The sequence below is a fragment of the Mesorhizobium sp. M0904 genome, from assembly GCF_040319475.1.
In the GTDB taxonomy this organism is placed as follows: domain Bacteria; phylum Pseudomonadota; class Alphaproteobacteria; order Rhizobiales; family Rhizobiaceae; genus Mesorhizobium.
In genome coordinates this window covers 1-108,543 of record NZ_JAMYOC010000002.1, presented here as the reverse complement: position 1 = coordinate 108,543, position 108,543 = coordinate 1, and the positions used below count along the sequence as shown (strand labels likewise).

123 protein-coding genes and 1 pseudogene (1 of these 124 only partly in view) are annotated in these 108,543 nt (G+C 63.6%); 63 read left to right on the top strand and 61 right to left on the bottom strand.

What is annotated here, in order from left to right; translation table 11 throughout:
• The 4 genes in view from NKH80_RS03030 to msuE are tightly spaced (at most 58 nt apart) and all read right to left on the bottom strand, a layout consistent with a single transcriptional unit that may run on beyond the window.
• Positions 1–950, bottom strand: partial view of an ABC transporter substrate-binding protein gene (locus NKH80_RS03030; protein ID WP_352822725.1) — the 5' portion only. The gene continues 49 nt to the left of window position 1, outside the view; the window shows 950 of its 999 coding nt (coding positions 1–950); it begins with the start codon at positions 948–950; its stop codon lies off the left edge, out of view.
• A 58-nt stretch (positions 951–1,008) separates the two neighbouring features.
• Positions 1,009–1,857 (bottom strand): ABC transporter permease, encoded by an 849-nt coding sequence (locus NKH80_RS03025; protein ID WP_352989544.1) that lies wholly within the window; start codon positions 1,855–1,857, stop codon positions 1,009–1,011.
• Positions 1,858–1,897: 40 nt separating this feature from the next.
• Positions 1,898–3,262, bottom strand: a complete 1,365-nt coding sequence (locus tag NKH80_RS03020; RefSeq protein ID WP_352989541.1) for an LLM class flavin-dependent oxidoreductase — start codon at positions 3,260–3,262, stop codon at positions 1,898–1,900.
• Positions 3,263–3,314: 52 nt separating this feature from the next.
• Positions 3,315–3,872 (bottom strand): FMN reductase, encoded by a 558-nt coding sequence (msuE, locus tag NKH80_RS03015; RefSeq protein WP_352507154.1) that lies wholly within the window; start codon positions 3,870–3,872, stop codon positions 3,315–3,317.
• A 307-nt stretch (positions 3,873–4,179) separates the two neighbouring features.
• Between msuE and NKH80_RS03010 the strand changes: the two genes are divergently transcribed.
• The gene (locus NKH80_RS03010) at positions 4,180–4,389 is read left to right on the top strand and encodes a hypothetical protein (protein ID WP_352690328.1); all 210 of its coding nucleotides are present in this window, start codon (positions 4,180–4,182) and stop codon (positions 4,387–4,389) included.
• 32 nt (positions 4,390–4,421) lie between these two features.
• Here NKH80_RS03010 and NKH80_RS03005 read toward each other — a convergent pair whose 3' ends face one another.
• Complete coding sequence (locus tag NKH80_RS03005) at positions 4,422–5,840, bottom strand: Nramp family divalent metal transporter (protein ID WP_352989537.1); 1,419 nt, start codon at positions 5,838–5,840, stop codon at positions 4,422–4,424.
• Positions 5,841–5,978: 138 nt separating this feature from the next.
• Here NKH80_RS03005 and NKH80_RS03000 point away from each other — a divergent pair, with 138 nt between their 5' ends.
• Positions 5,979–6,284, top strand: a complete 306-nt coding sequence (locus tag NKH80_RS03000; RefSeq protein WP_352507157.1) for a hypothetical protein — start codon at positions 5,979–5,981, stop codon at positions 6,282–6,284.
• Between the two features lie 536 nt (positions 6,285–6,820).
• Here NKH80_RS03000 and NKH80_RS02995 read toward each other — a convergent pair.
• On the bottom strand, positions 6,821–7,675 hold the full coding sequence (locus tag NKH80_RS02995; protein WP_352989534.1) for an aldo/keto reductase: 855 nt from the start codon (positions 7,673–7,675) through the stop codon (positions 6,821–6,823).
• Positions 7,676–7,812: 137 nt separating this feature from the next.
• On the opposite strand from NKH80_RS02995, the gene NKH80_RS02990 reads away from it, so the two are divergent.
• The 6 genes from NKH80_RS02990 to NKH80_RS02965 all read left to right on the top strand — a co-directional run bounded on the left by NKH80_RS02990 (position 7,813) and on the right by NKH80_RS02965 (position 10,271).
• Positions 7,813–8,097: an ankyrin repeat domain-containing protein gene (locus tag NKH80_RS02990; protein WP_352989531.1), complete on the top strand. Its 285-nt coding sequence runs from the start codon at positions 7,813–7,815 to the stop codon at positions 8,095–8,097.
• On the top strand, positions 8,091–8,540 hold the full coding sequence (locus tag NKH80_RS02985) for an ankyrin repeat domain-containing protein (RefSeq protein ID WP_352989527.1): 450 nt from the start codon (positions 8,091–8,093) through the stop codon (positions 8,538–8,540). Before NKH80_RS02990 ends, NKH80_RS02985 begins: the two co-directional genes overlap by 7 nt.
• A gap of 143 nt (positions 8,541–8,683) precedes the next feature.
• Positions 8,684–9,073, top strand: coding sequence for an ArsR/SmtB family transcription factor (locus NKH80_RS02980; RefSeq protein WP_352989830.1), 390 nt, complete (start codon positions 8,684–8,686; stop codon positions 9,071–9,073).
• The gene (locus NKH80_RS02975) at positions 9,070–9,603 is read left to right on the top strand and encodes an SRPBCC family protein (RefSeq protein WP_352989524.1); all 534 of its coding nucleotides are present in this window, start codon (positions 9,070–9,072) and stop codon (positions 9,601–9,603) included. The genes NKH80_RS02980 and NKH80_RS02975 overlap by 4 nt, the downstream gene beginning before the upstream one ends.
• 93 nt (positions 9,604–9,696) lie before the next feature.
• Positions 9,697–9,987 (top strand): dihydrofolate reductase family protein, encoded by a 291-nt coding sequence (locus tag NKH80_RS02970; protein ID WP_352989521.1) that lies wholly within the window; start codon positions 9,697–9,699, stop codon positions 9,985–9,987.
• Entirely contained in the window at positions 9,936–10,271 is a 336-nt protein-coding gene (locus tag NKH80_RS02965; RefSeq protein ID WP_352989518.1) for a dihydrofolate reductase family protein, read from the top strand. The genes NKH80_RS02970 and NKH80_RS02965 overlap by 52 nt, the downstream gene beginning before the upstream one ends.
• Positions 10,272–10,393: 122 nt before the next feature.
• On the opposite strand, the gene NKH80_RS02960 is transcribed toward NKH80_RS02965, so the two are convergent.
• The 6 genes from NKH80_RS02960 to NKH80_RS02935 form a co-directional block, all read right to left on the bottom strand.
• Positions 10,394–11,194, bottom strand: a complete 801-nt coding sequence (locus tag NKH80_RS02960) for a class I SAM-dependent methyltransferase (RefSeq protein ID WP_352507161.1) — start codon at positions 11,192–11,194, stop codon at positions 10,394–10,396.
• Between the two features lie 152 nt (positions 11,195–11,346).
• Positions 11,347–12,258, bottom strand: coding sequence for a DUF930 domain-containing protein (locus NKH80_RS02955; protein ID WP_352507162.1), 912 nt, complete (start codon positions 12,256–12,258; stop codon positions 11,347–11,349).
• A gap of 180 nt (positions 12,259–12,438) precedes the next feature.
• A complete protein-coding gene (locus tag NKH80_RS02950) occupies positions 12,439–13,188 on the bottom strand; it encodes a glucose 1-dehydrogenase (protein WP_352989515.1) in 750 nt (249 codons plus the stop codon).
• Between the two features lie 48 nt (positions 13,189–13,236).
• A complete protein-coding gene (locus NKH80_RS02945; RefSeq protein WP_352705642.1) occupies positions 13,237–14,241 on the bottom strand; it encodes a sugar-binding protein in 1,005 nt (334 codons plus the stop codon).
• 53 nt (positions 14,242–14,294) lie between these two features.
• Positions 14,295–15,356, bottom strand: a complete 1,062-nt coding sequence (locus tag NKH80_RS02940; protein ID WP_254819719.1) for an ABC transporter permease — start codon at positions 15,354–15,356, stop codon at positions 14,295–14,297.
• Between the two features lie 55 nt (positions 15,357–15,411).
• On the bottom strand, positions 15,412–16,152 hold the full coding sequence (locus tag NKH80_RS02935; protein ID WP_254819718.1) for an ATP-binding cassette domain-containing protein: 741 nt from the start codon (positions 16,150–16,152) through the stop codon (positions 15,412–15,414).
• Between the two features lie 453 nt (positions 16,153–16,605).
• Between NKH80_RS02935 and NKH80_RS02930 the strand changes: the two genes are divergently transcribed.
• Complete coding sequence (locus NKH80_RS02930) at positions 16,606–18,042, top strand: coiled-coil domain-containing protein (RefSeq protein ID WP_502900904.1); 1,437 nt, start codon at positions 16,606–16,608, stop codon at positions 18,040–18,042.
• Positions 18,043–18,174: 132 nt separating this feature from the next.
• On the top strand, positions 18,175–19,737 hold the full coding sequence (locus NKH80_RS02925) for a serine hydrolase (protein WP_352989508.1): 1,563 nt from the start codon (positions 18,175–18,177) through the stop codon (positions 19,735–19,737).
• A 29-nt stretch (positions 19,738–19,766) separates the two neighbouring features.
• On the opposite strand, the gene NKH80_RS02920 is transcribed toward NKH80_RS02925, so the two are convergent.
• Positions 19,767–20,702, bottom strand: a complete 936-nt coding sequence (locus NKH80_RS02920) for a hypothetical protein (RefSeq protein WP_352989505.1) — start codon at positions 20,700–20,702, stop codon at positions 19,767–19,769.
• Between the two features lie 265 nt (positions 20,703–20,967).
• Between NKH80_RS02920 and NKH80_RS02915 the strand changes: the two genes are divergently transcribed.
• Positions 20,968–21,408 carry a lipid-binding SYLF domain-containing protein gene (locus NKH80_RS02915; RefSeq protein ID WP_352475599.1) on the top strand — a complete coding sequence of 147 codons (441 nt, stop codon included), beginning with the start codon at positions 20,968–20,970 and terminating at the stop codon, positions 21,406–21,408.
• An 18-nt stretch (positions 21,409–21,426) separates the two neighbouring features.
• Here the strand turns inward: NKH80_RS02915 and NKH80_RS02910 are convergent, their stop codons facing one another.
• Entirely contained in the window at positions 21,427–22,059 is a 633-nt protein-coding gene (locus NKH80_RS02910) for a TetR/AcrR family transcriptional regulator (protein WP_352799241.1), read from the bottom strand.
• 708 nt (positions 22,060–22,767) lie between these two features.
• Here NKH80_RS02910 and NKH80_RS02905 point away from each other — a divergent pair.
• Genes NKH80_RS02905 through NKH80_RS02895 form a run of 3 tightly spaced genes read left to right on the top strand, consistent with a single transcriptional unit; the run spans position 22,768 to position 26,551 of the window.
• The gene (locus NKH80_RS02905) at positions 22,768–23,253 is read left to right on the top strand and encodes a (2Fe-2S)-binding protein (RefSeq protein ID WP_352989501.1); all 486 of its coding nucleotides are present in this window, start codon (positions 22,768–22,770) and stop codon (positions 23,251–23,253) included.
• Positions 23,250–24,233 (top strand): FAD binding domain-containing protein, encoded by a 984-nt coding sequence (locus tag NKH80_RS02900; RefSeq protein ID WP_352989498.1) that lies wholly within the window; start codon positions 23,250–23,252, stop codon positions 24,231–24,233. The genes NKH80_RS02905 and NKH80_RS02900 overlap by 4 nt, the downstream gene beginning before the upstream one ends.
• Positions 24,230–26,551: a xanthine dehydrogenase family protein molybdopterin-binding subunit gene (locus NKH80_RS02895; protein ID WP_352989496.1), complete on the top strand. Its 2,322-nt coding sequence runs from the start codon at positions 24,230–24,232 to the stop codon at positions 26,549–26,551. Before NKH80_RS02900 ends, NKH80_RS02895 begins: the two co-directional genes overlap by 4 nt.
• Before the next feature lie 235 nt (positions 26,552–26,786).
• Here the strand turns inward: NKH80_RS02895 and NKH80_RS02890 are convergent, their stop codons facing one another.
• Positions 26,787–27,797 carry a zinc-dependent alcohol dehydrogenase family protein gene (locus NKH80_RS02890; RefSeq protein WP_352753642.1) on the bottom strand — a complete coding sequence of 337 codons (1,011 nt, stop codon included), beginning with the start codon at positions 27,795–27,797 and terminating at the stop codon, positions 26,787–26,789.
• 105 nt (positions 27,798–27,902) lie between these two features.
• Here NKH80_RS02890 and NKH80_RS02885 point away from each other — a divergent pair, with 105 nt between their 5' ends.
• Positions 27,903–28,832, top strand: a complete 930-nt coding sequence (locus NKH80_RS02885) for a LysR family transcriptional regulator (protein WP_352740126.1) — start codon at positions 27,903–27,905, stop codon at positions 28,830–28,832.
• A 39-nt stretch (positions 28,833–28,871) separates the two neighbouring features.
• On the opposite strand, the gene NKH80_RS02880 is transcribed toward NKH80_RS02885, so the two are convergent.
• The 6 genes from NKH80_RS02880 to NKH80_RS02855 all read right to left on the bottom strand — a co-directional run bounded on the left by NKH80_RS02880 (position 28,872) and on the right by NKH80_RS02855 (position 34,539).
• Positions 28,872–29,639 (bottom strand): slipin family protein, encoded by a 768-nt coding sequence (locus NKH80_RS02880; RefSeq protein WP_352705623.1) that lies wholly within the window; start codon positions 29,637–29,639, stop codon positions 28,872–28,874.
• Positions 29,636–31,030, bottom strand: coding sequence for an NfeD family protein (locus NKH80_RS02875; protein ID WP_352989493.1), 1,395 nt, complete (start codon positions 31,028–31,030; stop codon positions 29,636–29,638). The genes NKH80_RS02880 and NKH80_RS02875 overlap by 4 nt, the downstream gene beginning before the upstream one ends.
• Positions 31,031–31,182: 152 nt before the next feature.
• Positions 31,183–31,737, bottom strand: coding sequence for an RES family NAD+ phosphorylase (locus NKH80_RS02870; protein WP_352989490.1), 555 nt, complete (start codon positions 31,735–31,737; stop codon positions 31,183–31,185).
• On the bottom strand, positions 31,738–32,085 hold the full coding sequence (locus NKH80_RS02865; protein ID WP_352475589.1) for a hypothetical protein: 348 nt from the start codon (positions 32,083–32,085) through the stop codon (positions 31,738–31,740).
• Positions 32,086–32,241: 156 nt separating this feature from the next.
• The gene (locus NKH80_RS02860; protein ID WP_352507829.1) at positions 32,242–33,006 is read right to left on the bottom strand and encodes a pseudouridine synthase; all 765 of its coding nucleotides are present in this window, start codon (positions 33,004–33,006) and stop codon (positions 32,242–32,244) included.
• Positions 33,007–33,099: 93 nt separating this feature from the next.
• On the bottom strand, positions 33,100–34,539 hold the full coding sequence (locus NKH80_RS02855) for a LuxR C-terminal-related transcriptional regulator (RefSeq protein ID WP_352507828.1): 1,440 nt from the start codon (positions 34,537–34,539) through the stop codon (positions 33,100–33,102).
• Positions 34,540–34,671: 132 nt separating this feature from the next.
• Between NKH80_RS02855 and NKH80_RS02850 the strand changes: the two genes are divergently transcribed.
• Positions 34,672–34,980 (top strand): hypothetical protein, encoded by a 309-nt coding sequence (locus NKH80_RS02850; RefSeq protein WP_352989485.1) that lies wholly within the window; start codon positions 34,672–34,674, stop codon positions 34,978–34,980.
• A 371-nt stretch (positions 34,981–35,351) separates the two neighbouring features.
• Here the strand turns inward: NKH80_RS02850 and NKH80_RS02845 are convergent, their stop codons facing one another.
• Positions 35,352–35,996: a peroxiredoxin-like family protein gene (locus NKH80_RS02845; protein ID WP_352705608.1), complete on the bottom strand. Its 645-nt coding sequence runs from the start codon at positions 35,994–35,996 to the stop codon at positions 35,352–35,354.
• 470 nt (positions 35,997–36,466) lie between these two features.
• On the opposite strand from NKH80_RS02845, the gene NKH80_RS02840 reads away from it, so the two are divergent.
• Positions 36,467–37,057, top strand: coding sequence for a DUF922 domain-containing Zn-dependent protease (locus tag NKH80_RS02840; protein WP_352705601.1), 591 nt, complete (start codon positions 36,467–36,469; stop codon positions 37,055–37,057).
• A 44-nt stretch (positions 37,058–37,101) separates the two neighbouring features.
• On the opposite strand, the gene NKH80_RS02835 is transcribed toward NKH80_RS02840, so the two are convergent.
• Positions 37,102–37,845: an SDR family oxidoreductase gene (locus tag NKH80_RS02835; protein WP_352989481.1), complete on the bottom strand. Its 744-nt coding sequence runs from the start codon at positions 37,843–37,845 to the stop codon at positions 37,102–37,104.
• A gap of 319 nt (positions 37,846–38,164) precedes the next feature.
• Here NKH80_RS02835 and NKH80_RS02830 point away from each other — a divergent pair, with 319 nt between their 5' ends.
• The 8 genes from NKH80_RS02830 to NKH80_RS02795 all read left to right on the top strand — a co-directional run bounded on the left by NKH80_RS02830 (position 38,165) and on the right by NKH80_RS02795 (position 43,872).
• Positions 38,165–38,788, top strand: a complete 624-nt coding sequence (locus tag NKH80_RS02830; RefSeq protein WP_502900903.1) for an NAD(P)H-dependent oxidoreductase — start codon at positions 38,165–38,167, stop codon at positions 38,786–38,788.
• Positions 38,789–38,856: 68 nt separating this feature from the next.
• A complete protein-coding gene (locus NKH80_RS02825; protein ID WP_352989477.1) occupies positions 38,857–39,189 on the top strand; it encodes an ArsR/SmtB family transcription factor in 333 nt (110 codons plus the stop codon).
• 16 nt (positions 39,190–39,205) lie between these two features.
• On the top strand, positions 39,206–39,712 hold the full coding sequence (locus NKH80_RS02820; protein WP_352989474.1) for an arsenate reductase ArsC: 507 nt from the start codon (positions 39,206–39,208) through the stop codon (positions 39,710–39,712).
• Between the two features lie 5 nt (positions 39,713–39,717).
• Positions 39,718–40,404 carry an aquaporin gene (locus tag NKH80_RS02815; protein ID WP_352880067.1) on the top strand — a complete coding sequence of 229 codons (687 nt, stop codon included), beginning with the start codon at positions 39,718–39,720 and terminating at the stop codon, positions 40,402–40,404.
• Entirely contained in the window at positions 40,401–40,823 is a 423-nt protein-coding gene (arsC, locus tag NKH80_RS02810; RefSeq protein WP_352989470.1) for an arsenate reductase (glutaredoxin), read from the top strand. Before NKH80_RS02815 ends, arsC begins: the two co-directional genes overlap by 4 nt.
• Positions 40,824–40,892: 69 nt before the next feature.
• On the top strand, positions 40,893–41,225 hold the full coding sequence (locus tag NKH80_RS02805) for an ArsR/SmtB family transcription factor (RefSeq protein WP_254819693.1): 333 nt from the start codon (positions 40,893–40,895) through the stop codon (positions 41,223–41,225).
• Between the two features lie 44 nt (positions 41,226–41,269).
• Positions 41,270–42,652: an FAD-dependent oxidoreductase gene (locus NKH80_RS02800; RefSeq protein ID WP_352989466.1), complete on the top strand. Its 1,383-nt coding sequence runs from the start codon at positions 41,270–41,272 to the stop codon at positions 42,650–42,652.
• The gene (locus tag NKH80_RS02795) at positions 42,649–43,872 is read left to right on the top strand and encodes an MFS transporter (RefSeq protein ID WP_352989463.1); all 1,224 of its coding nucleotides are present in this window, start codon (positions 42,649–42,651) and stop codon (positions 43,870–43,872) included. Before NKH80_RS02800 ends, NKH80_RS02795 begins: the two co-directional genes overlap by 4 nt.
• A gap of 46 nt (positions 43,873–43,918) precedes the next feature.
• Here NKH80_RS02795 and NKH80_RS02790 read toward each other — a convergent pair whose 3' ends face one another.
• Together NKH80_RS02790 and NKH80_RS02785 are read right to left on the bottom strand one after the other, a co-directional pair.
• A complete protein-coding gene (locus NKH80_RS02790) occupies positions 43,919–44,119 on the bottom strand; it encodes a hypothetical protein (RefSeq protein ID WP_352507818.1) in 201 nt (66 codons plus the stop codon).
• 231 nt (positions 44,120–44,350) lie between these two features.
• Positions 44,351–44,716, bottom strand: coding sequence for a VOC family protein (locus NKH80_RS02785; protein WP_352507817.1), 366 nt, complete (start codon positions 44,714–44,716; stop codon positions 44,351–44,353).
• Between the two features lie 144 nt (positions 44,717–44,860).
• Between NKH80_RS02785 and NKH80_RS02780 the strand changes: the two genes are divergently transcribed.
• From NKH80_RS02780 to NKH80_RS02770, 3 genes are read left to right on the top strand one after another with little or no spacing between them, the layout of a single operon-like run.
• On the top strand, positions 44,861–45,172 hold the full coding sequence (locus tag NKH80_RS02780) for a hypothetical protein (RefSeq protein ID WP_352507816.1): 312 nt from the start codon (positions 44,861–44,863) through the stop codon (positions 45,170–45,172).
• Between the two features lie 8 nt (positions 45,173–45,180).
• Entirely contained in the window at positions 45,181–46,092 is a 912-nt protein-coding gene (locus NKH80_RS02775) for a sigma-70 family RNA polymerase sigma factor (RefSeq protein ID WP_352989459.1), read from the top strand.
• A 13-nt stretch (positions 46,093–46,105) separates the two neighbouring features.
• Entirely contained in the window at positions 46,106–46,363 is a 258-nt protein-coding gene (locus tag NKH80_RS02770) for a hypothetical protein (RefSeq protein ID WP_352989456.1), read from the top strand.
• A 69-nt stretch (positions 46,364–46,432) separates the two neighbouring features.
• Here the strand turns inward: NKH80_RS02770 and NKH80_RS02765 are convergent, their stop codons facing one another.
• Complete coding sequence (locus NKH80_RS02765) at positions 46,433–47,590, bottom strand: sulfite oxidase (protein ID WP_352880082.1); 1,158 nt, start codon at positions 47,588–47,590, stop codon at positions 46,433–46,435.
• 629 nt (positions 47,591–48,219) lie between these two features.
• Here NKH80_RS02765 and NKH80_RS02760 point away from each other — a divergent pair.
• Complete coding sequence (locus tag NKH80_RS02760) at positions 48,220–49,740, top strand: FAD-dependent oxidoreductase (RefSeq protein WP_352989453.1); 1,521 nt, start codon at positions 48,220–48,222, stop codon at positions 49,738–49,740.
• Positions 49,741–49,770: 30 nt separating this feature from the next.
• Here NKH80_RS02760 and dinB read toward each other — a convergent pair whose 3' ends face one another.
• The 3 genes from dinB to NKH80_RS02745 all read right to left on the bottom strand — a co-directional run bounded on the left by dinB (position 49,771) and on the right by NKH80_RS02745 (position 52,016).
• Positions 49,771–51,012 carry a DNA polymerase IV gene (gene dinB, locus NKH80_RS02755; RefSeq protein WP_352705571.1) on the bottom strand — a complete coding sequence of 414 codons (1,242 nt, stop codon included), beginning with the start codon at positions 51,010–51,012 and terminating at the stop codon, positions 49,771–49,773.
• Between the two features lie 113 nt (positions 51,013–51,125).
• The gene (locus tag NKH80_RS02750; protein ID WP_352705706.1) at positions 51,126–51,584 is read right to left on the bottom strand and encodes a GNAT family N-acetyltransferase; all 459 of its coding nucleotides are present in this window, start codon (positions 51,582–51,584) and stop codon (positions 51,126–51,128) included.
• Between the two features lie 69 nt (positions 51,585–51,653).
• Entirely contained in the window at positions 51,654–52,016 is a 363-nt protein-coding gene (locus tag NKH80_RS02745; RefSeq protein WP_352989449.1) for a hypothetical protein, read from the bottom strand.
• A 188-nt stretch (positions 52,017–52,204) separates the two neighbouring features.
• Here NKH80_RS02745 and NKH80_RS02740 point away from each other — a divergent pair, with 188 nt between their 5' ends.
• Entirely contained in the window at positions 52,205–52,501 is a 297-nt protein-coding gene (locus NKH80_RS02740; protein ID WP_352507809.1) for a hypothetical protein, read from the top strand.
• 208 nt (positions 52,502–52,709) lie between these two features.
• On the opposite strand, the gene NKH80_RS02735 is transcribed toward NKH80_RS02740, so the two are convergent.
• Positions 52,710–53,414, bottom strand: a complete 705-nt coding sequence (locus NKH80_RS02735) for an XRE family transcriptional regulator (protein ID WP_352691796.1) — start codon at positions 53,412–53,414, stop codon at positions 52,710–52,712.
• Between the two features lie 74 nt (positions 53,415–53,488).
• On the opposite strand from NKH80_RS02735, the gene NKH80_RS02730 reads away from it, so the two are divergent.
• The 3 genes from NKH80_RS02730 (at position 53,489) to NKH80_RS02720 (ending at position 55,273) form a co-directional block, all read left to right on the top strand.
• Positions 53,489–53,887, top strand: a complete 399-nt coding sequence (locus NKH80_RS02730) for a hypothetical protein (RefSeq protein ID WP_352989446.1) — start codon at positions 53,489–53,491, stop codon at positions 53,885–53,887.
• 122 nt (positions 53,888–54,009) lie between these two features.
• Complete coding sequence (locus tag NKH80_RS02725) at positions 54,010–54,606, top strand: GcrA cell cycle regulator (RefSeq protein WP_352989443.1); 597 nt, start codon at positions 54,010–54,012, stop codon at positions 54,604–54,606.
• A 61-nt stretch (positions 54,607–54,667) separates the two neighbouring features.
• Complete coding sequence (locus NKH80_RS02720) at positions 54,668–55,273, top strand: DUF6456 domain-containing protein (protein ID WP_352475566.1); 606 nt, start codon at positions 54,668–54,670, stop codon at positions 55,271–55,273.
• Between the two features lie 44 nt (positions 55,274–55,317).
• On the opposite strand, the gene NKH80_RS02715 is transcribed toward NKH80_RS02720, so the two are convergent.
• Together NKH80_RS02715 and NKH80_RS02710 are read right to left on the bottom strand one after the other, a co-directional pair.
• Positions 55,318–55,626, bottom strand: a complete 309-nt coding sequence (locus tag NKH80_RS02715) for a hypothetical protein (RefSeq protein WP_292664589.1) — start codon at positions 55,624–55,626, stop codon at positions 55,318–55,320.
• Positions 55,627–55,873: 247 nt separating this feature from the next.
• Positions 55,874–56,191: a hypothetical protein gene (locus NKH80_RS02710; RefSeq protein ID WP_352803383.1), complete on the bottom strand. Its 318-nt coding sequence runs from the start codon at positions 56,189–56,191 to the stop codon at positions 55,874–55,876.
• A gap of 230 nt (positions 56,192–56,421) precedes the next feature.
• Between NKH80_RS02710 and NKH80_RS02705 the strand changes: the two genes are divergently transcribed.
• On the top strand, positions 56,422–56,700 hold the full coding sequence (locus NKH80_RS02705; protein ID WP_352803380.1) for a DUF2285 domain-containing protein: 279 nt from the start codon (positions 56,422–56,424) through the stop codon (positions 56,698–56,700).
• Positions 56,701–56,928: 228 nt separating this feature from the next.
• Here NKH80_RS02705 and NKH80_RS02700 read toward each other — a convergent pair whose 3' ends face one another.
• From NKH80_RS02700 to NKH80_RS02690, 3 genes and pseudogenes are all read right to left on the bottom strand, one after another.
• Positions 56,929–58,899, bottom strand: a complete 1,971-nt coding sequence (locus NKH80_RS02700) for an acyltransferase family protein (RefSeq protein ID WP_352989440.1) — start codon at positions 58,897–58,899, stop codon at positions 56,929–56,931.
• A gap of 193 nt (positions 58,900–59,092) precedes the next feature.
• A pseudogene (locus NKH80_RS02695) lies at positions 59,093–59,188 on the bottom strand (alkylphosphonate utilization protein); the annotation flags it as partial.
• 259 nt (positions 59,189–59,447) lie between these two features.
• Entirely contained in the window at positions 59,448–59,738 is a 291-nt protein-coding gene (locus NKH80_RS02690) for a hypothetical protein (protein ID WP_254819668.1), read from the bottom strand.
• Positions 59,739–60,024: 286 nt separating this feature from the next.
• On the opposite strand from NKH80_RS02690, the gene NKH80_RS02685 reads away from it, so the two are divergent.
• Positions 60,025–62,016, top strand: a complete 1,992-nt coding sequence (locus NKH80_RS02685; protein ID WP_502900899.1) for an AI-2E family transporter — start codon at positions 60,025–60,027, stop codon at positions 62,014–62,016.
• A gap of 126 nt (positions 62,017–62,142) precedes the next feature.
• Here NKH80_RS02685 and NKH80_RS02680 read toward each other — a convergent pair whose 3' ends face one another.
• The 9 genes from NKH80_RS02680 to NKH80_RS02640 form a co-directional block, all read right to left on the bottom strand.
• The gene (locus tag NKH80_RS02680; RefSeq protein ID WP_352989437.1) at positions 62,143–63,078 is read right to left on the bottom strand and encodes a phosphatidate cytidylyltransferase; all 936 of its coding nucleotides are present in this window, start codon (positions 63,076–63,078) and stop codon (positions 62,143–62,145) included.
• A gap of 22 nt (positions 63,079–63,100) precedes the next feature.
• Positions 63,101–63,763: a lysophospholipid acyltransferase family protein gene (locus tag NKH80_RS02675; protein ID WP_254819667.1), complete on the bottom strand. Its 663-nt coding sequence runs from the start codon at positions 63,761–63,763 to the stop codon at positions 63,101–63,103.
• 8 nt (positions 63,764–63,771) lie between these two features.
• Positions 63,772–64,197 (bottom strand): hypothetical protein, encoded by a 426-nt coding sequence (locus NKH80_RS02670; RefSeq protein WP_352740996.1) that lies wholly within the window; start codon positions 64,195–64,197, stop codon positions 63,772–63,774.
• A complete protein-coding gene (locus tag NKH80_RS02665; RefSeq protein WP_352989434.1) occupies positions 64,194–65,537 on the bottom strand; it encodes a phosphatase PAP2/dual specificity phosphatase family protein in 1,344 nt (447 codons plus the stop codon). The genes NKH80_RS02670 and NKH80_RS02665 overlap by 4 nt, the downstream gene beginning before the upstream one ends.
• A gap of 2 nt (positions 65,538–65,539) precedes the next feature.
• Positions 65,540–67,327, bottom strand: a complete 1,788-nt coding sequence (locus tag NKH80_RS02660; protein WP_352989431.1) for a bifunctional alpha/beta hydrolase/class I SAM-dependent methyltransferase — start codon at positions 67,325–67,327, stop codon at positions 65,540–65,542.
• Between the two features lie 26 nt (positions 67,328–67,353).
• The gene (locus tag NKH80_RS02655; RefSeq protein ID WP_352989428.1) at positions 67,354–67,956 is read right to left on the bottom strand and encodes a CDP-alcohol phosphatidyltransferase family protein; all 603 of its coding nucleotides are present in this window, start codon (positions 67,954–67,956) and stop codon (positions 67,354–67,356) included.
• Between the two features lie 109 nt (positions 67,957–68,065).
• On the bottom strand, positions 68,066–68,743 hold the full coding sequence (locus NKH80_RS02650) for a hypothetical protein (RefSeq protein ID WP_352989423.1): 678 nt from the start codon (positions 68,741–68,743) through the stop codon (positions 68,066–68,068).
• Between the two features lie 67 nt (positions 68,744–68,810).
• The gene (locus tag NKH80_RS02645; RefSeq protein WP_352989420.1) at positions 68,811–69,332 is read right to left on the bottom strand and encodes an Hsp20/alpha crystallin family protein; all 522 of its coding nucleotides are present in this window, start codon (positions 69,330–69,332) and stop codon (positions 68,811–68,813) included.
• Between the two features lie 29 nt (positions 69,333–69,361).
• Positions 69,362–69,838 carry an Hsp20 family protein gene (locus tag NKH80_RS02640; protein ID WP_352989417.1) on the bottom strand — a complete coding sequence of 159 codons (477 nt, stop codon included), beginning with the start codon at positions 69,836–69,838 and terminating at the stop codon, positions 69,362–69,364.
• A gap of 338 nt (positions 69,839–70,176) precedes the next feature.
• Between NKH80_RS02640 and NKH80_RS02635 the strand changes: the two genes are divergently transcribed.
• Positions 70,177–70,389 carry a hypothetical protein gene (locus tag NKH80_RS02635; RefSeq protein WP_352475551.1) on the top strand — a complete coding sequence of 71 codons (213 nt, stop codon included), beginning with the start codon at positions 70,177–70,179 and terminating at the stop codon, positions 70,387–70,389.
• A gap of 136 nt (positions 70,390–70,525) precedes the next feature.
• A complete protein-coding gene (locus tag NKH80_RS02630; RefSeq protein ID WP_352989414.1) occupies positions 70,526–70,789 on the top strand; it encodes a DUF982 domain-containing protein in 264 nt (87 codons plus the stop codon).
• Between the two features lie 106 nt (positions 70,790–70,895).
• Here NKH80_RS02630 and NKH80_RS02625 read toward each other — a convergent pair whose 3' ends face one another.
• The gene (locus tag NKH80_RS02625; protein ID WP_023718102.1) at positions 70,896–71,165 is read right to left on the bottom strand and encodes an usg protein; all 270 of its coding nucleotides are present in this window, start codon (positions 71,163–71,165) and stop codon (positions 70,896–70,898) included.
• A 364-nt stretch (positions 71,166–71,529) separates the two neighbouring features.
• Here NKH80_RS02625 and NKH80_RS02620 point away from each other — a divergent pair, with 364 nt between their 5' ends.
• The 4 genes from NKH80_RS02620 (at position 71,530) to NKH80_RS30080 (ending at position 74,491) form a co-directional block, all read left to right on the top strand.
• Entirely contained in the window at positions 71,530–71,844 is a 315-nt protein-coding gene (locus tag NKH80_RS02620) for a co-chaperone GroES (protein WP_254819656.1), read from the top strand.
• A gap of 55 nt (positions 71,845–71,899) precedes the next feature.
• Positions 71,900–73,531: a chaperonin GroEL gene (groL, locus tag NKH80_RS02615; protein WP_352475547.1), complete on the top strand. Its 1,632-nt coding sequence runs from the start codon at positions 71,900–71,902 to the stop codon at positions 73,529–73,531.
• A 103-nt stretch (positions 73,532–73,634) separates the two neighbouring features.
• Entirely contained in the window at positions 73,635–73,850 is a 216-nt protein-coding gene (locus NKH80_RS02610; RefSeq protein ID WP_352880124.1) for a hypothetical protein, read from the top strand.
• Positions 73,847–74,491 carry a DUF982 domain-containing protein gene (locus NKH80_RS30080; RefSeq protein WP_502900898.1) on the top strand — a complete coding sequence of 215 codons (645 nt, stop codon included), beginning with the start codon at positions 73,847–73,849 and terminating at the stop codon, positions 74,489–74,491. The genes NKH80_RS02610 and NKH80_RS30080 overlap by 4 nt, the downstream gene beginning before the upstream one ends.
• Positions 74,492–74,664: 173 nt before the next feature.
• Here NKH80_RS30080 and NKH80_RS02600 read toward each other — a convergent pair whose 3' ends face one another.
• The 5 genes from NKH80_RS02600 to NKH80_RS02580 all read right to left on the bottom strand — a co-directional run bounded on the left by NKH80_RS02600 (position 74,665) and on the right by NKH80_RS02580 (position 80,212).
• The gene (locus NKH80_RS02600; RefSeq protein WP_352880125.1) at positions 74,665–75,162 is read right to left on the bottom strand and encodes a GNAT family N-acetyltransferase; all 498 of its coding nucleotides are present in this window, start codon (positions 75,160–75,162) and stop codon (positions 74,665–74,667) included.
• A 46-nt stretch (positions 75,163–75,208) separates the two neighbouring features.
• A complete protein-coding gene (locus NKH80_RS02595) occupies positions 75,209–76,225 on the bottom strand; it encodes an ABC transporter permease (RefSeq protein WP_254819652.1) in 1,017 nt (338 codons plus the stop codon).
• Positions 76,222–77,787 (bottom strand): sugar ABC transporter ATP-binding protein, encoded by a 1,566-nt coding sequence (locus NKH80_RS02590; RefSeq protein WP_352507795.1) that lies wholly within the window; start codon positions 77,785–77,787, stop codon positions 76,222–76,224. The genes NKH80_RS02595 and NKH80_RS02590 overlap by 4 nt, the downstream gene beginning before the upstream one ends.
• 237 nt (positions 77,788–78,024) lie before the next feature.
• Positions 78,025–78,975, bottom strand: coding sequence for a substrate-binding domain-containing protein (locus NKH80_RS02585; RefSeq protein WP_352880233.1), 951 nt, complete (start codon positions 78,973–78,975; stop codon positions 78,025–78,027).
• Between the two features lie 229 nt (positions 78,976–79,204).
• The gene (locus NKH80_RS02580) at positions 79,205–80,212 is read right to left on the bottom strand and encodes an aldo/keto reductase (protein ID WP_352705273.1); all 1,008 of its coding nucleotides are present in this window, start codon (positions 80,210–80,212) and stop codon (positions 79,205–79,207) included.
• A gap of 183 nt (positions 80,213–80,395) precedes the next feature.
• On the opposite strand from NKH80_RS02580, the gene NKH80_RS02575 reads away from it, so the two are divergent.
• The 6 genes from NKH80_RS02575 (at position 80,396) to NKH80_RS02550 (ending at position 87,083) form a co-directional block, all read left to right on the top strand.
• Positions 80,396–80,620 (top strand): hypothetical protein, encoded by a 225-nt coding sequence (locus tag NKH80_RS02575; protein ID WP_023675682.1) that lies wholly within the window; start codon positions 80,396–80,398, stop codon positions 80,618–80,620.
• Positions 80,621–80,707: 87 nt separating this feature from the next.
• Entirely contained in the window at positions 80,708–83,206 is a 2,499-nt protein-coding gene (gene ligD / locus NKH80_RS02570) for a DNA ligase D (protein ID WP_352989408.1), read from the top strand.
• A 231-nt stretch (positions 83,207–83,437) separates the two neighbouring features.
• On the top strand, positions 83,438–84,352 hold the full coding sequence (gene ku, locus NKH80_RS02565; RefSeq protein WP_352705267.1) for a non-homologous end joining protein Ku: 915 nt from the start codon (positions 83,438–83,440) through the stop codon (positions 84,350–84,352).
• The gene (locus NKH80_RS02560; RefSeq protein ID WP_352989404.1) at positions 84,349–85,443 is read left to right on the top strand and encodes a tetratricopeptide repeat protein; all 1,095 of its coding nucleotides are present in this window, start codon (positions 84,349–84,351) and stop codon (positions 85,441–85,443) included. The genes ku and NKH80_RS02560 overlap by 4 nt, the downstream gene beginning before the upstream one ends.
• A gap of 215 nt (positions 85,444–85,658) precedes the next feature.
• Entirely contained in the window at positions 85,659–86,303 is a 645-nt protein-coding gene (locus NKH80_RS02555) for an alpha/beta hydrolase family protein (protein ID WP_352705265.1), read from the top strand.
• Positions 86,304–86,312: 9 nt separating this feature from the next.
• Positions 86,313–87,083 carry an exodeoxyribonuclease III gene (locus tag NKH80_RS02550; RefSeq protein WP_254819644.1) on the top strand — a complete coding sequence of 257 codons (771 nt, stop codon included), beginning with the start codon at positions 86,313–86,315 and terminating at the stop codon, positions 87,081–87,083.
• A gap of 39 nt (positions 87,084–87,122) precedes the next feature.
• Here NKH80_RS02550 and NKH80_RS02545 read toward each other — a convergent pair whose 3' ends face one another.
• The gene (locus NKH80_RS02545; RefSeq protein WP_352705263.1) at positions 87,123–87,587 is read right to left on the bottom strand and encodes a GFA family protein; all 465 of its coding nucleotides are present in this window, start codon (positions 87,585–87,587) and stop codon (positions 87,123–87,125) included.
• A gap of 192 nt (positions 87,588–87,779) precedes the next feature.
• On the opposite strand from NKH80_RS02545, the gene NKH80_RS02540 reads away from it, so the two are divergent.
• The 3 genes from NKH80_RS02540 (at position 87,780) to NKH80_RS02530 (ending at position 90,738) form a co-directional block, all read left to right on the top strand.
• Positions 87,780–87,959: a hypothetical protein gene (locus NKH80_RS02540; RefSeq protein ID WP_352453691.1), complete on the top strand. Its 180-nt coding sequence runs from the start codon at positions 87,780–87,782 to the stop codon at positions 87,957–87,959.
• 434 nt (positions 87,960–88,393) lie between these two features.
• Positions 88,394–88,957, top strand: coding sequence for an isochorismatase family protein (locus NKH80_RS02535; protein WP_352989401.1), 564 nt, complete (start codon positions 88,394–88,396; stop codon positions 88,955–88,957).
• Positions 88,958–89,115: 158 nt separating this feature from the next.
• Complete coding sequence (locus tag NKH80_RS02530; RefSeq protein WP_352691415.1) at positions 89,116–90,738, top strand: ABC-F family ATP-binding cassette domain-containing protein; 1,623 nt, start codon at positions 89,116–89,118, stop codon at positions 90,736–90,738.
• A 50-nt stretch (positions 90,739–90,788) separates the two neighbouring features.
• On the opposite strand, the gene NKH80_RS02525 is transcribed toward NKH80_RS02530, so the two are convergent.
• The gene (locus NKH80_RS02525) at positions 90,789–91,220 is read right to left on the bottom strand and encodes an SAM-dependent methyltransferase (protein WP_352691413.1); all 432 of its coding nucleotides are present in this window, start codon (positions 91,218–91,220) and stop codon (positions 90,789–90,791) included.
• A gap of 457 nt (positions 91,221–91,677) precedes the next feature.
• Here NKH80_RS02525 and NKH80_RS02520 point away from each other — a divergent pair, with 457 nt between their 5' ends.
• Together NKH80_RS02520 and NKH80_RS02515 are read left to right on the top strand one after the other, a co-directional pair.
• The gene (locus tag NKH80_RS02520) at positions 91,678–92,871 is read left to right on the top strand and encodes a KamA family radical SAM protein (RefSeq protein WP_502896256.1); all 1,194 of its coding nucleotides are present in this window, start codon (positions 91,678–91,680) and stop codon (positions 92,869–92,871) included.
• Positions 92,872–93,024: 153 nt separating this feature from the next.
• Positions 93,025–93,276, top strand: a complete 252-nt coding sequence (locus tag NKH80_RS02515) for an exopolysaccharide production repressor protein (RefSeq protein ID WP_302896853.1) — start codon at positions 93,025–93,027, stop codon at positions 93,274–93,276.
• 307 nt (positions 93,277–93,583) lie between these two features.
• On the opposite strand, the gene yghU is transcribed toward NKH80_RS02515, so the two are convergent.
• Positions 93,584–94,471 (bottom strand): glutathione-dependent disulfide-bond oxidoreductase, encoded by an 888-nt coding sequence (gene yghU / locus NKH80_RS02510; protein ID WP_352691410.1) that lies wholly within the window; start codon positions 94,469–94,471, stop codon positions 93,584–93,586.
• Positions 94,472–94,719: 248 nt separating this feature from the next.
• Here yghU and NKH80_RS02505 point away from each other — a divergent pair, with 248 nt between their 5' ends.
• Positions 94,720–95,625: a S1C family serine protease gene (locus NKH80_RS02505; RefSeq protein WP_254819635.1), complete on the top strand. Its 906-nt coding sequence runs from the start codon at positions 94,720–94,722 to the stop codon at positions 95,623–95,625.
• A gap of 15 nt (positions 95,626–95,640) precedes the next feature.
• Here the strand turns inward: NKH80_RS02505 and NKH80_RS02500 are convergent, their stop codons facing one another.
• From NKH80_RS02500 to NKH80_RS02480, 5 genes are all read right to left on the bottom strand, one after another.
• Positions 95,641–96,252, bottom strand: a complete 612-nt coding sequence (locus tag NKH80_RS02500; RefSeq protein WP_352475530.1) for a hypothetical protein — start codon at positions 96,250–96,252, stop codon at positions 95,641–95,643.
• A gap of 43 nt (positions 96,253–96,295) precedes the next feature.
• Complete coding sequence (locus NKH80_RS02495) at positions 96,296–96,460, bottom strand: hypothetical protein (protein ID WP_023675701.1); 165 nt, start codon at positions 96,458–96,460, stop codon at positions 96,296–96,298.
• Positions 96,461–96,701: 241 nt separating this feature from the next.
• On the bottom strand, positions 96,702–96,884 hold the full coding sequence (locus NKH80_RS02490) for a DUF3606 domain-containing protein (protein WP_023675702.1): 183 nt from the start codon (positions 96,882–96,884) through the stop codon (positions 96,702–96,704).
• Positions 96,885–96,895: 11 nt separating this feature from the next.
• Positions 96,896–97,204, bottom strand: coding sequence for a hypothetical protein (locus NKH80_RS02485; RefSeq protein ID WP_352475529.1), 309 nt, complete (start codon positions 97,202–97,204; stop codon positions 96,896–96,898).
• On the bottom strand, positions 97,201–97,569 hold the full coding sequence (locus tag NKH80_RS02480) for a hypothetical protein (RefSeq protein WP_352989398.1): 369 nt from the start codon (positions 97,567–97,569) through the stop codon (positions 97,201–97,203). Before NKH80_RS02480 ends, NKH80_RS02485 begins: the two co-directional genes overlap by 4 nt.
• A gap of 291 nt (positions 97,570–97,860) precedes the next feature.
• On the opposite strand from NKH80_RS02480, the gene NKH80_RS02475 reads away from it, so the two are divergent.
• The gene (locus NKH80_RS02475) at positions 97,861–98,820 is read left to right on the top strand and encodes a prohibitin family protein (RefSeq protein WP_254819631.1); all 960 of its coding nucleotides are present in this window, start codon (positions 97,861–97,863) and stop codon (positions 98,818–98,820) included.
• A gap of 60 nt (positions 98,821–98,880) precedes the next feature.
• On the opposite strand, the gene NKH80_RS02470 is transcribed toward NKH80_RS02475, so the two are convergent.
• Positions 98,881–99,447, bottom strand: a complete 567-nt coding sequence (locus tag NKH80_RS02470; protein ID WP_352989395.1) for an RBBP9/YdeN family alpha/beta hydrolase — start codon at positions 99,445–99,447, stop codon at positions 98,881–98,883.
• Between the two features lie 109 nt (positions 99,448–99,556).
• Here NKH80_RS02470 and NKH80_RS02465 point away from each other — a divergent pair, with 109 nt between their 5' ends.
• Positions 99,557–100,030, top strand: coding sequence for an Lrp/AsnC family transcriptional regulator (locus NKH80_RS02465; protein ID WP_352507777.1), 474 nt, complete (start codon positions 99,557–99,559; stop codon positions 100,028–100,030).
• A 5-nt stretch (positions 100,031–100,035) separates the two neighbouring features.
• Here NKH80_RS02465 and NKH80_RS02460 read toward each other — a convergent pair whose 3' ends face one another.
• Positions 100,036–100,512 (bottom strand): Lrp/AsnC family transcriptional regulator, encoded by a 477-nt coding sequence (locus NKH80_RS02460; protein WP_352507776.1) that lies wholly within the window; start codon positions 100,510–100,512, stop codon positions 100,036–100,038.
• A gap of 156 nt (positions 100,513–100,668) precedes the next feature.
• Between NKH80_RS02460 and NKH80_RS02455 the strand changes: the two genes are divergently transcribed.
• Complete coding sequence (locus NKH80_RS02455) at positions 100,669–101,421, top strand: tryptophan 2,3-dioxygenase family protein (protein ID WP_352507775.1); 753 nt, start codon at positions 100,669–100,671, stop codon at positions 101,419–101,421.
• Positions 101,422–101,682: 261 nt separating this feature from the next.
• A complete protein-coding gene (locus tag NKH80_RS02450) occupies positions 101,683–102,114 on the top strand; it encodes a DoxX family protein (protein ID WP_254819626.1) in 432 nt (143 codons plus the stop codon).
• A gap of 39 nt (positions 102,115–102,153) precedes the next feature.
• Here the strand turns inward: NKH80_RS02450 and NKH80_RS02445 are convergent, their stop codons facing one another.
• On the bottom strand, positions 102,154–102,459 hold the full coding sequence (locus NKH80_RS02445) for a hypothetical protein (protein WP_023675713.1): 306 nt from the start codon (positions 102,457–102,459) through the stop codon (positions 102,154–102,156).
• Between the two features lie 1,194 nt (positions 102,460–103,653).
• Here NKH80_RS02445 and NKH80_RS02435 point away from each other — a divergent pair.
• The 6 genes from NKH80_RS02435 to NKH80_RS02410 all read left to right on the top strand — a co-directional run bounded on the left by NKH80_RS02435 (position 103,654) and on the right by NKH80_RS02410 (position 108,347).
• A complete protein-coding gene (locus NKH80_RS02435; protein WP_352989392.1) occupies positions 103,654–104,061 on the top strand; it encodes a hypothetical protein in 408 nt (135 codons plus the stop codon).
• A gap of 3 nt (positions 104,062–104,064) precedes the next feature.
• A complete protein-coding gene (locus NKH80_RS02430; protein ID WP_254819622.1) occupies positions 104,065–104,463 on the top strand; it encodes a hypothetical protein in 399 nt (132 codons plus the stop codon).
• Between the two features lie 79 nt (positions 104,464–104,542).
• Positions 104,543–105,094 carry a terminase large subunit domain-containing protein gene (locus NKH80_RS02425; protein WP_352989389.1) on the top strand — a complete coding sequence of 184 codons (552 nt, stop codon included), beginning with the start codon at positions 104,543–104,545 and terminating at the stop codon, positions 105,092–105,094.
• Positions 105,095–105,371: 277 nt separating this feature from the next.
• Positions 105,372–106,127, top strand: coding sequence for a phage terminase large subunit family protein (locus tag NKH80_RS02420; protein WP_352823347.1), 756 nt, complete (start codon positions 105,372–105,374; stop codon positions 106,125–106,127).
• Positions 106,124–106,717, top strand: coding sequence for a hypothetical protein (locus tag NKH80_RS02415; RefSeq protein WP_352752343.1), 594 nt, complete (start codon positions 106,124–106,126; stop codon positions 106,715–106,717). The genes NKH80_RS02420 and NKH80_RS02415 overlap by 4 nt, the downstream gene beginning before the upstream one ends.
• Before the next feature lie 466 nt (positions 106,718–107,183).
• Entirely contained in the window at positions 107,184–108,347 is a 1,164-nt protein-coding gene (locus NKH80_RS02410; protein WP_352691831.1) for an acyltransferase family protein, read from the top strand.
• Positions 108,348–108,543: the final 196 nt, after the last annotated feature.

Sequence of the window (108,543 nt, the reverse complement as noted above, 5' to 3'; positions counted from 1 at the left end):
AGCTTACCCTTTGGCAGGCGGCCGTCGCGCTCGAGCACGCTGACCCAGAAGTCGATGTCGCGGTCCGTCGCCTTGGCCCCCTGGCGCAGCCCGAAGCCGGTCCAGTAGCGCGCCAGCTCGCCGTTCTCGCCGCGCTTGTCGAGGATGTTTGCCAGCACCTTGCGCGCTTCGTCGGGGTTCTGCAGGGACCAGTCGGAGGCGCGCGCCGACTGCTCGACGAAATTGCGGGCGGCGTCGGGATGCGCGGCGATGAAGTCGCGCCTGAGCACGACGAAGCCGCCGGCCAGCTCGCCCAGCACGTCGGTGTCGTTGAACACGCCGCGCACGCCGCCATTGTCGACCAGCGCCCCGGCAAACGTCGCCTGCCAGTATCCGAGCGCCGCGATGTCGACCTGGCGGGAGCGCAAGGTCTGCTCGAGCTGCGGTCCGGGTACGACAACGAGATTGGCGGCGTCCGGAGACAGGCCGACGCTGTGCAGCGCCTCGCGCACGGTGTAGTCGAGATGGGCGCCGAGCGTGTTGACGGCGATGGTCTTGCCGGCAATGTCGGCGATCGATTTGATCGGGCTGTCGTCGAGCACGTAGAAGACGCTGCGCACCTTGCTGTTGATGCCGTTGCTCGGATAGACGGCGACGAAGTCGTTGCCGCCGGAGATCGAATTGATCACGGCGGCGGTTGCGGCCGAGCCGATATCGACGCTGCCGGAGGCGAGCGCAAACAATGATTCCGGGCCGCCGCCGGAATAGCCGACATTCTCGATCTCGATACCGAGGCCTTTGAAATAGCCGAGCTCGCCGGCCAGCTCATGCGGAGAGATGCTGCCGCGGCTGGCGAGGGAGCGGAACTTGACGGGTGCGGCTTCGGCAAAGGCGAAGCGCGGCAGGCCGGCGGCGAGAAGGCCGGCGGCGAAGGGCGCGCCGGCAAGCAGGGAACGACGGGTGATTTTCATGGTCCGGGTCTTTCCTGATTTGAGTTCTGGCCTGGTTGAGACTGGTAAAGGCGGGTGGTCAGTCGACGGCATTGCTCCAGCGGCAGAGCCGCCGCTGCAGGCTGACCAACGCCTGGTTGGCGATCAGGCCGAGGCTGGCGAGGATGATGATTGCCGCAAACATCAGCGGGATCTGGAAGTTGTACTGCGCGTTCATCACCTGGAAGCCGATGCCCTTGTTGGCGCCGATCATTTCGGACGCGATCAACAGCAGCAGCGCCGTGGTGGCGCTGAGCCTCAGCCCAACGAAGATCGAGGGCACGGCGCCGGGCAGCACGACGCGACGGAAGACGGTGAGCTGCCTGGCACCATAGACGCGCGCCATCTCCAGCAGTTTCGGATCGACTTGCTTGACGCCGCCGATGGTGTTGAGCAGCAGCGGAAACAGCGTCGCCCAGAAGATGACGAACACCTTGGAGGCTTCGCCGAGCCCAAGCAGCAGGATGAACACCGGATAGAGCGCCAGCGCCGAGGTCTGGCGGAAGACCTGCAGGATGGGATCGAGCGCGGTCTCGACCGCGCGCACCTGGCCCATGAACAGGCCAAGCGGGATGGCGACCAGCACGGCGGCCGCGAAGGCGAGACCGGCGCGCTGCAGGCTGATGGCGATGTCGCCGAGCAGAGTGCCGCCGGCCAGTCCCTTCCAAAGTGCCGCGACAATCATGTCGATCGGCGGCAGCACGGCCGCGTTGACCCAGCCGGCGCTGCTCGACACTTGCCACATTGCGAGGAAAGCGATGAGGACGCCGTAGCGCGACAGGAAGCGAATTCCCGCCCGGCCGCCGAGGCGCAGGAAATCCGTGCCGAGGCTTGTCGTGCTGTCACGCGTGCCGAGGCTGGCGGCCTGTCCGATGTGCTGCAAGGTCATCGTCGTGCCTCTCGCTTCGAGGGTAGTGGGCTTCGTGGAATTATTCGGCGGCCAGCACGGCCGAGCGCGCGGCGGTCCACGGGTTTTCCGGCCGCCTGAGGCCGAGGTTCTCGCGCAGGGTCCTGCCTTCATAGGCGGTGCGGAACAGGCCGCGGCGCTGCAGTTCGGGGATCACCAGCTCGACGAAGTCGTCGAGCCCGCCGGGCAGCCAGGGCGGCAGGATGTTGAAGCCGTCGGCGGCTTCGTTGCCGAACCATTCCTCCAGCTGGTCGGCGACCTGCGTGGCGCTGCCGATGACGGTGTAATGGCCGCGGGCCGTCGCCACCCATTGATAGAGCTGGCGGATGGTGAAGTTGTGCTCGTCGGCAATCTGGCGGATCAGCGCCTGGCGGCTCTTCATGCCTTCGGTTTCCTTGCTTGGCGGCAGCGGGCCGTCGAGCGGATAGCCCCTGATGTCGAGCGTCTGGCCGGCCAGCCCGTTGAGCAGGGCGACGCCGTCTTCGGGCAGGATGAGATCGTTCAGCTGCTGGTATTTGGCGCGCGCTTCTTCTTCGGTGCGGCCGACGAAGGGCGCTACACCCGGCATGATCAGCACCTGCTCGGGATCGCGGCCGGCGGCCGTCACACGTGTTTTGATGTCGCGATAGAATTCCTGCGCCGACGCCAGGTTCTGATGGGCGGTGAAGATGACTTCCGCCGATTGGGCGGCGAGCTTGCGACCGTCTTCGGATTGTCCCGCCTGCACCACCACCGGGTGCCCCTGCACCGGGCGCGGCACATTGAGCGGACCCTTGACGCTGAAATGCGCGCCCTTGTGGTCGATGTCGTGGAGCTTGTCCTTGTCGTAGAAGCGCCCCGATTTCTTGTCGCGGATGAAGGCGTCGTCCTCCCAGCTGTCCCACAGCGCCTTGACCGTCTCGACGTGCTCATGCGCGCGGGCATAGCGCTCGGCATGGGCAGGCTGCGTATCGCGATTGAAATTGCGCGCGGTTTCGTCGCCGGCCGAGGTCACGACATTCCAGCCGGCGCGGCCATTCGACAGATGATCGAGCGAGGCAAATTTGCGGGCGAGCGTGTAGGGCTCCTCGTAGGTGGTCGAGGCGGTGGCGATGAAGCCGAGATGCGTGGTGAGCGGCGCCAGCGCTGCAAACAGCGTGACCGGCTCGAAGCCGGCGATCTTGGCGTTGCCGCCTTCGCGGGCGCCGAGGCCGACCGTCAGATTGTCGGCGAGGAAATAGGCATCGAACAGGCCGCGCTCGGCGGTCAGGGCAAGCTGCTTGTGGAACTCGAAATTGGTGGCGCCGTCGGCCGGTGCGTCGGGATGGCGCCAGGCGGCGATATGCTGTCCGCCGCCGGGAAGGAAAGCGCCAAGTTTGATTTGCCTGGATTTGGTGGATCTGGTCATCGCGGCGTGCTCCTGGGTGGATCGGGGAGTGGATCTCGGGTCAGTGGTGCGTTCAGGCGGCAAGGCCGACGCCGTAGGGCACCCCGGTCACCCGGCATGCCTCGGCGACCGCTTGCCGGGTGCGGGCGTGGATGGCTTCCGACACCAGCACGCCATTGGCAAAATCCTTCTCGGAGGCGTAGATCGCGGTCGGCACGGTCAGCGCCTCGAAGAAGCCGAACAATGGCCGCAGCTGGTGCTCGACGATCAGCGAATGGCGTTCGCCGCCGCCGGTCGCGGCAAGGATGACCGGCTTGCCCCTCAGCGATGACGGGTCGAGCAGGTCGAAGAAGTGCTTGAAAAGCCCGGTATAGCTGCCTTTGAAGGTCGGCGAGCCGGCCACCAGGATGTCGGCGCCCAGCAGCCGTTCGACGATGTTGCGCGCCGCCGGGTCGAGGTCGCCGAGGCGCCTTGCCTGCGGCAGGGACGCGCCGAGATCCTCGATGTCGAAGACGGCTGCGGCCGCGCCGATGCTTTCGGCGGCCTGCCCGACAATGTGGCTGATGAACGCCTTGGTCTTCGATGGCCGGGTCAAATTGCCCGACAGCCCCACCACGAGCTTTTTCGACATTCCTGGCTCCCTGTCCAAATGATCTATGTTAGTCTAGAGAGTTTGTAGAATTAAAAGAGCGAGAAAATTTCAAAGGTAGCGCATTGAGCGAACGGAGTTTGCGGAACACCGGCCGTAGTTGGTTCATTCAATGCGGCGTACTGCGCCGGCGCAAGCGCATCGACCAGCGGCGCAAAGGCCTGCCAGCACCTTGTCCCTCGGGCTGCGGTGAATCAGGCCAATTTGATTCAAATCCGGCTGTGGATATTTGCTTTTGGGTAAATCGAGGCGGTCATCTTGCCGGCCGGCGGGCAACAGGGAGAAGCCGATGACAAGCGACTTTGCCGCCGCACACCTCCATCTTGAACGAGCCAGCCATTATTTGAGCGGCGAGGACGAGACGAGCCGCACGGCTCGTGCGGCTGTGGATCTTCTGATCGATTCAATTGTCGCGGTGCAATACAAACGGCCGATGGGCGACGTAGTGGAATTTCCAGGACCGGCAAAGCTGGGACAATCCGTAAGCGGGACGGGTTAGCTCAACTGGCGGCGTCCCTTTGTCCTGCCTGATCACATGAACCAGGTTGCCACCAGGCCGATCGTCGCCGAGAAGATGGCGGCGGTCGTTGCCCAACCGAGTATGTTGGTGCTGCGGCTGTTCACCTGGTCGCCCATGATCCTGCGGCTGTTCGTCATCAGCATGATGAGCAGCAGCAAGGGCGGCGTCGAGAAGCCCTGAACTATGCCGGACCAGACCAGCGCCTTCATCGGATTGAAGCCGAGGAAGTTGAGGCCGGCGGCGATTGCCGTAAAAAATCCGATGGCGAGATAAAATTTGGGCGCCTCTCGAGCCCGGGCGTGCAGGCTGTTTTTCCAGCCGATGGCTTGTGCCACGTCATAGGCAGCGCCGGTAGTCATGACAGGAACCGCTAGGAAACCGACGCCGATCACGCCTGCGGCGAACAGGACGCTTGCGGCCTGGCCGGCTAGCGGGCGCAGCGCCTCCGCCGCTTGCGCTGCCGTGTCGATATCGTGGTGGCCCGCCTTGTAGAGCGTAGCACCCGTCGACAGGATAATGAAATACATGATGAGATTTGAAAACATCATGCCGATGAGGATGTCCCGGCGAGAGCGACGGAGTTCGCTGTCGGTAGCGCCCTTCCTTTGCCTGAGCGTCGTTCGCCCCTGGGCAATCTCCTCCTCGACCTCCTCATTGGACTGCCACGTGTAGAGATAGGCGGACAGCGTCGTGCCGATGATGGCGACCAGGATCGACAGGAACTCACGGTTGAATTCGATCCGCGGAAGCAGCGTTCCGCGCAGTACGGCCGCGGCGTCCGGCTTGGCCAGGATGGCGGCACCGACATAGGCGAGCAGCGCCAACGCCAGCCACCGAAAGATGTTGCGGATCAAAGTATAGGAGCCGAAGACCTGGAGGGCGAAGATAATGGCGGCGACGAACAGCACGATCAGCGGGATGGGAAGTGGTACGAACATGTTGATCGCGGCCGCCATTCCACCAAGATCCGCCGCTGCCTCGATGGTGTTGCCGACGAGCACACCCAACAGCACCGACCAGAGCAGCCACCGCGGATAGAAGTCCTTGATGACGTGGAACAATCCGCGCCCGGATACCTGACCAAGCTTCGACGACAGGTAGACGACCGCATACATCATCGGCAACGTCACCGGAGCCGTCCAAAGCAGGTCGGGTCCGAAGCGGGCGCCGGCGCTGGCATAGGTGCCTATCGCAGAACAATCGTCGTCGGCTGCCCCGGTTATCAGGCCGAGGCCGAGCGCTCGGCCTATGCCGCCATTCCTCTCCTCCGGTGAGTTGGAACGGTCAGAACCGGCCTGCCTCATTGCGATCGGACCGGGTTGGGATGGAAGGGCGTGGGCACGGCCTTCCATGCCACGATCGTAAGGATCGGTCGCGCCGCTGATCTCATTTTGCTTCCTCAACAACTTTGCCCAAACCCGGCGCGCCATGACTTGTTCCGTGGCCTGGCGGAGCAGAGGCTTGCCCCAGATCCTTCCCTCCGGGGGGTAAGCCTGAAAGTTCGGGTTGACCGCTTCTGAAGGCGAAGCGACTATCCGTGCGAGGTGAATTCCGCAGGAGGAAATACGATGGACGAGCCCGATCGGTGGCGCCACATGTCGAGTGCGCCAAGGGACGGCAGCAGAATCCTTGTCACGGTTCGGCCATCCGAACAGGGGCCGGCCGAAGTCGACATGGCTTTCTGGGCCCGGGCCGATCAGTTCGGCAGCGAAGGCTGGAGGGCTTCCGACTCTTCTCCGGGACGCATCGTCGAATATGCCGAACCGGAGCTGAAGTGCTGGATGCCGCTGCCGTCGGCCAATCTGAGCAAGGGTTCGATGCCGAGCCCCTGGGAGGAGGATGATGTCCCGCTGCTGGATGGCTCGGGGATCTGAGGTGAGCTGTCGCGGTCGCTACAGGACCGCGTTGGGCCCGAAGCTGCCGATCTCCCCCCTCGTGGGGGAGATGTCCGGCAGGACAGAGGGGGGCGCCGTAGAACGCCGACCTCGATCGCCAAAGAGCGTTGACAATGCCTCACACGCCATTGCCTCCACGACACCGCGCAAATGCCAAATCGATGCCCAAGGCCAGCACATTGGCATTGTGACTGGGCTCGCCGCTGCATCCTGAATGGGTGGCCAAAGCGCGAGTTCCGTGAGCGACGGATGGGCAGCAGAACCCTGGCAAGACCGGCGGGACAGCGCCCCCCTTGTAACTTGGAAACGACCACTTCTCTGTCCTGCCGGACATCTCCCCCACGAGGGGGGAGATTGGCTCTCATCTCGGCTTTTCGCTAGTCTCCAACGTTGCAAGAACGGCGCTCCCGTTGAAGCTGCCAATCTCCCCCGGGGGGAGATGCCAAGTGGTGCCAAAGAGGGCAGGACACAGGGGTCGCAAAGGAATGCCAACGCCGCGGTGATGCCCGCCTTCGTCAGAACAGGAATGCAGCGGTAGCGGGGTTCGGGCCGGTGCGGCCGTCGGGCGAATCCATGCCCCGAATTAGCTCGAGGTCCTTCGCTTCCAGCTCGAAATCGAAGACATCGAAATTGGCGGCGATGCGGTCCTGGTGGATCGACTTTGGAATGACGATCAAGCCTTCCTGAAGATGCCACCGGACGATCGTCTGCGCCACCGACTTGCCGTGTTTCCTGGCGATGCTTTCAAGCGTCGGATCGCTCAACAGCCGGCCGCTGCCCAGCGGGCTCCAGCTCTCGATGCGGATGTTGTGCCTGTCGTGGAATTCACGTTTGTCACGCTGCTGGAAGCGGGGGTGGAGCTCGATCTGGTTGACGGTCGGCGTGACGCCGGTCTCGCCGATGATCCGTTCGAGATGGTCCTGGTTGAAGTTCGAAACGCCGATCGACTTGATGCGGCCTGATTGCCTGAGTTCGATCAGCGTCTTCCAGGCCTCGACATATCTGTCCTGGCTGGGTACCGGCCAATGGATCAGGAACAGGTCGATCTGTTCGATGCCGAGCTTGCTCATCGTCCCGTCGAAGGCGCGCAAGGCGGCGTCGCGCTGATGGGCGCCGTTGCGCAGTTTCGAGGTGATGAACAACTCGCTTCTCGGCACGCCGGCCGAGCGGATCGCCTGCCCGACACCTTCTTCGTTCTGATAGCCTTCGGCGGTGTCGATCAGCCTGTAGCCGGCCTCGATTCCCCAGCGCACTACCTTGGCGGTGATGGCTGGATCGACCTGCCACACGCCGAGGCCGATTTGCGGAATGGCGGAGCCGTCGTTCAATCTGATTTGTTCAGGTCTTTTCAGGGTAATCTGTTCAGGCATGTTCAGGTCCTTCTGCATCGTTCCGCCCGGCGCAGGCTCTATCTAGTCTGAATGGCCGCCAAAGCCAGTCGATATCAGGAGAATGTGAGGAGACGGACGTGAAGCGCTGATCTTCCGCTTCGGGCCGACAGCTCTCTGTGACCCACGGACTCCAGGGAACTCCATTCAGGACGATCCCGCTGTCGCGGATTTCTGTGGTATTCTGTGGATTATTCGAGGAGGCGACTGCGTTGACCAACAGCTTGGAAGCCGAAGGAGCAAGAGACTGGTCGCCCCTGCTGGTCGCGGCAGAACAAGGCGATGCGGATGCGGTTCGATCGGAATTGGCGGCTGGCGCCGACATCAATCAGTCGGACGACGGCGGCTGGTCTGCACTTCACCTTTCAGCCCTCATGACCGCACAGCGGTGGTCGAGGTGCTGATCGAAGACCCGGAAATCGATGTGAATGCCAGAAACAAGTGGAAGAGCACGCCCTTGAGCCTTGCGTCGGCTAAGGGACATTACGCGTGTATCTCAGGCCTCGTGAGACACCCCCAAATAGAGATCAACGCGCGAGCTGACTACTACGGCAGAACGGCTCTTATCGAGGCGGCGAAGAACGGGCATCTCGAAGTCGTCAAGTTGCTCGTGGAGAATGGCGCGGAAGTAAATCTGACCGACAAGACGGGGAGAAACAACGCGCTCATCGAGGCTATCAAAGGGCGGCACTACGAGATCGCGGAATACCTGCTGGATTCTGGGAAAGTGAGCTTTATCAACAAAGAGATAAGGCTAAACGCCCTGATCTGGGCTGGCAGCTGCCACAACCCTCAGCTTATCGAAAAGCTGGAAGCCGCGATCCACAGTTTCTTCGAGGGCAAGTAAGGGCCTCGCCCTGACGGTCGCGGGGCCGTCCGTATCTCCCGTCACGTCGACGCGCTCGATGGCGCAAACGGCACCGCGGCGCTTCACATAATTATTCAACCAAATGGTTGACTATCTCAAAGCATGCATCTATATTCAACTACATGGTTGAATTACAAACACCTCAGATGGATGCGGTTTTTCACGCCCTTGGCGACGCCACGCGCCGGCACATGCTTCGCGATCTCGCCGATGGCGAGAAAACGGTAAGCCAGCTGGCGGAACCCTTCGCGATGTCGCTCGCGGCGGCCTCCAAGCACATCAAGGCGCTGGAGAACGCAGGGCTTATTCGTCGAGAGGTGAGGGGCCGCACGCATCTGTGCCGACTAGCCCCCGGACCGCTGGCCAGCGCCCATCAGTGGCTCAGCTTCTACGAGCGCTTCTGGACAGGTCGTCTCGATGTCCTCGAACGCCTTCTTCGCGAAGAGGACGCACGCAAAGCCCAGGATGAGCCCAGGAAATCGCCCAATCCGAAAGAAGGAGACGAGCAATGAACCAGATGAGAAGCATCGACGCCTATGGCGCGCTAAGCGAGCCCGCCACGTTCACTATCCAACGCCTTTTGCCCGGACCCATCGAGCGCGTCTGGGCCTATCTCACCGAGAGTGACCTGCGCCGGCAGTGGATGGCAGCGGGGCAGATGGAAATGAAGGCGGGCAGCTCGTTCGAATTGGTCTGGCGTAACGACGAGCTGACCGACCCGCCTGGCGAACGCCCCGCGAGCTTTCCCGAAGAGCATCGGATGGACGGCCGGATCACCGAACTCGATCCGCCGCGCAAGCTTTCCATCACCTGGGGAAATACCGGCGGCGTCTCCTTCTTGCTGGAGGCGAAGGGTAGCGATGTGCTGCTCACCGTCGTCCATCGCCGCCTGCCGGAACGTGCAATCCAGCTCAACATCACGGCCGGCTGGCACATACACCTCGACCTGCTGGCCGCCCGCCTGGCTGGCAAGACGCCGACCTCGTTCTGGGACGGCTGGAGCCGCCTGCGGGAAGAATACGATCGCCGCCTGCCGGCCTGATGTAACTCGCGGCGTCCATCCCTGAGGTCGCCGCCAGCAACACGAAGCAACGATGAAACGTGCTTGCATCCCGCAAGCCTGATGGAGGAAGTCATGCGCAAATTGATCGCTGGGATGAAAATCTCCGTCGACGGCAAGATGGAGGGGCCCGAGGGTTACGCCGATTGGGTCGACGCGTGGTCGGACGAATATGGCCTGACGCCGCAAATCGACGCCTGCCTGCTTGGCAGCGTCATGTATGCCGGCTACGAGCGCTACTGGAGCGCCATCCAGAACGAGCCCGACAAGCCGCTGCCGATGACCGGCAAATTGCCGAAGCCGGCCGAGCTCGAATGGCCCGATTCGCCGCGCAGACCCCGCATTATGTGCTGTCGAACACAATGACTTCGGCCGCCTGGCCAAAGACGCGCTTCGTGCGGAATTTCGAGGATATCGCTGCGCTTAAACAGAAGCCCGGCAAAGACATCTATCTTATGGGCGGCGCCCGAATTACCGCGAGCCTTATCGATGCCGGGCTGGTCGATGAGCTCAGGCTGATCGTCTATCCGCTGCTCGCCGGTGAAGGAAAGGCGCTGTTTGGGACGGCGAAAAATCGTCGTGGGCTCGAACTGCGCAAAGTGGAGCAGCTTTCGGACGGCCGCGTCAGGCTGGTCTACGGGATCGGCTAATGCAGCCACCCTTGGCGGATCTAGCGGGGCCGAAGCGGAGGCCGTCCCGTCAACAGCGGGACAAGCCGGCGCGAGGAGAGCGATGCTTCCTATGCGAAGAATGCATCCCGGCTGCCGGCCGGTCAGGCAACGATACCGCGGCAGGCCCAGGCGACATTCGCAAAGGATCTCGGGCCGTCGGGCCGGCCGGCCTCATAGGCGTCGCGCATGGCGGCGTCGACGCGCGCCCGCTCTTCTGGATCGAGCGTGGCCACATACTTGCCGAGCGGCCCTTCGCCGGCGGCTATCGGCGCCCAGTAATCGTCGAAGTTTTGATAGTCCATGCGGATCATCAGCTCGGTCTCCGTAACGTCGCGGAGACCCTGCTCGACAAAGGTCCGTTTCATTTCACCCGGCTGCATCATCGGCTGCGTGCAATAGCGGGCGCGCAGCTGGCGTCCGCCTTCGCTGAGCACCGCCACCGTGTCGATCATCATGCGCATCCCCGGCATGCCGCCGAGATGGTCCCATACCGTCGCCGCGACCACGCCGCCCGGCCGCACGACGCGGCGCATCTCGGCGACTGCCTTGCCGGCTTCGGGCACGAAATGGAGCACGAGCAGGGCCAGGGCACGGTCGAACGCGCCGTCCTCAAAGGGCAGGGCGCAGGCATCCGCCTGACGGATTTTTATCCGCGGATCGGAGTTGCGCCGGATTGCCTCCTCGACAAAAACGCCTGAAAAGTCGATCGCGGCGACCTCACGGAGGTCAGCGGCCTTGACGAGCGCGAAGGTCAGGCTGCCGGTGCCGCAACCGACGTCGAGGATCTTTTCGCCGTCTTTAAGGCCCGCAAAGTCGATGAACAGCGGCGCGAGCCTTTGGCTCCAGCGGCCCATGAGCTGCTCATAGCCGGCAGCATGGTGAACATTGAAACTTGAAGTCATCGAAGCCTCCTCCCAAAGCCGTATGCTAGACTTCGGCGGCCACTGACGAAAGCCATTTTTGGCGCGTGTTGGTTCGGTCACCCGGGCCGCGCGAAGACATCGCCAGCCGGATTTGATGGCGCCGGACAGCCAGCCTCCGTGGCCTTGACCACCTAATTGGCGGGCAACCCGCGGCGCTTCCATTCACTGCGCGGCACCGGATTTCCAACACGGAAGGCGAACGACACGACTTTCGTTGCGTCCGGATCGACCTCACAACGAAAGCTCAGATCGTACCACTGCCCGTTTGCGGGGAACGGCGCACTGGCGACGTTCATGACCGTGCCGGCCTTCAGCCGATACTCAAGCAAGCTGTCTGGGAAATAGGGGGGCGACGCGTGCACCAATTGCTGTGCGAGCTCCGTGTTGCAGAGCTGACCGATTCGTACGGCGCGCGGCACGTTTTTCATGGCGGTTGTCGCGATCGGATCATCGGTTGCTGCTTGCGAGAACAATCTTTTCGCTTCTTCAAGCTTCAACGGCTTTTGCACGTTAGCGACATCCGCTGGCTTGGGCTTCGGCGGCTGTGATGCGCCAGGCGGCGGAGCCTGGTCGTTCCCGTCGACCGCAGTCACGGCAGGTGGCTGTGCAAGATCCTGGTTATTGGGATCTTGCGGCGCTGGCGGTTGTTCCGAACCATCCTCCGCACTGTTGCCGTCCAGAGACTTGCGCGGACCGGCGTCCTTCTCACCGAATTGGAAGACAGGTCTCTGCGCGGCGACCTCACGGCTCGCCGTCGGCTCGACCTTTGCTTCCGGCGGCTTTTCCGTCTTGGGCGGTTCAGCGGGGGACGGAGGTTTGGTTTTTTCCGGCGGTTTGGGCGGCGGCACGATATCCACCGCAATGGCCTGCTCCTTCCCTGGCTGCGAGAGCGTTGCCGGCAGTCCGAACAACAAAAACGCGACGATCAGCAGATGCAGGGCAATCGAAGTGGGCAAGGCCCACCCGAATACCCGGCGCTGATCCCGTATGTCGTTTCTCATCGTGGCCGGTGTGTGGAATGAAATATTGGCGGCATCAAGCATCGATGCCGCCAGACGTCGAATAACCCGCTGCGAATCGAAAGTCGGCGGCTGCAATACGGCGCGTCATCCAATCGTGTGGCGTCTGCGTCCGCGCAGGGGGACCGGGCCAGCAGCACATGCAGCAAGTCGTTTCAGGCGGCTAGCAGGCACGCCCTGTCGGCACGGTGTCGCCGGTTGAAATCACAGGGAAACCGATAGCCCGCCGTCAACGGCCAGCACGTGCCCGTTGACGTAAGCGGCAGCGTCGGAGGCGAGAAACACCACGGCTCCGCCGAGTTCCTCAGGCTGGGCCCAGCGGCCCGCGGGGGTTCGTGCCTCGACCCATGTGGTGAAGGCCTCGTCGTGCATAAGTGCGGTGTTGAGCTCGGTGGCGAAATAGCCTGGGGCGATCGCGTTGACGGTGATGCCGTGGCGGCCCAGCTCAGCGGCAGTTGAGCGTGTCAGCCCATGTAGCCCCGCCTTTGCCGCCACATAGGCGTGAATGGTGGGACGGCCAAGGATCGCTGCGACCGATCCGGTGTTTATTATGCGCCCGAACTTGTTTGGCAGCATCAGGCGCACCGCGTCGCGCATCATGCGGAAGCAAGCCGACAGATTGACGGCAACCACGTGGTTGAAATCCTCGTCCTGCCATTCGACCAGCGGTTTACGATGCTGGATGCCGGCGTTGTTGACCAGAATGTCGAGGCGCCCGTGGCGTTCGACGATTCCTTCGAGCGACGCCCTTGAGATCGCCGCGTCGGTGACATCGAACGGCAGGGCTTCTGCACCGATCCTGTCCGCCGCGGCGGAAAGGGCGGCCACGTCGCGGGCATTGACGACCACCGTCGCGCCGTTCTCCGCAAGTGCCTTGGCCATGGCAAAACCAAGACCACGCGAGGCACCCGTGACCAATGCGACACGGCCCTTGAGCGAGAACAATTCCGGCATTGAGATCCCCTATGGAAAAGGGCGGGAGTTTCCTCCCGCCCAAAAGCACTATTTGGCGACGCAGGTGTCGGCTGTCTCCGGAGTGCAGACATCGAGGCCCGTGTAGGTCGGGTCGGCCGGCGGAGCCTTGCCGTCCTTCATGTCCTTCAGCGCCATCATCGTCTTGTAGCCCATCTCGAACGGCCGCTGGCCGACCTGGCCAAGCGAGAAACCTTCCTTCATCTGGTCGATCTGTACCGGAAGCGTGTCGGCGACGACAAGGGCCAGGGCCTTCGAGGCGATCTTGTCCTTGTACGGTGCGACGGCGGCGCGGTTGGCATCAGGGATGAACTGCGGGAAGCCACCGGTTGGGACAAACGCGTCGAGGTTCGGGTTTTTCGCCATGATATCCTCGAACTGTTGCACCGAAAGCGGGAAATCATCGTTGGTGTAGAGCGGACAGCCTTCAATTTCGGTCCAGCCGTTCTGGCCTGTCAGCCGATCTCCGGGCGAGGCCGCCGATTTGGTGCCCGAAAGCGTATCGCGAATGCCCTGCATGCGCTCGTTGTGGTTGGCCGCCGCGGCGCCGCCGGACTGGATGCAGATCGTGCCGCCTTTGGGCTTGATCTGCATGACAAGCTTGGCGAGGTTCACGCCGATCTCGTAATTGTGGGTGCCGATGTAGGCAACGCGCAGATCCTTGTTTTCGGGCAGGAGATCGGAGTCCCAGGTGAGAACCGGGATACCGGCCTCCTTGGCGGCCTGCAGCGCAACCGCCATCGCCGCGGCGTTCGAAGGCGACACGGCGATGCCGTCCACCTTCTTGGCCACGAGGTCCTGCACGATCTGCACCTGCTCGTCGCCGCCGCCATGTTCGCCGGGACCGATATACATGCACTCCACAGCGCCTTTGGATTCGGCCTCGGCCTTCTTGCAGCCGTCGCGTGCCTGGTCGAAGAAAGGATTGTTCATGTTCTTCGGCACCAGGGCGAAGGTGTATTTCGCCTGGGCGCCGGAAACGGCGAGCACCATTGCGCCAAGCGCGACGGCGGCCGTGAGCAGATGTTTTTTCATGTGACGTTCTCCTCCTTGGTGTGATGTCCCGCAAGCCTCCCGCCGGCGGGTTTCTAGCGGCGTTTTTTGGGCATCAAGACTGCCAGCGACGCGGCGAGAATCGATTTGCCGCCGGTTTGCATGCCCAAGAGAACCGCAAGAACGATGAAGGCGCCGACGAAGGCACCCTGCCAGTTTGAATCGATGCCGGCCATCAGCAGCGCGTTCCTGATCACCTCGAGGAAGGCGGAACCGATGATCGCACCGAAGGCCGTGCCGGCGCCGCCCATGAGGCTGGCGCCGCCAATGACTGTCGCGGCGATAACGCGCAGCTCATAGCCTTGGCCCATGGCATTGATGGCCGAGCCGTTATAGCCGAGGAGCAGGAGCGAGGCGAGCGCGGCGGTGAAAGCCGAGAAGACATAGGCCTGGAATTTGATCCAGTTGACCGGAACGCCGGTGAGCCGTGCCGCCTCCTCATTGCCGCCGATGGCGAAGAGATGCCGGGCCCAGGCAGTGAAGTTAAACACGAAGCCGACAATCAGGGCCAGGATCACCATGGTCCAGAATTGTGACGACAGTTCTGGTATCCAATGCGGTGCCCAGTCGTCCAGACCATGCCGCGGCCATTTCCACTGGCCGATTGCCTTTACGATCGGGGCATCGGGCCCGAACTGGTAGAGCATCTGGTTGGCCGAGAATACGACCGCCAGCGAGCGCGCGACGGACAGCATGCCGAGGGTGACCACAAAGGACGGCATCCCGACATAGGCGACAAAGAATCCATTGACCGCGCCACACGCCAGACCGGAGAAAAGGCCCATGGCGAAGGCGACGTACCAGGGATAATGCCAGGTGAGGAACAGGCCGGCGACGATGACCACGAGACCCATGACGGAGCCGACCGACAGATCTATACCGCCGGTGATGATGACGATCGTCATGCCAAGTGCCATGATGCCGAAAGGTGCGAAATTGCGCGTCACATTGGCGACGTTTTCAGAGGTGCCGAAGCTCGGCTCCATCGCAGTCATCAACATGACGAGCGCGATGAGCGCGATCGTCACCCAGAAGGGCTGACTTGAAATCACACGTTGGAGAACTGTTTTTTCCTTGGTCGGAACGAAATCCGACATGACCGGCCGGCCATGTTCTTCGACTGAGCCCTGAACGCCAACTGACTCCTGAACACTATTCGCCACGGATGGCCCCCGTTATCAGTCCAGTGATTTCCTCGGGCGACGTTTTGTCGGCTGGCTTGTCGGCAACTTTCGAGCCCCGCCTGAGGACGATAATACGATCTGCCACGGCGAACACATCAGGCATTCGGTGACTGATCAGCATGACGCCGACTCCTTGTGCTTTGAGGCGCCGGATCAGTTCGAGTACTTCCGCCACCTGGCGCACTGAGATGGCGGCCGTTGGTTCGTCCATCAGCACCAGCTTGGCATTTGAAAGTCGGGTCCGCGCGATGGCGACCGCCTGGCGCTGCCCACCCGACATCTTTCTGACGAGGTCGCGCGGCCGGGTTTCCGATTTGAGTTCCTTGAACAGCGCAGCCGAGCGATCGATCATCGCCTGCTTGTCAAGAATCCTGATCGGCCAGAAGCCTTTCTTGATCTCGCGCCCCAGAAAGACGTTCTGCGCGGCTGTCAAGTTATCGGCGAGCGCCAGGTCCTGATAAACAACTTCGATCCCTTTGGCGCGGGCCTGCACAGGCTGGTGGAAGTGGCACACCTCGCCCTCGACTACGATTTCGCCGTCGCTCGGAGGAAAATTCCCGGCCACGGTCTTGACTATCGTCGACTTGCCGGCGCCGTTATCCCCCATGAGACCAACGACTTCGCCTCGCTCCACCTGGAAGCTGACGTCGGTCAGGGCCTGGATAGCCCCGAAATTCTTGGAGACGTGGCGAACCTCAAGCACCGGCATCGCGGTCCTCCCGGGACAACATTTTGTCGGTCTTGTCCCTGGTCTATTCACAGCAGCTAATCAGCGAAACGTATTCAACACAATCATTTATTAGGTCAGGCCTCTCGGCAGTGACACGCGTCGTCTTAGGCCGTGACCTTGTGGCTGCTGCAGAACACCGAGGCGCTCGGCCGGTCCTTAAGACAATTACCAGGCGATTCTCAGGCTTGCGCCGCTTGATATTCGTTTCGGGTGAAATGAGTGGCATTTTGCGAGCGGTGCCAACGCCTCGGGTATGGAGCGCCGCAGAACACGGCTTTACGTCATTCAAACACACGAGGACAGTGGCCAAGCCTGTCCCTAGCCTGCGTCGGCCAGAGCGCACGTCAGGAGATGACCCCCGTATTCGGGGAGGCGAGGTCAAGTGTTGAAAGTCCGCTCCTTAACGGCGCTGCACGAGAGGGATATTCGGTCATGAATTTCAAAGGTTTGATCAAGCGTGCCGAGACTGTGGAGAGAGCGTTCAAGGAGCTCGAAACCGATTTGGCGGATGCGTTTAGCGAATGTCTCAACGTGGACGATCAGCCGCCGCTGAACGACGTCACTGTGCCGGATGATGAGACGGTATCGGATGAGAATCTCGGGGCAACGGATGACAGCTCGCAGATCGAGGCCAATGCGGACGCCTTCGAGACCGCACGACGGCTGTCCCCCCATACGCAAACCCGGCTGGCTGCCTTAAGCGCGGTCGATGGGCTCTTTCACGACGCGCAGGAGTATCTGGGGGAGATCAATGCGAAACTGTCGGAGATCGCGACCTCGCATCATCTGACGGGCGAATTTCTAAAACTGCTCCACGGCGACATTCTTCGCGCCAACGAATTGGAGCTGGCAAATACCGGCCTGACCGCGCAGCAAAGGGTGCTGTCCGAACAGCTCCACGATGCAACCAGAAAGCAGCGCGAGCGCGACAGCGCTATCGAGGCCCTGCAGCAGCACGAGGCGAGCCTGGTCGAGGACAAGGAAGCACTTCGCGGCGCGCTGGCTGCGGCAAGGCTGGAACTCGTCGTGGCAGGCAATGCGAGCGCAAAACGCGAGGCCGAGTTCGGCGAGCTTGTCAAAACACTCTCGGCCAGAGCCGTCGAGGCCAACAGACGCTCGCGCGAGAACGAAATGCTGCGGGAGAAACATGTCAGCCTGTCGATCGACCTCGACAAGGCGCTGAAACGGGAGGCCGAGGCCCGGCACAGGCTGGACGAACTCTCGACTGTCCATGCCAATGATGCCGCGCAGCTTTCGGAACTGCTGGCCGCGCTTGGCAAGAGCGAGAAAGAGGAGATGCGGCTGCAGAAATCGCTCGATATGGCGCAGGCGAAGCTATCGGAAATAACGGAAGCAGCCCGGCTCAGGGACGGTGACAGGGAAGCCGAGCTTGCACGCAGTGTCGCGGAGATGACCGGCCTGCGTTCTGAAATCGAGGACCTTCGATCGCGGCTGGAGGCCGCCTCCAACCAGAACAGCGAAGCCGCCAGCGAGATCGCCATGCTCAAGGCCCAGGCGAGCGACGCGGTGGCCGAAAGGCAAATTGTCGAGCAAAAATTGTCTGCTCTCATGAAAGAGAGCGAAAACGACAAGATGAACCTTTCCGCAATCAGCGCAAATTTTTCGCAGCTTTCTCTGCAACAGGCATCCGAACAGATACAGTTCGACGTCCAGAGGCAGGAATGCGAGGATCTGCGAGCCGAAGTCGCGTCGCTTCAAGCCCGGGTCAAGGAACTGTTGCCCTATGAGCGGCTCCACAAGGTCACCAACGCCAGACCGCGTGAAGACGGCGTGGTCGAGATCACCGCCGCGGTGGTGGAGAAGGCCCGCGCCGGCAGGCGGCGCCTCCGCCTGCGCGCTGCATCCTAGCTCAGGCGCGGCTGTCTGAATTTCGACTGGTGTGATGCGGACGTCCGTCAATGGATGGCGGGTCGAGCGTGAGGCTGGCCTTCCCTGCGTCGGCCTGCAATAGTGCACGCCGGTGAAGCGGAGGGGCTGAGCATGCGGCTGTTCACAAACCGGAATCACCTCCGGTGGAGGATGTTGGCCTTCATCGCAATCATGGTGCTTTTGCCGAACGCGGCGTCGGCCGATACCATCCCACCCGACAGGATCGCCGCAGCTCTGTCGAAGCTCGAATTGCTTGCCGAAGGCGTCGTCGCGGATGGTAGCGTGCCCGGTCTGGCCATCGGCGTCGTGCACGGCGACGAGGTGATCTTCCTCAAGGGGTTCGGGCATCGCGAAGCCGGAAAACCGGAGATCGTCGATGCCGACACGGTCTTCCAGATTGCCTCGCTCTCCAAGCCGGTCTCCGCCACCGTCGTGGCGGCGCTGGTCAGCGACGGGATCGCTTCGTGGGATTCCAAGATCGCCGACCTCGATCCGGCTTTCCGGCTCGCTCAGCCCTATCCGACCAGCGAACTCACGGTCCGCGACCTGTTTGCGCACCGCAGCGGGCTTCCCGGCACCGCCGGCGACGACCTCGAGGACATCGGCTATGACCGCGCGGAGATCCTGCGCCGCCTGCGGTTCGTGTCGCCGTCATCGAGCTTTCGTGCGGGCTATTCCTACAGCAATTTCGGACTGACCGAGGGGGCCGTCGCGGCCGCGAAGCCGACAGGCAAATCATGGGAAGAGGTCGCCGAAGAGAAGCTCTACCGTCCGCTTGGAATGGTCTCGACCAGCTCCCGTCATTCGGACTTCATCAAGCAAGCCAACCGCGCCGAGCTCCACGCCAAAATCGATGGCGCGTGGACCGCCAAGGTCCAGCGCTATCCGGATGCGCAGGCGCCAGCAGGCGGCGTCAGTTCCACCGCACGCGACCTCTCGCAATGGATGCGCCTTGTGCTCGGCAACGGGGCCTACGCCGGCAAGAGACTCATTGCCGCCGATGCGCTGGACCAGACACATATTCCCTTGATGGTTCGTGGCAAGAACCCCGTGTCCGGAGGCGAGGCCTTCTACGGCCTCGGCTGGAATGTCGAATTCGGCCGGCACGGGCCGATCTGGGGTCATGCGGGCGCCTTCAGTGCCGGCGCCCGCAGTCTGGTGATGCTCTTTCCCGAGGAGAAGCTTGGCGTCGTCGTCATCGCCAACGCCTTTCCGACAGGCGTGCCGGAGGGACTGTCCGACAGCTTCGCCGATCTCGTCTTCGACGGAACGCTGGGGAAGGATAAGGTAAAGGCTTGGAATGATATCTATGCAGGCATGTTCGGCCCGGTGATTGCGGCAGCCAAGGCTAGCTATGCCGCGCCGCCCTCTCCAGCAAGTCCGGCGGCGCCGGCCAGCGCCTATGCGGGCCGTTACTTCAACGACTTCATCGGCGATGCTATTGTGTCAGGCGAAGGAGACGCTCTTGTCCTCAAGGTCGGGCCTGCCGGTGCGCGGTCCTATTCACTGAAGCATTTCAACCGCGACCTCTTCGTGACCTTCCCCGATGCCGAGATGCCGGACAGGCCTTCGGCCGTCAGCTTTGCCCTCGGCCCCGACGGCAAGGCGTCGGCCATGACCGTCGAATTTCTCGACGACAATCATCTCGGCACGCTGCAACGCGTGGGGGATTAGCCGCCGCGGGGCGGGCGATGCTTGCCGGTTCAGGATGCCGGGCCGAACTGGAGCAATTTGAAGCAATCGCCGCTTCCCGACTTAAACTGCGTCAGGAAGCCTTTCGACCGATCGATCCATTCCTGGTGCGACTTGGCATCGGCTTCGATCTCATTGGCCGGTGCAAGCTTGACGAAGCTTTTGCCATTGCTGAAAAGCCAGCACGCACGGCCGAGAAACCGCCTGCTGCGCTGGCGCAGGAGGTCGGCATCATAAAACACGTCGAGCACCTCCTGCTTGATCTTCCGCTCCTTTTCGGGATTGGCGATCGCAACCTCGATAGGCTCGCCGCCGATCGCATCCTGCAGGTCCTTGTAATCAAGGGCGATCTGCGTGGTGGCATATTTGATGTCGCTCTCGTCCCGGACGATGTTGAACCATAGCGTTGGGTTGAGCTCGTTGACGACGAACGATGCTTCGAAATCGCGCGACAGATTCAGGATATCGAACCCTTGAACATCGACGTCGCGCTCGACTAGAAGGATCTGGGAAACCTGCTTGGCGAGCGCCGTTCCGTGGGCGCTGACAGCGGCGTTGTCACCGCCGTGTTCCGGACTGACATAGGCACCGCCATCATCCAGCAGCGCGTCGAATTCGCCGAGGGCCTCCACGACAGCGCTGCCGCGGGCAGCGCGCGCCGCCAGTTTGGCGAGAACCTGCTGGAGCTCCGCTTCGCGTTTTCGCTGGTCCTGATAATTCTGCTGGAAAAAGAAGATGAACAGGGACACGCCAATTCCGATCATGATCACGCCCAGCTGTGAAAAGATATTGCGATAATATTCCAGCAGCTTTTCACGATGGCGTACGTCGTCACGCACGCTGTGCGCTACGCGAAGATTGACGATCAGCGAAAGGACCAAGAGCCCGGCACCGACCAGGATCAGACCGCCGATCGGGAGGTAGCTATGCCGTGAGTTGAAGTCCATTCCTTTGCCGCGCCCCCGAAACCCCAGACAGCGCAGACTAATACCATTTCCGCCTCAACACCTACGATCATCCCCACCATTCGGCCACTGTTCTTACAGCCAGGACTACGCTCGCCATCCGCCTCGTTTCGTAGCGGTCTTCTCGCAGCGGATTCAGGCCGCGTGCTTGGAACCAATGACGGGCGAGACTGTTCAGCTATGACTTTGATACGGCGCCGACGTGCCCGGCCGGCTGGGCATGCGGCGATCTTGAGGAGTTCTCATCATGAAGATTTCGTCCAGATTTCGTTCAGTCGCGGTTGCCGTCATAACTGCGGCGGCAGTTAGCTTTACCAGTGTCGCACATGCCGACAGCGGTACGATCCGCTTCGCCATCTACAAGGCGGCCTTCTTCATCGGCGGCGCTGGAGGCGAGGGCACACTGACCTTCCATGGTCGCCGGTATCCCATCTCGGTCGGCGGCATCTCGGGCGGCCTCGCCTTCGGTGCCTCCAAGACCTATTTCAAAGGTACCGTGCGCCACATACGGCGCGCCCGGGATGTGACGGGGGTTTACGGCGCAGCGGGCGGTGGCGGCGCGCTCGGCAAAGGAGCCCAGGTGATCGTCATGACCAATGACAAGGGTGCCCAACTCGAACTCACAGGCAGGCAGGTAGGCCTGCAAGTCAATGCCGATCTCAGCGGTATGAGCATCTCGCTGAAATAAGAACAGTCACTGCATTCGTTATTCCTTGGATGGGCCGGATTTGGCCGCTCCAAACCGAAGCCCATCCATCAGCAGCGACACCAATCGGCGCGAGCGGTCGCGCCAGTCCTTGGTGTCCGGGGCCGAATAGATGCCGCCCAGCGCATGCAGCACATCGGAGGCATCGACGTCGCTGCGGATCGAGCCGTCGGCGACCGCGGCATCGATCAGCCGCCGCAAGGCGAGCGTCACCCTGCCCGAAACGTCGGAGAACAGGGTGGAGTTGGTCGTGAGCAGGATGCGCAGGCTTGTCGACAGCCCGCGCTTGGTGGCGATGTAGTCGACGAAGCGCTGCATCCATTGTTCAAGCGCCACGTCGGGCGCATGATCGTGGGCGAGTTCGTCGGCCGCCTGGCACAGCCCTTCCACTTCGCGCCGATAAACCACCTCGACCAGATGCTCGCGGGTTGGGAAATGCCGGTAGAGCGTGCCGATGCCGACGCCGGCCTGGCGCGCAATCTCCTCCAGCGAGGCGTCGACGCCATGCGCGGCAAAGGCCTTCGCCGCGACCTCGACCAGCGCGTCGCGATTGCGCTGCGCGTCGGCGCGCAGCGGTTTTGCAACGGCGGTTTCGGTTTTGTCTCCAGAAATGACGGGCGGCTCCGCGGCCAATTTCTTCTCCAGTGCTGATCCGAAGCATAACCGGATAGGCAGGCCCCGTTTCAAGAACGCAGACTCTTCCACCTTCGTTACGTCTCAGACAAATATAATCGCAAGTAACTATAATCACAGGATCGAGTTTGGGCCGGCGTTCCGGCAGGCGAGGCATCTTGCCCGCCTCTGGTCCACGGCCGGTGGATGACGACGGAGGATATTTCCTCGCGGCCCGCACTCCTCATCTGTTCGGCCGATGCCGTGGGGCAAAAATGAGCCCACGTTGAGCGCGATCCCCTCAGGATCATTGGACTGTCCTGCCCCTACAGACAGTCCAGAGAGCACCACCGGCTTGGGCCGGTGGTGCTTTTTTGTCTCCCGGCATGACGGCTGGCTGCCCGCCCCCAAATTTTCTCCAATCTCGATCAATTTCGATCCGGGGCTTGAACAGGGCGGAGCACGCTCCTAGTTAATAAACGGAGGCGCCTCCGATTTGTGGAGCGCCTTTATCATGTAATCACGGGATCGGGTATGTCACGTCTTTCGACCTCGCAAGCCGCGGCCCTCCCGGAGGTCGCATCAAGTCAAGCGGACCCCCGCTGCCCTGCCGGGCATCTCCCCGCAAGGGGAGATTAGCCTTCACCTAGCCATAAGCTGACCTTGCCGCTCGCCGGCCGGGCGCCAGATCATCCCCTCCCGCGTCAAGCAACTGGAGCCAGACGCCCCATGACAAGCAAAATCCGAACTCCAATCCAACTTCAAATCAACGGACATCGACATGAGCTCGAGGCCGAGCCGCGTGTTACCCTGCTCGACGCCTTGCGCGATCATCTCGGCCTGACCGGCACCAAGAAGGGCTGCGACCAGGGCCAGTGCGGCGCCTGCACGGTCCATATCGACGGCCAGCGTGTGCTGGCCTGCCTGACTCTTGCCGCGCAGGCCGAAGGACGTGCCATCACCACCATCGAAGGGCTTGCCGGGGAGGATGGCGCGCTACATGCGGTGCAGGCCGCCTTCCTCGAACAGGATGCCTTCCAGTGCGGCTATTGCACGCCGGGCCAGATCATGTCGGCGGTCGCCTGCATTCGCGAAGGCCATGCCGGCTCCGATGAGGAGATCCGCGAATACATGGCCGGCAATCTCTGCCGCTGCGGCGCATATCCCCATATCGTCGCCGCCGTGCGCCAGGCAGCCGTGGAGGCCGCATCATGAGGGATTTTTCCTATCTGCGCGCCAATTCGGTCGATGCTGCGCGCCAAGCCTCGGCACAGCCGGGCGCCATGCTGCTTGCTGGCGGCACGACGCTTGTCGATCTCGCCAAATGCGGCGTTGCAGAGCCTGATACGCTGGTCGATATCACCCATCTCGCGGGACTCGACAGGATCGAGGTCGACGACCGTGGCGTCACCATCGGCGCGCTGGCGAAGATGAGCAGCATTGCCGACCATGCCGACATCAAGAGCCGGTTTCCTGCCGTCTCGGAAGCGCTGTGGCAGGCGGCATCGTCGCAGATCCGCAACATGGCTACCATCGGCGGCAATCTGATGCAGCGTACGCGCTGCCCCTATTTCCGCGATCCGGCGAATTTTCCCGCCTGCAACAAGCGCTCGCCCGGCAGCGGCTGCTCGGCTATCGGCGGCGTCACCCGCGGCCATGCCGTGCTCGGCACCAGCGAGGCCTGCATCGCCACCTATCCCGGTGATCTCGCCGTTGCACTGGTCGCCTTCGATGCGAAGGTGCATCTCGGCGACCGCCAGGCCGCGGTCGACGATTTTTTCCTGTTGCCTGGAGTCACGCCGGAGCGGGAACATGCGATCCAACCGGGCGAGGTGATCACCGCGATCAGCATTCCGGGCACGCCTGCTGCCAGACGCTCGACCTATCTGAAAGTCCGCGACCGGCAATCCTACGAATTTGCCGCCGCAAGTGCCGCCGTCGGTGTCGAATTCGAGGCGGACGGCCGCACGATCCGCGACCTGCGCGTGGCGCTTGGCGGCGTCGCCACAAAACCGTGGCGGGCGCGTGCCGTGGAAGAGGCGCTGAAAGGCAAAGTGCTTGAGCCGGAGGTCGTCAGGCAAGCCAGCCTGCTCGCCGTCGAGGCCGCCGTCGACCATGGCGCCAACCACTACAAGATCCAACTGGCGCCGCGCGTCGTCGCCCGCGCCATCCTAAAAATGGGAGAAACGGCATGACCGTTCACGAGTTGAGAGCAAGACCCGGCGATGCCAAACACGGCGACGCTTCGGACGGTGCCGTCCTCGCCGATCAGGTCGGCGGCCGGCTGTCGCGCGTCGACGGCCCGGCCAAGATCACCGGTGCCGCCAAATACGCCGTCGAGCAGCAGCTCGAGGGGCTTACCCATGCGGTGCTGGTCGAGAGCACCATTGCCGCCGGCCGGGTGCGTTCGATCGACACGGCCGCGGCCGAAGCGTCGCCCGGCGTGCTGCTGGTGCTGACGCCTGACAATATCCTGCCGCTGAGAACCGCAACGGACTGGCTGGGCACGCCGCCGCCGGATGTCGCCTATTGCCCGCTGGCGCGCGACATCACCTTCAGCGGCCAGCATGTCGCGGCGGTGGTGGCCGAGAGTTTCGAGCAGGCGGCAGCGGCCACGGCGCTGGTCAAGATCGCCTATGACGAGGCGCCGGCGATCGTCGACCTCAGCGATCCGAAGGCCGGCGACGGCATCCCGGTCGACGCCATGACCAAGGAATGGGGCGAGGCGGAGACAGCGTTCGCCTCGGCTCCGGTCAGGATTTGCAACGCTTACAACACGCCGCGCGAATACCAGGCGCCGATGGAGCCGCATGGCCTGATCGCAAAGTGGCAGGGCGACCAGCTGACGGTCTGGGAGCCAAGTCAATGGGTCGACGGCATGGCGCGGACCTATGCCGAATGGTTTGGCGTGCCGTTCGAGAATGTGCGCCTTGTCTCGCCCTATATTGGCGGCGGCTTCGGCTCCAAAGCGTTTGCCTATGGCTACGGCGCTGTAGCGGCAGTCGCCGCGAAAATGCTGGGACGGCCGGTGAAGCTGGCGGTCACCAGGCCGCAGACCTTCACCGCCTATGGCGGACGGGCGGCAACGCGCCAGACCGTGGCGCTCGGCGCCAACGCGGAGGGCCAGATCCAGTCGATCGTGCATCGCGGCGTCAACGAGACCTCGGTCGACGGCATGTGGGTCGAGCCGCTCGGCTCGGTCACCTCGGTCATGTACGCGACGCCGAATTTCTCGTCGCGGCAGAACGTCGTGCGGGTCAACACGGTGGTGCCGGGGGCATTGCGCGCGCCGGGCGAGAACCCGAGCGCCTTCGGCATCGAAAGCGCCATCGACGAACTCGCCTATGAGGTCGGTATCGATCCGCTGGAAATCCGGCTCAGGAACTATGCCGAGCAGGATCCGCATGCGAAGAAGCCGTGGTCGACACGGCAGCTGCGTGAGGCCTTCGCGGCCGGCGCCGAAGCCTTTGGCTGGTCGAAGCGGAACCCCCGGCCGCGTTCGATGCGCGACGGCAACCAGCTGATCGGCTGGGGTGTCGCGGCAGGCACCTACCCGGTGCGGCGCGCCTATGGCGAGGCGGTCGTGCGCATTCTCGCCGACGGCTCGGTCGAGGTCGAAAGCTCATCGATCGACATGGGGCAGGGCACCTACACGATCCTGGCGCAGACCGCCGCCGAGGTGGTGGGCGTGCCGGCGGAAAACGTCGTCGTCAAGCTTGGCGATTCCCGCTATGCCCGTGCCGGCGTCACCGGCGGTTCGCGGCTGGCCGGGGTGATGACCGGCGCCGTCCACAAGGCGGCGAGTGCCGCGCTCGACCAACTGATCGGGCTCGCCATCAGCGATCCGGCTTCGCCGTTCCATGCGCTGCAGGCCAACACGCTCGTCGTCGCCAATGGCCGCATCGCTTCACCGCGCGGCAACGGCCCTGAAGTTTCCATCGCCGAACTGCTCAGCAGCGTCGGGCGCGAGCATATCGAGGCGAAGGGCGACACCATGCCGGCCAATTCAACGGTCGAGGACCGCTACAAGAACTACACCACCATAGCCATGGCGCTGCCGCACACCGAGGGCGACTATTCCCGCCACAGCTGGTGCGCGCATTTCATCGAAGTCCGCGTCGACGAGGACTTTGGCACGGTTCGCGTCTCCCGCGTGGTGTCGGCGCTGGATTCGGGCCGGCTCTACAACCCCAAGCTCGCCGAAAGCCAGTGGAAGGGCGGTATCATCATGGGCATCGGCCAGGCGCTGCTCGAGGAAGGCATCGTCGACCGCCGGCATGGGCGCATCGTCAACAACAATCTCGCCGACTATCTCATCGCCACGAATGCCGACATTCCCGATATCGAGGTGATCTCGGTCGGTATTCCCGATCCGCACTCCTCGGTGCTTGGCGGCAAGGGGGTCGGCGAACTGGGCATTGTTGGCGTGGCGCCGGCGATCGCCAACGCGGTGTTCCACGCCACCGGGAAAAGGGTGCGGGACCTGCCGATCACGCTGGAGAAGCTGATTTAAGAGCAGACAGCGAAGCTGCCAATCTCCCCCCTTGTGGGGGAGATGTCCGGCAGGCCAGAGAGGGGCGCTGTCCCGCCGACCTCTTCCATCGCAGTTCACATAACTGCCCAAATTTCTCAGCTCATCATAGGTCGACCGGAATGCCGGCGATCCTTCGCGCCCCCCTCTGTCCTGCCGGACATCTCCCCCACGAGGGGGGAGATCGGCAGCTTCAGCGACGGCGCCTTCTCCAGGCTCACCACGAAAGCGTAAACGCAAGCTTGCCGAAATGCCGGCCGCCAGCTGCCATATGGGCGTAGGCCTCGGTCGCCTGGTGCTGGCTGTAGACCGTGTCGATGACCGGATCGATATGGGCGGCGCCGATGGCGCGCGCCGCGTCGCGCAGGTCGGATACCGAACCGGTGTTGTTGCCCACCACCTTGAGTGCCTTGATGATGATAGGCAGCAGGTTCGTGGTGGCCTCGGCGCCGGTGACGAAGCCGATGGCGAACACCGTGCCGCCAGGCGCCGCGGCATTGATGGAGCGGGCGAAGGTGGCCGAGCCGCCGGTTTCGACGATCAGATCGGCGCCGAGGCCATCGGTCAACTCGAGCACCTTGGCGTCCCAGTCCGGCGTCTCACGATAATTGATGAGGTGATCAGCACCCAAAGCCTTGGCGCGGGCCAGCTTTTCGTCAGACGACGAGGTGATGATGACCGTGGCGCCGGCTGCCTTGGCCAGCTGCAGGGTCAAGATCGAGACACCGCCGGTGCCGAGCAGGACGACGACCGATCCCGGCCCGGCATCGGCGGCGCGGATCGCATTCCATGCGGTGGTGCCGGCGATCGGCAGCGTCGCTGCCGCTTCGAAGGAAAGATGCGCCGGCATCGGCACGACGGCATTGGCCGGCAGCGCGACATACTCGGCGAGCGAGCCGGGCAGCGTCAGGCCGCGCATCTCTCTTGTCTCGTAAGGCCGAGGACGGCCGCCGATCCAGCGCGGTTTTGCGTGGGCGATGACGCGGTCGTTGATGGCGACCCTCGACACGCCCTCGCCGATGCCGACGATCTCGCCGGCGCCGTCGACGACGGGAATGAGCGGAAAGCTCGGACCTGGATAGTTGCCGCTCGCTACCGCGACATCGACAAAATTGAGGCTTGCGGCGCGCAGGCGGATCAGCACTTCGCCACGCTGCGGTTCAGGCGTGGGAACGGTGGCCGCGCGAAACGCGTCCAGTTTCGGGGCAGTCAGTTCGATCGCTTTCATGTCTCACTCCGGTTAATGGCCGATTGACGGGCCGGGATTGAGTGAAACTAGCTGCTGCGCTATTGGTATATAATCCTTGGCTTTTACATTTGAGCTCTGCGTCTGATGCAGCAATCGTACGAACCGGCAGCATTGGCCGAAATGGCCGCCTTCGCGGCAATCGCCGAAGCACGCTCCTTCACCAAGGCGGCGGCTCGCATCGGCCGCGACGCGACGATCCTGTCGCGGCGCCTTGCCTCGCTGGAAGAGCGGTTGGGCGTGCGCCTGCTGCACCGGACGACGCGAAGCGTGTCGCTGACCGAGGCGGGTTCGGAATTTCTCGTCCGCGTCCGCGCCATCCTGGCCGCGGTCGACGAAGCCGAGGCTGCCGCGTCGGCGCATGCCGGCGGCGGGCCGCGCGGCGTGCTGCGGCTGGCGCTGCCCGGCTCGTTCGGGCGCATGTGGATCGCCCCGCTGCTGCCGCAGTTTCTCGCCGAATTTCCCGACGTTCGTATCGAGGCCGAGTTCTCCAACCGTTTCGTCGATCTCGTCGCCGAGAATTTCGATGTCGCCGTGCGTCTCGGCGCACTGGAGGATTCGCGGCTGGTGGCGCGCAAGGTCGCGACACGGCGGCGGCTGCTGTGCGCGGCGCCGTCCTACCTCGCCCGCCGGGGCACGCCGACCGAACCTGAAGCGCTGCTGGAACACAGCTGTCTCGGTTTCTCAGGCTTCCAGACTTTTCCGGCCTGGGAGATGACCGACAGTTCGGGCCGGCGCGTCAGTATCGAGGTCTCCGGCCCCCTGGTCACCGATGATGCCGAGGTGCTGGTCGAAGCCGCCGTGCAAGGCGTCGGGCTGATGATGAGCACGGATTGGCTGGTCGGACGCGAGCTCGCCGACGGCCGGCTGGTGCCAGTGCTGGAGGACTGGACGCTTGCCGATGAGGGCGCCGTCTATGTCGTCATGCCTTCGGCCAAGGGGCAAGCCGCCAAGACACGTGCCTTCGCCGACTGGATCGGCAAACGCTTTGCGCCGGTCCCGCCGTGGCGGAGGTGAGGGTGCTGATCTCCCTCCTCGAGGCGGGAGATTACGCGCTCAGCCGCCTCCGCCTCCACCCTGCTTGATGAAATGACCGAGCAGATCCATCGGCACCGGAAACACGACCGTCGACGAGCGCTCACCGGCGATGTCATGGAGAGCCTCGAAATAGCGCAGCTGCATGGCCTGCGGTGTCTCGGCCAGCATCTTGCCGGCCTCGACGAGTTTTGCCGCCGCCTGCTGTTCGCCGTCGGCATTGATCACTTTGGCACGCCGCAGCCGTTCGGCCTCGGCCTGCTTGGCGATGGCGCGGACCATATTCTCGTTGAGGTCGACATGCTTGATCTCGACATCGGAGACCTTGATGCCCCAGGCATCGGTTCGCTGATCGAGGATCTCCTGGATGTCGCTGTTAAGCTTGTCACGTTCGGCCAGCATTTCATCGAGCTCATGCTTGCCGAGCACCGAGCGCAACGTGGTCTGTGCCAGCTGGTTGGTGGCGGTCATGAAGTCTTCGACCTGGATCACCGCCCGCTCAGCGTCGACGATACGAAAATACAGCACCGCGTTCACCTTCACCGAGACGTTGTCGCGCGAGATCACGTCCTGCGGCGGCACGTCCTGGACCACCACTCGCAGGTCGACCTTCACCATCTGCTGCACGAAGGGGATGAGGATGATAAGGCCGGGGCCCTTGACCCCGGTGAAGCGGCCGAGCGTGAAGACCACGCCGCGCTCATATTCCCGCAGGATGCGAATGGCCGCGGATAGGAACATGACCACGACGAGTGCTGCTGCCAGATAGGCCACATAACCGATGATCATTGCCTTGCTCCATCGCTTCTCACATTGCGGCGCCGTATCGTCAGCACAAGATCTCTGACATCGGCCACCTCGACGCTGTCGCCCACTGCAAGCGGTTCGTCGGCTTTTGCCCGCCAGCGCTCGCCCCGGGCGAGCACGTGGCCCTCGCTGCCCTGCCAGTCGAGGACCTCCGCCGGCAGACCCTGCATGGCCTGTGCGCCAACACGCGGAACGTTCTTGCGGGCCGCCCACAGATAGCTGCCGGTCAACAGTGCCAGGCCGAGCGTCAGGACGGCGGCGGTGCCGATAACGGCCCACGACATCTCGAAGCCGGGCCCCTCGATCCTGAGCAGCATGGCAGCACCCAGCAGAAACGCAGCCACGCCTCCCAGCCCAAGGACGACAGTCGGGTTCAAGGCTTCGACGACCAGGAAGATGATGCCAAGCAGCATCAAGGCCAGGCCGGCATAGCTGATCGGCAGGAGATTGAGCGCATAGAGCCCGAGCAGAAGGCAAATCGTGCCGATCACGCCGGGCGCGACCGCGCCCGGGCTCGTGAACTCGAAGACGAGGCCATAGACGCCGACCAGCATCAGGATGACGGCGATGTTGGGGTCTGTGATGACGGCGAGAAGCCGTATGAGCCAGCCTGGCTCGAGCGTTTCGACCGGCAGCCCTTTCGTCGCCAATGCCTCTTTTTTGCCGGCGACCTCGACGGTCCGGCCGTCGGCCAGTTGAAGCAGTTCGGTGGTGTCGCGGGCGACGAAGTCGATGACATGCTGCTGCAGCGCCGCGCCGGCCGACAGGCTGGCCGCCTCGCGCACGGCCTTTTCTCCCCATTCGGCATTGCGCCCGCGCAATTCAGCCAGGCTGCGGATCAGGGCAACGGCATCGTTCGTCGCCTTGGCGATCATCGCATCGCCCGCGGGTGCGTTCTTCTTGTCCTTGTCCCCCTCGGGGCCATCGTTCTTGCCGCCGTCCGGGAACGATGGCAGCGGCCCGCCCATCTCGATCGGCGTTGCCGCGCCCAGATTGGTGCCGGGCGCCATCGCCGCCAGATGGGTGGCGTAGAGGATATAGGTTCCGGCGCTCGCCGCATGCCCGCCGGCAGGCGCGACATAGCCGATGACTGGAACCGGCGAGGCGAGAATGCCGGCGATCATCTCGCGCATGCTGGTGACCAGCCCGCCGGGCGTGTCCATCTGCAGGATGAGAGCCTCGACGTTTCGGTCCGCGGCCACCGCCAGCGCTTCCTCGAGCTGCCTGGCACTCGCCGGACCGATGGCGCCGTCGATCTCGACGCGCAACGCAATTTTCTCCCGGCCATTCGCCTCTCCGGTTGCGGAAGAGGGACAAACGGCCGCAACAGCCACGAAAGCCGCGGCAAGCAAAACCGCACGCGCGAGTTTCACGCTCAAAGCTCCACACCTAGGATATGGGCTGGATTTTGCCGAAATCCATGACGCTTCGCGGCGGGTGACGTCCCGCGGCTGTGCAGACCCGACGACATGTCGCGCCACATAGACGAGGTCGGCGGCCTTACCTGACGGCGGCGGACCCGCCGCTAAGTCCAGTCGATTTCCCCGTGATCGGTTCTTGTCGTTATCGCCCCGGCCGGCAGCCGATCACAAAACGCGACGACGTTCAGGCAGTCATATCGCGCGCTGGGCACGATCAGACCGTCATAATCGAGGAAATATGCGGCCTCGCCGATGTCTTGCGACCTCGGATATTCGGCGTGCTTTTCCTGATACGAAAGCTGGCCGTAGCGCGAGGTGTCGAGGCCAAGGGTCTGCAAGGCGGCCAGGTCGAGCAATCTGAGCGTCCGGTCCAAAGAAAGATCGATCTCGAAGAGATTGTATCTGACACGTGAAGGGACCACTGGCTGCCCCCGCGTCAGGTGGAATCTCATCTCGCTCAAGGCACCTTCGCGCTCTTGCGAGGTGTAGAGCACGTCGAATGTTCCATCGTCCCAACGGCCACCGGAGCTCGAGCATTGGATCGGGCTGCGGCCCTGGCGCACGACACGCCAAACCGTTCCGGAGTATTCGACCGGAACTATTGCCTCGATAGCGTCGATGAGCCGGCTATCGTGTCGTTTCCGCCCGGCGATCGCCAACTAGAGAAAGACCTCGTTCTCAAGCCGATCGATGACTTTGAGCACGTCGAGAGCACGGTCGTCGTGAATGAGATCTATCGCCCTTTCACCGTTCAATTGCGGGTGGCGAGCGTAAAGCCAGGTGCGGATATCGCTTGGCTCGTAGAATTCCTGCAGTCGGCCGACGATATAGTGCAGATCCGATAAAATGAGCTCGCTGCGTGGCTGGGGCTTGATGTCGCCGGCCTTCCACCTCGAAACCGTGGCCTTGGACACGTCGGTGATGTTTGCAATATCGGTTCCCTTGAGACCGCCAAACGTGCCCAATTCGTCCAGGAATCTGGGAACCGTCCGCAACGCCGTAGCCATATTTTCTCTCCGGCTTCCAAGCCAGCTTCGCCCATGCGTGTCAGCCTGACACTTTGACTGCATCGGCGCATTTCGGTTTCACAAATGGAAAATATGAAACAGAGATGCAAATGTCAATTGCCGCTTCGGTTCGAGGGGTCTCCAGTTGCCTGGTGCTCAGGCCCGAAGCAGCGCCAGCTCTTCGGCGGTCAGATGGCGTACCTTGCCCTTGGCAAGGTCGCCGAGTTGCAGATATCCGATCGCGATCCGTACCAGGCGCAGTACCTCGATATCGTAGGCGGCGAGCAGCCGGCGGATATGGCGGTTGCGGCCCTCGTCGAGCACGATTTCCAGCCAGGCGGTGCTGGTGCCGCCGCGCAGCAGCTCGATCGAGCGGGCCGTCAGCAATTCGCCGTCGACTGTCGCGCCGGCGCGCAACCGCGCCAGCATGGCCTCGTCGGGCAGCGCGCCGATCTGCACGTGATAGGTCTTGGCGACATGCGAGGCGGGGTCGAGCAGGCGCTGCGCAAGGCGCGTGTCGTTGGTCATCAACAGCAGGCCTTCGCTGGCCTTGTCGAGGCGGCCGACGGGCGAGACGAAAGGCAGGTCGAGCCCGGCCAGGCAATCATAGACGGTGCCGCGGTCCTGCGGGTCGACACGGGTGGTGACCAGCCCACGCGGCTTGTTGAGCATCAGATAGACCTTGCGCTCGGCGGCGACGCGGCGGCCGTCGACCTCGATGCGGTCGCGGCCTGGATCGACGCGCATCGAGCCGTTGCGCACGATCTTGCCGGCGACCCGCACGCGGCCCTCGGCAACCAGAAGCTCGGCCTGCTTGCGCGAGCAAAGGCCAAGCTTCGACAACGCGCGACAGAGGCTGACGCCGGGAGGTTGGGTCCCGGGGGCAGGGCGCTGCCGGGCAATGATCGGTCGCGGCGACATGGCGTTGGTTCTCGTTACGCGTTTCCAGTATAACCGGCTGCCGACTGTGTCCACGCAAGGACTGGAATGTCGCCTCGGATGCATGCGGCCCTGTTAGATGAGCCTTGCCAGCCTTGCGGCGTCGCGTATGGCCAGCACGGCATCCGGATTGGTCACGGGATAGGCAGTGATGAAGCGTTCGACCGAAAATTCGGGGAATTCGGCTTTCAAACGGGCGGCAAACCTGGCCGCTTCGCCGGCCTCACTCGTGGCCGCATGCGCGAGCGCGAGAAACATCAGCACGTCCGGCGACTCCGGCGAACTCCGGCGGAGCGCTGCAATGGCTTGCCGGTGTCTGCCGGCGGCGAACAGAATGCGGCCCTGCATGCCGAAATACCAGGGCGGGGCCAGTGGGTTAAGCCGCATGGCACGCTCGATGAGCGGAATTGCCTCGGCCGGATCGCCAACGACAAGCGCCTTGCTGCCGGCAAGTAGCGGCAATATGCCGGCATGATTGAAGCCGTATTCGAGAGCGCGCCGGTGGGCGCTCTCCGCTCCTTCGAGATCGCCAAGGCATGCTCTGAGGTTGCCAAGGCACGCGTGGGCGCAACTGTCCGTCGGGTCGAGGCGCAGTGCGTTTTCGGCCGCCGTCCGCCAGTTCTCGATCGAGGTCAGCACGTCGTCGCCAAAGCCGTTGCAGGCCTCGATCGAATAGGCATAGGCGAGTTCGGCCCAGCAGTTGGCGAAAGTGGGGTCAAGCTCCAGCGCTCGTAAAAACAGACGGATCGCCGCCGCATTGCCGGCGCGGCTGAACGTCGTGTGCTGTTCTACACCGAGCAAATAGCAATCATAGGCGCGCAGGCTGGCCGGCGGCTTGCGGCGAACCGCATTGCGGCCGACGGTGGCGAGGGTTCCGTAGCTGCCGGCCAACATATTGATGATGCTTTCGGTCAGGCTGTCCTGCAGCTCGAAAATGTCCTCGACAGGCCGGTCGTAGCGCTCCCTCCACAGGCTGACGCCGTTACGAGCATCGGCAAGCTCTATCGTCAAGCGAACCCTCTGGTCGTCGGCGCGCAACCGGCCCGAAACTATATAGGTGACGCCGAGCATCTTACCGTCCGCGGCAAAATCGGCCGGCTTGCTGCCCAGTGATTTCATCGTGTGAAAGGCTATGACAGGCAAGCCTGCGTAGCGCGCCAGGTCGATGGTGATGTCCGACGACAGGCCATCGGCAAAGCGACGCCATCGCTCTTCGGAATTGAGGCATTCAATCGGGAATATGGCAAGCGTTGGCGGGGCTTCGGACAAAGGCAAAAGCGCTTCCTGCGACGCGCGCGGGATACCGCTAAAGTAGGTCGCGAGCCCGATCTTCGTCCGTACGCCGAGCTTTTCGTAGATGCTCGCAAGGTGAGTGCGAACTGTGGTCGGGGCAATGAAAAGCGCCTTGCCGATTTCACGGTAAGTCATACCGGACGCGAATTTTTCCGCAACCGCGCGCTCGCGACCCGACAAGGCGTCGAGCGCCTGGGCTTTCGAAGCGTCGTTGAGCATCATGCTGGAACCCCGTCCCCAGCGGAAGAATACTACAAATGCAGGTGGTCGAATACTGCATCTGCCCGATGCCGCCGCTGACGCACAAACTGCAAGGTCGCCCGCAGCAACAGCTGTAGTCAGGGGAGGGCTTCCATGCGTACCGTTTCGGTCGTTATTGCATGCACGATTTTGAGTTTTTCGGCGGGTCTGTCGCCGTCGTTCGCAAGAGGATGCAGGCAGGTGCTGGAATCGGATGTGAAAATCACGAGCATGCGACTCTACGCCGACATTCTGGCCAATGCTGCCCGCAATGGCTGGGACTACACACCTGAATCGATCGTCAGCGGCTCAAAGCGGCATTTCGAGGAGATGAAGCTCCAGTTGAACAATGCCGGCTATGAGATCGTGCCCGTCGGCGTCCGCCTGTATTGCAAACGGTCGGAAACGCTCGCCGCCCGCTAGTCTAGCAACCAGTGATCCGCCCTTTTGCGGCGAAAGCTTTCGGCAATGGCGAGCAGAAGTCCGCGCCGGATCCATCTTGATCCGCTCAGCGCCGTGGGCTTTCAACGCGCCCAGGAACCTTCCCGATGCTGCCGCCCGACACCGGGCGACACCTCAGGTAAACGCGCCGGGTACACACCCGGGCAGCAAACCATTGATGGGGATCGAAGACGACCATGCGCCACTCCGCCTGGACCACGCGCTGTACCACTTGGACGGCACGCCAGCCGGCCGTTAGCCCTCCGCGCCTGAGCATCTCGATGATGGTTGAATCCAAAATCACCACAGTTCGGTGCTCGTCGAGCGAGCTTTCAGCAGCCTGGTTCCGCAGCCTAAGTATGTGCAACTTCGGAAGCTGCCGAGATCAATTCCTCGGGATTCGGCGCTCTGAAGGTGTTGAGGCCATCCTCCAGAACTTCAGTGAAGTTCCAGCGTACGATGCCCGCCCGGTCGATTAGGAACTGGCCGACAAGCTGCGCCTGGCTGGAAGCCATCGCCTGCTGATCGACTTCCGTAATCTCATAACCTTCCTTCTTGTTAAGAAATTCATTCATTGCCATGACGTCCATAGGCTCGGGCAACTCGCCCGGGAGATGGAACGGTATCGCCATGACCGTTTCCATCCCGACCTCGCGCAAGCCGAAGGCACGGTGCGAGGCCCGCTCCGGGTCGGATGCGGCGAGAAGATCGGGTGCCGGGTGGTAACGGAAATAGAGCCGCGCCCGCTCGACTGGCGTATTGACCACCGCCAGGCATTCGACGCCTTTCTCACGCAGGGCCGGCTTAAGTTGCGCCATCGCCGCGACATGGCGCCGGCAGAACGGACAGTGCAGGCCTCGGAATAAACCGATCAACAACGGGCTACGGCCTCGAAAATCATCGAGCGCGATCTTGCCTTCGCGTGAGATCGCATTGAGCACAACATTCGGTGCCCGGTCGCCCGGCTGCAGCGGGCGGTCAACACTACTCGTGGACATGGACAACCTCCTCGCCCTGGGTCAGTCAGGGAAAGCAGCACACCCAGCGTTTCGGAGGCGATCAAGTTGCCGGGGGCGAAAGCTTCCTGTGCCAAGGCAATAACTTTCGACCTCTGCCATATTGCCGAGGTCGAGATTACGCGTGTTGCAAGCTCATCATAACACGAAAAATTCATCTGCGGGTCGTCCGTTTCGCGAGCCGTCTCGAGCGCCGCGGAACAGTGGGTCGCCTCATCCGTGGGGGCGACCCAGCGGCGAAGCACAGGCCAAGTTAGACAGCGCGCGGCAGGCTGACACCGGGAGGCTGGGTTCCGGGGGCAGGGCGTTGCCCGGCAATGTTCGGTCGCGGCGACATGGCGTTACCTGTGGATTCTTGTATACGAGCATCCCAGCATAGCCGGCTGCCGGCTGTGTCCACGGAAGGGAACTGCTCGCCACTTGCATCGATCACGGCGGCTGCGAGGACTTGCATGAAAACAGCCGTTCGCCTTTGCCTGCTGCTCGCCTTTCTGCCGACATCGCTGGCGCATGCCGGCTGGCAGGCGGTCGAGAAGGTCGAGACCTATGCCATCTCGGGGCAGTCCGGCCCGGAGCTCTATGCCTCGATCGGCGGGCGCGGGCCGCTGCTCGGCGAGCGCCGGGTCATCGCGCATACCAATTTCAAGCTGACCTGGGTGAGGGACTACCAGCCGCAAGGCGACGCCTGCGTACTGGTGTCGGCGCGACCGAAGCTGATCATCACCTACACCTTGCCGAAGCCGGCTGCGCGGCTGCCGGGCGCAATCCAGAAGAACTGGGAGATCTTCTCAGCCGGCCTTGCCGCCCACGAGAAGGTGCATGGCGCCAGCATCATCGACATGGTGCATAAGATCGAGGCGGCCACCATCGGCCTGACCGTCGCCGATGACCGTGGCTGCAGCAAGATCAGGACCGAAGTTACGAGACGTCTCGCCGGAATTTCGCAGGCACAGCGGCAGGCGAGCCGCGATTTCGACCGGGTCGAATTCGGCCCGGGCGGCAAGCTGCGGCAGCTTGTGTTCGCGCTGATGACCGGCGGATGATGCTGCAGGGCTGCGGGGGCGGCAGGGTACCACCTTTGCGGCCCTCACGCCTGCTCGGTCGGATAGAGGGTCAGGATGTTGACGTTGACCCGTGGCGGCTGGGTCACCGCGTACAAGATGGCGGCGGCGATGTCCTCGCTTTCCAGCTGCTCCATGTCGCCCAGCCTTTGCTCGACCGCTTGGCGCACATCGGCGCGCATATTCCGGGTGAACTCGGTCTTGACGGCGCCGGGCTCGATGCAGGTGACGCGGATACCGTCCTTGCCGATCTCGCGGCGCAGCGATTCCGCCATCGCGCTCACCGCGTGCTTGGTGCCGGAATAGACCACCGAAGGGTGGATATAACGGCCGGTGCCGGACGAGACGACGACGATGTGGCCGGCGCCTTGCCGCTGCATCGAGGGCAGTGCCGCATGGATCGGATAAAGCAGCCCGAGAATGTTGACGTCGACCATCCGGCGGTACTCTTCCGGCGTCGTGTTGCGGAACGGCGCGGCGACGCCGACGCCTGCAACCGCAAGCAGAATGTCGAGCCGGCCGTACTCCTGCTGGACCCGTTCGACCATCGCCGTGGCTTGCGTCTCGTCGGTGACGTCGACGACAATCGGCAGCGCCGCACTGCCGGTCTCACGGATCCGCCTCGCCAGACTGTCCAGGCGCTCGGTGCGCCGCGCAGCAATCACCAGCGTGGCGCCCTCGGCCGCCAACGCCAAGGCGGTGGCCTCGCCGATGCCTGAGGAGGCACCAGTCACCAAGGCGATCTTGCCGCTCAGTTTTCCTGTCTGCATCTTTTTCTCCCGAGGTTTGGATACGCCCTGAAGCTAGGTGCGGATGCTCTGAAAGCAATGCTTATGGGCGACTGAAGGACCGGACGGCTTGCGGGACAGAAGGGCCGGGACAGCGCCCTCCGGCAAGCCCATGTCTGCGCAATTTTCTTTGAGCGAACGAGCGGGCCTTGACGTGACTGGAGCTGTTGCGTCTTGATACGGGCTGGGGGGCTTCGCATGAAAACAGCTGATCGACTATGTCTGCGGGTGGCTTGTTTGCATGCGACGCGCCTGCAGGCACCACCGCGATCCTCTCGTGACCGACCGGGCTGAGCGCAAGATGAAGGTCCTCGTCGTCTATTGCCATCCCTGCACGGACAGCTTCAATGGCGCCGTCCGCGATATGGTGCTGGAGACGCTTGCCGATCGCGGCCATCAGGTCCACCTGCTCGACCTCTATGCGACCGGCTTCGATCCAGTCATGCGCACGCAGGAGTGGCGCGGCTACCACGACAAGGCGGCGAACCTGCAACCCGTGCACGAACATGCGCAGGAGCTGCTCTGGGCGGAGGCGGTCGTCTTCATTTACCCGACCTGGTGGTATGGCGTGCCGGCGATGCTGAAAGGCTGGCTGGAGCGCGTGCTGGTGCCGGGCTTCGCTTTCGAGATGCCGACCGCACGCCGCGGTCCACGGCCCAAATTGCGGCACATACGCCGGGTGATGGCGATGACCACATGCGGTGCCACGCCGCTGATGTCGTGGATCATGGGACAGCCCGGCCGGCGAACCCTGCTGCGCGGCTTCCGCTCCGTCTGCCATCCGCTGTGCCGGACCAAATTCGTGGCGCTCTACCGGATGGACAGCGTCTCGGCCGCCGGTCGCCAGGCGCATCTGCAGCGGGTCAGGAAAGCGGTTGCAAGCCTTGGTCGCGCTGATGCGGTCGCCGCCACAGTGCCTGGCTGACAAGCTAGGCGAGCCGTCACCGGCATAGGCGCGTTGACTCTATTCCCCATTTCTGGAAATCTGGAAATATGGACAAGACGCTCGCCCTTTCCGCACTTGCCGCGCTCGGCCAGGAGACCCGGCTGGACGTTTTTCGGCTTTTGGTGCGGGCCGGCGCCGAGGGCGTAGCTGCGGGCGAGATCGCCTCACGGCTCACCGCGTTGCCGAATACGATGTCGGCCCATCTCAAGATCCTGTCGCATGCAGGCCTGGTGCGGACCGAACGAGAGGGCCGCAGCGTGCGCTACTTCGCCGATATGACCGGCTTTCGCGATCTGCTGGCCTACCTCATGGAGGATTGCTGCAATGGCGCGCCGGAACTTTGCCAGCCGGTCATCCAGGCCGTGACCTGCAACTGCTAGAAGGGAAGGGTACGCCATGAGCGAGCCATACAATGTTCTTTTTCTCTGCACCGGCAATTCGGCAAGATCGATCCTCGCCGAGGCGATCCTGAACCGCGTCGGCGCCGGCAAGTTCAAGGCCTATTCGGCTGGATCGCATCCGAAGGGAGAGGTTCATCCCTATGCCCTCCAGCTTTTGAAAAGCCTCAACTACGATACGTCCTTTGCCCGTTCGAAGGACTGGCAAGGGTTTGCCGTGCCCGGAGCCCCGGAGATGAACTTCGTCTTCACGGTCTGCGACAATGCCGCCGAGGAATCCTGCCCTGTCTGGCCAGGGCAACCGATGACGGCGCATTGGGGCGTACCTGATCCTGCCGCTGTTGAAGGCACCGAGGCGGAAAAGCATCTCGCCTTTGCCGAAGCCTACCGCATGCTCAACAACCGGATTTCGATCTTTGTCAGCCTGCCGATCAATGCGGTCGACAAGCTTGCCTTGCAGAAGCGCCTCGATGAGATCGGCCGCAATCTGCCGAAGGCCGGCTGAGCATCATGGCCAATCTTTCCCGCCGCCTTACCGCCGAAGCCCTCGGCACAGCTCTGCTGGTCGCCACCGTGGTCGGTTCCGGCATCATGGCTGACAGGCTGAGCAATGATGTCGCCGTCTCCCTGCTCGGCAACACCTTGCCGACCGGGGCGATCCTGGTCGTGCTCATCACCATATTCGGGCCGATATCCGGAGCGCACTTCAACCCGGCGGTGACGCTGGTATTCGCGCTTCGACGCGAGATCGAAACGAACGCAGCGCTTGCTTACGTCGCCGCCCAGATTGCCGGCGGCATCGCCGGAACGTTGCTCGCGCACGCGATGTTCGAACTGCCGATCCTGCAAGTGTCGGCGACGGTGCGGACCGGAAGCGGGCAATGGATTGCGGAGTTGGTTGCCGCCTTCGGGCTGGTCTTCACCATCCTCGCCGGCCTGCGCTCACGTCCGGATTCGATCCCCTGGCTGGTCGGGCTCTATATCACCGCCGCCTATTGGTTCACCGCGTCGACATCCTTCGCCAATCCGGCCGTCGCCATCGCCCGTGCGTTCTCCAACACGTTTGCCGGGATCCGCCCCGCCGATCTGGCGGGCTTCATCGCCGCCGAGCTTTTGGGCGCGTTGCTGGCCGTGGCATTGGCAGGGTGGTTGCTCGCCCAACCGAAACCAGTCGGACAGATGAAAGCTGCGCAATGACCATCACCGTCTACCACAACCCCGATTGCGGCACCTCGCGCAACACGCTGGCCATGATCAGGCAGTCCGGCGAGGAGCCGGAGGTGATCGAATGTCTGAAGAACCCGCCATCGCGGCAAAAACTCGTCGAGCTGATCGCGGCGATGGGCATGACGCCGCGCCAATTGCTACGAGAGAAGGGCACGCCCTATGGCGAACTCGGCCTGGGCGACCCCAAGTGGAGCGACGACGAGATCCTCGATTTCATGCTGGCGCATCCGATCCTGATCAACCGGCCTATCGTGGTGACGCCGCTCGGCACCATGCTCGCCCGACCCTCCGAAGCGGTGCTCGATATCCTGCCCAATCCGGATATCGGCCCGTTCACCAAGGAGGACGGCGAGGTCGTCATCGACGCCAGCGGTAAGCGCGTCGGCTAGATATCGTCTTATTTCGATCTTTGTCGAAATTCTCTTGACGTGCAGCGATTCTGGAAATAGCTTATTTTCATGAAACTCGAAAAAGCAGCCGCGCAACTTGAAGCCCTCGGCAACCCGACGCGGTTGCAGCTCTATCGGACGCTGGTGCGAGCCGGCGATGAGGGGCTGCCGGTCGGGCGCATCCAGGACAGGCTCGGTATCGCCGCCTCGACGCTGTCGCATCACCTCAAGCGGCTGGTCGACACCGGCCTGGTAACGCAGGAGCGCCAGGCGACCACGCTGATCTGCCGGGCCAACTATCCCGCCATGAACGGGCTCATCGGATACCTCGCGGACGAATGCTGCGCCGACGGCACCTGTGCGCCGGCATCGGCGGAAGCGGTCGCCAAAACGGCGGCGTGATTTTTTTGGCATTATAATTCGAAATTACCGGAAGGATGGAAGATATGGATACGATCGAAAAACTCCCTGTGGCGGTGATCGGCGCCGGGCCGGTCGGTCTGGCGGCAGCGGTCCACCTCATCGCGCAGGGCGTTCCTGTCAAAGTCTATGAAGCCGGCAATGCGGTTGCATCCAATCTCAGGGATTGGGGCCATGTCCGGGTGTTCACGCCTTGGCGCTATTGCGTCGATCGGGCGGCCAGAGACCTGCTCGAGGCGCATGGCTGGCGGATGCGCGAGCCCGAGGCATTCCCGACCGCGGACGACCTCGTCGCGGACTATCTCGAGCCGCTTGCAAAGCTTCCGCAATTGTCGCCGTCGATCGAAATCGGCGCCCGCGTCGTCGGCATTTCGCGCTGGGGCGCCGACAAGGTGCTGAGCAAGGAGCGCGAAAACCGGCCGTTCATGCTGGTGGTCGAAACCTCCACCGGCGCCAGGCGCGACAGCGCCCGCGCCGTCATCGATGCGTCGGGAACCTGGCAGATGCCGAACCCGCTCGGCGCCGGCGGAATTCCTGCAGAAGGCGAAGCCGAATTTGCCGACCGCATCGCCTACGGCATACCCGATATTCTCGGCCGCAACCGCAGCCTTTATGCGGGGAAGACGACGCTGGTCGCCGGCTCCGGCCATTCCGCCGCCAATGCGGTGCTGGATCTCGCCAGCCTGGCAAATGTGGAGGCCGGCACGGCTTTCATCTGGACAACGCGCGGCACCGATCTGGTGCGCATCTATGGCGGCGGCGATGCCGACCAATTGCCGGCACGCGGCGAACTCGGCGCCGAAGTGCGCGAACTCGCCGAGAGCGGCGGCGTCAGGCTGGTGACGGGCTTTGCGGCTGTTTCGATCCGCGATGCCGACGGACGGCTGGTCGTCGAAGGCCAGACCAGGGACGGTTTGCAGGCGCTTGGCCCGGTCGACCGCATCATCGCCGCGACCGGACAACGCCCGGATCTGTCGCTGACGCGCGAGCTTCGGCTCGAGCTCGATCCGTGGCTGGAAAGCGTCAAGGCACTGGGGCCGCTGATCGATCCCAACGAGCACTCCTGCGGCGACGTGCCGCCGCACGGTCACCGCGAGCTCAGCCATCCAGAGCAAGGGTTCTATACGGTCGGTATCAAGAGCTATGGCCGCGCGCCGACCTTCCTGCTGCTGACCGGCTATGAGCAGGTCCGCTCCGTCGCCGCAGCGATCGCCGGCGACATGGTGGCGGCCGACAATGTCCAGCTCGTGCTGCCGGAGACCGGCGTCTGCACCGTGCCGACCATCGGTACTGCCGACAAGGGGTGCTGCGGCGGTCCGGCGCCCACCGCTTCGGATGCCTGCTGTGTCGCCGATGTCGACGCAAAGGCGATCGGCAAAAGCGGTTGCGGCTGCAGCGTCGCGGCATGAGCCTTTCGCCGCCTTCGACGGCCATCCTGCGCAGCAGCGGCGCGATCATAACCACGCTTGGCCTGACGCAGATCATGGCGTGGGGATCGTCCTACTATCTTCCCGCGGTCATTGCACCGGCGGTCTCCTCCGATACCGGCTGGCCGCTGGCATGGGTTGTCGGCGGGCTGTCTCTCGGCTTGCTCATGGCGGGATTGATCTCTCCGCGCGTCGGTTCATCGATCGAGCGGCATGGCGGCCGCAACGTCCTGGCATTCAGCGCCGGATGCATCGGGGTCGGCCAGATCGGGCTAGCCCTTGCTCCCAACCTTGCGGCCTATATCGCTGCCTGGCTGATCATCGGACTGGGCATGGGTGCGGGGCTCTACGATGCCGCTTTCGCCACGCTTGGCCGCCACTACGGCCACGGCGCGCGCTCCGCAATCACCGCGCTGACGCTGTTCGGCGGTCTTGCGAGCACGATCTGCTGGCCGATCTCAGCCTTGCTGCTGGGGGAGGTCGGCTGGCGCGGCACCTGCCTGGTTTACGCCGCCTTTCAGCTGGCAATTGCGCTTCCGCTCTATCTGGTGATCCTGCCCCGCGCGGCGCCGCAACCGGCAGTCAAACCAGAATTGAAGGAGGCGGCACCGGTCCTGGAAAACAATATGGATCCGTCGATCATGATCGTTCTGGCCGCGACCCTCACGCTTGCGGCGGTAATCTCCTTGACGCTGTCGGTGCATCTGCTCACCATCCTGCAGGGCAGCGGCATGGCGCTGGCCGCGGCCGTCGGGCTCGGCGCTCTGGTCGGCCCGTCCCAGGTGGCGGCGCGCGCGATCGAGATGATGATTGCGCGCTACCACCATCCGATCCTGACCAAGTTCGCCTCAGTTGCCTTTGTGGCGATCGGCGTTTCGGCGCTCTGGGCCGGCATGCCAATCATCCCGGTGGCGCTCGGTTTCTATGGCGCGGGCATCGGCCTCGAATCCATCGCACGGGGAACGCTGCCGCTCGCGCTGTTCGGCTCGAACGGCTATGCGAGACTAATGGGTCGCCTCGCCATGCCGAGCCTGATCGCCCAGGCGGCGGCACCCTCGGCCGGCGCATTGCTGCTGGAGCGCTTCGGCCCGCATGGGACGTTGGCCGCGCTTTCCGGTCTGGCGCTGGCCAACGTCCTCCTGGCATGCGGCTTGGGGTGGCGGATGCTCCGCCGGCGGGAATCGCAGGTTCAATCCCGATAGGATTTGACCAGCGTTCACCCCCTTCACCTGGGTAGCGGGAGATCTTCTAAGGGTCGGCAAGGAAGGATGCGGCGATCAGATCGTCGGCATCCAGCCGCAGGGAGCCTTCGGCGCCTCCCATGATGGCGGCAACTTTCTGAAACGTCTTCATCTCGTGCTCGGTGATCTGGGCGCTTCGCATTCTGGCTTTGAGGTCAGCAACGCGCAGCCCCAAACTGTGGGACATTCCGATTTTACGGTTCGACATGGTAAGATGCTCCTCCCCGGCCCATGTTTGTTTTGCCACCCGCCCTTATTCGCATTTCCTCCGCCTGCCTAAATATGAGGCATCGCGAATACAGCGCCCGAACGCCCGATGCAAGGGAAGGTTCCGGGGCGCAGAGGTCACGAAATAATAATGCGAAGGAAGCACGGCCGATGGTCCGGCCGGAGGTAGGACTTAGGTACGACGCGCGGCCGGACAGAGAGCTCCGGTGGCTCATCGGCTGGCGAGGACCATGCGGTTGCCTTCGCTATCGCGAAACTCCGCCACCGTGCGGCCCGGCTGCCAGGGCGCCTCATGCGGTTCGGTGACGATCTCGACGCCGCTCGCCTTCAACGCCGCGCTCATTGCTCCGACATTTTCGTCGACCAGCACCAATACCGGCTCCGCGCCGGGGGCGTCGTCGGTGCGCCTGATGAAGTGCAGGTTCGTCACCGCATGCGGAAATGCCAGCTCGATCCAGCGCCAGCCGCCATCGCCCATCTTCTGGTCGGCCAGCACCTGACAGGCGAGATGCCTGGTGTAGAACGCCTTGGCACGGTCCTGGTCGAACACTGGAAGCTCGGCAAACTGGATATGCATGATCGTCTCTCCTGCTTGATGGCTGCCGCGCAGCCGCCCACGCGGGAAAGACGATCCGGGCAACCGAAAAGATTCTTCGGTAATGAGAATCTTTTCAGCGCGGCCGGTCGTCCTTCGTTCATACCAACCACTCAGGAGACGACGATGAATTATGCGCTCATTCGATATGGTGTGAACCAAGCCGACCTGGAAGAGAACCGCGCGCTGGTCGAAAAAGTGTTCGAAGCGCTTGCCGAGGCGGCGCCGCCGACGGTGCGCTATCTCGTGCTCGAGCTGGACGACGGTTCGTTCGTCCACATCGTCGGTCAGGACGGCGATTCGTCGGCGCTGACCGGGCTTGCGGCCTTCAAGGCGTTTACGGAAAACCACGCCCAGCGCCGCTCCACCCCGGCAATGCGATCGCCTGTCAAAGTCATCGGCAACTATCGTATGCTGGCGGATCAAAAAGCCGGGTAGCGCCTGCCATGCCGCTCGCGCAGAAATGGGACGCTACGCCGAAAATGAACAGGGCGACTTTGGAGGCGATGCTCGTCGGGTTGCGGCCAAGGCTGCATCGCTACTGCGCGCGCATGGCCGGCTCGGTGATCGACGGCGAGGATATCGTCCAAGAGGTGCTGATCAAGGCGCTGCAGGCGATCGACGGCGGCGCGATGGTCGAACGGCCGGAGCAATGGCTGTTTCGCATCGCCCACAATGCCGCGCAGGATCATCTGCGGCGGCGCAATCGGGAAAGGTCGCGCATGACCGAGGCCGACATGAGCGTCATCGAGGACCCCTCCGGTAGCGCCGACAGCCGGCTCGCCGCCCAGACCGGCCTGCGCTCCTTCATGCAGCTTTCGGTGCCGCAGCGCAGCGCCGTGATCCTGGTCGACGTGCTCGGCCTCAGCCTGCACGAGACCTGCGAAGTCACCGGCGCGACGCTCGCCGCCACCAAGGCCGCGCTGCATCGCGGGCGGGCCCAGCTCAAGCTGCTGGCGCTGCAGCCCGAGCAGGCGCTCGCGCCGAGGCTCGACGCCGATGACGAGCGCCGGCTGCGGCGCTATGTCGACCTGTTCAATGCCCGCGACTTCGACGCGGTCAGGGCTCTGATCGCCGAGGACGTCCGGCTCGATGTCGTCAACCGCGTCCGCCTGCGCGGCAAGGCCGAGGTGTCGACCTATTTCGGCAATTACGACCGCGCGACCGATTGGGCGCTGTCGCTGGGCTTTGTCGACGGCCGGCCGGCGATCCTCATCCGCAACCCTGGGGACCCGGACGGCGCCGTGCGCGGCTTCATGCTGGTCGAATGGGCGGGCGAGGAGGTCATCCAGATCCGCGATTTCCGCTACGCACCCTGGTGCTTGCCCGATGCGGAGATCAGTACGATAGAGCGGTGAGGGGCTTGCCGCGATGGCGCGCGGAGGCGACGGGGCCAAGGTTGCGCCACCGGACAAGTCTGCCATCGCCTCGGTCACCAAGCTGAAGGGTTCCGCTTCCGATTTCGGGGAGCGGTATCGTCGCGAAGAGGATCTACGGCCCACAGCCGTCATGCTCGATATAGAGCGGCGCCAGCTTTCGGATCAGGCAGCCTCTTCCTGGTTGACCCAAACGCAATTGCCACATGGCCGCAAGTTCTTAGAGCGGTTCCGGCTCTCCTGGAACCGGTAACCCGCTCTAACTATTTGTTTTGCCGCATTTATGCGGACGCAAAATGATTCCATTTGGCTGCAAAATGCTCTAGCCGACACGCACGCGGCGCGTCACCTGGCCATTGCTCTCCCAGTATGTGTGTTTCTTGGCAATCAAGGGATCGTCCATCGCCGGTTGAATTTGTCCCGTGGTGCTGACCGCGCGCGAGGTCACCGTGTGTTCTCCAGGAGAGGGATTTGCCCAAGCCAGGGACCAAATTTTCCAGGCGTGCTCTGCCTCCTCACTGTGGTCAATGGTCGCTGGTGCCCAAGGCCCCTGGTCGATTTGAACTTCGACCCGGTCGATCGGCGCCCCCCAGGCTGCGCCAACGATGCGGTAATCCGAGTCTTTCCGGGTAACCTTCGCAGGCGCGGACTTTATCAGCGCTCGCCCGACTGACGTCTCGGCCCATACGGTCTCGCCGTTGTGGTCCTCCTCCCGGATGGTGACATAGTCACGGGCCATCAGAAGGCTCATGAACCGCGTATCGCGAACCTCGATGCGCTTTAGCCACTTGACGTTGGCGATCCCGTACCAGCCTGGCGCAATGAGCCGTACCGGGAAGCCATTGGGCGCCGGCAAGACGGCTCCATTCATTTCATAGCAGAGGAGATTATCGGGGTTCATCGCGTCGGCGAGCGACATGCTGCGAGCGAAGTTCTGCTGCATCTTGACGTCGCGTATTGCGACCTCGCCTTTGTCAGTACCGAAAAAGACGACCTCGATGCCCTTCTCCAGAACGCCGGCTTCCTCGAGGATCGGGGCGAGCGGCGTCCCAGCCCAGCGGGCATTGCCGATGCCGCCGGTGAAGAAGGGAAACCCGTGGTTGCCCGAGCATTCCACTGTGAAAACGACCTCCTGCCGCGGTCGTGCCCTGATGTCGGCGAGCGTCAATTTTAAGGGCTTCTTGACCAGGCCTCCGATCTCCATCGACCATGTCTTCTCGTCGATCGTTGGTCGGTTGAAATGCGAGATGCTGAAGAACTTGTCGTTTGGCGTTATCCAGCTATCCAAATCCTCCCAGACAAGCTGTTTCTGGATACCTACCGGATCGGGATTTTCGGTCGGCTGATCCAGCCATGGAATAACTTCCTCGCTCGGCCGTGTTGGAAAAGCGTAAGCCCGACGCGAGGTATAGAGAGCAGCAATTGCGGCAAGAGCCGCGCTTCCTTGAACAAGAAGTTCTCTGCGCTGAAAATCAGGCATGTTGTTTACCTCCCAGTTGATCCGGAACGGGCTGCAACGTGCCTTAGGCCGTAGCCTGATCACGGATAGGCGACACAATGTGAAGTCTGCCCATTCGGAAGTATCCGGATGGCTCAGACAATCACCGACGCAAGTCAGGCATGTGAAGCGTTGGACGAAACTCTGGCTCGCGTTTCGCATGCCAAGAGTGCGCCTTTGAGAAGGACGTGTCCACAACTTGGACGGGACATGATGATGATTGACATTCCATGCCGATTTTCGGTCCTGCCAAATCGTTGCTGCTCGGATCGCTGCCGAACGCCCGCTTCTGGGTCATTTCGGGACCTTCGTAGGTTCTCGTCGAACCGGTGTTTCCTGCCGGCCAGTGGGTTGGTCGGGCGGCCGGCATCGCCCTGGTCGCCTGGGGCGGCGCAACGCTTTGGTCTGACGACCAGGGCTGCCTCGAATGTCGCATTTGCAGGAAACGATCCCTCCTGACGCAAAGTGCATCGCACCGCCCAGCCAGGCCGGCTCACAACGCGTCGGGGCGGACCGGCGGTGACGTCAAGCTTACGCAGGCATTCAGGCGTCGAGGAACTTTGAATCCTGGCGTCCGTTTATCCGAATGTCGGGTATGAAGGGCTCCGCCAATGAATGTCAGCGATGAAAGGACTGTATCGCTTTGGGCGGCAACCGAAGTCGCGCCTGAGGCGGTTCCGCTCGAGCGGAGTGAACAGGTCGATGTCGTGGTCGTCGGATCTGGCATTGCCGGACTGTCGGTCGCCTACGAACTGGCCGTCGCCGGACAAAAGGTGGCGGTGCTCGATCGCGGCCGGATCGGAAGGGGCATGACGGCACGCACCACCGCGCATCTGTCATCGATCTGCGACGACTATTTTTCGGAACTGATCAAATTGCGCGGCGAGGAACTGGCGCGGATTTACTACCAAAGCCAGTCGGCGGCTATCGACCGTGTCCAATCGATCCAGGAAGCAGAGGGTATCGCGTGTGATTTCCGCCGCCTCGACGGCTTTCTGTTTCCGGCGTCAGGCAGAAGGGAATCCGTCATCGAGCGCGAACTGGGCGCCGCTCTGAAGATTGGTGTCGACGTCGAGAAAACCGCAGGCGTGTCGTTTGCAGGCTTTTCGGATACGCCCGTCCTTCGCTACGCCAATCAGGCGACATTTCACCCCCTCAAATATCTCCGCGGGCTGGCTGCGGGCATTCGCGCGCGCGGCGGCATGCTTTATGCGGAGACCATCGTCGACAAGGTCGCGGAGACCGACGGCGGCGTCCGCGTAAGCACGGTCTCGGGCTTTACCGTGTCTGCCAGATCGGCCGTTGTCGCCACTAATTCGCCGATCAACGATCGGGTCGCGCTCCACACCAAGCAAGCGCCGTATCGGACCTACGCGATGTCGTTCGAGATCGCGCGCGACGTTTTGCCGGATGCACTCTATTGGGACACGCTGGATCCCTATCACTACGTTCGCCTGCAGCCTGGTGAAGGCAAAACCGACTTTCTGATCGTCGGTGGTGAGGACCACAAGACAGGGCAGGCCGACGATGCCGACAACCGCTTCGCGGCCCTGGCGGACTGGATCAAAAAATTGGTGCCCGATATCGGCGCGGAAACCAATCGATGGTCCGGGCAGGTGATGGAGACTGTCGACCATGCCGGGTTCATCGGCCGCAATCCCGGCAACCGGCATGTCTTCGTGGTCACCGGCGATTCCGGTCAGGGCATCACCCATGGGGTTGTTGCCGGCCAATTGGTTTCCGACCTGATCCTGAAGGGGGAAAGCCCTTGGCGGGAACTTTACGAACCCTCCCGCAAGACGGCACGCGCGATCGGCGACTATTTGGTGGAGAATGCGACAGCGATCAGGAGTTTTGCCGAGTATGTCGCGCCTGGCGAAATCGATTCCGCCGATAAGCTGCGGCCGGGAGAGGGCGCTATCGTGCGCGAAGGGCTTACCAAAGTCGCGGCTTTTCGCGATGAGGACGGCACGCTCCACAAGCGCTCGGCCGCATGTACTCATGTCGGTTGCCATGTCCATTGGAACTCATTGGAACGCTGCTGGGACTGCCCCTGCCACGGCTCGCATTTTGCCGTCGACGGCACGGCTTTGAACGGGCCGGCCGTATCGCCCCTGGCTCCTGTCGGATAATTCTTCTTTTTTTCGCCGCCGCCGCGCAACTCACAATTCCTTCTCGGCCAGCTCCCGAAATGCGTCGGGAACCGACCGCTGTAGTCCGAGCGCGACCGAGGCGTAGCCGACCGCCTCCCAGCCGAAGCGGTCGCGGATCTTGTCGATGGCGCGATCAGCGGTCCAGCGCGCCGCGCCCTTCCGGGTACCGGGGCGGCGGCGGTCGTCGTCGAGCCCGAGCGGCAGTTCCAGTTGCAGGCCGGCATGCTGCTCCAGATGCGATACGGCGATCGCCAGCAGCGAGATGGTCTTTTCGTGCGGATGATCGATGAGCACCTTGCGGACCAGCGCCTCGGCGATCTCGGCCAGCATGGCGGTTGCCGATATCGGCTGATCGAGCGTGATCGAGCGCGTCACCGAGCGCAAATCGGCAAAGCGGACGCGAACCGTCACCGTGCGGCCGGGCCGGGATTTCGCCCGCAGCCTTGTGGCGACCCTGTCGGCCAGATGCAGCAGGGCGGGGACGAAGACCTGCTCGTCGGCCGGTTTTCGGCCGAGCGCCGATTGCGCGCCGGCCGAGCGCGCCCGGCGCTGCGTCTCAAGCTTGCGCGGATCGCGGTTCCACGCCAGCGCATTCAGTTTCTCTCCCGCCGCCGGCCCGAGCAGGCGCTCCAGCGCACCACTGTTGGTCTTCGCCAACTCGCCGATGGTGTCGACGCCGATACCGGCCAGCCGCTCCCTGGTGACCGGGCCGACACCCCACATCAGCTCGACCGGCAGGTGGTGCAGGAACTCCAGCTCGTGGCGCGGATCGACCACCACCAGCCCGTCCGGCTTTGCGACCTGTGAGGCGATCTTGGCCAGATGCTTGGTGCGGGCCACGCCGACCGAGATCGGCAAGCCGAGCTCGGCCCGCACGCGGCGGCGTATCTTGCCGGCGATCTCAGCCGGCGAGCCGAAGAGGTGGGTGCAGCCGGCGACGTCGGCAAAGGCCTCGTCGATCGAAATCCGCTCGACCACCGGCGTGAAGTCGCCGAGCACCTTGATTGCCGCATCGCCCAGCCGCTGATAGTCCTTGAAATGGCCGCCGACGAAAATGAGTTGCGGGCAGAGTTCCCGCGCCCGCCGTCCCGGCATACCGCCGCGCACGCCGAACGCCTTGGCTTCATAGGATGCGGCAAGCACGACCCCGCCGCCGACGGCAATCGGCTTGCCGCGCAAGGCCGGGTCGAGCAATTGTTCGACCGAGGCATAGAAGGCATCCAGATCCGCGTGGAGGATGTTGGCTTCCATCCGGCCCGTTCGCCCGCGGCCACTCGAACGCCGCATTGTCTCGCGTTATGATAGGAACATAAAGAGAACATTGCGGGTGAATTGTCAAGCAGCGCGGAGGCCGCCGCCGCAACCTACAGCGCCATCTTGTAGCCGAGATGACTGGCGGTGAAACCGAGGCGCTCGTAAAAATCGTGCGCCTCCCGTCGACCTTTGTCCGTGGTGAGTTGGACGAAGCTGCAATTGCGCGAACGGCACGTTTCAATCGCCCATTCGACCATCAGTTTGCCGACGCCGCGCGAGCGCCATTGCCGGGCGACGCGAACGCCTTCGATCTGGCCGCGCCAGGCACCCTTCCTGGAGATACCCGGAAGGAAGGTGAGTTGCAGGGTCCCGACCACTTGCCCGGCCTCGACAGCCACGGCCAGCAACTGGTTGGGATCGGCATCGATTGCGCTGAAGGCATCGAGATAGGGTGGCGCAAGCGGCGTGGATGGGTCTTCCCGGTCTGCACCGAGCACATCGTCGGCAAGCATTGCAACGATCGCCGGCAGGTCGGGCGCCTGCGCGGCACGGAATTCGATCTCGCTCATCGCCTGGACATACGGCGTAGATTTGGCGTTCGCAATATCCGTTTTGACCCGCAAGGGAGGTCCGCGCCTTCAGGCGGTCTCAAACGCCCAGAGGCGCTGGCCGTAGCGGCGGAAGAAGCGGGCGAAGAGGCGCTGCTGTCTGGCACGGGCGAGGTCGGCGGCGCGCCTTTCCTGCCGCCAGCGCGGCATGTTGCGGAACATCGACAGGAAGCGGGCGGCGTCCTCGAGTGCCTCCTCGGCTGTCTGCGCCGGGCGGATCGCCGCCAGGAACAGAACGCGGCTCGGCTTCATCTGGTCAATCGCCGCCTTGCGCTGGCGATGGCCCTGGCGTGCCTTGCGGATGCCGTCCTGGCGGATGGCCGCGAAAGCGGCAAGCATGGCCGGGCTGTCGCCGCTATAGCCGCAGGCATGGGCGAACTGGGCTGGGTTCATCGTCGCTCCCTTGCTGCCGGCCGGCTGCGGTTCCGTGGCTCGCGCCGAGTCCAGTCCGCATGATATATAAGCATAACTCAAATAATCGAACAAGCGAAACTTTAACTCTGATGTAAGCGGAACCGACTCGACTCCGCCCCGAAAACCGATAATGATATGGAACAAAGCAGGAACAATGGGGATGGACTATGGCATTAGCGGGCAAGGAAGCGACGATCGCCGATGTCGTCTCGATTGCCGTCGAGTGCATCGATTGCGGCCGTAACAGGTGGTGGAAGCCGGCCGAGCTCAAGCGGCATGGGGTGAGGCCGGAGACACCGCTATCAGCACTTTCGGGGCGCCTCATCTGCAAGGCCTGCCGTGCCGATGGCCTGCCGGGCGCCGCCGTTTCGATCCAGGCCGCCTTCATCGACGACCGGCAACGGGTGCGCGCCGAGGCGCGCCTGCTCAACGGTCGAGAGCCGGAGCAGTCGAGGCGGGCTTGAGGGGGGAACTTCCTTCTCCCCTTGTGGGAGAAGGTGGCCGAGCGAAGCTCGGTCGGATGAGGGGTGTTGGACGGATCGCTACTAGGAAGACGTAAGGCTCTAAAAATCGTTCCGTATTTTTGACGCCGAGTTTCTTCCAGCCCTCATCCGGCTCGGCGCTGTGCGCCGATCCACCTTCTCCCACAAGGGGAGAAGGGAAAGCGGTCCGTCAATACCCCAGCAGTTCCTTGAGCGGGATGACGCGGAAGACGTTCTTGATGGCATAGCGGTTGAAGGTCAGGGTCTTGGGCGGATTGTACTGTTCGACGATCAACTCGGCGGCGGTGCGCTTGACCAGCTTCTTGATGAAGGCCTTGCCGTTTTGCTCGTTCTCCTCGGGCAGCGTCTCGATCACCACATGATCGCCGGGCACGGCGTCGCGGCCGCCACAATAGATCATCTCGCCGGGCTCGTAGCGCGGCACCATCGAATCGCTCAGCACGTGCAGCGCAAACACGTTGCGCAGATGCCGGATCCCCGGCGGCCGCTGGACATAGCCGGCCGGCTGGCCGTTGAAGGTGAAGTCGCCATCGTCGCCGCCGACGGCGGTGCCGAGAAGCTGGATATCCATCGGCCCGGCGGGCAGGGGGCCGGGATCGGTGACGATCTCCGCATCGGCAACCGGCCCGGCATCTTCGAGGAAGACGACCTCGCCCTTGCCGAGCGCCACCGGGTCGACGCGCAGGAAGGCGGCGGTCTTCAAAAGGTTCTCGGTCTTGGGCAGGTTGCGCCCGGTCTCCCAATTGCCGACGGCAGCGACGTCGGTGTCGTTGTGCTCGGCAATGTGACGCATCACCAGGCCGCGCTGCTTGCGCGCCCGGCGGATCGCCGCTCCGACCTTGATCGACAGTGCAGTTTTCGCCATGGCTCCCATCTGAGACATAAGATTCGGTTTCGTCTATGCAAGAATCGCTTGCAATATGATTTGAGTTATGCTCTTATGAGGGCATGCACAAGTCGCTTCACCAGCTTTCGGTCCTTAAATCCGCCGTTCAGCGCGCCGGCGGCGCTGGCCTGGAGGCGGTAGCGCAAACGATCGCCAAGGCCATGCATGTGCCAACCCTTTCCCCTTCGTCGCGGCTGTCCTCCTCCCCGGCCGGGACGATGCCCGAGGCTCGCGCCTCGGTTCCGGCAGCGCAAGCGGCCGGAACGGCCGGAGCCGTTCCCCTCACGGCTCCGGCCACGAATTACCCGTCGACCGGCAACGCGGATGCCGCGGTTTCCTGGATCCGTACCGAAGATGGCACGGTCATCGCCTTCGACAAGCGGACGGGCAAGGCAGTGTCCGGCGCAACAAGGCAGGCGACCGAGATGAAGCTCGACCGCAGCAGACCACGAGAAGGCTGACCGCCTTTCCAGCCTGAGGCGGGCGAAGCCGGCGCCGCACACACAACCACCCTTGCAGGGAATAAAACATCATGGCCGCCCGCTATTCCGCCTCTGAATTGGAACAAATCGAGAACTTATTGATGAGCGGGCTGTCGGCCGCGAAGATCGCCACCCGGTTGACCGCGCTGGGCGGCCGCCCGGCCTCGCGCGCGGCCATCATCGGCATCGTCCACCGCACCGCCCGTTTGCGCACCATCGGCCTTGCCAGATCCAAGGGCCGGTGTGGCGGACGCTCGGGCGGCCGGCTCGGAGATTCGGCGCCTGAGCCATCAAATGCCGCAAGCCAAGCGGAGGCCGATCCGAAGGCCGAGCCACGCTGCCGCCCCGCCAGGCTGTCGGCCAGGCTGTCGGCCAGGCTGGCGCCGCCGGCCTGGCAGCCGGGTCCGGCTCGGATCACCGGGTCCGATGGCGAGCGGCTCGAAATGCCGGCGCCGCGCCCGATCGCCGCCGGCGGCCGCCAGCCACATTTCGCCGCCATGCGCTTCATCGATTGCCTTTTCGACCGTTGCCGCGCGCCGCTCGACACGACGCTGCAGGACGATGCCGAAAACGATGCCACCGGCAGTCGCCCCGGTTTGGACATGCTGTGCTGCGGGCTGCGCACAAAGCCTTCGAAAAGTTACTGCGCCTATCACGCGGCGCGCTTCCTGCGCACGCTGCCGGCCGAAACGATTTGAGCCCAGTGGATGACGGAAATTCGCCAGAGCCCGACGACAAAAAACCAGGAGGACCGAGCCGATGAGCAGCAAAATCGCCCAGAAGACCAAAGCCAGGCCGACGCGATTGCCGAAGGGCGAGGCCGAGCAGGTGCGCATCCGGAAGGAGATCGGCCATGATTTCGCGCTGAAAGACGACAGGTTCGGCCGCAAGCGGCTGGCCAAAGGAACACAGGAGGCGGCGCGCCTCTATGAGGTCTCCAATGACGGCCACACTGCGACCGGCGGCATCGTGCGGGTGCGCAATGTCGACCCGCTGAGCGGCCTCACCTCGCTGTCGCGCCAGCAGCGCGAGGCGGGGATGCGCTACCGCCAGGATTTCCGCAGTTCGTCGGAGGCAACCGCCAAGCCGATGGCTTGGGCCGAGCGTGTCGACGGCGGCCGCACCGGCAGCGGCGTCGCAGAACACATCCTGTCCGCCGGCCGCGACCATGCCGAGGCCACCAGGGCGCTTGTCCATTGGGAGATCGCCGGCATCGTGCAAAAGGTCTGCTGTGCCGACGCAACGGTCAAGAGCCTGGCCGAACAGGCGGGCGAACCGCGCGACGTGGTGGTGAAACTACTCAAGATCGGGCTCGACATATTGGCCGTGCATTACGGCATGATGCTGATGCGCAAGCCGAGATGAGGAGCCCCGCCGATCCGGCCGGCACTACCGGCCGGATCGATCCGTCAACGACGGCAGACACGGATTCTTTCGATGATCCGGTGGTGATGACGCCAGTGCCTGATGACTTCGGTATGGCAGCGCCGGTGGTACCGGTACCGGTAGCGCGGCGCGTAGTCCTCGTTATAGACATCATAGCGGTAACGGGGGACGTACTCATCGTCGTAATCGGAATACCGATGGTGGCGATAATAATAGTCGTCGTCATAGCCGTTGCCGATGCCGATCGTGACGCTGCCGCCGGCATTGGCCGGGCCAATCACGGAAGCCGCCGAGGCGATGGCGATCACCGAGGCAAGCAGGAGCTTCTTCATAGCTACCTCCTTCATTAACGTCCCTCTAATAGAAAAACCCGCGAGGGGCAGGCTCGTTCCACAAATTAGCAAGATGCCCCCAACTGAGAGCCCCAATTAGCGCCGCGTGGGCGAAAATGCCTCTGGCTGTGCGGCAGGGTGGCCGTCGACGCAAGCCTCGAGCCGGTTGTGGTCCGCGCCGTATGTATCCCGGTGTCCCGTCAAAACAGCGACAATCGGGCGGTGCCAGTCCCGTCACCTTGCCGATCTATAGGACATGCCCCAGTTCCAGCAAAACGAAAGCGGTCGCACCCAGCACAGCGAGGGCGTAGGCCGCATAAAGAACAAGCAGCATCACCTCAAAGTCCCGGACGAAACTAGCGGCAATCCTGGTCTCCTGAGGCTCCGCTTTCTCGATGCGGTCGGCTTCCAGCTGCTCCGTTGCCACGACGAGGCAGACTATCCTGTCGTTGTCGGCCGCCTGCAATATCCGTTCGGTCAAATCGACTGCAATCACTGGATCATCGGCCAACTGATCCCGCGATAGCCGGCTTTCAGTGACGGTCTGGATTTCACGCTTTCTCACGCACGCATAATTGCGCCGACTAAATTAGGTTCCACTGAAATACATAGTAAAATACATAGATTGCGTCCACCCGATCGCGATGGGTGAGGCGTGAGCCCTGCTGGGCGTGGAACCACCGCCCGAGGCCCGCATTTGTCGACCGTCGAGGCGAATCTCGATCCGCATCCTCCGATCAAAGGGCGCCGGCTTCTTCATAGGCTGCTACGGTGCGCCAGTGCTGGTAGGTCGCAATGCTAAAGCCGCCAAACCTTCATATCGCGAACGCAGCGCCGACGTCTTCGGTTCTGACCGGTTATGACGAAGATCGCATGCTTACTTATATCCGGCTGCTCGACGCTTCGGCGGAAGGGACCGATTGGCGTGAGGTCGCCCGCATCGTTCTGCATATTGATCCGGAGCGGGAGCCGGAGAGGGCTTTCCGGGCGTGGGCGACACATTTGGCGCGTGCACGATGGATGACCAGGAAGCGGAACGAACTGCGCCAATTGCATGATGAGTGGTGGGGATGAGCACCATCTAGGAACCGCCGTCCCGGTCTGGCCGTTGAGGGAGGAGGCCAACATGGAAAAGCGACCAATGACTTCTTGGCGAGCCAATACTTTCGAGCTGTGCTGCCTTCTTGCAGTTCCGCTGTCGCTTATCCTTACCGTTTTACTGGCTGGTCTCATCCTTAGCTGACCTGGCGTGGGTTGCTCGCCAAGGGCTGGTCGGTCGTGATCCGACAAGATCCCGCACTGTTACTTCACAGCCGCCGCCATCACATTCGAAAACAGCGCCCGTTCCACCGCCGGCTCCAGCGTTTCGGCGAAGGGCGTTGCCAGGTGGTGGCGGTCGCGGAAGGCTAGTTTGCCGTCGATGAAGACGTGGCAGGTGGTCTGGTCGCAAAACCGGTCGGTCATGTCGATGTAAGTGGCGTTCGGCGTCGAGCGCACGATGTCGCGCTCGACTGTGGCGATGTCGTCGTTTGCCGCCATGATCCTCGGCGTGTCGCATGTCGCGGGCGTCTGGCCCCGCCACAGCGCGCGCGCCACGCATTTGTCGGCGTAGCTTGCATTGTAGGGAACGTCCCTGATGACCGCGACCTTGATGCCGGCCTGGCTGAAGGCCTGAAGCGTCCAGGTGAGGCCCGTCCGCCACTGCGCTTGCCAATCGGCGTGCTTCAACTCCTCGGGCGATTCCTTCATCACATTGCCGATCGAGAATTCCGAAATCACCACCACTTGCGGGTGCAGCGCGATGATGTCCTTGACCGACTGCTCGCGCCACTGGTCGCATTCGGTGTAGTCGCGCTTCAGCCGCCAGTTCCAGGTCGTCACCCGCGAAGCCCGGCAGGAGGATTTGAGAAAGGTGACGACGCGAAAATTGTTCTTCTCGGCCGCCTTGATCAGCGGCGTCGACCAATGGTCGGCATGCGAGTCGCCGAACAGCACGACCGAGCGTTGGGCATCCTTGCGGCCGAACATGCAGGGCTTCGGCTTGACGGTCTCGAAATCGAGCACGCAGCCGCCATTGGTCGCGCGCACGGTGGAGAGTTGGGCGGCGCTGTCGGCGATGACGTGCTGTTCGGGGCTGAGATTGTGCTCGGCAAAGCGCGCATTGCCATAGGCCGCCACCACGCCGGCGCCGGTCAGCGCGACGGCGGGCACCAGCGCCCGCGCTGCTCCGGCCATCAGCCAGCCATTGCGGCGGATCGGGTTCTCGACGAAATGATAGGTGAACATCGACAGAAGCAGCGTCAGCGCCGCGCAGGCAAAGCGGTCCAGGATGGACAGGTTGGGAACCACCATTGCCGCGTAGACGATGACTGGCCAGTGCCAGAGATAGAGCGAATACGACAGCCGGCCCAGCCATTGCATGGGCGGCAGCGCCAGCACTGCGCTCGGCAGATTGCGGCCGCCGCTGCCGCTGAGCAGCAGCAGCACGGTGCCGGCGACAGGCGCCAGCGCATTCACCCCGGGAAACGGTGAGTCTTCGTCCAGCATCAGATAGGCCCAGGCAATCAGCACCAGACCGAGGCATGCCTGGAGCGTGGCGAGCAGCGGCCGGTCGCGCCAGATCTTTGCCGGCGCCATGGTCGCGAGCCCGCCGGCGGCGAATTCCCAGGCCCTGAGCGGCGAGAAGTAGAAGGCCCAGGGCTGCGACACTTCCGTCAGCCAGGCGCAGGCGGCGAAGGAGGCTAGGCCGGCGAGGCCAATGACGATTATAGCGGTGCGCTTGCCCGGGCGCAGCCATGCGGCCATCAAAAGCAGCGCCGGCCATGCCAAATAGAATTGTTCTTCGACCGACAGCGACCAGAAGTGGATGAAGGGGTTGTTGGTGGCGTCGGCGGCGAAATAGTCGAACGACCAGCGGATCAGCCAGAGGTTGATCATGTAGGCGGAGGCGAACATAGCGCCTTTCGAATAGAGCGCCTGTTCCTCCGGCGACAGGATGAAGTAACCAGCAAACAGCGTGGCGAGAATGACGAACAGTGCCGCCGGCAGCAGGCGCCGGACGCGCCGGGCGTAGAAGCGCCAGAGGTTCAGCCGCCCGGTTTCGGTTATTTCCGTAACCAGGTGTTTTGTAATCAGGTAGCCGGAGATGACGAAGAAGATGTCGACGCCAGCAAAGCCGCCGGGCAGGCCGGAGAGACCAAAATGGAAGGCGATGACACCCGCCACCGCCAGTGCGCGCAGCCCTTCGATGTCAGGCCGAAATGATGCCGACACAATCACCTCGTGCAAGGAATGCCCACCTCGCAGAGGCTCGACCCGATGCGCCGATATTGCAATGCAACAAATCTAACGCAGTGCAACATAGGGCGAGGGGACAGGCTCCTCCCACTCGTCGCATGGGCGATTCGCTCACATTGGCGGTTCAGTCATGAGGCGATTGATATGGAAGCGAAGGGTGCCGAGGCGATCAGGCCTTTTTCAAAAACTCGGTCTTCAGCACCAGGCCCTTCACCTGCCTGGTGCTGCATGCGATCTCGCCTGGATTGCCGGTGCCGGCAATGCCATGCGGAGGCTAACCGGCGGGCTGCGAGCAGACGGGACCGCTCGGGGTGGCATTGCCACTCCGCGACATGCGTTCCGACCAGGCAATGCCGATGGCGCCACGGCAATCGAACAAAAGCCGTGGCCTTCATTGCGCGGACATTCCGGCGTAGCGACATCAAATGGCTGAACGCCCGCCGGTGCAGACTGGAAGGTCGCACAATGGCGGACCTGCCCGCCTTTCGCTTGGTCCGTTATTGCAATCGGCAAGAAGCCGGCGGTCACTTGTTACCGAGCTGGTTGGCCATCTTGCAGAAGTCGGCATGCGTCTTGGCAATGCCGGCGTCGCTGCATTCCTTCAACACCATGGCCCGGTCGCTCGTGGACATGGCCATCCATGCGGTCTTGAATTCGGCTTCCGACTTCATGCTCTTCATGCCGGCGTCGGTGAAGAAGGGTGACATTTTCTGCGGATCGTCGAGCGCCGAAGTGCCAGTGGCACCGGCGGCGAGCGCTGCGCCGGTCATCATCGAAAGCGCCATCGCGCCCATGCAAAGCATCTTGATGTTCATGATCATTCCTCCTGAGCTGCTGCTTTGAGGTTGTCCATCAGCGATCTACGAAGGAACGGTGTTTTGACCCAAAAGTTCCGCGTTCTGGCGCAGACATGGAACAGGATTGCCCGTGACGCCATTTATGCAAAAAATTCTACCGTGACTGAATAGCCGCGCTGCCGATCTGAAGCCCGACAAAGCCAACGAAGGTCCAGGCAATCGGTGTCCAGTTGGGGGAGGCGCTGCGACGTTGCACGCCGGCTCAATATGCCCGATCATGACGACGGCGGGGCGGAGGTATAAAGTGGCGGCAAATCGTCGAAACGGCGCGCACCTGGCGGAGCCCCGGCGGGCGGGTATTGTTGCCGCTGCCAGGGCGCTTCCGCACACATCGTTGCCCAGCGTAGCGTCGGTCGTGACGGCCGTCGCGGCGCTCTATTTCGGGCGCGAGGTCTTTCTGCCGATCGCAATCGCCCTGCTGCTTACCTTTGCGCTTGTACCGATGGTGTCGGCACTCAAGCGCGCCGGCATTCCGCGTCTTCCTGCCGTGATCGCGAGCGTGCTCGGCGCATTCACGGTGCTGGCGCTGTTCTCCTTCATCGTCGCCACGCAGGTTAGTGAACTGGCGCAGAACATCCCGCTTTACCAGGCTAATATCCTGACCAAGGTCCGGTCCCTCAAGGACACCGGCGTCGGCGGCGGTATCGTTTCCAGATTGAGCCGGGTGATCGAACGCGTCGGCCAGGAACTCGACAGACCCGGACCTGTGCAACCCGCCGCCGATCAGCCTCCGCGGGAGCCGATCCCGGTCGAAATCGTCGCGCGCGAACGACCGCTCGAGGTTCTCCAGAATCTGATCGGCCCGCTGCTGAGCCCGCTGGCATCGGCCGGGCTGATCGTCGTGGTCGTCATATTCATGCTGCTCGAGCGGGAAGACCTGCGCGATCGTTTCATACGTCTCGTCGGCTACGGCGATCTGCATCGAACCACCGAGGCGCTGCAGGATGCCGGCAAGCGGGTCGGCCGCTACCTGCTCATGCAATTGGTCGTGAACATCGTCTATGCCGTACCGATTACGTTCGGACTTTGGGTTCTGGGCATACCCAATCCATTGCTGTGGGGCTTGCTGGCGCTGGCGCTGCGCTTCGTTCCCTATATCGGCCCGGTCATCGCGACGCTGCTGCCTCTGTTCCTGGCGCTGGCCGTGGCGCCCGGCTGGTCGCTCGTGCTATGGACCGCCGGGCTTTTCGTGGTCGTGGAACTGATCACCGGCAACGTGATCGAACCCTGGCTCTACGGCTCGCGCACCGGGCTGTCGCCATTGGCCATCATCGTTGCGGCGATCTTCTGGACCTGGCTCTGGGGTCCATTGGGCCTGGTTCTGTCGACGCCGCTCACGGTCTGCCTCGTCGTGCTCGGCCGCCATGTGCCGCAGTTCGAATTCCTCGACGTTCTGTTCGGCAACGAACCCGTGCTCGAACCGCACGCCCGGCTTTACCAGCGGCTGCTGGCCGGCGACCCCGAGGAAGCGACAGACCATGCCGAGGAGATGCTTGAGGAAAACTATCTGGTCGAGTTCTACGACAAGGTCGCGATTCCCGCACTTCTGCTCGGCGAGCAGGACCGTGTGCGTGGTGTGTTGAGCGATGAGCAAAGACAGCAGGTCGCCGGCAGCGCGCTGACGATGGTGGCGAACCTCGACGACAGCGCGCAGGAGGAGGCGGAAGCGGACGATACGGCCGCGGCCGAGGACAATGGCGTACGCGAGGACAAGCAGATTCAGAGGGAGGACGAGGACGACACCGAACTGCCGGATGGCACGGGCATGTCGGTGCTGTGCGCCGGAGGGCGCGGCGAACTCGACGATGCCGCTGCCGGCATGCTGGCGCAGGTGCTCGAAGTCCAGGGAGCTACGGTGTTGAGGGCGAGCTTCGCCGATCTGGAAGCGGGAAGCATTCGCCGCCTTGAACTCGACGCCGTCGATACCGTCGTCGTCGGATTTTTGAACCGCGATTCCGTCAAGCACGGCCGGTTCCTGGTCCGTCGGCTGAAACGCGCCAAACCAAGGTTGCGGGTGGGCGTCGTATTGTGGTCGGAGCCCGAAAGCGACAACCAGGAGGCAGACGCCAGATTGGCCAATGAGATCAACGCCGATTTCGTCGCACACGGCATGGTCGGCGCGGTGATCGGCGCGTTGTCCAGCGCTCCGCCGGTGGCGCTGAAGGCCACCGCCAAACGCCGCATGCGCCGCCTGACGCCGGCGCGCAAGAAAGAGCCGCTCGCCGCGGCAAAATGAGCGCGGCCAACGACGGCGGCAGGTCGGGGTTATTATCGCTTTCGCGAAAGTGGTAATAACGAAACGGATCAGGTTACCTTCGCAAGGTCGCGCTGAACCGTCCGCCGCGGCAAACGGCGCCAACCTTCATACAGTCCAGAAATAGCGCACCGTATGGAAGAAGACCGGGGCGGCGAAGACCAGGCTGTCGGCACGGTCCATCATGCCGCCATGGCCTTCGATCAGATGGCCCCAGTCCTTGACGCCCTGATCGCGCTTGATGGCGGAGGCGACCAGCCCGCCGAGGAAGCCCATCAGGCAGGCGATGAAGGCGACGCCGGCTGCCTGCAGCGGCGAAAACGGCGTCAGAAACGACAGCAGCACGCCGAGCAGGCTCGATGCCGCCAGCCCGCCGACCAGCCCCTCCCAGGTCTTCGACGGCGAGACCGTCGGCGCCAGGAGATGCCGGCCGAACAGCTTGCCGAAGATATACTGCAGCACGTCGCTGCCTTGCACGGTGATGATCAGGAAAGCGATCAGCAACAGGTTGCGGCCTTCGAAGCCAGGCACCTCGAGCGTCAGCAGCGCCGGCACGTGGCTGACGCAGTAGACCGAAATCATGACCGCCCATTGCTGCGCCGAGACGCGCTCGAGAAAGCGCTCGGTGTCGCCGTGCAGCGCGGTGATCGCCGGCATCAGCAGGAAGCAGTAGACCGGGATGAAGATGGTGAACATGCCATACCAGGCGGTCCACACCAGCCAGTACTGGAAAGGGATGACGATGCCGAACATGCCGAGCAGCACCCAGTGGTCGCTGCGGCGGCTGTGGGTCAGCGTTACAAATTCGCGCAGCGCGGCGAAGGAAATCAGCGCGAACAGGATGGTCATGCCGGGGCGGCCGAAGAAGAAGGCAACGGTGATCGCCACCACCATCACCCACCAGGCATTGATGCGCTGGGTGAGGTTGACCAGCGTCGGCGACAACGGCTTTGGCGCGCGCCACGACAAGACGCCGGCGACGACGCTGGCGCTGATCAGCACCGCCAGCAGGCCGACAATCAGAATGAGGGTTTCGTGCATCATCGGCAGCATTTTGCCTTGGTCCTCAATCGTCTCGCTCCGGCCGGGGGTTCAGCGCCAGCAGCGTTTCGCGGGCGCGGTCGAGAAAGGCGCGGCGTTCCTCACCCGGTTGAATGGCGATCGGCGCGCCGAAGACGACGCGGCAGAGCAGCGGCACCGGCACAAATTGCCCCTTGGGCAGCACCCGCGACATGTTCTCGATCCAGCACGGGATGAGCTCGACATCGGGTCGCGCCATCGACAGATTGTAGAGGCCGGAGCGGAACGGCAGGAGCGGTTCGTCGGTCATGTTGCGCGTGCCTTCGGGAAACAGGATCAGCGAATGGCCCTGGTCAAGCACCGACAGCATGATCGAGATCGGGTGCTGCGTTTCATCCGTCCACTGCCGGTGGATCAGCACGGAAGACAGCATGTCCTCGGCAATGAAACGGCGCAGCCGCGTCTTGCCCCAATAATCGGCGGCCGCCACCGCATGGGTACGGGCGCGTTCCTTCTCGCTGAGGCAGGCCGACAGCAGGATGAAATCGCCGTGGCTGGCATGGTTGGCGAAGTAGATGCGCTGCCGGTCCGATGGCTGGCTGCCGTTCCAGATCGGCCGCACGCCGGTGACCGCCCAGGCCAGCGCCGACAGGCCGACCGAGGTCACCGTCTGCAGCAGGGTATAGGTGCTGACGCGAAGCTTTGTCATGGACGGGCTCAAAAGAATGCCGCGACGACCGAGGCCGCCGCGAACAGGCCGAACGCGATACGCTGCTTGGCGAGCAGGCGGCGCGTGCCGGCCATCCGCTGCTCGAGTGAGCGGCCGCCGGCAGTGGACTTCAGCCGCATGCGCGCCAGCACGTCGTCGATCGCCGCGCCGCCGCCTGCCTCGCTGGCGTGGCTGGCCATCAACCGAAACAGCAGCGCGTCGAACAAAAGCAGGGCCGAGAGAATGATTGTGGCTATGGCACTTGCGGCGGCGATCAGCCAGGCTACCGCGGACAGCGACGATGTTTGCGGCGCAACCGCCAGGCCGATGACCGGCGCCGCCAGCAAGGCAGCAGCAATCAGCAGCAGCGGCCATGCCACCTGCACCATCAGCCCGGCAGCGAACGCTTCGGCCCTGTCACGATAGGCGGTCATGCCGGTGCGTCCGTGCAAAGATGCACCGGCCGGCCCGCGGCGGCGAGCTTGCCTCGCGCCTGATCGGGCGTGGCGGCCCGGCCGCTGGCGACCAGCCATTCGGCGACCACGGCGGCGCTGCGTTGGAAGCCGAGCGCACAGCAGACCAGCACCGTGCCCTGGTTCTGCGCCGCCCCGATCGCCGCCACCGCTTGCGCACGCGCCTCGCGAGACGGCGGCAAAAGGTCGACCATGGGCAGGCTGACCCAGCGGATCGAGGCGCCACGCGGCCTTTCCAGTTCGCCGGCAAGGTCGATCACCGTGCCGAAAGGGTCGGCTTCGGCGGCGGTCGGAAAACGGCCAAGGGAAACACCGTCGGCAACGACGATATGCGCCGGAAGCTTTCGCGTCCATGCCCACACATTGGCCTTGGCGCCAAGGCGGTAGGGCCAAAGCAGTAGACGGCTGGCCAGCGACACGCGGCCATCGGCTGTTTTCTGGAACATTTTGGCGCCGGCGCCGGCATAGGCGAAAGCGACTATGGCCAGCGCCAGTGCCGGCCACAACAGGATGAGCCACAGCGCCGAGACCAACGCGCCGGCAGCGGCGCCGGTCAGTGCAAGGCTTGCGCCGAGCGCATAGAACAGCGCCAACCGCCGCGCCTTCGGGTCAGCGCTCAGGCGGAAGCCGGTGAACGGCAGCTCGCTGTCGCGCGGAAACAGCCACAGGGCGAAAAGGCCGAGCAGCGCGCCGGTCGGAATGTCGATGAAATGGTGCTGCCACGTCGTCAGCACCGAGGCGCCGATCAGGAAACACCAGACATGCCAGGCGAAGCCGGCGATGCCGGTCAATCTGTAACGCCAATGGTCCCAGATGATGACCAGCAGCGCGATATGCAGCGACGGCGCCTGGTTGAAGGGTTTGTCGAAGCCGCCGAGCACGGCGAACATGAAGCCGGGCAGGCCGCTCGTCTGCGGGCGCACGAAGGTCGCAGTCAGCGGGAACAGGATGAAGCAGGCGACGGCGACGAGCTGCGCCGTCAGATAGCGGCCGGCAAGGCGGTCGACGCCGCTCTTCGAATTGTTCAACAGCAACGACAAGCCATAGAACAGGTTGATCGACCAGTAGGGCACGATCGTCCAGGCAAGGAACGGGATGCCATGCTCCCAGCCGAAGACGATGCTGCCGACATCGTCGCGCCGCGACGCCAGCCAATTGGCGAAGCCGTAGGTGGCGTAGAAGAACGGCGCCAGAAATGCCAGCCACAATGCGGCGCGCAGGACGATCCCGGGATACCGCTCACGCGGCAAGGCCGGAAGGGCAGGGGCATCGCGAGGTAAGGCAGAGGCAGGCAAGTCCATGTTCAGACGCGCCGCGCGACCGAAACGGTGAAGATGCCCCACTGGTCGATGCGCTGGTCGAGCTTCTCGAAGCCGGCGGCCGCCACCAGCTGGTCCATCTCGGCCTGCGTGCGGCGGCGCATCACCCAGGCCTGGCCGCCGCGATGCGAGGTCAGGCTGCGCGCGATCATCTCGAGCTGCGGATGCCAGGGCTGGTTGGTATAGACGAGCAGGCTTCCCGGCTGCATGGCGCTGGCCAGTCCACCGAGCGAGCGGGCGATCACGGCATTGTCGGAAAACAACTCGTAGAGCCCCGAGACGATGGCGAGATCCGGCGCCGGGTCGAGCCCGGCCAGCATCGTGGCGTCGAAGGCGTCACCTTGATGGAAAGTGACGCTCGCCGGCAGCTGGCGCTCGGCGATCAGCTTGCGGCCGAGCGAGACGTTGAGCTCGGAGAAATCCTGCAGCCGTACGCTTGCCGGCGGCTCGGCGCATTTCTGCACGGCATCGAGCACGTAGCGGCCATGGCCGGCGGCGACATCGACGATATGGACCGGCCGGCCGGCGGCCTTGAGCGAGGCGGCGGCGCTGCCGATCAGTTCTTCCAGATGCAGCTTGCGCTGGCGGATGCCGCGCCAGCCGATGGCATCGAGAAAGGTGCGGTCGATCATGCGGCCGATGGGGCTGATGCCCCGCGCCTCGTTCTCGTAGACATAGTCGAGCGTCGAGCCCGAATCGAAGCCGGTGACAATCCCCGTCTTCATACCGGACGACAGCCAGGCGCCCATGCGGATCGAAGCGCGGCTCATTGCCCAGTAGAGGCCCCATAGCGACAGCAGCGGCAGCGGCGAGGTAAGCCGGTCGGCCTCGTCGCGCGTGTAGCCGGCGCGGTCGGCCTCGGTCAGGTCGATTGGCTTTTCCGACGCCGCGAATTGCTTTTCAAGGAAAGGCCTGATCAGGTCGAGTGCCTTGTGGCGGTCGCGCTCGCCCAGCGTGTCGTGGAAGAAGCCGGGCAGCACATGCCGCTCCTTGGCCGGGCTCGCCAGATTGACGAAAAACTCGTGCTGCGGTTCATGCCGCACCACCCAGTCACTGCCGGAGATCAGAAGCTGTGTCGGCACGGTGATGGCGCGGGCGTCGGCGACGATGCGCGCGGCATGGCCGTAGAGCTCGACCAGGATGTTGGAGGCGATCGGCCGGGTGATCAGCGGGTCGGCGTCGAAGGAGGCGATACGCTCGGGGTCATGCGTCAGGAATTTCGCCTTGACGTAGGAATTCACGAAGAAGCGGCCCTTCAGCTTCTGCCACAATGCAATGCCTCGCTTGGCGAAGGGCACGTAGAGCTTGACCGAGAAGGCTGGCGAGGCCAGCACCAGGGCGCGAATGTCGGGCGCGTAATCGTGCACCCAGGCGGCGGCAAGCACGGCGCCGAAGGATTGCGCGATCAGCGCGATGTCGCGCCGGGCAAAGCCGTCGCTGTCGATCTCGCGCACAAAACAATCGATGTCGCGCACCAGCGCGGCAAACGACGGCGCATAGCCGCGTTCGCCGGCGGAGCGGCCATTGCCGCGTGCGTCCCACGCATAGAAGGCGTGGTCGGGCATCTGGAACTCGTCGACCAGATGCGCCATACGGCCGCCATGCTCGTGGCCGCGGTGGAACAGCAGGATGGCGCCCTTGCGGTTTTCCGACAGCGCCGGCCAATAGCGATAGAAGATCTCTGTGCCATCGTGGCTCTTGAAGCTGCGCTCCTGCGCCACCCGTTCGATATTGACTGAAGCCACCGCGGCAACCGTCTGTTGGTGAAGCATGTTGTTCTCCCTGGCGAGACCGGAATTCAGCTACCGCTCCCGTTAAGGCCGCTGCGTATCCGGTTGATGGCGGTCGCCAGCGAGAGTGTAGCCATGGCCGGAAACACGAGCGGCGTGAGCGCCGGGACCCACAGGCCGGACGCGATAAGCACCGCGAGGATGCCAAGCGCCAGCGCCCGGTCGCTTTTGCCGAACGGGCCGGCATAGTTGCGCCCAGCTCCGGCCGCGATGCCGAGCACGCCGGCGAATTCCGCGATCACAGCCGCGATAGCGAATGCAACGACGCCCCAGGCAGGAAAAATGACAGTAAAGGCCAGGATCAAAGCGAGATCGGAGACGACATCACAAAGCTCGTTGAGATACATGCCGAGCGTCGAGGCCTGGCCATGTTCCCTTGCGAGCATGCCGTCAATGGCGTTTAGCGCCATTCGCGTAGACAGCACGAGCGGCATCAGCAGAAAGACCGCGCGGCGGCCTGCAAGGGCTGCCACCGCAAGGCCGGCAGCGAGCGAGAGGGCAGCGGCCAGCAGTGTGATCTGGTTGGCGGTGACGCCGGCCTTGGCCAGGCCGTCGGCAAGCGGCCGCAGCCTGGCCTGGAAGGCCGGTTTCAGCGCATAAAGCGTCGGCATGTGCGAACCCCCCGGCCGCGGTGCAAATGATGTTGGCGAGGATGGTCAATTGGCGCGCAAGACGCAAGGGCGGCGCCCTGCCACTTTTCGACATCCGGATATGTCGGCGCTAGCTTTTCCTGTCATTGTCGACCGGGAACCGTGCTGGCAAGCTTTCTTCGGCCGTGGCCCAGGCGCGACTATGATAACGCCGCAGGACGAGAATGCATGTCGCGAAGACCGCCAGCCCGCAAATCACGCCGTGCGACATGCCTCCGCCGAAAGCGGACTTAACAACGATGCCGGTGAAGGCGCCGGCGATGGCGCCGTTGATCGTGCCCACCATCCCAGCGGTGGTCATGAAATATTGCAGCGGCGAGGGGCGGAGGCCCTTGTCGACCAGCACCGCCGAGAGGTCGTCATGCGTGGAGTTGACAAGGTATCTTTGCAGGACCGGCGCCAGCTCGACGAAATAGTGGCGGATCCTGGCCATGCCGCGGGCATGCACCATGTCCTCGATGGCAACCTGCACAGCGCGCACGAAGGTGACCAGGCCGATGAAGAAAAGGCAAGGTAGCAAGATAAGGCTGAACAACACGAACGGCCTGCCCATCTCCGTGACCTGGGCGACGAAGGACAAGGCAATCGTTGCGCTCGAGACCGAGGTCAGGAACAGATTGGCTCGCTGGTTCGCTTCCTGAATGGTCGCGGCGCGAGCGTTTTGCAGCACGAAATGCTCGGTCGTCAGGCACTGCAAGACTTGCTGCGCCTGGTCAGGCGGAACCGGAGCGTCGGGAGAACGGGTCATCGACATTGCCCGCTTCTGCCCGCCGGAACCGGCAGGGCAGAAGCGGGCGTCGTCCTGCTGCGAGCCATCAGGACTTGCCGTTGCCGCCGTTGATGGCGATACGCTTGGCCTTGGCCTGAGCGCGCTCAGTCTTCGGCAGCGTCACGCTGAGCACGCCGTTCCGGAACGCGGCGTTGACCTTGTCTTCGTCGACTTCGTAGCCGAGCGGGATACGCCGCTCGAAACGGCCATAGAAGCGTTCGGAGAACTGCCTGTCCTTGTCTTCGGTCTCTTCACGCTTCTCGCCGCGCAGCGTCAGCACGCCGTTATCGAGCAGCAGCTCGACGTCCTTCTCGTCCATTCCGGGGATCTCGGCGGTGACGCGGATCTCCTTTTCGCTATCGGAGATTTCGACACTCGGCCAGCCGGCGCGGGCCGCGGCGAAGCCACCGAGCGACGGCAGCCTCGTGTCGAAGCCGCGGAACGCCTCGTCGAACAGGCGGTTCATTTCGCGATGCAGCGTCAGGAAGGGATCGCGATCGCCGCTGCGGAACAGGCTGGGGGCCTGATTGTTCTCCCGGCCCCAGGGAATGAGATCACGAATAGCCATTGCACAGTCTCCTTTCTCGACTGGTTCGTTCAGGCAGCCTGCTTGTTTGCTTCGACCTGCGGGGCCTTCGGCCCGGTCTTCGGCGAGGCGACATCGGTCGCGATGGCGATGCGCCGAGGCTTCATCTCCTCGGGCACCTCACGTACCAGATCGATGCTGAGCAGGCCGTTGTCGAGCGAGGCGCCTGCGACCTTGACGTGATCGGCAAGCTCGAAACGGCGGGTAAAGGGCCGTGTGGCGAGGCCATGATGCAGATACTCCGCGTTGTCCGGCTCCTTGTGCTGGCCGGAGACAATCAGGAGGTTGGGTTCATGAATGATTTCGAGGCCGTCCTCGGAAAAGCCAGCGACGGCGATAGTGACGCGGTAGTTGTTCTCGCTGCTGCGCGCGATGTCATAGGGCGGCCAGGCGTCGAAAGCCTGCGGCGCATTTTCCAGCAGGTTGAAGACGCGGTCGAAGCCGATGCTCGACCGATAGAGCGGGGAAAAGTCGAATGCGGTTCTCATAGCTACATCCTCCATCGAGCAACATAGATACGAGGAGCGCCAAAGAGCTGGCGCTCCCTGGTTTCGCCGGCCCCATTTCGGCGACCGGTGCCATCGATCTGGTTATTGTCCGCCGCAAGTCAAGACCCCGGCGGCTCTCGCGTTGCTGGTTTTTTGGGCCGGTGTCGGTTCGGCGAGGCTGCCACTCTCGCACAAGTGGGGGATGTCCGGCAGGAGATTGCCTGTTTGGCTTCAATCGCCAACGCCGAGTTCCCCGGCCGGTTATTGTCTGCCGCAGGTCAAGACCCAGATTCTTGTGTTGCCGGGCCCATTCCCGGCACTCGCAGATGGAGCTGACCATGACACGCGACGAGATCATTTCCGTGCTGGGCCCGGTCGACGACGCCGTTATCGCCGACATTGCGGCGACGGACGGGACGGTCCAGGAATTGCGTGAGGCCCTGGCCTGGATCGCCGCCGACGAGGCGCTGGTGAACGAAGGCCGACCGCTGCCGACGGCAAGAGTAGCGACGCTGATCGAACTGCTGCAAGGGCCGGACGAGGAGGAATAACCGCTGTTGCCGCGATGCTCTTGAACCGCGCAAAGGGACGAACCATGTCCTTCAGCGGCGCCGGCTGGTCGCCGGTGCCGCCAGCATGACGTTGCTTGCTCAAACAAGAAGACGATCAGAAAACAAGGAGGAAGTGATGGACGACGTCCGCTTCGCCGAGCCGATCACGTTGAAATTCCAGTCCAGCCAGCGCAAGGTCGCCAGTAGTTGGGAAGCCATCGAATGCATGCGTCAGCAGTGGCCGGACCGTGCACGCGGCCGGAGTTGGCGCGCCGCCTATCGGACCTGCCGCGACGCGCTCGACGGCTGGCGCACCGCGCGTGATGCGCGCAAGGCCTTCGTCAGGGCGGCGCGCAACGCGGGATTGCTCGCCTGCGAGCCTGTTGACCACGCCGGCTAGCCCGGACCCTCCGATATTTGAGATCCAAAACAAGTGGGGAGAGGCAACTGCCTTCCCCCGCCGCGAGAGACTTTGTCCGCTGTCTAGCGGCAGATCGGCTTGCTCCTCAGTGGACGGTGATAATGCCGTTTACGGCCCGCCATTCGGAGGGCTGGATCAGGTGATGATGGGCGACGCGCACCGAATGCAGCGGGCCTTCGATTTCGCGCTCCCAGAAATCGAGGAAATGCTTCAGCGTCGGGAAATCGGGGGCAATATCGTATTCCTGCCAGATATAGAGTTGCAGCAGGCTCCGATGATCGGGCAGGCGGTAGTGGATCTCCGCCGTGGTAAGACCAAACCCTTGCATCTGGAGCTGAAAGTCCCTGCTGGTCATGCGATCGTCCTTTCCGTTGAAATCTCGGTCCGTTGAAATCTCGGTCTGCAAAACGCCTCGCCTTCCACATAGGTTCCCGCCGCCACGAGCGGCTCCGGACCGGCGGCATTTTGAAATATCGCGCCAAAATTCGAGCCGCACTTTAGCTGAGAGCGGCTAATGTGCGAACGATTACAGTGCATTGGCACTCTCATGCGTCGAGTGCTAAAATTTTTGCGTGACCCTCTTGAAAGCAGAAAAAAGCGCGACTAGTTCGTATGCGCGCGATGCCTGATGAAGGGGTCGCGCACCCCGTGCCGGGCCGATATTGCCGGTTCGGTCAGGAGGATCTTCGAAAATCTGTTTGTCCCGAGAGGAGAACGACATGACGTTCCGTCCATTGCACGACCGTATCCTGGTCCGCCGTATCGAGGTCGACGAGAAGACCGCCGGCGGCATCATCATCCCCGACACCGCCAAGGAGAAGCCGCAGGAGGGCGAGGTCATTGCCGCCGGTCCAGGCGCGCGCGACGACAGCGGCCAATTGCAGCCGCTCGACGTCAAGGTCGGCGACCGCATCCTGTTCGGCAAATGGTCCGGCACCGAGATCAAGCTCAATGGCGAGGATCTGCTCATCATGAAAGAGAGCGACGTGCTGGGCGTTATCGAGGGCGCCGGCGAGATGAAGAAGGCTGCCTGAGTGGGCCTGAACAAGCATTCCAGTCAACGAAGCTGCCTATCGAAGGAGTGATCCAATGGCTGCCAAAGATGTGAAATTTCATACCGAAGCCCGCGAGAAGATGCTGCGCGGCGTCAATATCCTCGCCGACGCGGTGAGGGTGACGCTCGGTCCCAAGGGCCGCAATGTCGTCCTCGACAAGTCGTTCGGCGCGCCGCGCATCACCAAGGACGGCGTTACCGTGGCGAAGGAGATCGAGCTCGAGGACAAGTTCGAGAATATGGGCGCACAGATGGTGCGCGAGGTGGCTTCGAAGACCAGCGACGTCGCCGGCGACGGCACCACGACCGCGACCGTTCTGGCGCAGTCGATCGTCCAGGAAGGCGCCAAGGCGGTTGCCGCCGGCATGAACCCGATGGACCTGAAGCGCGGTATCGACAAGGCGGTCGAAGCCGTGGTCGCCGAACTCAAGGCCAATGCCCGCAAGGTGACCAGGAACGACGAAATCGCCCAGGTCGGCACCATCTCGGCCAATGGCGACGCCGAGATCGGGCGCTTCCTCGCCGAAGCGATGGAAAAGGTCGGCAATGAGGGCGTCATTACCGTCGAAGAAGCCAAGACCGCCGAGACGGAGCTCGAAGTCGTCGAAGGCATGCAGTTCGACCGCGGCTATCTCAGCCCCTATTTCATCACCAATCAGGACAAGATGCGCGTCGAGCTCGACGAGCCCTATGTGCTGATCCACGAGAAGAAGCTGTCCAACCTGCAGGCGCTGCTTCCGGTGCTGGAGGCGGTGGTGCAGTCGTCCAAGCCGCTGCTGATCATCGCCGAGGACGTCGAGGGCGAGGCGCTGGCGACGCTGGTCGTCAACAAGCTGCGCGGCGGCCTGAAGGTCGCGGCCGTCAAGGCTCCGGGCTTCGGCGATCGCCGCAAGGCCATGCTGGAGGATATTGCCATCCTGACCGGCGGCACGGCAATCAGCGAGGATCTCGGCATCAAGCTCGAGAACGTCACGCTCAACATGCTCGGCCGCGCCAAGAAGGTGGTGGTCGAGAAGGAAAACACCACGATCGTCGACGGTGCCGGCTCGAAGAGCGAAATCCAGGGCCGGGTCTCCCAGATCAAGGCGCAGATCGAGGAGACCACATCCGACTATGATCGCGAGAAGCTGCAGGAGCGGCTGGCCAAGCTCGCCGGTGGCGTCGCCGTCATCCGCGTCGGCGGCTCGACCGAGGTAGAGGTCAAGGAGCGCAAGGATCGGGTCGACGACGCCATGCATGCCACCCGTGCCGCGGTCGAGGAGGGCATCCTGCCCGGCGGTGGCGTGGCGCTGCTGCGGGCGGCAAAGGCGCTCGACAATATTCAGGTCGACAATCCCGACCAGAAGACCGGTGTCGAAATCGTGCGTCGCGCGATCGAGGCTCCGGTGCGCCAGATTGCCGAGAATGCCGGCGCCGAAGGCTCGATCATCGTCGGTAAGCTGCGCGAAAAGCAGGAGTTCTCGTTCGGCTGGAACGCGCAGACCGGCGACTATGGCGATCTCTTCGGCCAGGGCGTCATCGATCCGGCCAAGGTGGTGCGCACCGCTCTGCAGGATGCCGCTTCCGTCGCCGGCCTGCTGGTGACGACCGAGGCGATGGTGGCCGAGAAGCCGAAGAAGGAAGCTGGCGCGCCGGCAATGCCCGGCGGTGGCGGCATGGACTTCTAAAGCCAGGCTTCCAAAGCGCGACTTCGAAACGGCAGATGGACCGTGTCCGCCAAAAGCGGGCACGGTCTTGCCGGTCCGGGACTAATGCTGAGCAGGTGTTGCCATGGATATGATGGACAGTTTTGGAAAGATGGCGGCGCCGACCCGCCCGAAAAACGATCTCAACTATGAAGCCGACTGCAGGGCGGCGCTGGCGCCGTTGGTCGACGGCTTGCTGCACATGGCCGAGTCGGCCGGCTGGGACCGCCGCAAGGCGGCCTACACGCTGATGTTTCTGTCGGCTCAACGCGTGGGGGCCGGCACGGAGGAGCGCAAATGATCGCGGCGCGGATGCGCGAATGCCTGCGCCTGCTGCGGTGGTCGGAAAACGATTTCGCCGAAGAGGCGGGATACCCGCTCGCCAAGGCAAAGGCGTGGCTCTACGGGCGCGAACATCCGCCGCTGGGCGCGGCGGCCTGGCTCGAGGCGCTGGTCAAGGTGCATCGGCTGCTGCCGCGGCCGGGCATGCCCTCGATTGGGTCCAACTCGCAGATCGGTGCCATCGTTTCGCAGGCGGCCCTCGAGGATCGAAGCGCCCGCGCGGTTGAGTTCCGAAAGGAGCCGATTGAGCCAGGAAAGGAGAGTGTCATGGATCGTGCTTCGTTCGACAAGCCGGTTACTATCCTCACCGGCCTCGGTACACCGACGAAGATAGAAAGCGCGGCTGAGGCCTATGCACTTTTGGCTGAATGGCCGGCAGCGAGCCGGACGGCCGCGCATGACATCGCCGCAAAAGCGTGCCGTGCAGCACTGGAAGGAGAGATCGACGCCGAAACGGCGCGCGCCACCTTCGTTGCCTTCGCCCGCCGCAACGACCTGCTTGCGCCGCAGACGAACGGGATGGTTGCCGGCGAGAGCGTTGCTGGCGCGACCGTTGCCGACTGGGCAACGCGCCCACAGCGCGTCAACGCCCCGGCCTGAGCGAGTGCCAATCTCCCCCCTTGAGGGGGAGATGTCGCCGAAGGCGACAGAGGGGGTCGGCACGTCCTGGCGCGACGCCATATTGGACGAAAGAGAAAGTTGGCGCCCCCCTCTGTCCTGCAGGACATCTCCCCCTCAAGGGGGGAGATTACGCGCTCAGCCGCTTTCGCTTGCTAAGCCATCGGCAGCAGCCGGCGCATGATCAGCAAGGCGTGGCCGCCCACGCCGTGTGCAGCCGGCCGGCGCTCGACGACCTCGAAGCCGTGCTTACGATAGAAGGCGATTGCGCGGTCGTTGCCCTCGATCACTTCCAGGGCGATGCTGGGAATACCCGCGTGCGCGGCAAGAACGGCATGCAGCAGGTCGGCGGCAACACCGGTGCCGTACTCGCTTTTGTCTATATGGAGCCGCTCGAGCATGACCTCGCCCTTGTCGTCCATCGCTGCCATCGCATAACCGGCGAGCGAGCCGTCAGCCCGCTCGGCGACGAAGGACATCTTGTTGTCGTCCCCGAGCTCGGACGCCAGCCGCTCCGGCGCGTGCCTCTCATCCGACAGCCGTGCCGTGGTCTCGGCACCCAGGATCGGCGAATAGGTCTGTCGCCAGGACCCTCCAAGCAGCCGCGACACCGCCGGAACATCCTGTTCGGTCATGGTTCTTATTTGAGGCATCGCCACCTCCCGGGCAGTTTATGGCACCGCAGCGTTCGCTCGGCCATCACCGCCTTACCCGCGATTTCAGCCAGCGGTCGAAGGCCACGGCGAGGATGAGGATCAGGCCGATGACGATGCTTTGCGTGTAGGACGAGACGTTGTTGAACTGCAGCCCGTTCTGCAAGACGCCGATCAGTCCTGCACCGACTACCGTACCGCCGACGCTGCCGATGCCGCCGAACAGCGAGGTGCCGCCGATAACGACCGCCGAGATCACCGTCAGCTCGTAGCCGATGCCGGCGACGGCTTCGGAGGAGTTGAGCCGCGCCGACAAAACGAAGGCGGCAAGGCCGGCGAAGAAGCCGACGATGATGTAGACCGAGATCAGGATGCGGTCGACGCGCAGGCCGGAGAGGCGCGCGGCCTCAGCATTGCCGCCGACTGCATAGACCGCGCGGCCGTAGCGCGTGTAGCGCAGCACGATGTGGCAAAGGATGGCGGCAATCGCGAAGATGATCGCCGGCACCGGCACCGGGCCGATCAGGCCGGTACCGAACCAGCGCATCGAGGCGTCGAAGCCGGAGATCGGGCCGCCATTGGAGATTGTCAAGGTCAGGCCGCGAAACACGGTTAGGCCGCCGAGCGTGACGACGAAGGGCGGCACTTTCAGCCTGGTGATGGCAAAGCCCTGGACGCCGCCGGCCACGGCGCCGACGACGACGGCGGCGAGAAGGGCGGCGAACCAGCCATAGCCCTGCGTGCCCGTTGTCGACAGCGACAGCGTGTTGGCGGTGCCGCCTTTGGCCACCACCGCCGCGACCATGCCGCAGAAGGCGAGCAGCGAGCCGACCGACAGGTCGATGCCGGCGGTGAGGATGACGAAGGTCATGCCGAGCGCGATCAGGCCGGTGATCGAGATCTGGCGCATGATGTTGAACAGGTTGATCGGGTCGATGAAGCTCGGCTTCAGCACAGTGAAGACGACGATCAGCAACGCCAGGAACATCAGCGGGCCGAAGCTCATCAGCAGGCGCGCAATATTGACGCCACCGCGCTGGCTCCGTTCGGTCGTACTGGTCATTGCGTTGCTTCCTGCTTCTGGTCGAGCGCCATCAGTTCCATCAGTTTCTCCTCGGTCGCCTCGACGCCGGGCATCTCGCCGGTAATGCGCCCGCGCCGCATGGTGACGATCCTGTCCGACACTGCAAGCACCTCGGGCAGCTCCGAAGAGATCATCATGATGGCGATGCCGCGCGCGGCGAGTTCCACCAGGATCTGGTGCACTTCCGCCTTGGCGCCGACATCGACGCCGCGCGTCGGTTCATCGACGATCAGCACCTTGGGATCGCGCGCCAGCCAGCGGGCAAGGATCACCTTCTGCTGGTTACCGCCGGACAGGCCCTCGATCGCCTGCTCGGGCGAAGCCATGCGGATCGACAGCATCTTCCTGTAGTTCGCCAGCGCCTCGCGTTCGCGCCGCTCGGCCATGAAACCGACACTGGAGTAGCGGTCGAGCGCGGCGATCGAGAAATTGGTGAGGATGGCGAGTGCTGCGAAGATTGCCTGGTGCTTGCGGTCCTCCGGCACCAGGCCGATGCCGAGCTCGATGGCGTCGGCGGGTGATGCCGGCGCGATCGGCTTGCCGTCGAGCATGATGGTGCCGGCGGCAATGCGGTCGGCACCGAAGATGGCGCGGGCGAGCTCGGTGCGGCCGGAGCCGACGAGCCCGGCGACGCCGAGGATTTCGCCCGCCTTGAGGTCGAGATCGACGCCTTCGAGTACGATGGCGTGCGGCGCCTGCGGATCGCGCACCGTGCGCAGGCCGCGCACAGAGAGCCGGACGTCGCCGGCGACATCGCGCTGCGTCGGCCTGGCATAGAGCTCGGAAGCGGCACGGCCGACCATCTTCTCGATGATCTTCGGCAGCCTGATCGGCCCGCCTTCGCGGTCGAGATGGCCGGCCAGCCTGCCGTCGCGCAGCACGGTCATACGGTCGCAGATCGCCGATGCCTCCTCCAGCCGGTGGGTGACGAACATGATGGCGACGCCATCCTTGCGCAGCCGGTCCATGATCGACATCAGCCTGTGCACTTCGGTCTCGGTCAGCGCCGAGGTCGGCTCGTCCATGATGATCAAGCGGCTCTTCAGCGATAGCGCGCGGGCGATCTCGACCAGCTGCTGCTCGGCCACCGACAGTGCGGAAACCGGCGTCGCCGGGTCGAGATTGAGCCCGACGCGAGCGATGATCGTGCGGGAATCTTCCTCCATTCGCCGCCAACTGACCAGCCCGAACCGGCCGAGCGGCGCGCGGCCGATGAAGATATTCTCCGCCACGGTCAGCGTCGGGATCAGGCTCAGCTCCTGGTAGATTGTTACGATGCCGTGGCGCTTGGCATCCTGCGGATTGTGCGGGCTGAATTCGACACCGTCGAAGACGATGCGGCCGCTGGACGGCGGCATCACGCCGGACAGGATCTTGAGCAGCGTCGATTTGCCGGCTCCGTTCTCGCCGAGCAGGCCGAGGATCTCGCCGGGGCGGACTTCAAGCGAAACGTCGTTCAGCGCGGTGACGCCGGCAAAGCGCTTGGTCACGCCCTCGACGGCGAGCAGGGCGGGCGATGGCGCAATGGCTTCGACTGGCAAAGGATGCTCCTTGAATTGTGGTCCACCCGAAAGGCCACGGGACAGCGCCCCTCTCTGTCGTGCCGGACATCTCCCCCTCCAGGGGGGAGATCGGATGTCACCCAGGCTTTCGCTACTCCGGCGTTGAAGAGAAGGCGACTCGTTGAAACTGCCAATCTCCCCCCTTGAGCGGGAGATGCCCGGCAGGGCAGAGGGGGCGCGACAGAACGCTGCTTTGGCGCTGTGCGCCCTCGGCGCTTACTTCGTCTCGCCCAGCCTCTCCGCCTTGTCGAGATTGTCCTTGCCGATGACGATCGGCGTCAAAAGCACCAGCTTTTCCTTCGGCTCGGTCTTGTCCCTGGCGTAGGCGACCGCGATCTGCACCGCAGTGCGCGATTGTTCGCCGGGGAATTGCTCGACCGTTCCGGCCAGCTTGCCGTCGCGCACGGCGACCAGCGCTTCGGGAAGCGCGTCGAAGCCGTAGATCTTGACGTCGGTGAAGTTGCGCGCCGCGCAGGCTTCAACCGCGCCAAGCGCCATGTCGTCATTGGCGCAGATGATCGCGTCGGGCTTGCCGTTGGCCGCAAGGCCGGCCTCGGTGACGGACAGCGCCTCGGCGCGGGCGAAGTCGGCGGTCTGCTCGAAGATGATCTGGTACTTGTCCTTCATCGGATCGAGGACATTGTGCACACCCTTGTTGCGGTCGATCGCCGGGCCGGCACCGGGCTGGCCCTGCAGATGGAAGATCTTGGCGCCGTTCGGGAACGCCGCCACCATGGCCTGCGCTTCGGCCTCGCCGCCTTTGACATTGTCGGCGCCGACATGGGCGAGGATGCCCTCGACGCCGTCGACGCGGCGGTCGATGGTGACGACGGGAACGCCGGCCTTGACCGCTTCTTCGATGGCTGGGGCCAGCGCGTTGACGTCGAGCGGCGAGATGACGATGGCGTTGACCTTCTGCACGAGTGCCGCCTCGATGTCGGCGGTCTGCTTGGGCGCCGAGTTCTGGCCGTCGCTCTCGATCAGGTTGACGCCCTGCGCCTGGGCTTCCGCCTTGATCTGGTTCAGCATGTGTACGAAGAACGGAAAGCCGAGGCTCGGCACCGAGCCGAGGATGGTCAGCTTGTCCTGGGCAAAAGCCAGTTGCGGAGCGGCCAGCGCCAGGGCGCCCATCGCCGCGGTCGACAGCAGGAATTCACGTCTGTTGATCAATTTAGTCTCCTCCCAGATGAGCGCACGACCCCGGAACCGGAATGGGTTTTCCGGAAGGTTCCTTGCGTCGATTCAAAAATGGAGTGTCCTTCGAGCGCCCAACTCGTGTTTGAAGGGACGCAACGGCGCTCCAGCCGGTCCACCGCGACGTTCTCCTCCGCTCGGTGCCTGCCCAAGGATGCTAGCCAAGGCCGGAGCTTTGCGCAAGAACGGGAGAAGGCAAGACCTACCGATCGATCATTACCATGGTGCGCTCGCCGTAGCGCGGACCGGCGACCTTGCCGGGCGCCAGCGCGTCGTCGAGCACCTGCATCTCGGCTGTGTCGAGCTTGATCGAAGCCGCGGCGACGTTCTCCTCGAGGTACTTTCGGCGCTTGGTGCCGGGGATCGGCACGATGTCGATGCCGAAGCCGCTCCCCTTGTGGAGCAGCCAGGCCAGAGCAATCTGGCCTGGCTTGACGCGCTTGGCCGCGGCGATGTCGAGTACCATGGCTGCCGCCTGCATGTTGGCGTCATAGTTGGCGCCCTGGTAGCGCGGGTCGCCGCGCCGGTAATCGCCCTCTGGATAGTCTTCGGCGCGCCTGACGTCGCCGGTGAGAAAGCCGCGGCCGAGCGGCGAGAACGGCACCAGGCCGATGCCGAGCTCCTTCAGCAGCGGAATGATTTCCGGTTCCAGATTGCGCTCCCATAGCGAGTATTCGCTCTGCACTGCCGACACCGGATGAACGGCATGCGCCCGGCGGATGTTGGCGGCACCGGCTTCCGACAGGCCGAAGAAGCGAACCTTGCCCTGAGCGATCAGCTCGCCGACAGCACCCGCCACATCCTCGATCGGCACCGCCGGATCGACGCGGTGCTGATAGAGGAGGTCGACATGGTCGGTGGCGAGCCTTCTCAGCGAACCTTCCAAAGCCTCGCGGATATGTTCGGGCCGGCTGTCGCGCTCGGTGCCGACTTGCTTGCCGTTTTCAATGCGGAAGCCGAATTTCGTCGCGATCGTCACCTCATCGCGCCGGCCCTTTAGCGCGCGGCCGAGCAGTTCCTCGTTGGTGAACGGCCCGTACACTTCCGCGGTGTCGAGGAAGGTGCAGCCGAGTTCGATGGCGCGGTGCAGCGTGGCGGTCGATTCCGCCTCGTCGGCCGGGCCGTAGGACTGGCTCATGCCCATGCAGCCGAGACCGATTGCCGAGACTTGCAGGCCCTGGCTGCCGAGTTTGCGCATCGTCAATGTCATGTGAAGCTCTCCGGATCAGCATCGCGTTCCAAGCCGCCAGGGCAATATAGCGCACCGGCTCGGTTTCCACAGATCGGGAGGCGCCACCGCGCGCGGCTCGCAGCGACCGCCAAATTGACAGCCGACACGCTCTCGGCCATCCTTAAGGCACGCCGCCTTGCGGCTTGTGCGTGAGTGACCAGCATGGCCAGTTCCGTCGCCAGTCAGAAATCCAAGCGCGCCGCGGTGCGGAACGCGCTCGACCGCCACAAGGTGTACATCACTGCGCAGCGTTTTTCGGCCGGCAGCTACAGCGCGCGCGTGCTGGTCGACGGCGAGGCCTATTGGGTCGACGAATTCCGGCTCAGCCAGCTGCAGCAGGGCCTGTCGCCGGCCGAACTCGAATTGACACCGGCCACGGACGATTGAGCGGCGTGACGCCGACCTGCCCGATGCTGACAAAATGATTCAAGACATGCGCATCAAGCCGTTGTTTTTGCGCAAGAGCATGTGGCCGTGACCGCCCCGCCAAAGCTCAAGGCCTATCGCGCCAAGCGCGAGTTCACGAGGACGCCGGAACCAGCCGGCGGTCTGGTTGCCGGTGAGGGCAATCGTTTCGTTGTCCACAAGCATCACGCCACCGCCGATCACTACGATCTGCGCCTGCAGGTCGGCGACGTGCTGAAGAGCTGGGCGGTGCCGCGCGGCCCGTCGCTCAACCCCGCCGACAAACGGCTGGCGGTCGAGACCGAGGACCATCCGCTCGAGTATATCGACTTCGAAGGTGTCATTCCCGAAGGCGAATATGGCGGCGGGCCGATGATCGTCTGGGACACCGGCGTCTGGGCGCCGATGGACGATGTCGAGAAGAGCCTGCGCACCGGTTCCTTCAAGTTCCGCCTCGCCGGCGAAAAGCTGAATGGCGGCTGGATGCTGACGCGGCTGAAACCGAAGCCCGGCGAGGATGAGGGCAAGAAGAACTGGCTGCTGTTCAAGGAGCGCGATCTCGCCGCCGACGCCAAGCTCGACATACTGGAAGCCCGGCCGGAAAGTGTCAAATCCGGACGCCGCATCGAGGAACTGGTGGCAACGCCGAAGCCGGCCGCCAAGCCTGCCAGGCCGGTGGTGCTGAAGCCAGGTGCTTTGCCAGGCGCCATCAAGGCGCCGCCGCCCACCCGCATCGAGCCGCAGCTGACTACGCAGGTTCCGAAGCCGCCGGGCGGCGATGACCCAGCGGCCCGAACGGGCGAAGTCTGGCTGCACGAGATCAAATTCGATGGCTACCGCACCATGGCGCATCTCGCTAACGGCGCAGTCAGGCTGATCACCCGCGCCGGCCTCGACTGGACGAAGCGCTATGGCGACCTGCCGCTTGCCTTCGCCAGGCTGCCGTGCCGCGAGGCGATCATCGACGGCGAGGTCGTCGCGCTCGACGCCAAGGGCATCAGCCGCTTTGCCCTTTTGCAGGATGCGCTGGCCGAAGGCGCCGGCAACAAGCTCCACTTCTACGCCTTCGATCTCCTGTATCTCGACGGCTGGGACCTGAGACAAGCGCCGCTCCGCCGGCGCAAGGCGCTGCTTTCGCAATTGCTGTCCGGTCTCGGCGCCAATTCGGCCATCCAGCTCAGCGATCATGTCGAAGGAGACGGCCAGGCACTTTATGACCAGGCATCCGAGATGGGGCTCGAGGGTGTCGTCTCCAAGCGCGCCACGGCAATCTACCAGAGCGGCCGTACCAAGACCTGGACCAAGACCAAGGCGCTTCAGACCGGCGATTTCGTTATCGCCGGCTACACTGTCTCCGACGCGGCCGAGGGGCTGGCCGCACTCGGCCTCGGCGAATTCGAGGATGGCGAATTGCACTATCGCGGCAAGGTCGGCACCGGCTTCGATGCCGCCACCGCCACCGAATTGCTGGCCCGGCTGGAGCCTTTGCGCGCCGGGGCGTCCGCGCCGGAAGGCGTTCCGCGCGAGATCATGCGCGAGATGAACTGGGTGCGGCCGCTGCTTTCGGCGCACATCCACTACGCCAACCGGACCACCGACAATGCGCTGCGCCATGCGGTGTTCCGCGGCCTGCGCGACGTCGGCCTGTCGACGCCGGTGTCGGCCAAGCGCAAGCGGCTGATCGCCGAGGCCGATCTCGCCACCATCTGGGTGACCAACCCGACGCGACGGCTGTTCGGCAAGACCGGCCCGACCAAGCTCGACATTGCCGTCTACTACGCGCTGGTCGGCGATTTCATGCTGCCGCATATTCTCGGCCGGCCGGTGTCGCTGGTGCGCTGCCCGACCGGCAGGCCGCAGGACTGTTTCTTCCAGCGCCATGCCTTCACCGGCATGCCGTCATCCGTGGCGACCTTCGAGGCGACCAACTCCGAGGGCGAGACCAAATCCTATCTCTCGGTAGAAGACGCCAAGGGCTATCTGGCGCTGGCGCAGTTCGGCGTCGTCGAGTTCCACACCTGGGGCACCCATCGCACGCGGCTCGACAAGCCGGATTTGATCGTTTTCGATCTCGACCCGGGCGAGGGGATCGCCTGGCGCGACGTGGTGGAGGCGGCGGTGCATATTCGCAGCGAGCTCGAAGCGCTAGGGCTGGTGCCGTTCGCCAAGACCTCCGGGGGCCACGGCATCCACATCACCGTGCCGGTGACACAAAAGCAGAACTGGAAGAAACTGCATCAGGCGACCAGCGCCATCTCCACGCATCTTGCCGCCACCGCGCCCGACACTTTCACCACCACCATGGGCAAGGAGAACCGCAAGCGGCGCATCTTCATCGACTATCACCGCAATGCGCGCGGCCACACCTCGGCGGCTCCCTATTCGCTGCGCGCCCGCACCAATTTGCCGGCCTCGACACCGGTGAGCTGGAGCGACCTGGAATCCATCGACGCCCCGCAGGACCTGAATTATTCGTCACTGCCGGGCCTGCTGGCGACGTCAGGCGACCCTTGGGCCGACATGGAAGATTTCGCCCGGGATTTGCCGTTGATAGCCACCGCGAGGTAGTTCTGCGGGCCCCAGACTCCATCGACGCTCCGGAAAATTTGAATTATTCTTCGCCATGGACCTCTTGCGTGCAGGCGGCTCTCAGCGGAGGAAGATTTCGCTAGGGATTTGCCGGTATTGTAAGGGCCCGGTATTGTAAGGGCAATGTAGGATTTCGGCAGTCCCGTTCGTCCTCCGGACGAATGAACGCTGCGAACTGTTCGACAGCACAAGGCCGCGTAGGAGTATTTCATGGCGCCCAGGGCAAGTTGGAAAGGTTACCTCAAGCTCAGTCTGGTCAGCTGTCCGGTCCGGCTCTATCCGGCGACGAGCGCCAGCGAACGCATCAGCTTCAACCAGCTGCACAAGAAGACGCACAACCGCATCAACATGAAGCCGGTCGACCCCGAGCTCGGGCTGGTCGAGCGTTCGGACCTGGTCAAGGGCTACGAATACGAGGACAAGCAGTACATCATCATCGAGGACTCCGATCTCGATGCGGTGCGCATCGAATCCAACCATACGATGAACATCGAGGCTTTTGTCGACGAGCATTCGGTCGACGTCATCTATCAGGACGCGCCCTATTACCTGGCGCCGGATGGCGCAATGGCCGAGGAGACCTTTGCCGTGTTGCGCGAAGCGATGCGCAAATCGGGGAAGCTGGCGATCGCCCGCCTTGTGCTGTCCAGCCGCGAGCGCGTCGTGACGATCGGCGCGCGCGAGAACGGCATGTTCGTCTGCACCTTGAGGAATCCGAACGAAGTGCGTGGCACGGCTGAATATTTCGGCAATATCCCGGCCGGAAACCCCGATCCCGAAATGCTGCAATTGGCCGAAGCGCTGATCAAGCAGAAGGAAACCACCTTCGATCCAAAGAATTACGAGGACCGCTACGAGATCGCGCTGATGGCGATGATCCGCGAGAAGCTCAAGGGCCACAAGCCTATCATCGCGGCGGCGCCTGAGCGCGGCAATGTCATCAACCTCATGGATGCGCTGAAGGCGAGCCTGTCGCAATCGGCCAAGCCGCCGGCCAAGTCCAAGAGCAAGGCCGATGAAACGGCCAAGCCCGCGGCGAAATCCGCCAAGGCCGGCGCCGCCGCGGCCAAGGATAACCCGCTCAAGGCGAACCTTCTCAAAGCCGTCGGCAAGAGCAAGGCGTGACGGCTCTCGCCGGCACGGTCTTCGGCATCGTCGGTGCGCTGGCGGCCTTCCCGCTCAGGCTGGCGGCGCGCGAGGTCGAGCGTCGGCACGGCCAGTTGCGGCGCGGCGTCACTCGGCGCACCACACATGTCGTGTTGGGCCGCATGTTGCTCGCCAGGGCCGGCGATACCGAGATTGAACGCCGCGTCGTCACCGAGCGCGCGGCCGGGCGCAAGCTGGTCAGCGAGAACGGCTTCCTGCGCCTGCTCGGGCTGATGAAAGCGCCGGAGGCTTCGGCGCTGTCGCGGCAGTCGCTGATCGACCAGTCGCGGCTGACCGGCGCGGATCTCGACCTTTTGTCGCTGTTCGATGCCTTCGAGCATGATTGCGAACCGTATTCCTTTCGCGACCTGATCCTCGCCCGCAAATATGCCGGGCTGGTTGCCGGCGGCGCCTCGTGGGGGGCGATCGCGCGCTCTGTGCATCGCTCGGGCCCGGTCGCCTCGCTCACCGCCAAGTCGCTCGCCGTCGGCTCGCAGCATGGGAGGGCCGACGCGATCTATCTCGAGGGAGGCCAGAGCGAACTCGACGGCCAGCTGCTGTTCGATCTGGGAACGCGGGATGACGACACGCTGGAAGAGCTGTTCGCCGATGCCGAGGCGGCGGAAGAGGCTGAAGACCACGAGCAGGCGGCGGCACTCTACCAGCGCTGCCTGGCCATCGACCCGAGCGATGCCATCGCCGCCTTCAACCGCGCCAACTGCCTGCGCGCGGCCGGCCACGCGGCCGAGGCGGCGCACGACTATGCCCGCGCCATCAAGTGCGACCCCGGCTTCGTAGAAGCCTGGTTCAATCTTGCCGGGCTGATGAGCGAAGAGGGGCGGGTAGCCTCGGCGTGCCGCCATTTGCTGAAGGCGATCGCACTCGATCCCAATTATGCCGACGCGGTGTTCAACCTTGCGAGGCTGGAGTTCGATGCCGGCAATTTCGCCGAGGCGCGGCGTCGCTGGGTGCGCTACCTCGAACTCGACGCCAATTCCGAATGGGCGCGTATGGCGGCCAAGGGGATACAGTTCGTGGATTTGCAGCTGGCGCGGCTGTCGGCGGGGTGAGGTAATCCAATGCCTGCGCTTGAACGCCCCCCTCTGTCCTGCCGGACATCTCCCCCTCAAGGGGGGAGATCGGCAGCTTCGGTGCCCCGCGTGCCTTTCAGCTTTAGTGGTTGGCGAAACCGGCGGCGACATCCAATCTCCCCCCTTGAGGGGGAGATGTCCGGTAGGACAGAGGGGGGTGGGACGGAGCGCGGCCTCTATAAGTGGACCGCCCCATGACCACCTTTCTCTTCGACGGCCCCGACACCGCCGCCAACACCATCCTGCTCGCGCATGGCGCAGGCGCTCCTATGGACTCGCCCTCGCTGACAGCCACGGCAAAAACGCTCGCCGCGGCCGGTTTCCGCGTCGCGCGCTTTGAATTCCACTACATGGCCGCCCGCCGCTACGGCCATCGCAAGCCGCCGCCGCGCGCCGAGACGGTTAACCCGGAATACGTCAAGGCGATCGCCGACCTCAGGGCGAAGGGCGTGGAGGGGCCGCTCATCATCGGCGGCAAGTCGATGGGCGGACGCGTCGCTTCGATGATCGCCGACGAGATGTTTTCGAAGGGCGAGATCTCGGGCCTGCTTTGCCTCGGCTACCCCTTCCATCCGCCGGACAAACCGACGCAGCTTCGGACAAAGCACCTCGCCGATCTCAAGACGCCGACATTGATCCTCCAGGGCACGCGCGACGAGTTCGGGACCAAAGACGAGGTCGCGACCTATGCTCTGTCCGAGGCGATCGAGATTCTCTGGCTGGAAGATGGCGACCATGATCTGAAGCCGCGCAAAAACATCTCCGGCTTCTCCATCGCCGATCATCTGAAGACGCTCGCTGATGCGGTGAAGGCGTGGACCGAACGCATCGTGCGCTGAAGCAGGCCGATGAAGATCGCCACCTTCAACGTCAACAACATCAACAGCCGGCTGCCGAACCTGCTCGCATGGCTGGCCGCCGCCAAACCCGACATCGCCTGCCTGCAGGAGCTCAAGGCGAGACAGACGCAGTTTCCGCGCACTGCGCTGGCGGCCGCCGGCTACGGCGCGGTTTGGGTCGGGCAGCCGACCTGGAACGGCGTCGCCATCCTTTCGCGTGGCTCAGAACCCGTTCTGACCCGCGAGGCGCTGCCCGGCGACGATAGCGATCAGCAGGCGCGCTACATCGAAGCGGCGGTCAACGGTATCGTCGTCGCCTCGCTCTACGCGCCGAACGGCAACCCGCAGCCCGGCCCGAAATTCCAGTACAAGCTGGCCTGGCACGAAAGGCTGGAGGCGCATGCGGCGCAGTTGCTCGACACCGGCCTGCCCGTGGTGCTGGCCGGCGACTACAACATCGTGCCCGAGGCGCGCGACATCTACCCGACCCGCTCCTATGACGACAACGCGCTGGTGCAGCCGGAAAGCCGCGCGTCGTTCCAGCGGCTGCTCGACCAGGGCTGGCTTGACGCGCTGCGCAAGAAGCACCCGACGGAGACGCTCTACACATTCTGGGACTATCGCCGCAATCGCTGGCCGCGCGATGCCGGCCTGCGGCTCGACCATATCTTGCTCTCGAAGAAGCTGTCGCGCCGGCTGGTCGCGGCGGGCATCGACCGCGACGTGCGTGGCGAGACCGGCGCCAGCGACCACGCGCCTGTCTGGGTGGAGTTGCGGTGAAGCACGAAGACTGGCCCCGCCTTTCCGGGCGCCAACCAGTCAGCTTGGCCGCGCCGCTTCACGGGCGAATGCTTCGATCAAAGGGGCGTATCCCTCAAGGTCGGGCTGCGTAGCAAAACTGTGGGTAGCGGCGGTCGAAGCCCAGGGCAGCCTTTCCGATGTGAAGACTTCGACGAAAGGCACATACCAATGGTGCTCGTTCAGCATGGTCGCGCGAATGTTGACGAAAAAGTCCAGGCCATGCGGACGCGTGAACATCCAGTTCTTGCAATGCGGGCAGTAGAGTTGCCGGTGCGGGCCGTGCAGGCCGCCGACCACCGGCTCGCCTTGGGTGACGGCGAAACCGTCGCTCGGCACGGCGATGGTCAAGGAATACGCGCTGGCGCTCAGTTTCTGGCAGCCGGTGCAGTGACACGCCGTCGTCAGCAAAGGCGGCGCACTTACGCGAAAGCGTATCCCGCCGCATAGGCAACCGCCGTCCCAAGGTAGCTTCCAATCGTCCATGGCTGGCCTCGAGCGAGATCCTCGGCGAGCGATCTAGCGCACGACCGGCCTCCCGGCAACGCCGCGATGCCTGCGGCAGCTGCCTACGGGCTGGGGTAGACTTCGAGCCATCACCGACAAGCCAGGCGCCGAGCGCCATCATTGCAGAGCGGACAGAGGAACAGGTTTGCTGACAGGCTGCTTGCAGCCCTCATGATCGTGATCGGCACGGCTTGCTTCATCGAGGCGTATCTGGCGCTGGGCGAGGCGTGCTCGCGAGGTGCCGGACGGCCTCAGTTTCACCGCCTGCAGACCGGCAACCAGCTCGCCATGTTCGACAGCCAGTCCGGCCCGATCTATGCGGTTGCCTCGCCGCCGCCGGCGCGGTGCTGACCGGCGGCTATGACCGCAGCATCAGGGACTGGCCGGCTGGCGGCGGCGATAGGATGGTGCTTTTCGCCGGCGCGCCGGATTGATTGCGGGATATCCAATTTCGTCGCCGGGGCTTGGACACCCCGACTGTTGCGCTGGGCAACCGCATTTGGATTCTTGCGAAGATGGACCCCCACCCTAACCCGCCCCACAAGGGGGAGGGAATGCTGCCGCGCGCCTTTAACTTCCCCTTTGGCGCCGAAAGGCAGGCAATTTGCCGAGGTCAGTGCCAACGGAAGTCTCCCTCCCCCTTGTGGGGAGGGGTTGGGGTGGGGGTACATCGTAGAGCGAAAGCCTCGGCTTTTCCACCTGCCATAGCCCTGCCCTCAAGGGGGAGATCGGCAGCTCCAGCGTCGGCTTCGGCGCGTATACTTGACCCGCCTACCACCAACGCTATGTTCGCGGCCATGTCAGGGACCAGCCCCGCGGCCACTGCGCCGCTCATCGTGATTGACCTTCAGGCCGGCATGTTCGACGGTGTCGCCGAACCGCCGATCCATGATGCCGACGGCATGGTTGCCCGCACCCGCGCGCTGATCGAGTGGGCACGGCGCAGCGGGCGCAAGGTCGCCTTCATCAGGCATGACGGGCCGCAGGGCGATCCACTGGCGCCGGGTGAGCCGGGCTGGCCGGTGTGGCCGGCGCTCGGCCAGGCCGAGGACGAGCCGACGTTCGCCAAGCGTGTCGGCGACGCGTTCAGCAATGCCGCGCTTGCAGAATGGGTGGCCGGGCAGGGCGCCGGCGAGGTCGTTCTGATCGGCGCGCAGACCGATTTCTGCGTGGCGGCCACGGTGAAGGGCGCCTTTGCAGCGGGCCTGGGCGTCACCGTGGTTTCCGACGCCCACAGCACGCTCGACGCGGCCAGCGAGACCGCCGCGGAGATCATCGCCCGGCACAATGCGGCATTTGCCGCCGCCGGGGTCAAGCTGGCGACGACAAAAGCCCTGACCGATAGCTGATCCGCCGGCTCATCCCTACGCCGTCAAAGCCTGATCCAGCCGGGAAGCAACTGGGTTCAGACAATTTGGCGCGGGGCGCCTCACTACTGCGGGCTTCCGCCGGCGCGGCCTATCGCGTATTGGCGCGAGAACTCTCCTTTGGCCTTTCCTGGAAAACCATGATTCGTCTCGAAAGCATCAGCAAGCAGAACGGCCGGCAGATCGTCTTCATCGAAGCCTCCGCCGCGTTGCAGAAGGGCGAGAAGGTCGGGCTGGTCGGGCCTAACGGCGCCGGCAAGACAACGCTGTTTCGCATGATCAACGGCGAGGAGCAGCCTGACGAGGGCCAGGTCTCGGTCGATCGCGGCGTCACCATCGGCTATTTCAGCCAGGATGTCGGCGACATGTCCGGCCGCAGCGCCGTTGCCGAAGTGATGGACGGCGCCGGGCCGGTGAGCGAAGTGGCGGCCGAGATGCGTGAGCTCGAGCACGCGATGGGCGACCCCGATCGCGCCGGTGAAATGGACGAGATCATCGCCCGTTACGGCGAGGCACAGCACCGCTTCGAGGAGCTCGACGGTTACGCGCTGGATGGGCGTGCTCGCGAGGTGCTGGACGGCCTTGGCTTCAGCCAGGAGATGATGGACGGCGACGTCGGCAAGCTGTCCGGCGGCTGGAAAATGCGGGTGGCACTGGCCAGGATCCTTTTGATGCGGCCCGACGCCATGCTGCTCGACGAGCCGAGCAACCATCTCGACCTCGAAAGCCTGATCTGGCTGGAGCAGTTCCTGAAGAACTACGACGGCGCGCTGCTGATGACCTCGCATGACCGCGAGTTCATGAACCGCATCGTCAACAAGGTGGTCGAGATCGATGGTGGCTCGCTGACCGCTTACTCGGGGAATTACGAATTCTACCAGCAGCAGCGGGCGATCGCCGACCGGCAGCAGCAGGCGCAGTTCGAGCGCCAGCAGGCGATGCTGGCCAAGGAGATCGCCTTCATCGAGCGCTTCAAGGCGCGTGCCTCGCATGCCGCGCAGGTGCAGAGCCGGGTGAAGAAGCTGGACAAGATCGACCGGGTCGAGCCGCCCAAGCGCCGCCAGAAAGTGTCGTTCGACTTTCAGCCGGCGCCGCGCTGCGGCGAGGACGTGGTGACGCTGAAGAACGTGCACAAGGGCTATGGCAGCCGCTTGATCTACGCGGGATTGGATTTTCAGGTGCGCCGCCGCGAGCGCTGGTGCGTGATGGGCATCAACGGCGCCGGCAAGTCGACGCTGCTGAAGCTGGTCGCTGGCGCTTCCGAGCCGGACAATGGCACGGTGGCGCGCGGGCCCAGCGTCAAGATGGGCTATTTCGCCCAGCACGCCATGGAAGTGCTGGAGGGCGAGTGCACCGTGTTCCAGACACTGGAAGATGCATTTCCGCAGGCCGGCCAGGCGCCGCTCAGGGCGCTGGCCGGCTGCTTCGGCTTTTCCGGCGACGAGATCGAGAAGAAATGCCGCGTGCTGTCGGGCGGCGAGAAGGCGCGGCTGGTGATGGCGCTGATGCTGTTCGATCCGCCCAATTTGCTGGTGCTGGACGAGCCGACTAACCACCTCGACATCGCCACCAAGGAGATGCTGATCACGGCACTGTCGCAGTACGAGGGAACCATGCTGTTCGTCTCGCATGACCGCCATTTCCTGGCGGCGCTGTCGAACCGGGTGCTGGAACTGACGCCCGAGGGCATCCACACCTATGGCGGCGGCTATACCGAATATGTCGAGCGCACCGGGCAGGAGGCGCCGGGGTTGCGGAGCTGAGGCGCGCACCCAGCTCTGCCGCTCGATTCCGGAGGCTAAGCACGAGCTGTTCAGCCGTGTATCGCAATTTCGCGCAGCGGATCGCCGCCGTCGATGAACAGCCGGCCTTGCGCGGTCAACGCCGCGCCGAGCCGCTGCAGGGCGATTTTTCCTGCTTCGGGATGACGCCCGTCCAGCGCGCCGACGCGCACCGCAACGGCAATGTCGAAGTGCTTCTCGTCGGCCTCCAACTCGAAATCCTCGATGGCGACCTGGCGAAGGCTCAGCCGGCCTGCCGCAATCTCGGCGCGCGAAGCGGCCCCGGCCTGCGCGATGGCCTTGGCCGAGCGGTCGATCGCCAGCACGTGCCCGCCGCCGATCCGGCGCGCGATCTCGCGCGCTGCAGCACCCGGCCCGCAGCCGATCTCCAGCACTCGCATGCCCTGCCGCAAGGGCAGCGCATTGACAATCTCCAACAGCCTTGGCGACAAGTCGTTCGCCATACGCTCTTCTCCAGCTTTTTCGCAATCCGAGATTAGCGACCGCGGCCGGCGACGGGAAGGCCGAGAGACGCGGGCATCGCCGATGTGTTCAGCTGGTATGTTCAGTTGGGTGCTGCTTGAGCAGGGGGCATGATCGACATCGAAGAGGTCGACGATCCGGTCTCAGCCGCGGGCGACCGGGCGGACCCCGAGCGGCCCGGCGTCGTTGACCTGAGGGGTAGGGAGGGACTGGCGCCGAGCCTAACCGGTTGGGGGGTAGATGACCGGCCGTTTATGTGTATACGCTCAAGCTAATATGAGCGCAAGCTAATGTTGTGTCTCAGCGCTGTTGGACGATTGTGCCGATCAGTGGCCGGTTGTGGCTTCCTGCCGCGCCCTCCAACCCGGCCAACACCGCTTATTGTCTTCAAGTCCTGGCTCCAATGCTGTACCCCGGCCGAAATTGAAGGAGCCTGCAATGACCTCACATCCCGACATCCCCGACGCCAGCATGGCGGTCGATGCGGCCGGCATGACAGCCGATGACCGGCGCGCTCGCGAAGCGGATGCCGCATGGCGGGACGATGTTCGCGTCGGCGTGCGGCATGTAGGCGATCTGGATTCGCTGCCGCTGTCGCCAGCCGAGCGGGCGGCGGCCGAAGCTGCGGCCACGCGCCACAAGGTTCGCATCCCCAAGGCCTATCTCGACCTGATCGACTGGAACGACCCCGCCGATCCGATACGGCTTCAGGTCATCCCGTCGCCCGACGAGCTGGCAGAGCAGGAGGGCGAGCTCGACGACCCGATCGCCGACCACGCCTTCAGTCCGGTGCCGAGATTGACGCATCGCCATGCCGACCGGGTTCTGCTGTTCCCGACCTATCAATGCGCCGTCTATTGCCGGTTCTGCTTTCGCAAGGAGCAGCTGACCTCGATCGGCCGCGGCTATACGCGCGAAGCTCTCGACGAGGCCTTCGCCTATATCGCGGCCCATCCGCAAATCCGCGAGGTGATCCTGACCGGCGGCGACCCGCTGTCGCTGCCGGACAAGGCGCTGGCGGAAATCCGCGCCCGTCTCGAGGCGATCCAGCACGTGCGGCTGTTGCGCATCCACACTCGCGTACCCGTCGCGCTGCCGTCGCGCGTCACCGGCCGGTTGGTTCAAGCCTTGCAGGGCCGGCTGATGGTCACTGTCGTCACCCATTTCAACCATCCACGCGAAATCACGGAGGCGACCGAGCGGGCCTGCCGTACTTTAAGGCAGGGCGGCTTCGTGCTGCTGAACCAGAGCGTTCTGCTGAAAGGCGTGAACGATACGGTCGAGGTGTTGGAAGAGCTGTGCCGCGAGCTGATGTATCGCCTTGGCGTCAAACCCTATTACCTGCACCACGGCGACCTCGTGCGCGGAATGGCGCACCGGCGCACCACGATCGCCGAGGGCCAGGCGCTGGTCAGCGCCTTGCGTGCGCGCCTGTCCGGCATCTGCAATCCCGTCTACGTGCTGGACCTGCCGGACGGCGGAGGGAAAGTCCCGCTCGGCCAGTCCTATCTCGAGGCGTGCGAAGGGGAGACGTGGCGAATACGTGGGCTTGATGGGGTTGTGAGGGGTTATGGAGAGCTGGTCGGGGAGGAGGGACGCGCAGCCGCCGTCCAAGCCAGCCCACCTTGGTGACCTGACACACAGCCCTTGATCACGGAAGCATGCGTTAACTGCTGTTCTATTTGGTGGTTGCGCAATTGCCAAAATAGTGAAAACGTTGGTCCGGGGTAATGGGTTAGGGGAGTTCGTCCCGGCTGTTGCGAGTTACGGGGCGGCGCAAAAGTCATGAACTTTCCACGGTTCCTGGTGGGGCTGACCACCATATCGTCCATCGTGGCGATCTCGACTTACCTTGCGACGGGTTCAATCTGGAAGACGCTGGCCTGGACGATCTTGACCTTGATCGTCATGCAGGTTGGATATTTCCTGTTCGTCGTCCGGTTGATCTACGGATCCGGGGCGAAAAGCGCGGAGGTAAAGCCGCGGCGTCTGAGGGCAGTGCCGCCGAACCGTCGAGGTCGCGTTCAGCTTATGTAGTAATGTCCCATATAGATATGATGGTCTAGACAGGACATGTTCGGTTCTGGGAATGTGCATTGGACGTTCCGCTAGTTTAGTCAACTAATATATATCGCCCAACTCATATCGTCGTTTTTGAGCTAGCGGGAAAACCTGCCTGCTGCTTGTACGACCGTGCCCAACGCCACATTTTACAACCGGCTGGCAAGCTCCCTTTTTCCCTTTTGTTGATGCCGGCTGTGGATGGCGGCGGTAGAGACGGCCTGAGCAGTCGGCCGAAGCTGCCGATCTCCCCTACAAGGCGAGAGATCGGCGCGTCGTCGGCTTAGCTTTTGGCCGCCGCGAGCTTGTCTTGCGTCTTGGTCTCGAAATCGCTGGCATCATGGCGCTCGTGCAGTTGCATCGAAGGCTCGCCGAAGGTGCGGTTGACCATGCGGCCGCGCTTGACCGCCGGCCGCGCGTCGATGGCGTCGGCCCAACGCTGCACGTTCTTGTACTGCTCCACCTCCAGGAACTCGCCGGAATCGTTATACATGCGGCCCTTGGCCAGCCCGCCGTACCAGGGCCACACCGCAATGTCGGCAATCGTATAGTGGCTGCCGCCTAAATACTCGCTTTCAGCGAGGCGTCGGTCGAGCACGTCCATCTGCCGCTTGGTTTCCATGGCGAAGCGGTCGATGGCATATTCGATCTTCGTTGGCGCATAGACATAGAAATGGCCGAAGCCGCCACCGAGATAGGGTGCCGAGCCCACCTGCCAGAATAGCCATGACAGGGTCTCAGCGCGAGCCGGCTGCTCCGTCGGCAGGAATTCGCCGAATTTTTCGGCGAGGTAGAGCAGGATCGAGCCGGATTCGAAGATGCGGACCGGCTTTTTCCCACTGCGATCCATCATGGCCGGGATCTTCGAGTTCGGGTTGACCTCGACGAAGCCGCTGCCGAACTGGTCGCCGTCGTTGATCCTGATAAGCCAGGCGTCGTATTCGGCGCCGCTGTGGCCGAGCGCCAGAAGTTCCTCCAGCATGATCGTCACCTTGACGCCGTTCGGTGTCGCCAGCGAATAAAGCTGCAGCGGATGCTTGCCGACCGGCAGTTTCTTGTCGTGCGTCGGGCCGGCGATCGGCCGATTGATGCTGGCGAAAGCGCCGCCATTTGCCTTGTTCCAGGTCCAGACTTTCGGCGGCGTGTATTGGTCCGTTGCGTAGTCGTTCATTTGGCAGGCCTTTGGAAGGGTTGGGTTGGGAGGATATCAAATATCAACGTGGGTAGTGGCGGAGGAACTTTGCATAGGGCAGCTTGGGATAGCCGTAGGTACAGATAGGGCTGCCGGCGCTGTTGCAAAACCCGGCGCAAACGGCGCGGCGCCGGTCCACGCCAAAGCCGGCGCCACCTCTTGCGCCTGATCACCTGCGCCATACCTATAGCCCATATCAGCCTGCGAACATTGCCAGGAACCAAAGCATGAATATCGAACCCCTTTTGCGATCCATCGTGGCCGTCCGCGCCACCGTGCCGGAGGACGCCTTCACGGCAAATACACTTGGCACCCGCCGCGAGGGCAGTGGCGTGGTCATCCGCGGCGACGGGCTGGTACTCACCATCGGCTATCTCATCACCGAGGCCGAGGAGGTCTGGCTGGCCGACCAGGACGGGCGCGTGGTTCCCGCCCATGCGCTCGCCTACGACCAGGAGTCGGGCTTCGGCCTGGTGCAGGCGCTGGCGCCGCTCGGGCTGCCCGCCATTGCGCTCGGCGACGCGTCCAGGGCGAAGATCGGCGATCCCGTCGTGCTCTCCGACGGCGTCGGCCGCTCCGTGCGGGCGCGAATCGTCACCAAGCAGGAATTCGCCGGCTATTGGGAATATCTGCTCGACGAGGCGATCTTCACGGCGCCGGCTCACCCTTCATGGGGCGGCGCCGGCCTCATCGGCGCGGATGGCAGGCTGCTCGGCATCGGTTCGCTGCGCCTGCAGATGAGCCGCAACGGCGAGGTCGCCGACATCAACATGGTGGTGCCGATCGATCTTCTGCCGCCCATCCTCGACGATCTGCTGACGCGCGGGCAGGTCGCCAAGCCGCCGCGGCCGTGGCTCGGCGCCTTCTCGGCGGAGAGCGACGGCAAGGTCGTGGTGATGAGCGTCGCCGAGGGCGGTCCAGCCGCCCAGGCGGGCCTTCGCCAAGGCGATGTCATCTCGGATGTCCGCGACACGGCGGTCGATGGGCTTGCCGATTTTTATCGCAAGCTTTGGAACAGCGGCCCGGCGGGCGCCGAGATCCCGCTCCGGGTGCTGCGCGACGGCCGCGAAACCTGGCTGCGCGTCAAGTCCGCCGATCGCAACAGTCTGCTGTGGAAGCCGCCGCTGCAGTGAGGCAACCGAAACCTCTCACTCTCCGCAAGCGCTGAAGCCAGTGCCCGGAGTCCATTCCGCAAATGGGATGACCTTGCCTTCGACCGATACGGTCGCTTGCCTGGTGCTGCCGTCCGCCAACTTCTTGCTGCTTTTGCCCTTGCCGGTCAGCACATTGTAGTCGCAGTCGCCGGCAACATTGTCGTCCATGTAATCCCAATATTCATAGGCAAAACCGGCGACGACGAACGTGCCGTTGCGCCAGGCGAGCGTCAGCGTCTTGTTGGTCCGCTCGCTGCCGATCTCCATCGCCGGAACATAGAGCTTGATCGAGCCGTTGGGGAGCGCAGTGAGTTCGGGCTCGGTGTCGGATGTGGCGGGGCCCGGCCGCTCGTAATCCTTCCATTCGCCGTAAATCTGTTCATGCACGACCCCGGCAGGTCTGAGAAAATTACCGTCGCGGTCCCTGAGGAACAAATGCAGATCCATGGGATGGCCGGGCTCGGTCTCGACGATCATCGCCAGATCGGCGGCACCGTCGCCGTTCCAATCGCCGGTCGCCGCGGTGATGATCTTCTGCGTCTCGATCGGTTCTGCCAGTGCGGCCGCCGGCAGCAGCAGGACCAGACCGAATATTGTCGATCGCATGAAAATCCTCTTCGCCTGGACAGGCCTGAGACGCACGCGCTTCTCAGGAGGCCCGGCTCTGCCGCGTCTCGGAACGGCTCGTCTCGTTGAGCAGCCGGCAGAGCGAAACCGCTTCACGACGGCTCAGGCCGATCAGCGCGATTTCCGAAAATTGCGCCGGCAGATCGTGAACGATGTCCCACACCATCCAACGGCCGTTCGGCTCCATGACACATTCATAGCGCAATAATTGTTCCTGCATCCGACCCCCGGCTTTGCTCACCGGACTGGTACAGCGTCGAGGTAAATGAGTTGTTGCGCCGCGAGAGTATTCCGCGGCTGTCAAAACCAGGCGTTGAATCCCCACAGGGGCGAACCCGACAGGTCACGGCTGACGGTGCCGATACTCTCGACAAGGCGGCAGGGCAGGGACGCTTCCGGCGTGAACGGCGGCCGCCGCCAGAATTGGTTCAGGCGTTGCGGCTCGCCATATGCGCGTCGAGCTTCCTCCTCGAGGGGCCGTAACGCTTGATGATGGTCGCGGCCTCGCTTTGCGGTATGCCGTATTTGCGGGCAAAGGCAGCGACCTCGTATGGCTCTTCGCCGGAAACCAGTTTGCGATCCTGCTTGGTCTTGGATTTGTCGTCGGCCATGGCGTCCTCCATCACATCTGGTCGTTATAGGGCTGCTTGGTCCGGCCGACCATCCTTGCCAGTTCGGCAAAGGACGGTACGCCGGTTTCCCCCTGGGCATTGTTGGCCGCCTGCAGCAGCCTGAGCGGAAAACACACGGCGTCGCGGTTGGATGGCGACATGTCTTCATAGAGACGCTCGTCGCTCGTCATCGCCGCCTCGGCCCGGCGCAACGCCATGTCGACCTCGTCGACCGACAGCAGGCCCTTGTGGACCAGCGCATTGTTGACGGCCGCGATCGCCATCATCAATCCTTCGAGCTGGAGATTGGCGACGTTCATCGTTTTGCGTCCTCGCCGGGCTTGTTGGGGCTGGCCTTGTCGTCTGGCCGGATCACTGCGCGCGGCGGGTTCTGGCCCTCCGAATGCCGGGTCTTGTCGTCGAAATCGTCAGCCGGCCTGGTCAATCCCATGCCGCCGGGGGGCGGCTTGTTGCCGGCCGCATCCTGCGAAAATTGGTCGGCCGCGTCGGGGCTCATCTTTGCCGGATATTTCCTCGCTCCGGTCTCATAGCGGTTCGGGTCGTCGGCCATGTCCTGTGCTCCCGTTGCAATGAGCAGATAACTTTCATGCGGCGGCAGCGGTTCCGTGGCGAAATCGACGTTGCCGGTGCGCAAGCCGTCGCAATCTGTCGGGTTTTCGTGCATCCTTGTGCATGCCAACGATGCTTCGCTCCGACGCGCCGGCAAAATGCTGCTCCTACTGCGGTGGGCGCGACCACGACTTCGAGGATTGCCCGAAGCGCAAAAGTGATGCCGAACGGCAGAAGGAGACGCCAGGCAACGCGTCCCAGCCCGCTGCCGGGGAAATCCGCTAGCCAGCCTGACCACTCCGTCGGTCCGGCCGACCGGCGCGAAGATCCTTCCATGTCGAGAGGATTGCAATGCCGCCACTATTGTGGGCAAAAGCAGCACGGGCAATCGGGTTGGGGTGGGGTAATGACCGAGACGCAAGGCAATTCAGGCCGTCCGCAGGGCAAGCCGGGGACGGCGTCGGGGTCGATCGGTTCCGGCCTGGTCGCACTCCTCATCGTGGCGCTCGGCATCTTTGCGCTGTTTGGATCCTGGTACACGATCGACCAGGGCGACCGCGGCGTGCTCTTGACCAACGGGGCGCTGAGTTCGGTCGTCGATCCCGGACTGCATTTCAAGCTGCCGTGGTTACAGCGCGTCGAGAAGATCAGCCTGCGCCAGCAGGTGCTCAAATGGGGCTGCGAGAACCAGAACGATTGCAGCGGCCTGCCGGCCATGCAGGCCTATTCGCGCGACCAGCAGCCGGCCGACATGCGCGTCACCGTCAACTTCCACGTGCCGGCCGCCGAAGTCAGCAACGTCTACACCAATTACGGATCGATCGAGGCACTGGCCGACCGTGTCATTGCCAGGAAAGCACCGCAGGAGATCAAGACCGTGTTCGGCCAGTACGACGCGGTGTCGGTTATCCAGAACCGGGCGAAGTTCAACAAGGACGTCGCCGACGCCATCGCGGCGGTAACCGACGGCCCGGTGATGATAGACAGCGTGCAGGTCGAGAACATCGACTTCTCCGACGCCTACGAGCAGGCGGTCGAAGCCAGGATGACGGCGCAGGTCGAGGTGCAGAAGCAGGAACAGAACCTGCAGCAGGAAAAGATCAAGGCCGATATCGCTGTCACCCAGGCCAAGGGCCGCGCCGACAGCGTCAAGGCCGAAGCCGAGGCCAGCGCCTACAAGACCAGGGTCGAAGGCGATGCGACCGCGGGTGCCATCAAGGCTCGCGCCGCCGCGATCGCCAACAATCCGCTGCTGGTCGAACTGACCAAGGCGGAGAGATGGAACGGCGAATTGCCGAAGTCGATGATCCCGGGTTCGACTGTGCCGTTCCTGGAGCTCAGCACACCTGCCGCAGCATCGAACTGAGGCGCGGCGCCGCGGCGCAAACCAGATCAGGACGGCGGCGCGGTAGCCGTCCCATTGCGGTCACGGCTGAAGCACGGCGCCTCGGGCGCTTGCTTGCGTTCGCCCGAGAAAACCCGTCAGCAGCTCCATTCCCACCGGCCAGTCGCCGAGCCCGCTGTCGCCATTGATGTGGCCAAGCGGCCCGGCGATATGGAAATCGCTGCCCCAGCGCTCGGATTTCGCCCTGACATAGTCCAGCGAGCCGTAGGGATCGTTGGTGCTGGCGACAATCAGCGACGGAAAGCGAAGCTGTTGTTGCGGCGCGTCGGCGAAGGCCCGGGCCGAGGAGGGGAAGGCCGGCGACGCAGGGTCCGGAACGGCGACCAGCAACGCGCCGCCGATAGAGCGGGGGGAGATCCGCTGCCAGTGTACGACCAGCAGACAGCCGAGGCTATGGGCGACGAGCACCGGCGGTGTCCATGCCTGGCATACAGCGGTTTCCAGTGCTGCCACCCAGTCGTCGAAATCCGGCGCATCCCAACTCGCCGGACTGAACCGCCGCATCGCCGGGCTTGCCTGCTGCCAATGCGTCTGCCAATGGGCTTTGCCCGATCCGCCGATGCCCGGCACAATGATGAAGTCGGTCATGCGAAGCCCTTCTTTCCTGATGCCGCGCGCAATTCTAGGTCTTCTCCTGGGCAGCGGAATGAGAGATCATCGGAAAGCAGCGACGAAATCCGATGGATTAAAGGCGATCATGCGGAACGGCGATTATCGGCCAAGGCTCGATCCCACCGATCTGGCGATCATTGAGATCATGCAGGAGGATGGCCGCATCGGCATTTCCGAGCTTGGCCGCCGCGTCGGACTGTCCCAGCCCGCCACCTCGGAACGGGTGAAGCGGCTGGAGGAGCGCGGGGTCATCACCGGTTACAAGGCGGTGATCAATTCGGCAGCGCTCGGGCTCGGCACCATGGCGGTCATCCGCCTGCGCACCACGCATGAGCATATCCAGGCCTGCCTGAAGAAGTTCGCCCAATTGCCGGAGGTGGTCGAGGTGCTGCGGGTGACCGGTGAGGATTGTTTTCTGGTCAAGGTCGTGGTCCCGTCACCGCCCGACCTTGAAAGCATCGTCGACAGCATCGGCCGGTACGGCACGGTGACGACAAATGTGGTTCTGCGCGCCGAGCAACCGAAGCGGCTGGGACGCGAATTGATAACCAGGGCCTGACCGGTCTATCGCTTGGTCTGCGTATGCCCGACGGCATTGGCGAACGAGATGCCGCCCTTGATCTCGCGCATCGCCATCGAGGTGATCGTGCGCCGCACGCCGGGCAGCCGGCTGAGCTCCTCGCGCAGCATCCTGTCGAGCGCCATCATGTCGACGGTGACGATCTGCAGGAGATAGTCGGCCTCGCCAGTCGTGGCGTGGCAGCGGCGGATCAGCGGATGCTGTTTGACCGCCGCCTCGAAGGCGTCCGACAGTTCGAAATCGATCGACACCTGGATGAAGGCCTCGATGCCGAAGCCGAGCTTGGCTGGGTCGATCAGGGTCGAGTAGCCGCGGATGACGCCGGCGTCCTCAAGCGCCTTGACCCGCTTCCAGCACGGCGTCTTGCTCAGGCCGACCTCATCGGCGAGCGCGGCAAAGGAGGTGCGGGCATCGCGTTCGAGCACCGCGACGATCTTCCGGTCGACCGCATCCAGCATCATTCGTTCTTTCTGTCTGCTTCAGAGGCAGCTTTCGTCCTTCATTTCTCGCCAATCGAATAACAGAAAGGGACAATGTTCGGCAAGAAAGCGATTAGACTCGGGGACCGGGATCCAACAAACGCCTGCGGCCCAACGGCCGCGGCAAGGAGCATGGCCATGGACAAGCAGGACTATTATGCCCGCATCGAAACGCCTGAGATGCGCGACTATGGCGTCTACCTCAAATGCGACAGGCTGCTGGCCTGCCAGAAGCCGCTGGCCGAGATGGTCAATGCCGACGAGCTGCAGTTCCAGATCGTGCATCAGGTCGAGGAGCTGTGGATGAAGCTCATCGCCTATACGCTGGTCGATGTCGTCGATTTCCTGGAAAAGCAGGATACGCATCGCATCGTCACGCTGATGGGACGCGTGCACCGGCTGATGCGGCTGATGACGGCGCAGCTCGACCTGCTCGAAACCATGTCGCCCAAGGAGTACCAGCAGATCCGGCTGCAGCTCGGCAATGGCAGCGGTCAGGAATCGCCGGGTTTCAAGCAGCTGTTGCGTCTGCCGCCGGATCTGTGGCGGGCCTTCAAGACGTCATACCTCGACGGCCGCGGCCTCTCGGTCGAGGATGTCTACGATACCGGCTACGATCACGGCGACAGCTATGTCGTTGCCGAAGCGCTGGTCGAGTTCGACGAGCTGTTCCAGAAATTCCGCGCCAACCACCTCTATCTCATCCACCGCACGATCGGCCTCGGCGCGAAATCGCTGAAGGGCAGGCCGGTCGAATTGCTGGAGGCCGGCGCCCGCCACCGCTTCTTCCCGGAACTCTGGGACATACGCTGGGCGATGACCGACCGCTGGGGCAGCCAGTATGGAACGGTACGGGAGCCGATCAGCAAGCCGGGGGTGAACTTAGGGTAGTTTCAGGCTCGGGTTCCTCGCCTCGCGCGAAGCGGCGGAGAGAGGGCCGCGAAGCGGCCGGAGAGGGGCCTTTTCTTTGCCGGCGCAGTCCCCCTCAACGTCGCGGCTTCGCCGCGCCACCTCTCCCCCATGAATGGGGGCGAGGAAACCTGCCTTCTCCCCGCGCACTTGTCTCCTGCAGGTTTTTCGGGGGATGATGTCGGGCTTGCGGCTGGTGGTGCGTCCTTGGGGCACAACCATCGTAACTCTTGGGAGGACGTCGTGACCTTGGAAACCGCTCAATCAACCGTCCAGTCGCCGTGGCAGACCGCGGCAATCCTCATCGCCCGCCTGATCTTCGCAGCCGTCTTCCTGATGGCCGTGATCTTCAAATTCGTCGATATCGGCGCCACCGCCGGCTATATCGCGGCGGCCGGGTTTCCATTCCCGCTCTTCCTGGCCTGGTGCGCAGCCCTGCTTGAGGTCGTCCTCGTTCTATGCTTCCTGACTGGCGCCTTCTTCTCATGGGCAGCACTTGTCGCCGGCGCCTATGTGCTGTTCCTGGGCTTCGCCTTCCACGGGCCGTCGCACTGGGCCGGCAACCAGGCGGAGTTCGGCTTCTTCGTCGATCACTTCACCTTCCTGGCCGGGCTGCTGTTTGCCGCCGTGCACGGGCCGGGCCGCGTCCTGGCGCTGAGGCTTGGCAGGGGGTGATGCCAAAGCTTGCTGCGGCGGTCATCCTCGATCGCCGCGTCACATCTGGTCGTTGTAAGGTTCCTTGATCTGACCGACCATGCGCGCCAGTTTTGAGAAGGAGGGCATGTCCGTCTCCGGCTGACATTGATTGGCCAGCTCCAGCAGTCGGATCGGGAAGTTGACGGCATCGCGACTCGACGCCGACATGCCTTCGGACCTTTCCTCGTTGGTCTCGCTGGCTTCGGCCTTGCGCAATGCGATATCTATCTCCTCGACGGAGAGCACGCCCTTGCGGACCAGGACCTGATTGATCGATGCGATGGCCATAAGCAGGCCTTCGAGTTGCAGATTGGCGACGTTCATGATTTTTGCTCCCATTGGCTAGGGTTCAAACGCGCGAATGCCTGTTCTGATCCGGACGGTGGCGTCTCGCCGGACATTCCAGTGTGCTTCGCCAATCGGCTACTCTGCGTTTTTTCGCGTCTCAGGTGAATTTTGTTCTTGCTTTGTGCCGGCAGCTATGCTACTAATGTGGGTATGGTGCTAATTGGCTCCAACGACCCGCCCGCCGAGGCGGGTTTTTTGTTTCAGGCTTCTTTTTCGATCAGACGTTACGTGAGCTGGCTATGAAGTCGGCGGGACAGCGTCCCCCCTCTGTCCTGCCGGACATCTCCCCCTCTAGTGGGGAGATTGGCTGTCATTGCCGCTTTCGCCAATTTTGTAGGTGCAAAAAGGCGCTGCCGCCAAAGCTGCCGATCTCCCCCCTCGTGGGGGAGATGTCCGGCAGGACAGAGGGGGGCGCGAAGGAACGCAAGCTTGCCGGCTGACAGCCGAGGCACCGAGGGAAGTTCCCATTTTTTGCCGCCGATGGCACATTTTGTTCTTGCTTTGTGCCGGCAGCTATGCTACTGATCTGAGTAGGGTGCTAATTGGCTCCAACGACCCGCCCGCCGAGGCGGGTTTTTTGTTTCAGGCTCCCTTTCGACCAAACGTTACGTGATCTGCCGGCTGTGAAGTGGGCGGACGCAGCGAGGCGCTGGAACTGCCGATCTCCCCACTAGAGGGGGAGATGTCCGGCAGGACAGAGGGGGCGCGAATGAACACAACCTTGGCGACCGTTTCTTGAGCACAACCTCGCGGCGGGCAAAGGAAATCGCTTTTTTTCACCGTGCCACATTTTGTTCTTGCTTTGTGCCGGCAGCTATGCTACTAATCTGCGTATGGTGCTAATTGGCTCCAACGACCCGCCCGCCGAGGCGGGTTTTTTGTTTCAGGCTTTATCTTTCGATCGAATGATGTGCGTGCTGCCGGCTGTGAAGTTGGCGGGACAGCGCCCCCCTCTGTCCTGCCGGACATCTCCCCCTCTAGTGGGGAGATTGGCAGCTTGGGCGACAGCACCTTTTTTGCATCCTACAAAATTGGCGAAAGCGGTGATGACAGCCAATCTCCCTCCTTGTGGGGGAGATGTCCGGCAGGACAGAGGGGGGCGCGACGGAACGCGACCTCGAGGATCCTCAAATTAGCGCGCCGCCGTGCGCCCATCCCAGGAAAAGCACCATGTCCAACCGTTACGCCACCATCATCATCGACGATGACGGCCGAGAGGTCGTCAGCGCTATTGGCGAGTTCGCCGGCACCGCACCCTATGCACGCCATGGCCGCTTCGAGCAGGTTGTCGTCGGCGTGCGGATCGGCATGGTGCGCGGCGGCCCCGGCGACGCGGTCGGCGGTTTCGGCTTCCCGTTGGGAGCACTCGACGGCAAGGCGGCGGCAATTCTAAGGGCAAGGCTGAATGCGTTGCCCGACGCCAGTACGTTGCGGCCTGGCACGACGACCGATGCGAAATCGGCAAGCCAGCCGCCGAAGCCGAAGTCGGCGCGCGCCGCCAAGAAAGCGAAGCCGCGCAAGCGTATCGTGCGGCCAGGCAACAAGAAGCCGGCGATCTCCGCCGGGACGGCGGAGTAGGGCATGGCCAAAGCTCCTTCCGCCGGCGATCCGCAGCCGCACGATCAAGCACCCGGCAAGCAGACCAGGCGGGCGAAGAAGACGCTGGCCGACGGCTTTCTCGAAGCGATCCGCGCCGATTTCCGCGCCCATGGCGCCGGCGTCATCGCCGAGGTGCGCGCCGAAAAGCCCGACCAGTATCTGAAGCTCGTGCTGTCGGTGCTGCCCAAGGATCTTAGTGTCAACATCAACAATCTGGATGCATTGAGCGATGACGAAATCAGGCAGCGCATCCGCGGCCTCGAAGCCGTCCTTAGGCCGTTCCTCGAGAAGCCGGGCCTCGAAAAAGGCCTCGCACAGCCGGGCGGCAAGGAAGGAATATCTCAGCCTGCTGGCGGAGCTGGACCGGAGGCGCCGCACTAACCAGCTTGCCGCCTATCGGCCCTATCCCCGACAGGCCGAATTCCACGCCGCCGGCGCGACCAATCGCGAACGCCTGTTCATGGCCGGCAACCAGCTCGGCAAGACCAGGGCCGGCGGCGCCGAGTGGGCGATACACCTCACCGGCCGCTATCCCGACTGGTGGCAAGGCAAGGTTTTCGATTGTCCGGTTCGGATGTGGGCGGCCGGCGTCACCGGCGAAAGCACGCGCGACAACCCGCAGCGTATCCTGATCGGCCCGCCGCAGCAGCAGGCGGCGTGGGGCACCGGTATGATCCCGGCCGACGCGATCCTCAGCACGATGGCGGGGCGGGCGCCGGGCGCGCTCGACAGCGTCGTGGTGGACTGGGGCGGCGGTGGCGACGTGCAGGCCGGCGAATCCGTGCTGTCGTTCAAGAGTTACGAGAAGGGCCGCGAGAAGTGGCAGGGCGAGACGCTGCACGGCGTCTGGTTCGACGAGGAGCCGCCGCTCGACATCTATTCCGAAGGGCTGACCCGCACCAACGCCACCGGCGGCATCACCATCGTCACCTTCACGCCGCTGCTCGGCATGTCGGACGTGGTGCTGCTGTTTTTGTCCGCGGAGCAGGTGGGAGGGATGGGGAGGGGATGACAGGGCTGCGAAATCGCGCAACTCGCGTTCCTTCGCGCCCCCCTCTGTCCTGCCGGACATCTCCCCCTCTAGTGGGGAGATTGGATGTCGCATTGGCTTTCGCCAATCTCCAATGCTTGCGGATAAGCGAGACGCTGAAGCTGCCATCTCCCCCCTTGAGGGGGAGATGTCCGGCAGGACAGAGGGGGGCGCTGTCCCACCATCATGAAAACATCTTACCGAACAGCAGCATACGTCCCACCTGCCACCATGATTCAATGCCGCGAGGGTGAAAACAATGACCCGTCACGTCACCTTCATGACCATCGACGACGCCGAGCACTACACGCCGCAGCAGCGCGCCGAGATCATTGCCGCCTATCCGGCGCATGAGCGCGAGGCGCGGGCCAAGGGCATTCCGGTGCTCGGCTCCGGCCGCATCTTTCCGGTGGCCGAGGAGCTGATCGCCTGCGAGCCGTTCCGGCTGCCGCGCTATTGGCCGCGGCTCGGCGCACTCGATTTCGGTTGGGACCATCCCTCGGCCGCGGTCGAGCTTACCTGGGATACGGAAGCCGATGTCGTCTATGTCACGAAGGCCTGCCGTGCCTCGCAGCAGACTCCCGCCATGCAGGCGCTGACGCTGAAACCGTGGGGCGAATGGCTGCCCTGGGCCTGGCCGCGCGACGGCCGCCGCGAGACGCTGGAAGGTGCCGGCACCGCACTTGCCAGGCAATATTCGGCACATGGGCTGAACATGCTCGCCAGCCATGCGCAGTTCGCCGACGGGTCGGTCTCGGTCGAGGCCGGACTGATGGACATGCTGGACCGCATGCAGAGCGGCCGCTTCAAGGTGTTCTCGACGCTTCTGCCCTGGTTCGAGGAGTTCCGGCTCTATCACCGCAGGGACGGCCAGGTGGTGAAGCTGCGCGACGATCTGATGGCCGCGACCCGTTATGGCGTGATGATGCTGCGGGAGGCGGTGGTCGATCCGGCGGTATTCAAGGCGGCGCGGCGGAAGGCCGGGCAGGCCGATCCGCTGGGGTTGTTCAGGTGACCCTCCGCATCATTCCCGCCACGTTGCGCGACCTCTCCTACATCGCCGCCAATCTGCGCCCCGAGGATCGGGCCGAAATCGACTGCCAATTGGACAACTGGTCGCCGGCGCTGCTGGCGCTGACGGCGCTGCAGGGCTTTGCTTATGTCGTCGAGCTCGACGGCAATCCGGAGGCCGGGTTCGGCGCTGCCGAACAGCGGAGCGGACTTTGGATCGCCTGGAGCTGGGGCACGCGCCGGATGAGGCGCTGCGTGCCTGCTATTACGGAGTTCTTTCACGCGGTGCTCGGGCCGGAGGTTGCCGCGCGCGGCGCCTGGCGGGTCGAGGCCCGCGCCTTGGCCGCCAACGGTTTGGCGCTGCGCTGGCTTGCAAGGCTGGGCGCGACGCAACGCTGCCGCCTGCCGGGCTATGGCCGGAACGGCGAGGACTTTCTGCTCTACGACTGGACAAGAAGCTCTGATTTCGGAGAAAACCATGTGCCTTTTTCAAAAGCCGCCGGCGCTGAAGCCGTTGCCGCCGACACCGACCATTGCCGACAAGGACGTGCAGGCGCGCGAAGCCGCGTTACGGGCTCAGCTTGCGGCCAATGATGGCACTGCAGGAACCGTGAAGACCGATTTGTCGCCCGGCGATCTGACCGGCCAGCGCCGCGTGCTGCTGGGGGTTTGACATGGGCGCCATGAGACGAGTGTTCCGCAACCGGGTGCTGGCTTGGTGGTACTGGCGCCGGCACGCAAGGTTGGTGAAGAAGCGGTGAAGCTGCCGATCTCCCCACTCGTGGGGGAGATGCCCGGCAGGGCAGAGGGGGCGCTACCCCACCGGCCTTGGTGATCAATTTGCATTGCCGCCATCAGCTCATTCCGGTGGGGACGAAACTGAGCTTGGCGTTCCTTCGCGCCCCTCTCTGGCCTGCCGGCCATCTCCCCCACGAGGGGGGAGATCGCAGCTTCCGCGTTTTCCGTAACAGCCGAGCGCAATTCGTGTTCCTTCGGCACGGTTGACATTCCTTCCTCAGCAGCCATGCTGCAATGCAACATGGCTATCGAGGAGTCCGGCATGACAGAAGCCCGGTCATCGCGCATCGAGTGCCTGGACGGGCTTCGGGCGCTCGCCGCGATCTGGGTGCTCATCGGACACTGCCTGCTGTTGACCGGCTGGAATATTCCTATTCTCGGCGAGCCCGATCTCGGCGTCGACCTCTTCATCATGCTGTCGGGCTTCCTGATGGTGTTCCACTACCAGCTGCGCCAGGACAAGGAGCCCTGGCAAAGGCCGGAAACTTGGCTGAAGTTCTGGACCCGCCGCTATTTCCGGATTGCGCCGCTGTTCTACGTCATGCTGTTCGCCGCCCTGGCGCTTGGCCCCTATCTCTACCAGTCCAGGATGGTCATCGACGAGTTCCTGCTGCGGTCGCCGCAGGCGCCCGAACGTTATCTCGACAGCGGCTTGAAAAACATCGGCGCCCATCTGCTGTTCCTGTTTGGCCTGGTGCCGAATTTCGCCTATCGCACGCCGCTGCCCGACTGGAGCCTTGGCTTGGAGATGCAATTCTATGCAGTGTTCCCGGCGATTATGCTGTTGGTCCGCAGGCTTGACTGGGTATGGAGCGCCATTCTGGTCGCGGCGACCGGCAGCGCGATCGTGTTCTTGATGGGACAATTGTCGGTGCATTTTCCGATGCCGTCGTTCCTGCCGCTGAAGATGCAGATTTTCCTCTGCGGGATGCTGCTGGCGGGCATCGTCCATCAAAGGCAAAAGCGGCCTTTCGTGCATCTGACATTGGCTATGCTGCTGGCCGCGCTGCCGTTCGGCGGCGGCTATGGGCTGAGCAAGCTTTTGATGCGGGAAGCGCTCGTTGTGGGTTTCTTTGCGCTGGTTCTCTACCGGATGCTGCCGGGAATGGCGGGCACCGTCGCCAGAAAGATCGCCATGACGCTCGCCAACCGGTTCTTTCATCTGATGGGTGAGCTTTCCTTCAGTATCTATTTGATCCATCTGCTTGTTCTCCAGCCGGTCGCGGCTCTGGTCATCACCCAGTTCGGCCACGAATTGTCGGCGCCGCTGCGCTTCGCGATCGTCACTGTCGTCGTCTTGCCGGTGGTGTGCCTGCTGTCCTGGATCACCTATACGCTGATCGAAGTGCCCGGCCAGAAGATGGGACGCTTCGTGGTGCAGCGCTTTGGGCGCAAAGCCGCGCTGGAGACGACGCCGGCGGAATAAGGCGCTTCCAATCTCCCCGCTTGAGGGGGAGATGTCGCCGAAGGCGACAGAGGGGGTCGCCGATCCAAGCGAGACGACCCCCTCTTTCCTGCCGGACATCTCCCCCTCGAGGGCAGGGGAATCGCATATGGCGATTTTGGGGTTGAGTTTAGGCTGAGAAAGGATTCTTTGGAGAGGCAGTTGAGCGAAGGAGCGA

Bases quoted from the DNA above. Each gene is read 5' to 3' on its own strand.
- NKH80_RS02960 (WP_352507161.1), bottom strand. From the start codon at position 11,194: ATGACTTCAAGTTTCAATGTTCACCATGCTGCCGGCTATGAGCAGCTC.
- NKH80_RS02815 (WP_352880067.1), top strand. From the start codon at position 39,718: ATGGCCAATCTTTCCCGCCGCCTTACCGCCGAAGCCCTCGGCACAGCT.
- NKH80_RS02460 (WP_352507776.1), bottom strand. From the start codon at position 100,512: ATGATGCTGGATGCGGTCGACCGGAAGATCGTCGCGGTGCTCGAACGC.
- NKH80_RS02845 (WP_352705608.1), bottom strand. From the start codon at position 35,996: ATGTCCACGAGTAGTGTTGACCGCCCGCTGCAGCCGGGCGACCGGGCA.
- NKH80_RS02580 (WP_352705273.1), bottom strand. From the start codon at position 80,212: ATGACATTGACGATGCGCAAACTCGGCAGCCAGGGCCTGCAAGTCTCG.
- NKH80_RS02720 (WP_352475566.1), top strand. From the start codon at position 54,668: ATGAGCAGCAAAATCGCCCAGAAGACCAAAGCCAGGCCGACGCGATTG.
- NKH80_RS02465 (WP_352507777.1), top strand. From the start codon at position 99,557: ATGCGGAACGGCGATTATCGGCCAAGGCTCGATCCCACCGATCTGGCG.
- NKH80_RS02515 (WP_302896853.1), top strand. From the start codon at position 93,025: ATGAACTTTCCACGGTTCCTGGTGGGGCTGACCACCATATCGTCCATC.
- NKH80_RS02445 (WP_023675713.1), bottom strand. From the start codon at position 102,459: ATGAACGTCGCCAATCTGCAACTCGAAGGCCTGCTTATGGCCATCGCA.
- NKH80_RS02490 (WP_023675702.1), bottom strand. From the start codon at position 96,884: ATGGCCGACGACAAATCCAAGACCAAGCAGGATCGCAAACTGGTTTCC.
- NKH80_RS02480 (WP_352989398.1), bottom strand. From the start codon at position 97,569: ATGCACGAAAACCCGACAGATTGCGACGGCTTGCGCACCGGCAACGTC.
- NKH80_RS02725 (WP_352989443.1), top strand. From the start codon at position 54,010: ATGAGCGGGCTGTCGGCCGCGAAGATCGCCACCCGGTTGACCGCGCTG.
- NKH80_RS02635 (WP_352475551.1), top strand. From the start codon at position 70,177: ATGACACGCGACGAGATCATTTCCGTGCTGGGCCCGGTCGACGACGCC.
- NKH80_RS02645 (WP_352989420.1), bottom strand. From the start codon at position 69,332: ATGGCTATTCGTGATCTCATTCCCTGGGGCCGGGAGAACAATCAGGCC.
- NKH80_RS02535 (WP_352989401.1), top strand. From the start codon at position 88,394: ATGTTCGCGGCCATGTCAGGGACCAGCCCCGCGGCCACTGCGCCGCTC.
- NKH80_RS02420 (WP_352823347.1), top strand. From the start codon at position 105,372: ATGACCCGTCACGTCACCTTCATGACCATCGACGACGCCGAGCACTAC.
- NKH80_RS02955 (WP_352507162.1), bottom strand. From the start codon at position 12,258: ATGCTTGATGCCGCCAATATTTCATTCCACACACCGGCCACGATGAGA.
- NKH80_RS02690 (WP_254819668.1), bottom strand. From the start codon at position 59,738: ATGAACATCAAGATGCTTTGCATGGGCGCGATGGCGCTTTCGATGATG.
- NKH80_RS02820 (WP_352989474.1), top strand. From the start codon at position 39,206: ATGAGCGAGCCATACAATGTTCTTTTTCTCTGCACCGGCAATTCGGCA.
- NKH80_RS02925 (WP_352989508.1), top strand. From the start codon at position 18,175: ATGCGGCTGTTCACAAACCGGAATCACCTCCGGTGGAGGATGTTGGCC.
- NKH80_RS02865 (WP_352475589.1), bottom strand. From the start codon at position 32,085: ATGGCTACGGCGTTGCGGACGGTTCCCAGATTCCTGGACGAATTGGGC.
- NKH80_RS03000 (WP_352507157.1), top strand. From the start codon at position 5,979: ATGGACGAGCCCGATCGGTGGCGCCACATGTCGAGTGCGCCAAGGGAC.
- NKH80_RS03005 (WP_352989537.1), bottom strand. From the start codon at position 5,840: ATGGCGCGCCGGGTTTGGGCAAAGTTGTTGAGGAAGCAAAATGAGATC.
- NKH80_RS02760 (WP_352989453.1), top strand. From the start codon at position 48,220: ATGAATGTCAGCGATGAAAGGACTGTATCGCTTTGGGCGGCAACCGAA.
- NKH80_RS02975 (WP_352989524.1), top strand. From the start codon at position 9,070: ATGAACCAGATGAGAAGCATCGACGCCTATGGCGCGCTAAGCGAGCCC.
- NKH80_RS02455 (WP_352507775.1), top strand. From the start codon at position 100,669: ATGGACAAGCAGGACTATTATGCCCGCATCGAAACGCCTGAGATGCGC.
- NKH80_RS02935 (WP_254819718.1), bottom strand. From the start codon at position 16,152: ATGCCGGTGCTTGAGGTTCGCCACGTCTCCAAGAATTTCGGGGCTATC.
- NKH80_RS02860 (WP_352507829.1), bottom strand. From the start codon at position 33,006: ATGTCGCCGCGACCGATCATTGCCCGGCAGCGCCCTGCCCCCGGGACC.
- NKH80_RS02840 (WP_352705601.1), top strand. From the start codon at position 36,467: ATGAAAACAGCCGTTCGCCTTTGCCTGCTGCTCGCCTTTCTGCCGACA.
- NKH80_RS02525 (WP_352691413.1), bottom strand. From the start codon at position 91,220: ATGGCGAACGACTTGTCGCCAAGGCTGTTGGAGATTGTCAATGCGCTG.
- NKH80_RS02770 (WP_352989456.1), top strand. From the start codon at position 46,106: ATGGCGCGCGGAGGCGACGGGGCCAAGGTTGCGCCACCGGACAAGTCT.
- NKH80_RS02780 (WP_352507816.1), top strand. From the start codon at position 44,861: ATGAATTATGCGCTCATTCGATATGGTGTGAACCAAGCCGACCTGGAA.
- NKH80_RS02640 (WP_352989417.1), bottom strand. From the start codon at position 69,838: ATGAGAACCGCATTCGACTTTTCCCCGCTCTATCGGTCGAGCATCGGC.
- NKH80_RS02620 (WP_254819656.1), top strand. From the start codon at position 71,530: ATGACGTTCCGTCCATTGCACGACCGTATCCTGGTCCGCCGTATCGAG.
- NKH80_RS30080 (WP_502900898.1), top strand. From the start codon at position 73,847: ATGATCGCGGCGCGGATGCGCGAATGCCTGCGCCTGCTGCGGTGGTCG.
- NKH80_RS02890 (WP_352753642.1), bottom strand. From the start codon at position 27,797: ATGAAAGCGATCGAACTGACTGCCCCGAAACTGGACGCGTTTCGCGCG.
- NKH80_RS02665 (WP_352989434.1), bottom strand. From the start codon at position 65,537: ATGGACTTGCCTGCCTCTGCCTTACCTCGCGATGCCCCTGCCCTTCCG.
- NKH80_RS02730 (WP_352989446.1), top strand. From the start codon at position 53,489: ATGCACAAGTCGCTTCACCAGCTTTCGGTCCTTAAATCCGCCGTTCAG.
- NKH80_RS02795 (WP_352989463.1), top strand. From the start codon at position 42,649: ATGAGCCTTTCGCCGCCTTCGACGGCCATCCTGCGCAGCAGCGGCGCG.
- NKH80_RS02500 (WP_352475530.1), bottom strand. From the start codon at position 96,252: ATGCGATCGACAATATTCGGTCTGGTCCTGCTGCTGCCGGCGGCCGCA.
- NKH80_RS02600 (WP_352880125.1), bottom strand. From the start codon at position 75,162: ATGCCTCAAATAAGAACCATGACCGAACAGGATGTTCCGGCGGTGTCG.
- NKH80_RS02715 (WP_292664589.1), bottom strand. From the start codon at position 55,626: ATGAAGAAGCTCCTGCTTGCCTCGGTGATCGCCATCGCCTCGGCGGCT.
- NKH80_RS02495 (WP_023675701.1), bottom strand. From the start codon at position 96,460: ATGGAGCCGAACGGCCGTTGGATGGTGTGGGACATCGTTCACGATCTG.
- NKH80_RS02785 (WP_352507817.1), bottom strand. From the start codon at position 44,716: ATGCATATCCAGTTTGCCGAGCTTCCAGTGTTCGACCAGGACCGTGCC.
- NKH80_RS02995 (WP_352989534.1), bottom strand. From the start codon at position 7,675: ATGCCTGAACAGATTACCCTGAAAAGACCTGAACAAATCAGATTGAAC.
- NKH80_RS02775 (WP_352989459.1), top strand. From the start codon at position 45,181: ATGCCGCTCGCGCAGAAATGGGACGCTACGCCGAAAATGAACAGGGCG.
- ku (WP_352705267.1), top strand. From the start codon at position 83,438: ATGGCGCCCAGGGCAAGTTGGAAAGGTTACCTCAAGCTCAGTCTGGTC.
- groL (WP_352475547.1), top strand. From the start codon at position 71,900: ATGGCTGCCAAAGATGTGAAATTTCATACCGAAGCCCGCGAGAAGATG.
- NKH80_RS02855 (WP_352507828.1), bottom strand. From the start codon at position 34,539: ATGATGCTCAACGACGCTTCGAAAGCCCAGGCGCTCGACGCCTTGTCG.
- NKH80_RS02850 (WP_352989485.1), top strand. From the start codon at position 34,672: ATGCGTACCGTTTCGGTCGTTATTGCATGCACGATTTTGAGTTTTTCG.
- NKH80_RS02940 (WP_254819719.1), bottom strand. From the start codon at position 15,356: ATGTCGGATTTCGTTCCGACCAAGGAAAAAACAGTTCTCCAACGTGTG.
- NKH80_RS02930 (WP_502900904.1), top strand. From the start codon at position 16,606: ATGAATTTCAAAGGTTTGATCAAGCGTGCCGAGACTGTGGAGAGAGCG.
- NKH80_RS02740 (WP_352507809.1), top strand. From the start codon at position 52,205: ATGGCATTAGCGGGCAAGGAAGCGACGATCGCCGATGTCGTCTCGATT.
- NKH80_RS02965 (WP_352989518.1), top strand. From the start codon at position 9,936: ATGGCCCGATTCGCCGCGCAGACCCCGCATTATGTGCTGTCGAACACA.
- NKH80_RS02750 (WP_352705706.1), bottom strand. From the start codon at position 51,584: ATGAGCGAGATCGAATTCCGTGCCGCGCAGGCGCCCGACCTGCCGGCG.
- NKH80_RS02830 (WP_502900903.1), top strand. From the start codon at position 38,165: ATGAAGGTCCTCGTCGTCTATTGCCATCCCTGCACGGACAGCTTCAAT.
- NKH80_RS02880 (WP_352705623.1), bottom strand. From the start codon at position 29,639: ATGATCATCGGTTATGTGGCCTATCTGGCAGCAGCACTCGTCGTGGTC.
- NKH80_RS02550 (WP_254819644.1), top strand. From the start codon at position 86,313: ATGAAGATCGCCACCTTCAACGTCAACAACATCAACAGCCGGCTGCCG.
- NKH80_RS02885 (WP_352740126.1), top strand. From the start codon at position 27,903: ATGCAGCAATCGTACGAACCGGCAGCATTGGCCGAAATGGCCGCCTTC.
- NKH80_RS02835 (WP_352989481.1), bottom strand. From the start codon at position 37,845: ATGCAGACAGGAAAACTGAGCGGCAAGATCGCCTTGGTGACTGGTGCC.
- NKH80_RS02595 (WP_254819652.1), bottom strand. From the start codon at position 76,225: ATGACCAGTACGACCGAACGGAGCCAGCGCGGTGGCGTCAATATTGCG.
- NKH80_RS02435 (WP_352989392.1), top strand. From the start codon at position 103,654: ATGTCCAACCGTTACGCCACCATCATCATCGACGATGACGGCCGAGAG.
- yghU (WP_352691410.1), bottom strand. From the start codon at position 94,471: ATGAACGACTACGCAACGGACCAATACACGCCGCCGAAAGTCTGGACC.
- NKH80_RS02505 (WP_254819635.1), top strand. From the start codon at position 94,720: ATGAATATCGAACCCCTTTTGCGATCCATCGTGGCCGTCCGCGCCACC.
- NKH80_RS02900 (WP_352989498.1), top strand. From the start codon at position 23,250: ATGAGGGATTTTTCCTATCTGCGCGCCAATTCGGTCGATGCTGCGCGC.
- NKH80_RS02555 (WP_352705265.1), top strand. From the start codon at position 85,659: ATGACCACCTTTCTCTTCGACGGCCCCGACACCGCCGCCAACACCATC.
- NKH80_RS02475 (WP_254819631.1), top strand. From the start codon at position 97,861: ATGACCGAGACGCAAGGCAATTCAGGCCGTCCGCAGGGCAAGCCGGGG.
- NKH80_RS03020 (WP_352989541.1), bottom strand. From the start codon at position 3,262: ATGACCAGATCCACCAAATCCAGGCAAATCAAACTTGGCGCTTTCCTT.
- NKH80_RS02610 (WP_352880124.1), top strand. From the start codon at position 73,635: ATGGATATGATGGACAGTTTTGGAAAGATGGCGGCGCCGACCCGCCCG.
- NKH80_RS02980 (WP_352989830.1), top strand. From the start codon at position 8,684: ATGGTTGAATTACAAACACCTCAGATGGATGCGGTTTTTCACGCCCTT.
- dinB (WP_352705571.1), bottom strand. From the start codon at position 51,012: ATGGAAGCCAACATCCTCCACGCGGATCTGGATGCCTTCTATGCCTCG.
- NKH80_RS03010 (WP_352690328.1), top strand. From the start codon at position 4,180: ATGACAAGCGACTTTGCCGCCGCACACCTCCATCTTGAACGAGCCAGC.
- NKH80_RS02575 (WP_023675682.1), top strand. From the start codon at position 80,396: ATGGCCAGTTCCGTCGCCAGTCAGAAATCCAAGCGCGCCGCGGTGCGG.
- NKH80_RS02790 (WP_352507818.1), bottom strand. From the start codon at position 44,119: ATGTCGAACCGTAAAATCGGAATGTCCCACAGTTTGGGGCTGCGCGTT.
- NKH80_RS02800 (WP_352989466.1), top strand. From the start codon at position 41,270: ATGGATACGATCGAAAAACTCCCTGTGGCGGTGATCGGCGCCGGGCCG.
- NKH80_RS02735 (WP_352691796.1), bottom strand. From the start codon at position 53,414: ATGGGAGCCATGGCGAAAACTGCACTGTCGATCAAGGTCGGAGCGGCG.
- NKH80_RS02425 (WP_352989389.1), top strand. From the start codon at position 104,543: ATGGCCGGCAACCAGCTCGGCAAGACCAGGGCCGGCGGCGCCGAGTGG.
- NKH80_RS02945 (WP_352705642.1), bottom strand. From the start codon at position 14,241: ATGAAAAAACATCTGCTCACGGCCGCCGTCGCGCTTGGCGCAATGGTG.
- NKH80_RS02905 (WP_352989501.1), top strand. From the start codon at position 22,768: ATGACAAGCAAAATCCGAACTCCAATCCAACTTCAAATCAACGGACAT.
- NKH80_RS03025 (WP_352989544.1), bottom strand. From the start codon at position 1,857: ATGACCTTGCAGCACATCGGACAGGCCGCCAGCCTCGGCACGCGTGAC.
- NKH80_RS02745 (WP_352989449.1), bottom strand. From the start codon at position 52,016: ATGAACCCAGCCCAGTTCGCCCATGCCTGCGGCTATAGCGGCGACAGC.
- arsC (WP_352989470.1), top strand. From the start codon at position 40,401: ATGACCATCACCGTCTACCACAACCCCGATTGCGGCACCTCGCGCAAC.
- NKH80_RS02675 (WP_254819667.1), bottom strand. From the start codon at position 63,763: ATGACAAAGCTTCGCGTCAGCACCTATACCCTGCTGCAGACGGTGACC.
- NKH80_RS02410 (WP_352691831.1), top strand. From the start codon at position 107,184: ATGACAGAAGCCCGGTCATCGCGCATCGAGTGCCTGGACGGGCTTCGG.
- msuE (WP_352507154.1), bottom strand. From the start codon at position 3,872: ATGTCGAAAAAGCTCGTGGTGGGGCTGTCGGGCAATTTGACCCGGCCA.
- NKH80_RS02950 (WP_352989515.1), bottom strand. From the start codon at position 13,188: ATGCCGGAATTGTTCTCGCTCAAGGGCCGTGTCGCATTGGTCACGGGT.
- NKH80_RS02655 (WP_352989428.1), bottom strand. From the start codon at position 67,956: ATGCCGACGCTTTATGCGCTGAAACCGGCCTTCCAGGCCAGGCTGCGG.
- NKH80_RS02650 (WP_352989423.1), bottom strand. From the start codon at position 68,743: ATGACCCGTTCTCCCGACGCTCCGGTTCCGCCTGACCAGGCGCAGCAA.
- NKH80_RS02920 (WP_352989505.1), bottom strand. From the start codon at position 20,702: ATGGACTTCAACTCACGGCATAGCTACCTCCCGATCGGCGGTCTGATC.
- NKH80_RS02805 (WP_254819693.1), top strand. From the start codon at position 40,893: ATGAAACTCGAAAAAGCAGCCGCGCAACTTGAAGCCCTCGGCAACCCG.
- NKH80_RS02825 (WP_352989477.1), top strand. From the start codon at position 38,857: ATGGACAAGACGCTCGCCCTTTCCGCACTTGCCGCGCTCGGCCAGGAG.
- NKH80_RS02540 (WP_352453691.1), top strand. From the start codon at position 87,780: ATGATCGTGATCGGCACGGCTTGCTTCATCGAGGCGTATCTGGCGCTG.
- NKH80_RS02430 (WP_254819622.1), top strand. From the start codon at position 104,065: ATGGCCAAAGCTCCTTCCGCCGGCGATCCGCAGCCGCACGATCAAGCA.
- NKH80_RS02895 (WP_352989496.1), top strand. From the start codon at position 24,230: ATGACCGTTCACGAGTTGAGAGCAAGACCCGGCGATGCCAAACACGGC.
- NKH80_RS02545 (WP_352705263.1), bottom strand. From the start codon at position 87,587: ATGGACGATTGGAAGCTACCTTGGGACGGCGGTTGCCTATGCGGCGGG.
- NKH80_RS02765 (WP_352880082.1), bottom strand. From the start codon at position 47,590: ATGCCTGATTTTCAGCGCAGAGAACTTCTTGTTCAAGGAAGCGCGGCT.
- NKH80_RS02625 (WP_023718102.1), bottom strand. From the start codon at position 71,165: ATGACCAGCAGGGACTTTCAGCTCCAGATGCAAGGGTTTGGTCTTACC.
- NKH80_RS02705 (WP_352803380.1), top strand. From the start codon at position 56,422: ATGCTAAAGCCGCCAAACCTTCATATCGCGAACGCAGCGCCGACGTCT.
- NKH80_RS02530 (WP_352691415.1), top strand. From the start codon at position 89,116: ATGATTCGTCTCGAAAGCATCAGCAAGCAGAACGGCCGGCAGATCGTC.
- NKH80_RS02660 (WP_352989431.1), bottom strand. From the start codon at position 67,327: ATGCTTCACCAACAGACGGTTGCCGCGGTGGCTTCAGTCAATATCGAA.
- NKH80_RS02470 (WP_352989395.1), bottom strand. From the start codon at position 99,447: ATGACCGACTTCATCATTGTGCCGGGCATCGGCGGATCGGGCAAAGCC.
- NKH80_RS02915 (WP_352475599.1), top strand. From the start codon at position 20,968: ATGAAGATTTCGTCCAGATTTCGTTCAGTCGCGGTTGCCGTCATAACT.
- NKH80_RS02670 (WP_352740996.1), bottom strand. From the start codon at position 64,197: ATGACCGCCTATCGTGACAGGGCCGAAGCGTTCGCTGCCGGGCTGATG.
- NKH80_RS02970 (WP_352989521.1), top strand. From the start codon at position 9,697: ATGCGCAAATTGATCGCTGGGATGAAAATCTCCGTCGACGGCAAGATG.
- NKH80_RS02485 (WP_352475529.1), bottom strand. From the start codon at position 97,204: ATGAACGTCGCCAATCTCCAGCTCGAAGGATTGATGATGGCGATCGCG.
- NKH80_RS02630 (WP_352989414.1), top strand. From the start codon at position 70,526: ATGGACGACGTCCGCTTCGCCGAGCCGATCACGTTGAAATTCCAGTCC.
- NKH80_RS02680 (WP_352989437.1), bottom strand. From the start codon at position 63,078: ATGATGCACGAAACCCTCATTCTGATTGTCGGCCTGCTGGCGGTGCTG.
- NKH80_RS02520 (WP_502896256.1), top strand. From the start codon at position 91,678: ATGACCTCACATCCCGACATCCCCGACGCCAGCATGGCGGTCGATGCG.